This is a genomic window from Spirillospora sp. NPDC029432 (genome assembly GCF_040703975.1).
In the GTDB taxonomy this organism is placed as follows: Bacteria; Actinomycetota; Actinomycetes; order Streptosporangiales; family Streptosporangiaceae; genus Spirillospora.
Genome location: NZ_JBEZWH010000028.1, coordinates 1 through 94,052, shown reverse-complemented (window position 1 = coordinate 94,052; position 94,052 = coordinate 1). Strand labels below are relative to the sequence as shown.

The following is a 94,052-nucleotide window of genomic DNA, read 5'->3' as shown; positions in this document are numbered from 1 at the left end:
GCCAGGGCAACGGCCAGGGCGGCCGCGAGCACGGCCAGAAGGCCGACCAGCTGCCCGGCTACCGGAGGATCGACGACCCGGTGTGGCGGAACAGGTTGAGGCGCTCCTCGCCGATCTTGTCGCGGAGGGCCTGGTCGGTGACGCCCTGGCCCTCCTTCTCGGCGCCGCAGAGGACGGCGACCTTGCCGACGTGCTGGTTCGTCTGGACGGCGCGGGTCGCCTCGCCCGCCTCGTCCAGCGGGAAGACGGCCGACAGGGTCGGGTGGATCATGCCGAGGCCGAAGAGGCGGTTGACCTCGACGGCCTCGTGGTAGTTGAAGCCGTGCGAGCCGATGATGCTCTTCAGCCGCATCCACAGGAAGCGGTTGTCGTACTCGTGCTTGTAGCCGGTGGACGACCCGCACGTGATGATCGTTCCGCCGCGCTTGGCGACGTAGACGGACGCGCCGAACGTCTCGCGGCCGAGGTACTCGAACACGATCTGCGGGTCCTCGCCGACCAGGCTCCGGATGGCCTCGCCGAGGATGCGGCCGGCCTTCCGGTTCCGCATGCCCTCCTCGCCGAGGTTGAGCTCGTTGCGGTTGATGATGTGCTCGCAGCCCTGGGCGCGGGCGAGGGCGGCCTTCTCCTCGGACGAGACGACCGCGACCGGGATGCCGCCGCCGTTCTTGACCAGCTGGGTCGCGAACGCGCCGAGCCCGCCGGTGGCGCCCCAGATCAGCACGACGTCGCCCTGCTTCATCCGGGCGCCGTGCTTGCCGACGAGCATCCGGTACGCGGTGGCGGCGCAGAGGGTGTTGGAGCCGGCCTCCTCCCACGTGAGGTGGGCGGGCTTGCGGATGAGCTGGTTGGCCTTGGCGATGCAGAACTCGCCGAGCGCGCCGAAGTTCGTCTCGAAGCCCCAGGCCAGCTGGGACTCGCTCATCATGCCGTCGTCGTACGAGCCGTGGTCCTCCTCGTCGACGTACGACGGGGAGACCACGACGTGGTCGCCGGGCTTCCAGCTCTTGACGCCGGGGCCGGTGCGGACGACGACGCCGGCGGCGTCCGAGCCGAGGATGTGGTACGGCAGGTCGTGCCGGGCGCCGTGCCAGCCCTGCCGGCCGAACTTCTCCAGGAACGCGAACGTCGGGACCGGCTCGAAGATGGCCGACCAGACGGTGTTGAAGTTGATCGCGGCCGACATGACGGCGACGACGACCTCGTCCGGGGCGAGCTCGGGCATGGCGACCTCGCCCACGTGCAGCGAGCGCCGGACGTCCTTGTCGGTCTGGCCGTCGAAGATGCCGACCTCGTCCTTGAGCGTGTACGCGGCGCGGAACGTGGACGGCAGTTCGATGTCCACGAGTTCCTGCCCGCTCGCGCCGGAGCGGGCGGCGACGAGCAGGTCACTGGACGACGCGGGCTGAGCCATGGATCTCCTCCGTTGGACGCTGGGGGTCGTGCGGGCGAGCCTCTGGCAGTTCACGTGCGGCGAGCTGTGCCTCCAGGTGCGCGGCCATCTCCTCGACCCCGGGAGGGTCGAGCAGGTTCAAGTGGTGCACCCCGGGGATCGTGACGATCTCCAAGGCGGGGCAGAGCCCGCCGAAACCGTTGGTCCCGTCGAGCACGTAGCGGGCGTCCTTCACCGACCAGGGTGTTTCCTCGGGCGCGTAGTACAGGATGACGCGGCCGTCGTACGGTCCGGGCTCGTACGCCTCCAGCGAGCGGGTGTCCTGGTGCGAGGTGAGCTGGTGCGTGAGGGCGGCCGGCGGGATGTGGTCGACGAGCGGCGCGGCCCGCTCCATGACCAGCGCGAACTGCGCCTCCTCGTCGAGGCCGGCGAGCTCCTCGTACGTGAGCGAGACGCCGAGGCCGTAGGTCTCGTTGATGTAGTCGGCGAACGCGGAGAAGCGGCGGGCGAGCGTGTCGGACTCGTCCTCGACCGGGAGGGGGAGCCCGGCGTCGAACAGCGCGACGAACTCGACCTCGCGGCCCGCGGCGGTCAGCTGCCGCGCCGTCTCGTACGCGAGGACGCCACCGAACGACCAGCCGCCGAGGCGGAACGCGCCCTCGGGCTGGACCTCCAGGAGGTGCCGGACGTAGCGGGCGGCGCGCTCCTCGACGGAGGGCGCGTCCTCGAACCGTTCGAGGCCGTACACGGGCTGGTCGGCGGAGAGGAGGCCGGTCAGCTGGCGGTAGCAGGCGGTGGTGCCGCCGGCGGGGTGGGCGATGAAGAGGGGGCGGCGGGTGCCGGCCTGGCGGAGGGGGCGGACCGTCTGGCGGGCGGCCTCCTCGTCGGCGGCGCGGATGAACTCGGCGACGTGCTCGGCCGTCGGTGTCTCGAACAGCTCGCCCCGCGTGACCTCGCCGCCGAGCTCCGTGGCGACCTGCGCGACGACGAGGTCGGCCTGGTGCTCGTGGCCGCCCAGATCGGCGAAGAAGTCGGCGGTGACGCCGACGCGGTCGAGGCCGAGGACGTCCTCGAAGATCCGGACGGCGAGGCGTTCGGCGGCGTCGCGCGGCATGACGTACCCGGCCTCGGCATTGGACGCGGCCGCGGACGCGGCCGCAGCGGCGGGCGGCGCGGGCGGCGCCTCGGCGGCGGCGAGGCCGAGTTCGGTGGCCGCCCACTCCTCGAAGACGTTCACGCTCGCGCCCTGGAGCAGGACGGACGCGGGCACGGTCAGGCCGAGGTCGTGCTCGACGCCGCTCTTGATCCGTACCGCGACCAGGGAGTCCAGCCCGAGGTCGGTGAGCGGCACGGCCGGGTCGAGCCGTTCGGGGTCGAAGCCCAGCACGGACGCGATCCGGAACCGCACCTGCTCGGCGATCAGGCGCCGCGCGGTGACCGGGTCGAGGTCCTTGAGCGCCTCGACGCCCGGCCAGCCGGACGCGTCGGCGGTCGCGGCGCCGGCGGCCTCGGTGAGCGCGGCGAAGTACGGGATGTTCCGGATCTCGGGGAACAGGCCGACGGCGGCGGCCGGGTCGAACCTCAGCACGCCGGTCGCCGGACGGTCCGCGGCCAGCAGCGCCTCCAGCGCCTCGGCGCCCTCGTCCGGGCTGATCGGGTCGATCACCGCGAGGTCGAGATCGGCGGCGCCGCCGACCCGCGACCAGGCGCCCCAGTTGATCGTCGTGCCGGTACGGCCGTGCGCGCGGCGGTACGGGACCAGCGCGTCGATCGCGGCGTTGGCGGCGGCGTACGCGGCCTGGCCGGGCGAGCCGAGCAGCGCTGCGGCCGAGGAGTGCATGGCGAACCAGTCGAGGTCGGCGTCCCAGAGGGCCTCGCTCAGCCGCCGGGCGCCCTCGACCTTGGCCCGCCACACCCGGCGCAGGTCGTCCGGGCCGAGGTCGGCGATCAGCCGGTCGTCGATCGCGCCGGCGCCGTGCAGGACGCCGCGCAGCGTCCGGCCGCCCTCGCGGGCGACCTCGATGAGCCGTCCGGCGGTGCCCGGTGCGGCGATGTCGCCGAGCACGACGCCGATGTCGACGCCTGTTTCGCGGAGTTCCGCGATCACCTTCTCGGCGTCGGCGTCCGGGCCCGACCGGCCCGACAGCACGATCCGGCCGGCGCCGCGGGCGGCCAGCAGCCGGGCGGTGACCAGGCCGATGCCGCCGTACCCGCCGGTGATCACGTACGCGCCGCCGCGGCGCACCGCGCGGCGCCGCGCTCCCCCGGCGCGCCGTCCCTTCGCAGCGGTCTTGCCGGACGGCGCGCCGGGAGGCGGGTGGGGCGGCCGGGCCTGCGCGAGGCGGGCCGCGTACCGGGCCCCGCCGCGCCAGGCGACCTCGCGCGCGGCGCCGTCGCCCAGCACCTCGGCCGCCAGGTCCGCGGGGCGGTCGGCGTCGACGAGGGTGGCGCGCTGCGCGGTCCGCTCGAAGGCCAGCACGCGGGTCAGCGCCCGCACGAAGCCCTGCGCCGGTTCGCCCGCCTCGCCGTCCCGGACGGGCAGTGCGGCGCGGGTCGCGACCCACAGGCGGGGCCCGTCCGGCAGCGAACGGCTGATGCCCGCGACCGTCAGGACGAGCGCCTCGTCCACCAGGCCGGGGGGCGGGACGAGGACGACCGCGTCCGGCGGGTCGCCGGCCATCGGCGGGTGGGCGTCCGGCGGCCGCTCGCTCAGCCGGTGCCGGATCACGCGGTGGCCGCGCGCCTCCAGCTCCTCGCCGGCCGCGGTGGCGAACGGGTCGTCGTCCTCGGCGAGCAGCAGGAACGTGCCCTCGGCAATGGCCGGTTCGGGTGCCTCCGTCTCGTCCCAGACGACCTCGACGAGCTTGTCGGCGAGCGGCACGGGCACGTCGGAGCGCTCGACGCGGCGCAGCACGATCCCGGTCGCCTCGGCCAGGACCTCGCCGGCGTCGTCCAGCAGCCGGACCGATCCGACGGTCCGGTCCCCGTCCTGGACGGCCTCGGCCAGGACGTGCCCGCCGCGGTGCGTCGGCCCGTACACGCGGAGGCCGCCGACCGTCTCGGCCAGCCACGTTCCGCTGTTTCCGGTGACCGCGGCGGCCTCGGCGGACAGGACGTCCAGGCAGCGGCCGAAGACCTCGGGGTGCAGGCGGTAGTGGCGGCTGCCGCGTTCGGCGCCCGCGACCTCGGTCAGCGCGCCGGCCGGCGCCGCCGGCGGCTCGCGGTGGTCGCCGGCGACGTCCGCGCCGGCCAGCCGCACCCAGGTCCCGGCGGGGGTCTGGGCGTGGATCTCGGCGCGCTGCTCGTCCTCGTCGTACGTGGTCGTCACGACGGTGTGCTCGGCGAGCGCGAGCGGCCGCTCTATCCACAGGCCGTTGACGCGCACGGCGTCCGTGCCGAGGACCTCGGCTCCGGCGGCCAGCGCCATCTCCGCGAACGCGGCGACCGGCAGCGCGCGGAGCCCGTGCACGCGGGCCTCGGCGGGCCAGTCCCACATCGCCGTGCCGAGATCGGCGCGCCAGGCGTGCCGGTCCTCGCCGGGCAGCTCGACGTGCGCGCCCAGCAGCGGGTGCTCGTCCCGGCTCCCGGACGGCCGCTTGGAGTGGTCCACCCAGTGCGACTCGTGCCGCCACGGCGCCGGCGGAACGTCGATCACGCCGCCGTCCACCGGCGCGGTCACCGTGAAGCCGTGCGCGGCCAGCACGCCGAGCTGGGCGTGGAACGTCAGCGCGTCGTCGGTCTCCTGGCCCTTGCGCGCCTTCTTGAGCGTGTGGGTGACGAACGCGCCGGTCCCTTCGAGGGTCTCGCCGACGCCGTGCGCGAGGATCGGGTGCGCGTTGACCTCGACGAACGTCCGGAAACCGTCCTCGGCCGCCGCCGCGACCGCGTCCGTGAGCCGGACCGGGTTGCGCAGGTTGGCGGCCCAGTAGGCGGCGTCGAGCGCTTCGGGCTCGGCGCGCGGGTCGTCCAGGGCGGTCGTGTAGAGGCGGATGCCGTCGGCCAGCGGCGTGCCGGGCTCGGCGCCGACGCCGTCGAGTTCCGCGCGCAGGTCGGGGATGAGCGGGTCGACCTGGGGCGAGTGGCCGGCGCCCTCCGCCTGGACCATGCGGGCCAGCCGCCCCTCGGCCTCGGCGCGTTCCACCACAGTGGCGATCTGCGCGGCGTCGCCGGTGACGACCGTCTGCTTCGGCGAGGAGTGCACCGCCGCGTACACCTCGGGCAGGTCGTGCGCGAGCCGTTCCACCTCGGCGGCGGACGCGCCCAGCACGGCCATCGCGCCGCCGCCGACCAGCCGCTCCAGCAGCCGCGAGCGGCGGCAGATGACCTTGACGCCGTCGGCGGCGGTCAGCCGTCCGGCGACGACGGCCGCCGCAACCTCGCCCATCGAGTGGCCGATCACCGCGCCGGGCGTGATGCCGTACGCCTTCCACGTGCGGGCGAGCGCGATCTGCACCGCGAACAGCACCGGCATCGTCTCGCCGGGTCCGGCCGGCTTGCGGCCCTGTTCGAGCAGGTCCCAGAGCTCCGGGCCGCCCTCCTCCTGGAACAGCGCGTCCAGGTCGTCGATCGCCTCAGCGAACGCCGGCTCCTCCTCCAGCAGCCGCTGCGCCATGCCGGGGCGCTGCGCCCCGTACCCGGAGAACACCCAGGCCGGGCGGCCCGGGACGCCGAGCGCCGTGCCGGTCACGACACCGGGATGCGGGCGGCCCTCCGCCAGCGCGGTCAGGCCGTCGACCAGCCCGGCCCGGTCGCGCGCCGCGACGGCCGCGCGGGAACGGCCGCGCGCGCCGCGCCGGTGCAGGGTGAGGGCCAGGTCGGCGAGGCGGACGCCGTCGTTCTCGGCGACCCAGCGGGCCAGGACGCCGGCGTGCTCGCGGACGCGGTCGTCGCTGGTGTCCGACAGCGCGTACGTGCGGACCGAGACGGGCTCGTCCGCGACCTTCTGGGGCGGCGCCTCCTCCAGGACGACGTGCGCGTTCGTCCCGCCGAACCCGAAGCCCGAAACACCGGCGCGCGCCGGGTGGCCGCGGTCGGGCCACGGTGTCTCCTCCGCCACGACCGCCAGCCGCAGCTCCTCGAACGGGATGTGCGGGTTCGGCTCCTTGAAGTGCGCGCTCGGCGGGATCGTCCGGTGGTGCAGCGCGAGGACGGCCTTGATCAGCCCGGCGATGCCCGCCGCCGACTCCATGTGCCCGAGGTTGGACTTGGCCGAGCCGAGCAGCAGCTCGGAGCCGGGCTCGCGGCCCACCCCGAGGACCTCGCCGACCGCCTTCGCCTCGATCGGGTCGCCGAGGAACGTCCCGGTCCCGTGCGCCTCGACGTAATCGACCTCGTGCGGGTCGATCCCGGCCGTCGAATACACTTCGCGCAGGAGTGATTTCTGAGCGTCAGAATTGGGCGCGACGAGCCCATTGGAACGGCCGTCGGAATTGACGCCCGAGCCCCTTACCACGGCCAGTACGCGGTCGCCGTCGCGCAGCGCGTCCGAAAGGCGCTTGAGCACCACGGCGCCGCACCCCTCGGCCCGCACCATTCCGTCGGCGGAAGCGTCGAACGCCTTGCAGTGGCCGTCCGCGGACGTCCCGCCGGCCTGGTCGAACGTCATCGTGATCGTCGGTGACAGCAGCACGTTGACGCCGCCGGCCAGCGCCACGTCCGCCTCGCCCGCGCGCAGCGCCCGTACCGCCAGGTGCGTCGAGACCAGCGACGACGAGCACGCGGTGTCCACGATCATGCTGGGGCCGCGCAGGTCCAGCAGGTACGACAGCCGGTTGGCGATGATGCTGAGCGCCGCGCCGGTCGCGGTGAACGCCTCCAGCGACGCCAGGTCGGCGGCGGTGAACGCCGCGTACTCGGGCGCCGACACGCCCACGAACACGCCCGTGCGGCTGCCGCGCAGCCCGGCCGGCGCGAGCCCCGCGTGCTCGAACGCCTCCCAGGCCACCTCCAGGACGAGCCGCTGCTGCGGGTCCATCACCGCCGCCTCGCGCGGCGTGATCCCGAAGAACCGCGCGTCGAACTGCGACACGTCGTCCAGGAACCCGCCGAGCCGCGTCGTCCGCGCCAACAGGTCGCCGACCTCGGGCGAGCCGTCGTCGAACGGGTCCCAGCGGCCCTGCGGCACCTCGCGGATCGCGTCCCCTGAGCCGGTCAGGAAGCGCCAGTAGTCGCCCGGCCCGTTCAGGTCGCGGTCCCCGCCCGGGAACCGGCAGCCGATCCCGATCACCGCGACCGGCTCGTCGGACTCCGTACGGCGGACCGGCTCCGGCGCGGGCACGGGCGCCGTCGCCCCGGAGGCCAGCGCGGCGGAGAGCCTGTTGATCGTCGGGTGCTCCCAGACCAGCGTCGCCGGCAGGGCGCGGCCGAGCATCTGCTCCAGCTCGCCCGCGATCGCCACCGCGTCGCGGGAACCGAGTCCGAACTCCTCCAGGGGACGGTCCGGGTCGATCTCTTCGGACGTGATCCGGGAGCGGCGCGCGATCTGGTCGATCAGGTGCCGACGAATCGAATCCTCGCTGATCCGCGTCTGGGCCTGCGCGGCTCCGGAACGATCGTTGCTGTGCATGCGGGTGGATCCCAATCGTTCGAAGCGGAGGGACCACTTTGTCCCACGGTGCCCGGGACCCGATGCGCATCCAGACCACTTTTCTCATCCGGGCCTTGTCACGGCGATGACAAGACTCGTAAGTAACCAATGTGGCGTGATGGCATAGTTGGGCGTGCCCCGCGAAACACGCGGGGCGGTGACCGCCCGCAAGCGAATAGTGACAATACCCACAAGGGGGAAGCGGCGATTTTCCGGCCGGGAACGCGCCGCGCGTACAGGTGACCCGGGGCCGATACCGATGGGCGCTGGCGGTGGTCGCCGTCAGCGCGTTCATGATCACCATGGACAACACGGTGGTCACCAACGCGCTGCCCACCATCATCCGCGAGCTCGGCCTGTCCAACGCGGCCAAGGACTGGGTGGCCACGGCGTACATCCTGATGTACTCCTGCCTGATGATCGCGGGCGGCCGGCTCACCGACATCTACGGCTGCCGGGTCACGTTCACGACGGGCATGGTCCTGTTCACCGCCGCGTCCGCCGTCTGCGGGCTCGCGCCCGACGACAGCGTGCTGATCCTCGGCCGGGTCGTGCAGGGCGCCGGCGCCGCGCTCGCGATGCCCGCGACGCTGGTCATGGTCACCGTCGGCCGTACCGACAAGCAGCGCTCGCTCGGCACGATCGTCTGGGTCGGCGCCGCCGGCGGCGCCACCGCCCTCGGCCCCACCATCGGCGGGATCATCGTCACCCACTGGCACTGGGGCTGGATCTTCCTGATCAACGTCCCGGTCGGGATCCTGGTGATCTGCCTCGGCACGGTCGTGCTGACGTCCAAGGGCGAGAACCGCGACGCCCGCGTCGACTTCCCCGGCGTCCTCATCTCCGCGACGATGGTGTTCGCGCTGGCGTACGGGCTGGAGTCCGGCCGCCAGCTCGGCTGGGCCGACCCCGCCGTCCTCGCCGTGTTCGCGCTCTCCGCCATCGCGCTGCTGTGCTTCGTCGTCGTCGAGAGCTGGGCGCCCGACCCGATGATGAACCTGCGGTTCTTCCGCAACCGCGTCTTCGTCGGCGGCCTGCTGTCCCAGATGATGTGGGGCATCGGCTTCAACGGCATGATCTTCTACTCGGCCACGTTCCTGCAGCGCTACCTGGGCTTCTCGCCCACCGAGTCCGGCCTGGTCATGCTCCCCTCGGCGATCGCCGTCATGGTGATGACGCCCGTGTCGTTCTGGCTCGCCTCCCGCCTCGGCCCGCGCATCGCCATCGGCGGCGGCATGGCGGCGATGGCGTTCGGCATGGTGCTGTTCTCGCTGTTGCGGCAGGACGACGGGTTCGCCGAGCTGATGCCCGGCGTCCTCATCGTCGGCGTCGGCTCCGCCATGTGCATGCCGCTGGCGATGTACGTCCTCAAGGCCGTCCCCGAGCAGCAGGCCGGCCTGGCGAGCGGCATCCTGAACGTCATCCGCGAGGTCTCCGGCGCGTTCGGCATCGCCATCGTCGGGCTCCTCATCCACGAGATCCCGCCCGAGGGCGCGGACGCCGCCGCCCTGGAGTCGTTCCGGCACGGCACCGCGTCCGGCCTGGTCCTCGGCGCCTCCCTGGTCCTGCTCGGCGGCGTGATCAGCGCCCTCACCCTGCCCAGCCGGCGCGGCTGGCTCGGCCCGAAACACGGCCGCCACTCGATCGTCACGCCGCGTCCCGCCCCCGCCCCGTCCAGGGAGCCCGTCCCGGTGGGCGCCCCCACCGGCCCGCCGGCCTCGGAGCTCACCGCCGGCGGCCCGGGACTCGCATCGCCGGGCCCGGCCGCCGCCGATCTCCCCGCGCCGCGCCCCGCCACCGCGGGCCCGTCCTGGCCGGATCTCGCTCCTCCAGGGGACGCGAAGGGGTCGGCCTCCGCGGGCAGCTGGTTCGACAAGGGGCAGCCGCCAGGGCCGGTCGGTGGGTCGGCGCGGGATCCGCTCGGCGGGCGCGGGCCGGACGTTCGCCCGCCCAAAGCGGTCGTGAAGCCGCCGCCCAGCCCCCGGGACACCGCCGGGGACGAGGGTTTCCCAACGTTCCCGCCCGTGGAACGCGACGGGCACACCCCGCGCGACGGGCTCGCGGTCATCGCCGACGGGCCGGTGCACACGGCACCGGCGCGGTATCCGGCCCATCCGGGAGCGGGGGACGGCGGCGCCGGCACGGAGTGGCCTCCGCCGCCGCCTTCCGGGTGGTACCGGCCGTACGTGCCGGAGGAGGACGATGGCGAGGCGCGGCCGCCGCGCCGGGACGCCTGGTGAGGAGGGCGCCGTGAGCCGGACCGTAGTGATCGTGGCGGCGGGGTCGCGGGGCGACATCCAGCCCTGCGTGGCGCTGGGCCAGGCCCTTGTGGCGCGAGGCGACCATGTGCGCCTCGTGGCGAGCGCCCGGTACGCGGGGATGGTCGAGAAGGCGGGCCCGATGGAGCTCGCGCCTCTAACCGCCGACCCCACGGAGATCCTGGACTCTGACGCCGGGCAGGAGCTGCTGGCCGGTGGACGCAACCCGGTGCGGTTCCTCGGCGGCTTCCGGCGGATCCTCGGGCCGATGGCCGAACGGCTGCTGGACGAGTGCCTGGGCGCCGCCAAGGGCGCCGACCTCGTACTCGGGCCCACGCTGGGGATGCTGTCGCAGCACCTCGGGGAGCACCTGCGGGTCCCGTGGGGGCTGATCCACTTCCAGCCGAGCGAGCCGACCGGGGCGTTCCCGCACCCGTTCCTGCCGCAGACGCGACGCCTCGGCCCCTGGGGAAACAGGCTGGGCTACCACGCCATCGAACAGGTCGCCTGGCAGCTCGGACGCCCGTTCATCAACCCGTGGCGCCGTGACGTGCTGGGTCTGCCCCGTCTGCCGTTCCGCGGATCCATGCGCCGGGCGCGGGCCGAGGGCCGTCCCGTCCTCGCCTGTTTCAGCCCTTCCGTGGTCCCGCGCCCCCGGGACTGGGCCCCGTACGTCCACATGACGGGCTACTGGTTCCTGGACGAGCCGCGCTGGACCCCGCCGCCGGACCTCACCGCGTTCCTGGACGCCGGACCCCCACCCGTGTACGTGGGCTTCGGAAGCATGCGCCCCAAAGACCCGGACGCGACGGACGCCCTCGTACGCGCCGCCCTGCGCAAGGCAGGCGTACGCGGCGTCGTCCAGGGGGATCCCGGCACGTCGGACGATGACGTGCTCGCCGTACGGGACGTACCGCACACCTGGCTCTTCCCCCGCATGGCCGCCGTCGTGCACCACGGAGGCGCTGGAACGACGTCCGCCGGCCTGCGCGCGGGCGTCCCCACGGTCGTCTGCCCGTTCTTCGGTGACCAGCCGTATTGGGGCGAACGCATCGCGGCCCTGGGCGCCGGCCCGCCGCCGCTGCCGTTCGCCCAGCTGAGCGTGGAACGCTTGGCCGCGTCCATACGGAAGGCCGTCGAAACACCCCGCATGGCCGAGCGCGCCCGACACTTGGCCCAGCGCATCACAGCCGAAGACGGCGTCGCCCGCGCCTGCGAAGTCCTCGACACCCTCCGCTGATCCCGCACTCAGGGCGCCACCAGCGGTTCGGACTCGTACGCCTGGTGCAGCGCCTCCAGGAAGGACGGCGCGTGCGGCAGCCACGCCTCGCCGATCCTGTGCACCGGAATGCCGGGCGTCCACGAATTCATCACCACCGCGCCCGCCAGTTCCGGCAGGTCGCCGGGGCCGATCTCGGCGTCCCGCTGCGGCACGCCCAGCGCCTCCAGGCGGCGGCGGACGATTCCCATGGTGGTGCCGGCCAGCTTGTCGGCCACCGGCCAGACGACCGTGTCCCCGTCCCAGAACGCCAGGTTCCAGATCGTCGCCTCGCTGAACCGTCCCCGCCGGTCCAGGAAGGCCGCGTCGTCGAAGCCCCGCGCGACGGCCTGGCGCAGCAGATGCGTCTTGGCGCCCTCGCCCACGTGCTTGATGGCGGGCAGGTAGCGCTCGTGCTCGACGACAGCCAGGGCGAGCGGGCCGGCGGGACCGGAGGCGGCCGGGCCGGTCCGCACCAGCACGTCGGGATCCGCGTCGGTGGCGGTGAACTCACCCGCCGGTGAGTACACTGTCGCCACCAGCGACAGGTCCCGCGGGGCCGCGGCGAGCGCCGCCCGCAGGTGGGAGCGCACCAGCTCGTCCGGCAGCGCGCGCCCGAACAGCTCCAGCGACGCCGACCGCAACCGTTCCAGGTGCAGGTCCAGGCCGCGGACACCGCCGTCCCGCACCTGCATGGCGGTGAAATGGGCGAACCCGGCGAACGCCAGCGGCGCCAGATCATCGGCGGTCGCGGGACGCCCGTTGCGGTGGACAAGGTTCTCGTGCTGCACGGCGACGCTCATGGCCTCTCCCAGTCGATTCCCAGTCGATCGCCCGTCCGGGCCGGACGGGTCTGCCACGCAGCCTGCCGCGCCGTGCGCGCGACACCCAGCCCCCTGCTGTGCCTACTACCGCCAGGATCAGGATGACGCGCGCGCCCGCCGACGTTGTCGATCACATGGAGGACATCGCCCCGCCCGCCGCGCTCGGCGCGTTCCTGCGCAGCCGCCGCGCCCGCCTGGCACCCGAGGACGCCGGCCTGCCCGCCTACGGACGGCACCGGCGCGTACCGGGCCTGCACCGCGAGGAACTCGCCCTCCTCGCCGGTGTCTCGGTCGCCTACCTCACACGGCTGGAGCAGGACCGGGGCGGCAACGTCTCGGCCGAGGTGCTCGACGCGCTCGCCCGCGCCCTGCGGCTGTCGCCGGCCGAGCGACGGCACCTGAGGGACCTGGCCGACTGCCCGCCCGGCAAGGCCCCCGTACCGCCGCACCGTGAGAGCCTGCGGGCCTCGATGCGCTCCATGCTCGCCGCCATCGACTCCACTCCCGCGTACGTCACCGGCCACCGCCTGGACATCCTCGGCTGGAACGCGCCCGCGGCCGCCGTGTTCGGAGACTGGGGCGCGCTGCCTCCGCACGAGCGCAACATGGCCAGGCTCGTCTTCCTCGACCGCGGGCTGCGCGACCTTCACACCGACTGGCACGCCAAGGCGACCGACACCGCGGGGGCGCTGCGCCAGTACGCGGGCTGCCACCCCGATGACCCGCACCTGGCGACCCTGGTGAGCGAACTGTCGTCCGGCAGCGAGGACTTCCGCCGCCTATGGGCCACGTACGAACTCAAGGAGAGGAGCCACGGCGCCCGCCTGCTGCGCCACCCCTTGGCCGGGGAACTGCCGCTGTCGTTCGAGTCGTTCCGGCTGCCCGACGATCCGGAGCAGTGCCTGACCGTCTACCACGCCCCGCCCGGCTCGGCCGCGGCCGAGAACCTGCGCCTGCTGATCAGCCGCGAAGGCGCCGCCGCGACACGCTAGTACAGACCCAGCCGAGAGCGGCTAACCCTCTTCGGCGGTCAACCCCGCGCGGGCCTTGCGGAGCTCGTCCAGCGCGAGTTCGGATTCGACGCCGGCGTTGTCTCGGCAGATCCAGGCCTCCAGCGGGAGACCGCCCAGCGATCGCTGCTGCCACCGGTAGGCGCGCCGTCCTCCGGGGGTGAGGATCAGTTCGGCGTTTCTGCGGTAGCTCTCGAAGTCGGAGAGGTCCGGATGGGCGTCGTGGTCGCAGGCCGGGGACTCCAGGCAGCGTCGCGCGGCGGCCTCGTGGGCGGCGATGATCTCGTCCAGGACCTCGACGGAGTCGACCCGCTCGGAGACGGCGTACCAGAGCAGCGCGCAGTTGGCGAACACCAGGCCCGGTAGTTCGGGCGTATCGTCGCGGGCGGCCTCCAGCAGCTCGCGGGCCCGGTCGACGAGGTTCTCGTACGGGTCGCCGTGAGGGTAGTCATAGACCACGTCGGCGAGGAACTCCAGGCCCTGCCCGACACTCGCGGGGGCCCGGACGGGCACGTCGTCGAAGGCGCCCGGGGACACGGCCTCGGCCGCCGCCCGCGCGAACCCGGCGACATTGCGCGGGCACCTCCACCGGCCGGGATCGTCCAGGGGCGGTCCGGCGCCCACGGCCCGCAGTGCCGTATCCTCCGGCCGGACATCCCAGTCGAGATCCTCATCGTCGAAGTCCGTCAGATACGGGTGGTCGGTGTGGTCGCAGGGCGCGCCGTCCAGCCGCTCGGCCACCGCGCTCAGAGCCGCCACGACGGGCGCCGCATCGGGCAGCGCCTCACCGTCCAGCCGAGTCGCCAGCGTAAGGATGCCCAGCGTCCACGCCAGGGTGTGCGTCTCCGTACCCAGGTGGGCGACCGCTCCCTGCATGAGCTCGGCATACCGCTGCGAGAGAACACCTGACGTACCGGCCCACTCGGCGGCAAGGGCACGCCAAGCGTCCGGCGAATCCGGAACGGTGAACGGATCGATTTCGGTCATGCCGGTTCCGACGAAAAGACGATCACCCCGGTTCCGGACTTCCACCCGGTCCGCGATGGCGTTGATGGCCGTGCTGCCAGCCGGGCCTGCTCCAGGGATCTCGATATCGCGCAGCTCCACCCGCGCCCCTGCCCATCGAGATCCACTATTCGGGGCGAAGTATGACATGTCGCCCCTCCTGAAAGGCGAAGCCCCGGACCTCTCGGACGGAGGAGAGGCCGGGGCTCGCTCGCCGGTCGGTCAGTCGACGCGCTTGGCGCCGAGCGACTTCATCATGGACGGCCACGCGGTGCGCATCTCGCGCTTCCAGTACCGCCACGCGTGCCGGCCGTCGCCGTAGATGTGCGCGGTGACGGGGATGCCCTGCGCCTTGGCCTCCTTGGCGAACGCCTGGACCGTCGGGCCGATCGCGCGCTCGCTCAGCAGGCCGATGTCCCACGGCGCGAGGTTCGGGGAGTCCAGCGGGCCCGGCTCGCCCGTCGTACCGGACGAGACGTAGAAGCGGGTCCCCTTCATCCGGGGCAGCAGCTGGAGCGGGTCGTGGGCGTCCCAGTTCGCCTTGTCGACCCAGGGCAGGCCCCAGATGGCGTACGGGTCGTTCCCGTTGCCGCTGTTGATGAACATCAGCAGCGACGGGATGCCCGGGTGGCGCATCGACAGGACGCCGCTGAAGCAGGCCGCGTACCGGAACATCCCCGGCGCCCGGCCCGGGTACGAGCACGCCCCTTGCGCGCCGGACGAGACGCCCATCGTGGCCCGCGACCCGCCCGCGTGGTAGTTCCGCTCGACGAGCTGGCGCACCTCCTGGAGGTGGAAGTCCTCCCAGCGGGGGCTGCCGCCCTTACCGCCGTTCCACCAGTTGGTGTACGAGCCGTTGGCGCCCTCGGGCATCACCACCATGACGCCCCACTTGGCGGCCAGCTGCTCGATGTCGGTGCTGCGGGTCCAGGAGACCCATTCGTCGTCGCCGCCGTGGAAGGCGTACACGACCGGCCAGCTCTGCTGCGAGTCGTACTTCCAGCCCTTGGGAACCAGCACGCGCACGTTCTGCGACGAGCCGAGGGCGGGCGACTTCACGGTGAAGTCGAACGCGGTCTTGCCCTTGTTGAGCCAGCGGTAGGCGGTGATGGTGGCGCCGCCGTCCGCCTTCTTGAATCCGGCGCTCGCGGCCGCCGGGAGCGCGGACAGGGCGGGGGCCGTCGCTCCCAGGACCAGGGCGGCCGTCACCGCCCCGATCCGCCGGACGGCACGGCGTCGGGTTCCGGTCGTCATTCAGCTTCCTCCAGTGTCCCGCCAGCGCCAGCCTGAGCCGTCTGGGTCGGGAACGATCTCGCGTCTGCTACGGGTGCTGTGTCTGGGTTGCGGCTGCGGCGGCCCGTTCGCCCAGGGAGCCCAGGGGCCCTCGGGCGACGTGGCGGGGGGCGGGCCGTGCGGTTCCCCCGAAGTCTGCGGGCGCCCGGCCCCCGGGTTGCCGTACCGGGGCCGCGGCGCGCCGCCGCCGGGTCCGGACGGGACGGGGACGGGCGCGGGTGGCGGTTCGCGGAGGGCCGGGTGCGGCGGGGCGGGCGGAGGTGTTTCGTGGCGGGTGGACCGCCTGCGGGGCAGGGGCGGGGTGGCGGCGGCCATGGCGGGTGGCTGGGGCGGGGCCGCAGGGGTCTCCTCCCAGCGGAGGGCGTACGGGAGGGGCCGATCGGCACTCTTGGACGGGCCCGCGTCGGGCAGGATGTCGCGTTCGCGGAGGTCCATGCGGGCGTGCAGGCCCGCGAGGGGGCGCGGCAGCCACCAGTTGGCGGAGCCCATGAACCGCATCGTGGCCGGGACGAGCAGCGACCGGACGAGGAGTGCGTCCACGACGACGGCGACGAACATCCCGACGCCGATCAGCTTCACGACCGTGATGCCCGCCAGGCTGAACGCGGCGATGACGACGAGGAAGAGCAGCGCCGCGCTGGTGATGATGCTGCCGGTGCGCTGCATGCCGACCGCGACCGCCGTCCGGTTGTCATGGGTACGGTCCCATTCCTCCCGGATCCGGCTGAGCAGGAAGACCTCGTAGTCCATCGACAGCCCGAACACGACGGCGAGGATGAGGATCATGCTGGTGGCCTCGACGCCGCCGGTCGGGGTGAAGTCCAGCAGGCCGGCCAGATGGCCGTACTGGAACCCCCACACGATCGCGCCGAACGAGGCGCCGATGGACAGCACGTTCATCACGATCGCCTTGAGCGGCAGCACGATCGAGCCGAAGAACATGAACAGCAGGACGAACGTCGCGATCCCGACGGCCAGCGCCATCATCGGCAGCGTGCGCAGCAGGCTGGACATCAGGTCCATCTGGCTCGCCGTGCTGCCGCCGACGTCGATGTGCATCGGGTAGTCGCCCTTGGTCAGATCCAGGGCGCGCAGGCGTTTCACCAGGTCCTGGGCCTGCTTGGCCATCGGGTCGTACTTGTGCGTGACCGAGATGCGCACGCCGCCGTACGTGCCGGAGTAGCCGGTGAACTGCGCGTCCGTCACGCCCGGCATGCCGGCCAGCCGCTTGCGGAACGCCTCCAGGTACGGCGGGATCGCCTCGCCCCGGCCCGGCACCCAGTTCCGGGGGATGAGGTCGCCCGAGACGACGACGTCGATCGGCTCGGTGGAACCGCTGGGGAACTCGCTCTTGACCGTCTCGACCACGGCCCGGGTCGCGCTCTCCTTGGGCAGCACGCGCGCGTCCACGCTGCTGAACTGCACGTTCAGGAACGGCTGGAACAGCACTCCGAGGATCACCACGACCACCGCGAAGTACGGGACGGGGTGCTTCATCACGCTGTGCCCGAGGCGGTACCAGAAGCCGCTGTCGGGGTCGCGCTGCGCGCGCTTCGCGCCGGGACGCCGCCACGGCATCCGGCCGCCCTCGACCTTGGGGCCGAGCAGCGCCAGCATGGTCGGCAGCAGTACGGTCGCGCCGAACACCGCCACCATCACGGTCGCGATACCGGCCAGCCCGATGGTCCGCAGGAACATCTGCGGAAACAGCAGCAGGCCGCCGAGCGCGGCCGACACGGTGATGCCGGAGACGATGATCGTCCGGCCCGCGGTGCCCATGGTGCGGACCAGCGCGGCCTGCCGGACGGGATCCAGGGCGCGCTTGTACGCCTTCTTGTCGGCGCGGCGCCGCTTCCTGTCGCCGATGCGTTTCCAGGGTTTCCCGGGCGGCAGGCCGGCGGCGTCCATGCCGCGCGCCAGCTCCTCCCGGAACCGGCTCACGATGAACAGCGAGTAGTCGATCGCCAGGCCGACACCCATCATCGTGACGACTTCCAGCGCGAACGACGTCACCGAGGTCAGGTACGTGACGCCGTGCAGCACCGCCAGCCCGCCGACGATCGAGAACACCGCGACGATCATCGGCTGGAGGGAGGCGACCAGCGCCCCGAACAGGACGATCAGCAGGATCAGCAGCGGCCCCGCGGTGATCATCTCGGCGCGGATGATGTCGGCCACCACCTGCTCGCCGAACTCCACCCCGAGCGGGATGTTGCCGCCCAGCTCCGCGTGCAGGCCGGGCGCCTGCAACCGCTCCTTGACCGCCTCGTAGTTGGCCAGCTTGGTGACGTCGTCCTTGCCCTCAAGCTTGATCGACACGAACGTCTTGCGCCGGTCCTTGCTCGCGAACGGCGCCGCGTCCTTCTCCGCGAACGACCAGTACGAGATCAGCTCGGCGACCTGCTGTTTCGGCAGCCGCGACACCGTGGTGACGACGCTCGCCATGTAGCGCGGGTCGTCCACCGTCATGGTGTCGCTGCTGTACAGCACCAGCAGGTCGGGGTTGGTGCTGCCGAAATAGCTGGCACCGAGCTTCGCCACCAGCGTGGACGACGCCTTGGGGTCCTCGAAGCCGCCCTGCTTGAACTTGCTGAAGACGCCGATGCCCCAGGCACCGGCGCCCGCCGTCAGCAGCAGGATCAGGACAAGGCTGAGCCAGCGTCCACGGTGGATCAGACGCCCCAGCCCCGCCAGCATGGTTCTCCTGTTTTCAGTCGCGTCCGGCGATCCGCCGCGCGGTGCTCGGCAGCTCGCCGTCGAGGTAGCGCGTCCTCGTCGCCGCACGAGCGATCTTGCCACTGGAGGTGCGCGACACGGCACCCGGCTCGACCATCACGAACTCGTGCACGCCCATCTCGTGCTCGACCGTGATCGCCGCCCGTACCGCGGCCTCGACCTCCTCCAGGTCGAGCCGGGCCAGCGGCACCCGCCGGTTGCGCTCGGCGACGACGACCAGCCGCTCGGTGCCCTCGCCCTGCACCGCGAACGCCGCGACGTGGTCGGGCCGGACGGCCTGGTGCGCCTCCTGCGTGGTCAGCTCGATGTCCTGCGGGTAGTGGTTGCGGCCGTCGACGATGATGAGGTCCTTGATCCGGCCCGTGACGTACAGCTCGCCCTCGTGGACGACACCGTAGTCGCCGGTCCGCATCCACGGCCCGGCGGGCAGCGGGCCGGGTTCGGCCAGCTCGCCGCCGAACGTGTCCTGGCTGCGCTCGCTGTTCCGCCAGTATCCGGGGGCGGTGTTCGGGCCGTGCACCCAGATCTCGCCGACCCGCCCGTCCGGCTGCTCGATCCGGGACTCCGGGTCCACGATCGCGACCAGCTGACCGATCGGCCGCCCGCAGGACACCAGCGGGTTGCCGCCCTCCGCCGGGGTGAACCGGCCCTCGCGCAGCGCGTCCCGGTCCACCTCGACGATCTTCGGCGGGGCGTCCTCGGCCGCGGCCGTCACGAACACCGTCGCCTCGGCCAGCCCGTACCCCGGCGCCTGCGCGCCCGGCCGCAGCCCCGCGCCGGCGAACGCGTCCGCGAACGCCGACAGCGTCGCCGGGCGGATCGGCTCCGCGCCGTTCAGGCAGGTCACCAGGCCACTGAGGTCCAGCTCGGCGAGCTTCTCCGGGGTGGCCATGGACGCGACGTACTCGTACGAGAAGTTCGGGCCCGCCGTGTAGACGTTCTTGTTCGGCCGCGCCGCGATGAGCTCCATCCAGCGCAGCGGGTTCATGATGAACGACACCGGGTCGGTGTAGATCGCGTGGTCGCCGCGGACCAGCGGCAGCGCCATCGTGGCGATGAGGCCCATGTCGTGGAAGAGCGGCAGCCAGCTCACCAGCTCCGGGTCCGGCCGTTCCGGCGCCCAGCCCGACCAGAGCTGCGCCGCGTTCGCCGTCACGTTCCCGTGCGTGATCTCCACGCCGGCGGGCCGCCGGGTCGAGCCGGAGGTGTACTGGAGGTACGCCAGGTCGTCGAAGCCGATCGGCTCGTACGCCCACTCGGCGTCCGGGACCTCGTCCGCGAACACGATCTCCCGCGGCCGCGGCACGTCATGGTCGGCGAGGAACTTCTCCACGTGCGGCAGCGCGTTCCGCGACGTCGCGATCAGCGCGGGCTCGGAGTCGGTGTACGCGCCGATCAGCCGGTCCGCGTGCCCGGGAAGGTCAGGCGAGAACAGCGGAACCGCCACAATGCGGGCGTACATCGCGCCCAGCATCGTCATCATGTACTCGAGCGTCTGCGGCAGCAGCAGCGCCACCCGCTCGCCCGGCTCGGCGGACGCGCGCAGCCGCGCCGCCATGGAGCGGGCGCGCCGGTCGGTCTCCGCCCAGGTCAGCGTGATCTCGGCGCCTGCGGGGTCCAGCGAGTAGTCGACGAACGTGAACGCGGGAGCGTCCGGCTTCTCGGCGGCCCAGCGGGCGATCCGCTCGATCAGCGGGACACGCCCCGTTCCGCCGGGCTGAAGTTCGGGGAGCAACGAGCCCAGTGCCATGATCCAACTCCTGGGTGGTGGGCGTGCCATGCCCGGGCGCCCGTGGTTCCGCCCCCGGCATGAACGATCGTGCAGCGAGAAGCTACCGGATGGTAGAACGGGAAAGGTATTGGTCCCCGTGAACATTCGGCCGCGACCGCTTTGTCACGGAGATGACAAGAAGGAATTCGCCTCCGCGTGCGCGCACCACCCAGGGTGACGGGAAATGCGCGAACGGCATCAGTCCTCGTCCTCGCGCTCGGCCCGCTCCAGCGCCAGCCGCCTGCGAGCCAGCGCGGCGCACGCGGCCAGCCACAGCAGCACCGCCTCGCTCACCAGCACGATCCCGGCGACCGTGACCCAGTCCGTCCCGCGCCCGCCCTGCTCGATCGGCGACACCAGCGCCACCTCCTCACCGGACGGCGCGGCCGGAGGCGAAGGCCAGACGAGCGGCGGCAGCGAAGGCAGGGGCCCGAGCGGCGGCACCCCGCCCGCCCCCGGCCCCAGAGACCCACTCCCCTCAGGCAGCGACGGCATCCCACCAGGCGCCGAACTCCCCTCCGGCGAGCCCGACCCCCCGGACGGCCGAGGCGAAGACGGCAGCGGCCCCGCACCCCCGCCCCCCTTCGGATACGGCGACACTCCCCCAGACGGCGCCTCGGCACCCCCCTTCGGAAGCGGCAAGGACGGCCCCGGCTCCACCCCGGGCCCTGCGGGCGGCGTCCCACCCGGCCCCTCAGGGAACGGCGACGGCCCCGACGGCACAGGCGGCGTAACACCAGGCCCCATCGGAGACGGCAAAGAACTCGGCGGCACGGGCGGGACCCCGCCAGGCCCGTGAGGGAACGGCGAAGGACTCAACGGCGCCCCACCTGATTCCTTCGGGTCCGGCAGCGTGGGTGGACTCGCGCCAGGACTCTTCGGGAACGGCCAGGGACCCGACGGCGCCCCGGCCGATTCCTTCGGATCCGCCGGCACGGGCGGCGTCACACCAGGACCTTTAGGGAACGGCGAAGGACCCGACGGCGCCCCACCTGATTCCTTTGGGCTCAACGGCCCGGGCGGGTTCACACCAGGACTCGGGAACGGCGTGGGACTCGACGGCGCCCCGGCCGATTCCTTTGGATCCGGCGGCGCGGGCGGCGTCGAGCCGGGGCTCTTGGGGGACGGCGAGGGACCGGACGGCGTCCCGGCTGACTCCTTCGGACCCGACGGCGGCCCGCCTGATTCCTTTGGGTTCGACGGCGCGGGTGGGCTCGCGCCAGGACTCTTGGGGAGCGGCGAGGAACTCGACGGCGTTCCAGCTGACTCCTTTGGGTCCGGCGGCGCGGGCGGGGTCGCGTCAGGGCTCTTGGGGGATGGTGACGGGCTCGACGGCGTTGGCGTGTGCGGTGCGGGCGGCGTTCCAGCGGGGTCGCTCGGGTCGGAGTGCGTGGGCGGGCTGGGGTGGGGTGATGGTCCTGAGGGGCGCGGGGTGGACGGGCGTGGCAGGGCCGGCGGCTCGGACGCCTTGGTCGGGGCCGGTGCGGCAGGAGCGGGCACGCCCGGGTCTGCGGTGTCCGTGTCGCGAGGTGCGGGCGGCGCGGAGTCCGATTGGCCTGTGCCTTCGTTGGGGGACGGGTGCGGCAAGGTGCGCGGCTTGAGCTTGGTGGTGGCCATCGACTTGGGGGCGTTCGCCGCCTTGAGTGTGGCTGTGAGGCGCGCGGGGCCGCCGGTGTTCGTCATGTGGACGGACATGCGGAGAGTGCGGGGTGCGCGGAGGTCGCCCAGCGGGCATCGCATGCGGCTCGTTCCGGACGGGACGCAGCCCGCCGGCGGGGCGGCCCACGAGAGCGGGGCCCGCGCGTGGAGCAGTACGGACGCGTCGCGGGCCACGCCTCCTTGCGCGCGGACGCGCAGGGTGTACGAGTTCAGCGGGCCCTGCCGGTCGGGCTGGCTGAACGACGCGGTCAGCCGTACCGGCTCGGCCGATGCCAGGGTGGGGAGGCCGGCGAGCGCGCACGCGGCGGTGACCGCGCCGAGGCGGCGGAGCGTCCGGACGCGCGTCCGCCTCGTGGTGGTTCGACCCCCCGCTGGCACCCGTTTCCCCCTGGCGGTCGGCGGCTGCCCGGGGGGACGGCACCGTGCAACTTGGGCGTAGGCAGTTATTACCAGCGGGCACGGAGCGTAACGTGGCCACGGCCTTTCGCATAGCGAAAGCAGTACTCCGTAGAATCAGGGCATCGCGACGAGAGGAGGGCCGGTGGCGGAGGCCGTACGGTCCCTGGAAAGGGCCTTCGAGCTGCTGGAACACCTGGCGGACGCCGGGGGCGAGATGGCCCTGTCGGAGCTGACGGAGGTCTCCGGGCTGCCGATGCCGACCATCTACCGGCTGATGCGGACGCTGGTGAACCGCGGCTACGTCCGGCAGGAGCCGTCCAAGCGGTACGCGCTGGGGCCGCGGCTGATCAAGCTGGGCGAGGGCGCGGGCCGGCTGCTCGGCTCGTGGGCGCGGCCCGCGCTGACGCGGCTGGTGGACGAGGTCGGCGAGACGGCCAACATGGCGATCCTGGAGGGCGACGAGGCCGTGTACGTCGCGCAGGTGCCGTCCCGGCACTCCATGCGGATGTTCACGGAGGTCGGCCGGCGGGTCCGGCCGCACTGCACGGGCGTGGGCAAGGCCCTGCTGTCGCAGCTCCCGGAACGGCGCGTGCGCGAGATCCTCGGCCGTACCGGCATGGAACCGCAGACGCCCAACACCTTCACCGACCCGGATGCGCTGGTCGCCGAGCTGGCCCGGATCCGGGAGCGCGGGTACGCCGTGGACGACGAGGAGCAGGAGGTCGGCGTCCGCTGCGTGGCCGTGCCGCTGCCCGGCGCGCCCGCCCTGACGGCGCTGTCGGTCTCGGGTCCGTCCGCGCGCATGAAGCCCGAAACGGTCGATGACGTCGTGCCCGTCATGCGGGACGTCGCCAAGCGCTTCGCCGCGGAGCTGAGTCCCGACCCGTCCTGATCCGCGGCCGGGCACGAAGAGGCCGGCCGCCCCCGAGGCGGCCGGCCTCTTCGCGGATCAGGTGACGACGTCGCCGATGACGACCTTGGGACGGCCGGTGCGCTCCCAGCTCACGTAGTCGCCGGCGGATCGGACCAGGACGGCGGCCAGCCAGAGGGCCACGCCGGTGTCGTCGGCCAGGCCGACGAAGGGCACCAGGATCTCGGGTACGACGTCGATCGGCGAGACGATGTAGGCCAGGCCCAGCGCCAGGAGGCCGAGCGTCTTGTACGACATTCCCTTGTAGTCGCCGCGCAGGGTCGCCTTGAGCATCCGCGGCACGGCCCGGACGCGGTCCGCCAGGCCGGGCGCGTCCGGCGCGAGCGTCTCGCTGTAGATGTTCCAGGCCTGCCCGGCAGCGGCCGCGCTCCGCTTGCTGTTCACGGGCACTCCTTCCGACAGAGGTGGGGGCGCGCCCCCGCTGCGCCCACGTCTGGTTATGACGCCACGGGGGGCCGGGTTGTTCCTGCCAGAAGCGACCGAAATAAGGTGATTTGCTAATACGCGGCGGAAGATCACCGTGGGAATTCCACGGGGCGCCGTCCGGGTTACCAGGGGTGAGGTATCCGTCACTCTCCCGGGTGAGTCATGGGGATTCCGCCGCATTTTTCGGCGACCGCTGAAAACATGGTGGCCGGGAGGGCGCCGTCTCCCCACCCAGCACGAGTGCCGAGGAGCTGACGCAGAACATGAGCGGCGAACGCCCCACCCCGCCCGACGACGGCCGGCCCGTGCCGGGGACCGCCGCGGGCACCGCGTACTTCGCCCTCCCGCCCACCGCGGTAGACGCCCGCCCGGCGGGCCCCACCCGGCTGGTCGTGGCCTGGCCGGGCTTCGATCCGCCGCGCGGCGCCGGCGCGCTGGCCGCCGCCGTGCCGATGACCGGCGTACCGACCTGGCGGGTCTACCTGGAGCTGCCCGGCACCGGGCCGGGGTTCGACTCGGCCGGGCTGCTGGAGACCGCGGGCCTGGAGGCGTACGGGACGGCCGTCGAGCGGGCCGTCGAGGAGCTGCCCGCCGTGCTGGCCGGCGTCCGCCGGGACCTCGGGATCGAGGACGGGCCGGTGGCGCTGGCCGGTTTCTCGGTCGGCGCGACGGTCGCGCTGCTGGCGCTGGCGCGCGGCGAGGTGCCGGTGAGCGCCGTGGCAGCGGTGGCGCCGATCGTCTCGCCCGCGCTCGCGGCCAAGCCCATGGAACGGCGGTCCGGCCGCGACCGCGACTGGGACGAGGGCGCCACCGCGCTGGCCGGGCAGCTCGACGTGGCCGCGCACGCCGCGCGGATCGCGGCGGCCGGCGCGCCGCTGCTGTTCGTGGGCGGCGCCACGGACCGGGTGACGCCGGCGCGCGAGATCACCGCGCTGTGCGACCTGCTGCGCCACGAGGGCGCGGCCTCGGTCGAGACCGCCACGTTCCGGATGGAGCACGCGCTGGCGGCCGAGCCGGGCACCGACCCGCTGCCGCCGTCCACCGAGGCGGTACGGGTGGACGCCGCGCTCACCGACTGGTTCCGCGAGCGGTTCGCCGAGGTCGTCCCGGAGCCCGCGGAGGCCGCCGAGTCGTCCGTGCCCGCCGCCCTGGAGATCGCCGGCAGCGTGCACGCCGCCGTCGAGGCGGTGGTGGTGGAGCCGCCGCCCGCCCGCAGCCCGATGGGCGCCGGGCCGCCCGCCGACCTGCCGCCCGCGGGTCCGCGGCCGGCGGGCGCCGAGCACGAGCCGGCGCAGGATCCGCAGCGGGATCCGGCCGGTACGGACACCGCGGGCGGCGGCGAGTACGGCGATCAGGTGCGCTTGAGCACCTGGTAGCGGACCGGGATCACCCCGGCTCCGGTGCCGCCGACCTTCTTCATGGCCGCCCGGGACAGGTCCAGGCAGCGGCCGCCGGCGTACGGGCCGCGGTCGTTGATGCGCACGATGACCGAACGGCCGTTGTTCTTGTTGGTCACCCGCACCTTCGAGCCCATCGGCAGCGTCTTGTGCGCCGCGGTCAGCTCGCTCGGGTCGAAGCGCTCGCCGCTGGCGGTCATCTGCCCCTGCCAGTAGTACGAGGCCTCGCAGGAGCCCGACCGCAGGACGCGGTACGCGGGCTTCTTCTTCTTGGGCTTGGGCTTCGGCGCGGCCTTCGTCCGCGCCGGCGCGGGCGGCGGCTCCGGGCTCCGCGTCCCGCCGCGGCTGGCGCGGGTCGGGGTAGTGCGGGGCGGATCGGCCTGCGGTGTCGCCGCGCTGGGCGCGGCCTGCGCGGCGCCGGCCGGCTTCGCGGAGTCGCCCGGCGCGACGGCGGCCAGTGCCCAGGCACTGGCCGCGAGTACCGCCACGGCGACGCCGGAGGCGATCAGGATGGAACGCACGCGAAATTTCGGGCTATGGGAACCCACAGAGAGTCCTTCGATCGGGGACAGGGCCCCGGACGCCCGGCATGATCGGGCGACTCCTCGGGGTCCCCGAATCGGTGCCACCGTGCGCGGGCCCGCCCTTCCGGCGGTAGCCCAGCGCGCCTTCCGCGTCAGCGCGGTCAACGGCGTCCGGTCAGGTGCGGCATCTCATCTGTTCACTTGGATCACGTGGTTCTCATCGGAGGCCGCACACAAGTCCCAGACCGTACGTCGTGTTCCGCGCAGATCAAGCCGTAGAACCGGTCTTTGTGGGTTTTGTCACCCCTATTTTTGCGATTCGCTACTGATCGGAAACGCAGCGTCACTCGCCACGAAGATCGTCTTTACCGTTGCCCCTCTGCCGATCACTGATCAATAAATCCACTCATTCTCCGAAAAATACGAACGGGCGCCCCGCCGTGGCGGGGCGCCCGTGAACGGGTGCGGATCAGCCGACCAGCGGCAGCCCGTTCATGCCGCCGAAGAGGCCGGACGGCGAGGGGACCATGGTCCCCACGTCGGCGTGCGTCGCCGTGCCGTCCGCCAGGCCGGCCGCGCTCTCGGCCAGGCCGGTCGCGCTCCCCGCCAGCCCCGACGCGCCGTCGGTGAGGCCGGTCGCGGTGCGGGCCAGGTCCGCCGGCAGCAGGCCGGTCGGCTCGAGGGCGGCCGGCTCGGGGGCGGCCCGGTGGGACGGACGCGGCCCCGAGGCGCCGTCCGGGCGGGTGGCGCCGCCGAGCTGCGGCAGGCCCTGGCCCTGGCCGAGCTGCCCGGCGAGCAGGTTGTGCACCGTGGGCAGCACGCTCTCGGTGAGACCGCCGGCGCCGGCCGGCGCGGGGCGGCCGGTGGCGCGGGCGCGCCCGGCGTTGTCGGTCTTGCAGCGGACGACGCCGTAGTCGCGGGCGACGCCGGCCTCGTCGACCAGGCTCACGGCCGAGACGGTGAGGTCGTCGGCGGTCTTGCGGACCTGCTTGTTGAGGATGATGTTCTCGATCCCGCCCTTGTTCGGGCCGGGCAGGCGGAGGTTGGCCGGCGGCTTCGCCGGGATGCCCGGCAGCAGGTTGCCGAGCGCCCCGTCCTGGGAGATCGTCGTGGCTCCGCTGAGGACGCCGTCCAGGTCGGCGCTGCACTGGGCGTCGAGGCCGTTGAACGACAGGTCGCCGTTCCCGGTCCGCAGGACGCCGGGCCCGAGGGTGGACCGGGCGTCGGCCGGGCCGACCTTCGCGCGGCCGCGACCGGTCTTGAGCACGCCCTCCACGGTCGACTCCGGCAGCCGGACGGTCGGGTGCGCGACGTCGGCCACCTGGGCGGGCACGGTGTTGCCGACCGCGTCCTGGAGGAGATAGCCGACCGGACCCGCGTCCGCGCGGGCGGGCGCGGCGGCCATCGAGGCGGTGAGCGCGACGGCCAGCGGCGCTATCACGGTCATTTTCAGTACGGAACGGTTCATCTTTCCCCCCGGGGTTTTCTCGTTCATCGACCGGGGACGGTAGTACAGACTGATTCACCGTACCGAGCAATTCCGAAAGGAATACGAAACCGAAACGATAATCTACGGGGAAGGGAGGGCGTTTTATGGGGGAAAGGCGCGGCATCCCGCCCGAAAACGGGGGCGCCCGGACGCCTCCGGTACGCCCCCGCCGCCGGACGGTCCGCCCGGCCCTGGCAGGCCCCTGCTACTCGGGCACGCCGCCCAGCGCGATGGCCTCGTCGACCTCCTGCTTGCGCGCGGCCAGCTCCCGCTCGTACCGCTCCTCGTCGACCTTCTCCGCGATCTCCTCGTCCTGGCGCATCAGGACCTCCAGGTCGGACTTGGCGTTGTCGAGCACGCCCATGTCGGCGTACGCGGCCTGCACCTTGTCCCCCCACAGCCCGACATCACGGACACACGGAACAATGCGACTGAAAAGCAGCGACTGGTAGAGCGTGAACATGTCGGAGTGCTCGACGTACTCCATGCACCGGTCCATCGGCAGCCCCAGCTGCTCGAAGACCTCGCGGCCCTTGAACCGGTCGCGCATCAGGTAGCAGCCCTCGACCACGAACTCCTCGCGCTCCGCCCGCTCCTTGTCGGTGAGCTCGGCGTAGTAGTCCTTGAGCGCGAGCCGGCCGAACGCCACATGCCGGGCCTCGTCCTGCATCACGTACGCGAGGAGCTGCTTGACGAGGGCGTTCTGGGACATGTCGCGGTAGAGCCCGAACGCCGCCAGCGCCAGCCCCTCGATGAGGACCTGCATGCCGAGGTACGGCAGGTCCCAGCGGCTGTCCTCCAGCGACTCGGCCAGCAGCTTGGCCAGGTCCTGGTTGATCGGGTAGTACATCCCGATCTTCTCGTGCACGAACCTGGTGTACAGCTCGACGTGGCGCGCCTCGTCCATGGTCTGGGTGGCGGCGTAGAACTTGGAGTCCAGGTCCGGGACGCTCTGCACGATCCGCGCCGACACGTTCAGCGCGCCCTGCTCACCGTGCAGGAACTGGCTGAACAGCCACGAGCCCTGATGCCGTCCGAACTCGTCGCGCTCCTTCTGGGTCATCTTCTCCCAGATGTCGGAGCCGAACAGCGGGTTGAACTGCTCGGGGAGCTGGGCGACGTTGTTGGGATCGACCTCCAGGTCCCAGTCGATGCGCTTCTGGGCGTCCCACTGCTTGTCCTTGCCCTTCTGGTACAGGTTCAGCAGCCGGTCGCGGCCGCCGTCGTACTCCCAGGTGAAGCGCGTGTCCCCGGACATCGGGACGTTCCAGGTGTCCGTCGGGACGGGGGTCGAATAGAGGTCGTAGGAACTCACGGGGAAGCCTCCTCGAAGCGTGGCGCCGCTCTGCGCCGCCGGTGTGGTACCGCCCACCGCTTTACAGGCCTTCGTAACATGTAAAGCCGCCGGAAGGCCATACCCAACCGCTTACCGATCGCTCCGGACTTACGATCAGATGATGCGACTCGCCTGTGCCGTGCTTGTCTGTGCCCTTCTGTCCGGGTGTACGGGCGGTACCGCCGGCGACGGTTCACCGCCGCCCCGGCGCGGCGCGCCCGGCACCGCCGCGCCCTCCACGAGCGCGCCCGCCGCGGCCGCGTCCCCGAGCGAGGGATGCGGGAAGCGGGCGGCGGACGGGCGGGGCACCTTCGGCGGCCGGTCCTACCTGCTGAAACTCCCGGCCGGGTACGGGCGCTCCCCGGCGCCACTGATCGTCGACCTGCACGGGCTGCACTCCACGGCGTTCCAGCAGGCGCTCTACAGCCGCGTCGCCAACGCGGGCGCGGCCCGCGGCTTCATCGTGGTCGAGCCGGGCGGCGCGCCCGGCCGCGCGGGCTGGAAGCTGCCCGGGATGCCCGGCGGCTCCGCGGACGTCGCGTACGTCGGCGAACTGCTCGACCACCTGGAGAGCACACTGTGCGTGGACCGCTCGCGGGAGTACGCGACCGGCTTCTCCAACGGCGCCGGGCTCGCGATGGCGCTGGTCTGCGGGCTGCGCGGGCGGCTGGCCGGGGTCGGCGCGGTGGCCGGCTCCAACCTGGCCAGGCCGTGCGCGGACGCGCCGCCGACGCGGATCCTGGCGTTCCACGGCACGGCCGACCGGATCGTCCCGTACGGCGGCGGCGAGCCGTTCGGCGGCGACCGCTCCCGGATCCCGGCCTGGATGCGCCCGGCCGACGGCGCGTTCGCCCTGCCCTCCGTCACCGCGCTCGCGGGCGGCTGGGCCAGAGCCCTCGGCTGCGGCGCGGGCGAGCGCTCCCGCCCGGCGAGCCGGATCGTACGGCTGAGCCATCCCGGCTGCGAGGGCGGTGCGCGCGTGGAGCTCTACACGGTGAACGGCGGCGGGCACACCTGGCCGGGGTCGTTCCCGATCGGCGACGCGGGCGAGACCACCGACCAGATCGACGCCACGAAGATCATCCTGGACGCGTTCGCGGCGGCGCGCTAGCCGCGCCGGTCAGCGGGACTGGAGGGCGTCCAGGGCGACCGCCTGGGCGATCACCAGGCGCCGGTCGAGCGCCGCGTCCTTGATGTCGACGACGTACCGGTCGCGGAACGCGATCTTCTTCTCGACCGAGAACGCGAGCCGGTCCCCGGCGTAGAAGTCGAAGTGGTACGGCCAGGCGAACGGGATCACGTCCACGAACGGGATGAACCCCCACACCCGGCGCACCACCGCGACGACCTTGTTGCGCTCGCTTCCGGTCAGCACGGCGTGCCCCGGCTGCTCCAGATGCCAGGTCGAGGAGACCAGGGAGCGCTTGAAGTCCTTGCGGAAGAGCCCGATCGGCCGGCCGACCTCGTCGGTGACGTCGTACGCGGACGCCAGGTCGATCCGCTTGCGGGCCTTGAAGCCGAGGATCGGGCGCAGCTTGTCGGTGTCCGCGTACAGCGTCACCTGCTCCTTGAACGCCAGCCGCTTCTGCTGCGCGAACGCGGCCAGCTCGCCCTCCGATCCGTCCGCGGCCTCGGTGTGCACCTCGTACTGGTTCACCATCGGGCGCAGCCGCTGCCGCACGAGGAACCGGGTCTGCTCCTGGAGCTTCTGGGGGTCCACGCGGGCACCCTTTCCTTACGCGAGCGGGATGGAGGTCAGTCTTCCTGGATGTACGCGGCGAGGTAGGAGTGGATCAGCCGCTCGGCCTCGGCCAGGATCTCCGGGTCGCCGTCCGGGTCGCGGCGGAAGGCCATCTTGAGCACGGCGTCGCCGGCCTCGACCGCGACCGCCAGCGCCCGCGCCAGCTCGGGCGTGTCGCCGATCCCGAAGGTGTCGACGACGACCCCGCGCAGCCGCCCGGCGACCACGGAGTTGTTGTCGGCGGCGTCGTCGAGGAGGTTGACGTCGGCCACGTCGCCGAAGCGCAGCTCGCGGAAGCCCGGGACGGTGCGGTGCATGTCCACGAAGATCTCGATGATCGCGCCGACGGTGCCGGTCCAGTCGGCGAACCCGCCCTCGCCGAGCCGCCGCGCGACCCGTTCGCCGAACAGCTCCAGGTTGCGCAGCGCCAGCGCCTGCGCGACCGCCCGCTTGTCCGGGAAGAACTGGTAGACCGAGCCGATCGCGACCTCCGCGCGCTGCGCGATCCGGGTGGTGGTGAGGCCGTCGTAGCCGTCCTCGTCGAGGATCTCCGCGCAGGCGTCGAGCATCCGCTGGACGCGGGCGGCGCTGCGGCGCTGGGCGGGGCGGCGGCGGAGCGGGGTGCGGATCTCGGTCACGTCCCCATTGTCGCCTTTCCCGGAGCGATCACGGCACGATCGACATCTACCGGACCGCGGTCAGCGATCTGCCGCACCACCGTCCGGACGCTCCGGTGCCGCCGCGGACCGTGCCTTGGCCCGCCGGATCCGGTCGCGGTCGCCGGCCAGCCGGCCGAGCCTGGCCAGGTTCCGGGACGCGCCGGGCGCGAGCCGCGACAGCACCCGGACGGCCTGCGCCTCGGGAGTGACCGGTACGAGCGGCCGGTTCTCGCGTACGGCGCGCAGCACGGCCAGCGCGACGCGCTCGGGCGGGTAGGCCCGCCGCCGGAAGAACCGCGCGGCGGTCTTGCGCAGCTCGGCGGCCGTACCGGAGTCCATGCCCACGTACCGCGCGTGCCACATGATCGGCGTGTCGATCACGCCGGGGCAGATCACCGAGACGCCGATGCCGAGCGGCTCCAGCTCCACCCGCAGGCACTCGCCGAGCTGGAGCACCGCCGCCTTGGTCGCGCCGTACGACGCCATCCCGGCGGTCGGCGCGAACGCCGCCATCGACGAGATGTTGACCAGGTGGCCGCCCTCGCCGCGCTCGGCCATCTGCCGCCCGAACAGCCGGCAGCCGCGGTAGACGCCGTCCAGGTTGACGCCGCGGATCCGCGCCCAGTCCTCCTCGGAGGTGTCCAGCAGCGTCCCGGCGACACCGATCCCGGCGTTGTTCACCACGACGTCCGGGACGCCGAAGACGTCGCGGACGTACGCGGCGAACCGCTCCATCGCCTCGGCGTCGGCCACGTCCACCTGGTAGACGTGCGCCTCGCCGCCGTGCCCGCCGATCTCGTCGGCGGTGTGCTTGGCCGCGCCCTCGTCGATGTCGGCCACGACGACGCGCGCGCCCGCCGCGGCGAACGCGTACGCGGTCGCCCGGCCGATGCCGCTGCCCGCGCCGGTGACGACGGCGAGCCGGCCGCCGAAGTCCTTGCCCGGCCGCGCCGCCTCCCGCGCACGCGCGAGCGGCGACCCCTCCTCGGGCGGGCCGCCGCGTTCCACGTGGTCCACGAACTCGGTCACCCAGCGGGCCACCAGGTCAGGACGGCTGCGGGCGATCCAGTGCCCGGCCGGGGCGCGCCGCACGTACAGGTCGGTTGCCTTGCCGCGGGCCGAGAGCAGCAGGCCCTCGCCCGCGTAGCGGTCCCTCGTCGGGACGATGATCTGGACGGGCACGTCCGTCCGCCCCTCGCTCGTGTCGCCGCGCGGGCGGCCCATGTTGGCGCGGTAGAGGCCGAGCCCGTTCAGCGCGTCCCGCCGCATCGTGGGCGCCGGATGCCCTGGGCGCGGCTCGGCGCCCTCGGCCAGGACGAAACCGCGCTCGAACGTCCAGGGAAGGACGCGGGCGAACATCTCGCCCACGCGCGGCGCCATGAACACCGGCATGTACGCGCTGCGCCGCGCCTGCCGCGCCACCTCGGCCAGCCCGCGCGGGCCCGACCGCGCCCGGCCGCGCACCCAGTCCGCGGTGTGCCGCCGTGCCGGTCCGGAGATCGAGGTGAACGAGGCGATACGGCCCGCGAGCCGGTCGCCGGTAACCGCCTCCCAGCCCTGGACCGAGCCCCAGTCGTGCCCGACCAAGTGGACGGGCTCGGGCCCGGCCACCGCGTCGAGTACCGCCTCCAGGTCGCCGGCCATGGTCTCGACGGCGTAGTCGAGCGGGTCCTCGGGGGCGGTCGAGCCGCCCGCGCCGCGCACGTCGTAGGTGATGACGCGGAAGCGGGCGGCGAGCCGCTCGGCGACCTCGTCCCACACCGCGCCGGTGTCCGGATAGCCGTGGATCAGTACGACGGCGGGCCGGTTCTCCGCCTCCCGCTCCCGTACCGCCAGCTCCACCGTCCCGGACCGCACCCGGTGCTCCCGCATCGCAGCTCACCCCGCCGTCGGCTCGCGTCGCCTTTCTGCGAACGTACGCCGCCGGGCCCACCCCTCCAATACGCCGCCGCCGGACGCCGTCAGGCCGCGTCGTACCGGCGGTCGTTCACGGTGCCTCCTCCAACGGAACCATCAGTTGCGTCACCAGCCGTTCCGGCGGGGTCGTCCCGGGGTCGGACAGGTAGACCTCGCGCAGCGCGCCGGACGGGGTGTGGCCGTGGTCGCCGCACCAGGCGAGCAGCGCGTGCGCCGTCAGCGGGATCTGGTCGTACGGGCCGGTGTGCGTGGCGGCGGCGAACGTCCCGCCGGGCAGCACCTCGTCGCCGCCCGGGTCGCCCGCGACGACGCCCACGGTGAACTCGTCGGCGAGGTCCAGCGGGAACAGCCCGACGAGCGGGCCGTGCAGCGGCGGGCCGTTCACGAGGCCGATGACGCGGGCCACGCAGCGCGAGGTCACCGCGGCGACCGTCGGGACCGTCGCGGTGTCCCGAACGGCCACGACCCGCCGCGCGGGCTCGCGCGTCACGGACACGGCCACGCTCGGCAGGCCGGTGGCCAGGACGCGGTCGAGGGACGCCAGCGCGCGGCGGCGGCGTTCCAGGTCCGCCTCCATCCGGTCGCGGACCTCGGTCAGCGCCGCCGCGGGATCGTCCCCGGCCAGCACCCGGCCGATCGCGGGCAGCGGCACGTCCAGCGAGCGCAGCAGCCCGATCGACAGCGCGTCCCGTGCCTGGTCCGGCCGGTAGTAGCGGTAACCGGAGTCCGGGTCGGTACGCGCCGGGACCAGCAGCCCCAGCTCGTCGTAGTGCCGCAGCTGCTTGACGCTCAGGCGGCACAGCCGCGCGAACCGCCCGATCGGGAGAAGACCTTCGCTCACGTCCCCAAGCTTGGCGCCTCCCTCAATGGGAGGGTCCAGCCAGGGCTAGGACGGCCGGGCGGTGAGCCCTCCGGTGCAGGAGCGCAGGCCCTTCCAGCGCTTCAGCTCGGCGGCCCCGGCGGCGCCGGTGAGCAGCCGCGGCAGGCCGCCGGAGATCCGGGCCGGCTTCCACTTGTCGGCGGTGACCTTGCCGTCCTGGACGCGCAGCACCAGGACGCCCGAGTTGGCCGTCTGCCCGTTCGCGGAGTAGAAGACGAAGTTGCCCAGGCCGTAGTGGACGTACGCGCCGCCCATGTAGCCGCCGCCCTGCGGGATGTGCGCGTGCCCGCCGACGATCACGTCCGCGCCCGCGTCGGCGAGCTGCTTGGCGAGCTGCCGCTGCACGGGCGTCGCGCACGGCTCCAGCTCGGCGCCCCAGTGCAGGTGGACGATCACCACGTCGGAGCCCTTGGCGGCGTCCTTCACCGCCTGGACCATCCGCGGCACGTTCTTCGCCGAGGCCAGCCCGCCCTTGGAGTCGGTCGCCGTCCAGGCCGGGATGAGGTGGTCGTCGAGCACCTGCGTGGCGCCGACGATCGCGAGGCGGTTGCCCTTCACCGTGACCCGGTGGGCCTTGTACGCCTCGTCGGCGTTCCTGCCGATGCCCACGGTCGGGAACCCGGTGCTCTTGATCGCGCGCAGCGAGTCGCGGAGCCCGGAGTCCATGTAGTCCATGCCGTGGTTGTTGGCCATCGACGTGACGTCCACCCCGGCGGCCTTGAGCGCCTTGAGCGCGGACGGCGGCGCGCGGAACGCGAACTCCTTGCCGGGCGCCTTCGTCCCGCCGGTGGTGATCGCGGTCTCCAGGTTGACCATCGACAGGTCGGCGGCGCGCAGCGTCCGGGCGATCGGGCCGAGCGCGGTCGAGGGGTTCGCCAGCCGGGGGCGCAGGACGCCCTCGAAGTGGACGTCGCCGCCGAACGCCAGCGTGATCGGCTGCTTGGCCGGCGCCGCCGGGGAGGCGGGGGACGAGGCGGGCTTGCGCGGCTGCTCGGTGGCGCCCTTGGCCTCCGGCGTTCCGGAGCCGCCTCCGCCGCACGCGGCGAGCGCGAGCGCGGCCGCACCGCCCAGGGCCGTCATGACGACCGTGTTCCTGCGCATCCCGGGGACCCCTTCGTCGCTGTGTCCGGGACAGCATGCCACGAGAGGTACGACACTCCCTCGCCTCCGCCCGAAAATCACGGAACGTGAGCGGGCCGGATCCACGTGAAACATCACGGCGGCGCTCAGGCCGGGGCCGCGCGGACGTCCGCGCAGCTTCGGAGGGATTCCCACCGGTTCCGGGCCTGCTGCGCGGCGGACCCGTCCAGCGGCTGCGGAACGCCATTACTGATCACCGCGGGTGACCACTCGGCCTTCGGAACCCGCGTTCCCTTGCCGCCCGGATCGCCACCTGAACCGCCGCGCGGATCGAACGTCAGCGTCAGCACGCCGCTCTGCGCCGTCCGCCCGCCGGAGTTGTAGAAGAGGAAGTTGCCGAGCCCGTAATGGACGTACTTCCCCTTCAGGTAGCCGCCCGCCTGGAGGACGTGCGCGTGGCTGCCCACGATCGCGTCGGCGCCCGCGTCCGCCAGCTGCGCTGCCAGCTGCCGCTGCGCCGGGGTGGCGCACGAGTTGAGCTCCTGCCCCCAGTGCAGGTTGACGATCACCACGTCGGCGGCCTTGCGCGCGGCCCGTACCTCCTGGACGAGCCGGGGCGCGTCCTTCGCGGACGCCAGCCCGGCCTTGGCGCCGGTCGCCGTCCACGCCTGGATCAGGTTGTCGTCCAGGACCTGGGTCGCCCCGATGACGGCGACCTTGGCGCCCTTCACGGTGACCGTGTACGGCCTGTACGCCTCGTCCGCGTTCCGCCCGATCCCGACCAGCGGCATCCCCGCCCGGCGCCCGGCGGCGAGCGAGTCGGCCAGGCCGGTCTCGCCGAAGTCCATGCCGTGGTTGTTGGCCATCGTCGCCACGTCCACCCCGGCCGACCTCAGCGCCCGGAACGCGGTGGGCGGCGCGCGGAAGGCGAACTGCTTGGGCGCCTGCGTCCCGCCCGCCGTGATCGCCGTCTCCAGGTTGACCATGGCCAGGTCGGCGGCCTTCAGCCGCGCCGCGATCGGGCCGAACGCGGTGTCGGGCGCGGCGTCCAGCCGGGCCCGCAGCACACCCTCGAAGTGGACGTCGCCCCCGAACGCCACGGTGAACGGCCGTGTCGCCGCCGCCCGTCCCCCCTCCCCGCCGGCGCCGCCGTCGCGGGCCATGACCGTCACGGCCAGGCCGGCGGACAGCAGCCCCGTACCGGTGACCACCGCCAGCCCCGCGGCCAGGGCGACGGACCGGCCGCCGCGACGCCGTTCGCTCACGCTGCCTCCTCGGAGGGGTTCTCGGTGCCCGGTAGGACGCCGGCCGCGGCGATGAAGTTCACAACAAACCCCCAGATAGCGGGCATGACGCCGCTCCGAGACCCGGCCGAAGACTGGGATCATTCGTTAACTTGAATCATTCGTGTTTATGCGGGTAGGTTGTCGGCATGACCGCGTCCCGAACCCCTGCCGCCGCCGCCGAGCTGCGCGGCGCCGGCCTGCGGGTGACGGCGGCCAGGGTCGCCCTCCTCGACACCGTCCGGCAGGGCGGCCACCTCGACGTGGAGACGATCGCCGGCGGCGTGCGCGAGCGCGTCGGCCACATCTCGCTCCAGGCCGTCTACGCGGCCCTGCACGCGCTCACCGCGGCCGGGCTCGTACGGCGGATCGAACCGGCCGGCGGCCCCGCCCGGTTCGAGGGGCGGGCCGGCGACGACCACCATCACCACCTGGTGTGCCGCGAATGCGGAGCGGTCACCGACGTCGACCGCGTCGCCGGGCGCGCCGCGTGCCTGGAGCCGGCGCAGGCCGCCGGCTACCTGATCGACGAGGCCGACGTCACCTTCTGGGGCCTGTGCCCGGCCTGCCGGCCGCACGGGACCGAGCGAGAACCAACGGAGCAAGGAGTAACCGCGCCATGAGCGAGCGGCCCACCACCACGACCGACGCGGGCGCCCCCGCCCCGAGCGACGCCCATTCGCAGAGCGTCGGCCCGAACGGACCCCTGCTGCTGCAGGACCACTACCTGATCCAGAAGATGGCGCACTTCAACCGGGAGCGCGTCCCCGAGCGCGTCGTCCACGCCAAGGGCGGCGGCGCGTACGGCGTCCTGGAGATCACCGAGGACGTCTCCCAGTTCACCCGCGCCAAGCTGTTCCAGAAGGGCGCCCGCACCGAGTCCCTCGTGCGGTTCAGCTCGGTCGCCGGCGAGCTCGGCAGCGCCGACGCCGGCCGCGACCCGCGCGGCTTCGCGATCAAGTTCTACACCGAGGAGGGCAACTACGACCTCGTCGGCAACAACACCCCGGTCTTCTTCATCCGGGACCCGCAGAAGTTCTCCGACTTCATCCACTCGCAGAAGCGCCGCGCCGACAACCACCTGCGCGACAACAACATGCAGTGGGACTTCTGGACGCTGTCGCCCGAGTCCGCCCACCAGGTCACCTGGCTCATGACCGACCGCGGCACCCCCGTGTCGTGGCGGCACATGAACGGGTACGGCTCGCACACCTACCTCTGGTACAACGCCGCCGGCGAGAAGTTCTGGGTCAAGTACCACTTCAAGACCGACCAGGGCATCAAGAACTTCACCGCCGAGGAGTCGGAGGCCCAGCACCCCGACGTCCACATCAGCGACCTCTACAACGCCATCAAGCGCGGCGAGTACCCGTCCTGGACCGTGCAGGTCCAGATCATGCCGTTCGAGGACGCCGCGGACTACCGGTTCAACCCGTTCGACCTCACCAAGGTCTGGCCGCACGCCGACTACCCGCCGATCACCATCGGGAAGTGGACGCTGAACCGCAACCCGGAGAATTACTTCGCCGAGATCGAGCAGGCCGCCCTCGAACCGGCCAACTTCGTCCCCGGCATCGGCCCGTCCCCGGACAAGATGCTCCAGGGCCGCCTGTTCTCGTACCCGGACGCCCACCGCTACCGCATCGGCGCCAACTACCTGCAGCTGCCGGTGAACGCGCCGAAGGTGCCGGTGCACTCGTACAACTTCGACGGCGCCATGACGTACCGGAACCCGACCGACCCGGTCTACGCCCCCAACAGCGTCGGCGGCCCCGTCGCCGACCCCGAGCTGTGGAAGGGCGAGTCGTACGACGTCGCGGGCGAGATCGTGCGCAGCGCGTACACCCTGCACCGCGAGGACGACGACTACGTCCAGCCCCGCGCCCTGTGGGAGAAGGTGCTGTCGGACACCGACCGCGACCACCTCGTCCACAACGTCCTCCTGCACGCCACCGCGCCGGAGGTGACGGCCGAGATGAAGCCGCGCATCGCCGAGTACTGGCGCAACGTCCACAAGGACCTCGGCGACCGCATCGCCCAGGGCCTCGGCCTCAACGGCTCCTGACCACTCCGGAAACCCCCGCAGGGAAGGCCCCGGCCCGCAACGGCCGGGGCCTTCCCGATTCGTGGAGAATGATCCCGATCCCGGGGGTGTGGAGATGAGTTTCCGGCTGGCGGCGTACGCCGTATGCATCGAGAACGGGCGCGTACTGCTCGCCCGCCACATACCGCCGATGGGCGAGACCAACTGGACCCTTCCGGGCGGAAGGGTCGAGCACGCGGAGGACCCGTTCGACACGGTGGTCCGCGAGGTCGCCGAGGAGACGGGCTGCGAAGCGGAGGTCGAGCGCCTGCTGGGCGTGGACTCCAGGGTGATCCCCGCCGCCGAGCGCAACGTCCCCGGCGGCCCCGAACACCACAACGTCGGCATCTTCTACCAGGTCCGCATCACCGGCGGCCGGCTCCGCCCCGAACCGAACGGCGAGACCGCCGACCCGACCTGGACCCCCATCCCCGGCGTCGCCGGCCTGCGCCGTTCATCACTGGTCGACATCGGCCTCGCCCTGGCCCGCACCCTCCCACCGACCGGCCACGTCCCCCCGGTCCCGATCGGCGGCGCGATCCGGCACTGAACGCCGGGTTGACTTTGACGCTGCGTCAACTTCTAGCCTCCGGGCCATGCCGATCAACGTTCTCGACACCTACTCCGCCATGCGCGGGATCCTGCGGGCCCCGAGCGCGGATCGCCCCGATCTCCTGCGCTCGATGCTGGAGGCCAACAAGGGCATGTACCGTTACCAGCCCGGCGAGATCGACCTGGTGGACGCACACCTCCAGACGTCCGGGTTCCCCATCGACCGCGACGAGGAGCGCTGCCTCGAAGCGCTCGAAACACTGGCGGCGGCCAGGGCTTGGGAACGGATGCAGCGCGCGCTCGACGACGCCCTCGCCGTACTGCTGGAGGCGACTCCCGGACTGGAGGCCCCGGACATCACCGTGCTGTTCGTCCTCGGCGACCCGGGCGACGAGCACTTCATGGGGCCCTGCAAGGGACTGACCGGGTTCGGGGGCATCTCGGGCAACATCGCCATCACGCTCTGGCCGTACCCCGAGAACGTGGAGCGGCTGGAGGCCACCGCCGTCCACGAACTGCACCACAACCTGCGATGGAGCCCGGGCGGCGTCGTCTGGGACCCGATGACCGTCACGCTCGGCGAGCACATCGTCGGCGAGGGCCTCGCCGACGCCTTCGCCCGGCAGCTGTACGGCGACGAGCTCGGCTACGCCCGCATCGGCGTACCGCACCTGCACGACGACGAGGTCTTCGAGAAGGTCCTCACCGGGCTCGACGTGACCGGAATGCAGAACTTCACCGCCTGGGTGCACGGCGACCCCAGCGCCGAACGCTTCGGCCTCACCCCGGTGGGCCTGCCGATGGGCGCCGGGTACGCCGCCGGAAACCGGCTGGTCGACACCTACCTCGCGGCGACCGGCCAGACGGCGGCGCAGGCCCTGCACGCCGACCGCTCGGAGATCATCGCGGCCACGCTCGACCGCGGGTGACACTGGAAGCATGGAGTGGACGATCCAGGAGCTCGCGGCGAGGGCCGGCATCACCAGCCGCACCCTGCGTCACTACGACCGCATCGGGCTCCTGGCCCCGTCCCGCGTCGGCCCGAACGGCTACCGCCACTACAACGCCACCGCGGTCGCCCGGCTCCAGCGGATCCTCCTCATGCGCCGCCTCGGCATGGGCCTCCCCGCCATCGCCGAGGTCCTGGCCGACGAGGTCGACACGCGCGACGGGCTCCGCGCCCACATCGCCGCCCTCGAAGAGGAACGCGACCGCATCGACCGGCAGATCCGTTCCGTACGCCACACGCTCGAAGCCCTGGAGGCGGGCGCGGAACCGCAGATGGACGTCATGCTGGCGGGGTTCAACGACCACTACAAGGACGAGGTCATCTCACGCTGGGGCGAGCGCGCGTTCCAGGTGAGCAACGACTGGTGGCACGGCAAGACCCTCGCCCAGCAGCGGGCCTGGAAGCAGGACGCCGAAGACCTCGTCGCCGCCTGGGTCGCCGCGGCGAGGTCCGGGACCCCTCCCACCTCGGAACATGCCCGGTCACTGGCCGCCCGGCACGTCCGCTGGCTGAGCCGGATCCCGGGCACCCCCACGGCCGACGGCGACCGGGAGCGCTCGATCGCGATGGTCATCGGCATCGGCGACATGTACGTCGACGACCCGCGCTTCGCGGGCATGTACGACGACGCCGAGGGCGCGAGATTCGTCCGAGAAGCCCTACACGCGTACGCCCGAACCCACATGTAGCCCGCGACCCGTCACGCCAGCGGTTCGTCCCGGCCGGGCACGCACAGCTCGCGGTACGCCTCGCGCAGGTCGTCCGCCTCGGGCACGTTCCGCACGGCGGCGAGGATCTCGGCCGCCCGCCAGTGGTTCGACGGCACCAGGCGTCCACTGACCACCGCCTCCAACGCCGTACCGGCCGCCGCGTCCAACTGGCCCGCGGCGACCAGCGCCAGCGCGAGGTCGAGCCGCGCGGACGCGGCACGGCGCGGCCTGGGCGGCCCGTCCGCACCCGACACCAAGCGGGCCAGCACACCCCGCGCGTACGGCACGGCGGCCGCATCACCCGCCCACGCGAGCGTGGTGGCGGTGTACGCGTCGCTCTTCGCCGGGTCGTACCGGTAATGGTGCTCGGGCCGGTCCGGTTGCGGCAGCGGCGCGACGAGCCGCTCCACCCGTCCGAGCGCCTCGCGCGCCGCCGCTCCGGCGCCGAGCCGGGCCCATGCCCGCCCCTCCTGCGCGGTCGCCTGGATGAACGCCGACCCGTTCCTGGGCGCGATGCGCTGGGCACCCTGCGCGAGTTCGACGGCCCGCCGGTAGTCGGTGACCGCCTGCCAAGCCTCGGTCTCCAGGCACCACGCACTGATCTCAGGATGGTCCGTATGCTCTGCCAAGGCGGCGGCCGCACGGAGGCGGGCCTTCGCGGCGGACCGCTGATGGAGGTCGATCGCGCAGGTCGCCGCGAGCAGCGAAAGCCACCCGCCCACGACGAACAGACGGCGCCGTTCGGCCAGCGTCATCCGAGCGTCCAGCAGCGTCCCCACAGAGGAAAGCCGAAGCCGCACGCGCCCCAGCAACTCGCCCGGTGGCGTCCCCGGGTACGCGAAGGCGAGATCGTCGACGGACGTCTCCAGCGCTTCCAGCTCGTCACCGTTCACCGCGAACACCGTCCTCTCAGGCGCGAGCGCGGGCCTGGACGAGCGCGGTCTCGTACTCGCCCAACCACTCGGCCGCGGCCTGCTCCGCCGGAATGCCGCACAGCCCGGCGTCCAGCAGCGCCGCGGCATCGCCGTACTCACCGATCCCGCAGTGCACCATTCCCAGATTGAGCTGGAAGAACGGCTCGGAATACCAGTAGACCGGCGGTGGCGGCTCGATGTTGTCCGCCGCCCGTTCGGCCGCCGAGTCGAGGAGGCGCCGCGCCGCGTTCACCTGCCCGAGCGCCGCATACCCCTGCGCCGCCTGCATCATGTCGAAGGTCCGCTGTACCGGATGCCCGCCAGGAGTCGCCAGTGCCGCTGTTGAGGCATGTACGACCGCGCGTGGACGCCCCTGCTGACGGGCCACGTACCCCCGGAAACTCGTCGCGATGGCGGCGACGGTCCCGTCCTGGAATTCGGCCGCCAGCGCTCCGCCCCGGCCGAACAGGTCCAGGGCCTCAGCGTCGCGGCGGCCCGCGGCATGGAGCCACCCGGCGTAGACCGTCCACTCGGCCGCGATCCGGCCGAGCCGATCGCGCAGCGGACCGGACGCGTCCCGCAGGATGGACATGATGACGCCGAGTCGCGCCGTGACGGGAGCGAGCAGCACCGCGGACCCGATGGCGTCCTCCAGCCGTCGATGTGCGGCCAGCTCGGCCGCAAGGGCCTCCAGCGCCTGCGCGTCGAGCCGTGACGGACGGTCGGCGACCCGGCGGAGACGCTCCCCGTCATCCGGCGTTCCCGCAGGCTCCATGGGTGAATGCGCCATCGCCCGTCCTCCTGGGCGGGTCTCGCGGTTCAGGTCACCAAAGTGGGGACCGGGCGGCCGCCATTCCAGAGTTCGCCGACGTGGTGGGCGAATCTGTCGTAGAGACCGTCCTCCTGCTGCCGCTGTACGTGGAACATGGGCGAGTCGTGTCCGGCCAGGTGCGCCAGGTGGGGCGTCACCAGCATCTCGTCGTCGAAGCGGAAGACGCTCAGGGCGATGTGCTCGTCGCCGTAACGCGCCTCAACGCCGGGGACGTCGGCCAGCTTGCCCAGCTCGTCCAGGGTGATCCTGATGCGGGTGCCCACGGTGAGCGGGACGGCTTCGAGTTCCTCGCGGCGCCGGGTGACCTCGCTGTCGGGGTCCCCGACCAGGAACCGGACGCGGCACCCGCGTTCGGCCTTGCGGCGCAGCACCGCGCGGAGGTTGGGGATCTCCAGCCACAGGAAGTAGTTCGTGTAGCCGGCGAAGACCAGTTCTTTCGAGGCGTCGCCGATCAGGCGGCGCCAGACGGACTTGGGGCACGCGGATCGATACGGGTAGACCGCGACGATCTCGCGGTCGGGGCCGGTCTTCACGTTCTTGCGGACGGCGTCTGGCCACAGCACGGCCTCATCAACTCCCAAGGCCTCGGACGCGGTCCAGCGGTGCCGGGGGTGCGGCCTGCGGCCTTCGTCGGCCAGCCACCGGGCCACCGTCTTCACGTCCACTTGGCACGTATCGGCGAGTTCCTGCTCCGTCAGTCTCGCACCGGCCAGCGCTTGGCGGAGTGCGTCATTGGCCATGGCGGCCTCCCATTTGCCGGACGTCCAGGACGTTCGTTCAACGTAGCCGCCAAACGTCCCAGACGTCCCAGGAACGTAGTAGGAGCGTCACGGAGAGTGGAGGAACCTCGTGGGCATTCGACAAGAGCGGCCCCGGGCGGTGCGGGAACACCGGTGACCGGGGCCTTGATCCGACAGGAGGCGTCGGACCCATGGGAGACGTTACAACCGGGCCGCTGGCGGCGCTGGGGGCTCATCTCGGGGCGCGCGGGTTCGCGGTGGATCTGACCGCGTACGGGCTCCGCGTGACCGATCCGGAGGTCGCCGGGTGCTGCGAGCACGTTCCGCACGTTCCGCACGCGACGGACACGATCTCGTGCCGGGCACGGCGGGACGACGGTGGCCGGATGTGGTTCTTCACCTCGTGGGGCAAGCCGGTCGCCGAGGCGGAACGGATCATCGATGCCGCGCCGGCCGTGCGCGGGAGCCTCAGGCGCCGGGCAGGCTCGGAGAACCGGCGATGACCGCGACGGCATTGCGGGCACCACGTGCCGAGCGCGATCGTGCGGCCGCCGAGCTGGCGCACCGGTTCCCCGGGGTGTGCGCGTGGTGGGGGTCGCACACCCGATGCTGGTGGGCCGTCGCCCAGGATCGGTACGGGCGCCATCGCCTGGTCGAGGCGCCCGACCCGGTCGAGCTGGGGCGGGCCCTCGCCGAGGCGGGCGTCCCTGTACGGCCGGTCGTGCCTCGGTACGCGCGCCAGGCCGTGCCGATCGGCGTGGCCGGGCGCGAGGTGTGTCGTCCCCGTCCGGCCGCGTCGCCTCGCGTGGCGCCGAGGCGTGCTCCTCCCCGGCCCGGCCGGTTGCGGGAATTGTGGGGGAGGCTGTTCGGGGATGGGAACCATCCCCGTCTACTTCGGAGGTAATTGTCTGGCTTCGGCGATCGAGGCAGGGTTGGCGGTGTCGGTGGGACGCGTCATGATTGGGTCGGTCCCGGTCACGAGGAGTGCTTGATGGGCAGCCGTACGGCGTTTCGCACCTGTCCCCTCTGTGAGGCCCTCTGCGGCCTGGAGTTGACGCTGGACGACTCGGGTGCGGTGACCCGGGTGCGCGGCGACCGGGAGGATCCGCTCAGCAAGGGGTTCATCTGCCCCAAGGGCGCGACGCTCGGGCGGCTGGACGGGGATCCGGACCGGCTGCGGGTGCCGCTGGTGGACGGGGCCGAGGCCGGGTGGGACGAGGCGTTCGCGGTGGTGCGGCGGCGGATCGCCGAGGTCGTCGGGAAGTACGGGAAGGACGCCGTCGCCGTATATATCGGTAATCCGACGGCGCATTCGGTGGCCGGTCCGCTGTACGCGGGCGCGCTCATCAAGGCCCTGGGGACGCGGAACGTCTACACGGCGAGCACCGCCGACCAGATGCCCAAGCATGTGAGCTGCGGCTACATGTTCGGTGACCCGCTGGCGATCCCGGTGCCCGATCTGGACCGGACGTCGCATCTGCTGATGCTGGGCGCCAACCCGCTGGAGTCGAACGGCAGCCTGTGCTCGGCGCCCGACTTCCCGGGGCGGCTGAAGGCGATCGCGGCGCGCGGCGGCAAGGTGACGGTGGTGGATCCGCGGCGTACGCGGACGGCGGAGCTGGCGAGCGAGCACGTCTTCATCCGGCCGGGCACCGATGCCTATCTGCTGATGGCGCTCGTCCACACGCTGTTCGCGGAGGATCTCGCGGTGCCGGGGGAGCGGCCCGTGAACGGGCTGGACGATCTGCGCGCGCTGGTCGTGGACTTCTCCCCGGAGCGGGTCGCCGGGGTGACCGGGATCGACGCCGGGACGATCCGGCGGATGGCGCGGGAGCTGGCGGCGGCCGAGACGGCGGCCGTGTACGGCCGCATCGGGACGTGCACGCAGGCGTTCGGGACGCTCAACAGCTGGCTCGTGGACGTCCTGAACGTCCTGACCGGGAACCTCGACCGCGAGGGCGGCGCGATGTTCCCGCGGCCCGCGCACGCGCCGGTCTACCGGAAGCGGCGGCCGTTCACGACCGGGCGCTGGCGCAGCCGCGTCCGGGACCTGCCCGAGGTGAACGGGGAGCTGCCGGTCGCCACGCTGGCGGACGAGATCGAGACGCCGGGCGAGGGCCAGGTCCGGGCGCTGGTCACGATCGGCGGGAACCCGGCGCTGTCGGCTCCGGGTTCGGAGCGGCTCGACCGGGCGCTGGCCGGGCTGGAGTTCATGGTCAGCGTCGACCCGTACCTGAACGAGACCACGCGGCACGCGCATGTGGTGCTGCCGCCGCCGCGGCCGGTGCAGACGCCGCATTACGACGTGTCCCTGCTGGGCCTGGCGGTACGCGACTACGTGCGCTATTCGGCGCCGATCGTCCCGCTGGAGGACGGCCGCCCGTCGGAGGCCGCGATCCTCGCCCGGCTGGCCGTGCTGGCGTCCGGGATGGACGCCGAGCCGGACGCCCTGGACGAGATGATCATCACGTCGACGCTGGGCAAGGCGGTCGCGATGACCGGTTCGCCGGTGGCGGGCCGGGAGCCGGACGAGCTGCGCAAGATGCTCGCCGACGACGGCGGCACGCCGACCGAGCAGCGGCTCGACATGATGCTCCGCCTCGGCCCGTACGGCGACGGGTTCGGCGCCGACCCGGCCGGGCTGACGCTGGCGCGGCTGCGCACCGAGCATCCGCACGGGCTCGATCTGGGCGCGCTGAGGCCCCGGCTGGACGAGGTGCTCTGCACGGCGTCGGGGCGCGTCGAGCTGTGCCCGCCGTCGTTCGCCGCCGACGCCGACCGGCTGCGCGCCGCCCTCGACGAGCCGGCGGACGGGATGCTGCTGATCGGGCGGCGGCACCTGCGTTCCAACAACAGCTGGCTGCACAACGTCCCCGAGCTGGTCCGCGGCTCCAACACCTGCACGCTCCAGCTCAACCCGGCCGACGCCGAGCGGCTCGGGCTGGCGGCCGGCGACCTCGTCCGCGTGACGTCCCGTACGGGCACGCTGGAGGCCGTCGCCGAGCCGACCGACACCGTGATGGCGGGCGTGGTGAGCCTTCCGCACGGCTGGGGCCACGGCCGCGCGGGCACGCGCACCCGGGTCGCGGCCGAGAACGCGGGCGTCAACGTCAACGCCGTCACCGACGAGAACGAGATCGACCCCCTGTCCGGGAACGCCGTCTTCAACGGCGTCCCCGTGACGCTCGAACCCGCCTCCTGATCAGGTGCGGCCGGGCGCAAGCCGGCCGGCGCACTCGATCTCGGCGCGGATGGCGGTGCACAGCTCGGCGGGCGTGTCGGCCTGCACGAGCAGCCGGCACCCGGCCCGCAGCTGCTCGATGGTGAGCGGCTCGGCCGAGGTGCGGAACGCCCACCAGCGGAGGGTGCCGCTGCGCCAGGCCCCCCATCCCGGGAAGAGCGCCTCGATCTGCGTGATCAGCGTCGTGTCGGGGGTCGCGGGCACCGGCGCTGCAGCCGGTGGTGAGGGAACGTCCATGGGCTCGGCTCGTCCGGTCGCGTGCAGACCATTTCACTGTAGGCCAACCCTCATATCCCGAGAAGGCGAGGGTCCTGTGGCGCCGCCGCGGCGGTCCGGTGCCGGGTTTAGGGCGGGTACGCGCAGGTAGGTATCCACCACTGTGGGTGCCCGGCACACCCGGCGGGCCCGCCCGATGTTCTCCCGGGTGGTCAACAGGAGAATGCGGCGGCTAGTGTCGCAGGAGCGTCCCATTTACGGCCGTCCTCATCGACTTCCGGACGCGCCCCCGAAGGAGGGTCATGAACCGAAGGGCGAGCAGGATCTTCCGGCGCGGTTCGCGGCCGCAGGCCGGGGCCCATCCGGTGGAGCTGGCCGACGGCCTCGAGCACGCCCACGGCCTGGACCGTACGATCCGGACGCTCTCCACCGCCGTGCAGAAGGTGCTGCGGCCGGGGCCGCTCAAGGACGCGCTGCACGGGGTGCCGGTCGGCCACCCGGCCCATCCGCCGCTGACGGACGTGCCGATGGGGTGCTGGATCTCGGCCGGCGTGCTGGACCTGATCCCTGGGACGCACCGGGCCTCGCAGGCCCTGGTCGGGGCGGGACTGGCCGCGGCCGTGCCGACGGCGCTGACCGGGATCGCCGACTGGGGCGCGCTGCACCGCCAGCAGCAGCGGGTCGGGCTGGTGCACGCGGCGAGCACCGCGACGGCGACGCTGCTCTACTCGGCCTCGTTCGTGGCACGGTCCCGCGGCCGGGACGGCACGGGCCGCGCCCTCGGCTACGCGGGCCTCACCGCGCTCTTCGCGGGCGGCTACCTGGGCGGCCATCTGGCGTTCCGGCAGGCCGCCGGGGCGAGCCACGCCGACCAGATCGCGCATCTGGTGCCGCTCGGCTGGCACGACCTGTGCGCCGAGTCCGAGCTGCCGGACGGCTGGCCCGTCCAGCGCCGGCTCGGCTACATCAGCCTGTTCGTGCTGCGCGACGGCGACGAGATCCACGTGCTGACCGACCGGTGCAGCCATCTGGCCGGCCCGCTGCACCAGGGCCGGATCGTCGGCGAGGGCGACGACCTGTGCGTGATCTGCCCGTGGCACGGCAGCACGTTCCGCGTCGCGGACGGCTCGGTCGTGCACGGCCCGGCCACCGGGCGGCAGCCGTCGTTCGAGAGCCGCGTCCTGGAGGACGGCACCGTCCAGGTGCGCCCGATCGGCTGACGAGCACACGGTCTCCGAGACTTCCTCCGAGGCTTCCGGACGGCCCCGTTCCCCGTGAAACCTCGCGGTGGTACGGGGCCGTCCGGGCTCAGCGCGCGCGGTCGTAGACCATGGCGAGCTCGCCCAGCTTGCCGGTCTCCTGATGCGCGAGCGTCCATCGCGTGGCCGGGAGGCCGTCCTCGAACAGCCGCCGCCCGCCCCCGGCGATCTCCGGAAAGATCATGAGGTAGAGCCGGTCGACCATGTCCGCCGCCAGCAGCGGCTTGATGACGCTGGCGCTGTTGTTGACGAGGATGTCGCCCTCGCCGCTGCTCTTGAGGTCGGTCACGACGTCCACGGCGGGCGCGTTCACCACGCGGGTGCGTTCCCACGGCGCCTCGGCGAGCGTGGTCGAGAAGACGACCTTCTCCGTCCTGACCAGCCAGTCCGCGTATCCACGATCACGCGGATCGGCGGCGTCGTCCGCGGCGACCGGCGGCCAGTACCCCATGAAGCCCTCGGCGTTGATCCGGCCGATGAGCGCCGTCGTCGCGTCCTGCCAGATGCGGGTCATGTGGTCGCGCGCGACCTCGCTGGTCACGTACGGGGCGAACGCCGCGAAATCCTCGGGTCCGCCGGGGCCGTTGTAGCGCCCGTCGATGGTGAGGCTCAGGTTGGCGGTCACCTTGCGGCCGGTCTGCTCCGTCATCTCATACTCCTTGGGTCGGTTCCGGACGAGTCCGCGGCGAGGATCGCCGCGAGCCTGTCGAGGGTCTGGCCGAAGCCGATCTCGATGCCCGCGACGAAGTCCGCGGAATCGACCGTGCTGTCGGTGATCCGGTAGTGGACGTCGAGGCCGGTGCCGCCGCCGGTGGGCCGGAGGGCGATGTCGACGTGGGCGACGAAGGCCGGTCCGCCGCCGGGAAGCAGCGGGGCGAGCCGGTAGGCGAGGCGCTCCCCGGCGCGCACGTCCTCGACGACGCCCTCAGCCCGCCCGGCGACCGGGTCGGAGCCGCCCTCGTCCTCGGCGTCGCGGTACTCCTGGACGATCCGCCCGCCGGGCCGCGCCTCGAAGACGAGCTCGGAGACGCGCAGGTCGTCGGGCGTCCACCACCCGGCGAGCAGGGACGCCTCGGTCAGGTGGCGCCAGACCACCTCGGGGCTCCCGGCCAGCGACCGCGAGAACGTGAACAGGCGGCCGTCCGCCCATCCCGGCTCACGCGCGGCGCTGCGCTCCGCGTCGAGGCTGAGCCCGTACCGGTCGAACGTCTCGCGCGGCCCGCCGGCGCGCTCCGCCGTGTCGGCGAGCCCGCCGAGCACGCCCGCCAGCTCCCGCAGCGCGGCGGGCCGCAGCGCGTAGACGCGGCGCTGGCCGCTGCGCTGGGACGTGACCACTCCGGCCCGTTCGAGGGTCTGCAGGTGCTTCGTGGTCTGCGGCTGGCGCGCCTCGGCGAGCCGCGCGAGCACGCCGACCGGGCGCGGCCGCTCGGCCAGCAGGCACACGAGCCGCCAGCGGGCCGGATCGGCCAGCGCGGCGAGGAGGATCTCCATGGCAGGAAGTATTCACCGCGAAGAATATTCGTGTCAAGGAATAAGCCCTGCGTCCTGCTCGGCGGCGCGCCGAGGTCAGGCCCCGCCGCCCCACTTGGCCCGCACGGTGTCGAACACCCGCTGGTCGTGCGAGATCTCGATGACGTTGCCGTCCGGGTCCTTCAGCGCGCAGATGTAGCCCACCGGGTCCGGCATCTGGCGCGGCTCCCAGTGCAGGCAGCCCAGCTCGCGGGCCCGCTCGGCCAGCCCGTCCACGTCACCGCGCTCGGGCACCTCGATCCCGATGTGCGCGAACGGGTGCAGCAGCCCGAGCCGTCCCCCCTTGTCCTTGTCGAACGACACCAGCACCAGCACGAACGGCGTCTCCACCTGGCCGGCGTTCGACAGCCAGGCGCTCTCCCCGGCCGCGTCCTCGAACCGTTCCACGACCACCAGCGGGGTCAGCGAGGTGTAGAAGTCGATCGCCCTGTCCAGATCGCCGGTCGGCAGCGCGACATGCGTCCAGCGCGCGGCGGTCAGTCCGGTCACGTGGTCCTCCCGAGCTCGGCCGGGCTCGCGGGACCGCGCGCCCGGTGCACTACTTCAGACCAGGCCGTACCCCGCTCGAACGCCTTGCCCGGGGCCCGGCGCCGCCGCCGGCCTCCGCTAGTCGCGGCCGCCGGCGCCGTCGTCCGGGTGGCCGGCGCCCTCGTCCAGTACGGGGTGCTCGACGAGGGCGAGGACGCGGTTGGCCATGAAGCGGGCCGTCCGCACCGTGGTGCCCGTACGGGTCACCTCGCTGACCTCCACCACCCCGCGCCGGTTGCCGATCTCGACCCGGCGCCCGGCGCGGGTCGCGGCCACCTCGTAGGTCCTCGTCGCGGAGCCCCCGACATCGACCACGATCTCGACCCAGTCGCCCTTCATCCGCGATGCCCTCCGATGCCCTCGGTCGTTCGAACCTATGTTCGATATGTACCCCGAAACGGGCCTCCGCAACCCTGTGAAGACGCAGGTCAGTTGGCCAGTAGCTGGACGATCGCGGCCACTCCGACCACCACGATCACACCGCGCAGCACCAGCGGCGGGATCTTGCGGCCGAGCTTGGCGCCGAGCAGCCCGCCGGCCGTGGAGCCGACCGCGATCAGCAGCACCACCCACCAGTCGATCTCGGTCCGGCCGAGCAGCCACATGATCGTGAACAGCACCGCCGCGGTGCCGTTGACGATCGCCGCCATCGCGTTCTTGACGCCGTTCAGCACCTGGAGGTCGTCGTCCAGCGCGATCCCGAGCAGCGCGATCAGCACAATGCCCTGCGCCGCCCCGAAGTAGCCGCCGTACACGCCGGTGAGGAGCACGCCGGTCCACAGCCCGGGGCCGCCGTGCGGGCGGTGCCGCTCGTCGCCGTTCCGGCGGGCCTGCATCCACTTCTGGAGCCGCGGCTGCACGACCACCAGCACCAGCGCGATCAGGATGAGGCCAGGCACGATGATGTCGAACGCCTCGGCCGGCAGGCTCAGCAGCAGCAGCCCGCCCGCCAGCGCGCCGAGGAACGAGGCAGTGCCCAGCCGCAGCACGCGGCCGCGCTGGCCCTTCAGCTCCCTGCGGTACCCGTACGCCCCGCTGACGTTGCCCGTCACCAGGCCGAGGTTGTTGGAGACGTTCGCCACGACCGGCGGGAAGCCGAGCGCGACCAGCGTCGGGAAGGTGATCAGGGAGCCGGAGCCGACGATGGCGTTGATACCGCCGGCGGCGATCCCGGCGGCGAGCACCGCGACCGCGTCGAGAACGTTCAAACCTCACCCACTCAGCCACCACGAGTCCGCAATGGATCACGATGGTAGGGAACCCGCAGATCAGCGCCCCGACCGGGGTGCCTCCGGCGCGCCGCGCCCGGCGTCAGCGGGCGGCGGCGCGGGCGTACCAGCGGCCGTTCTGCCGCTCCACGGTCAGCGGCAGGCCGAAGCAGTGCCCCAGGTGCTCGGGCGTGAACACCTCGTCCACCTTGCCCTGCGCGACCACCTCGCCGCCGCGCAGCAGCAGCCCGTGGGTGAAGCCGTCCGGGACCTCCTCCACATGGTGCGTGACCAGCACCATCGTGGGCGCCCCGGGGTCGTCGGCGAGCCGCGCCAGCCGGTTGACGAGATCCTCGCGGCCACCGAGGTCCAGGCCGGCGGCGGGCTCGTCCAGCAGCAGCAGCTCGGGATCGGGCATCAGCGCTCGGGCGATCTGGACGCGCTTGCGCTCGCCCTCCGACAGCGTGTCGAACCGCCGCCGCATCAGGTCGGCGGCGCCCAGCGCGTCCAGCAGCTCGGCGGCGCGCGCCAGGTCGGTGGAGTCGTACTCCTCCTGCCACCGGCCCAGGATCGCGTACGAGGCGGTCAGCACCAGGTCGATGACGGTCTCACCGGCCGGGACCTTCTCCGCCACGGCCGCGCTGGCGATGCCGATGCGGGGACGCAGCTCGAACACGTCGGTACGGCCGAGCTCCTCCTCGAGGATCTCCACCGAGCCGGTGGTCGGATGCAGCAGCGCGGCGGCGACCTGGAGCAGCGTCGTCTTGCCCGCGCCGTTGGGGCCGACGATCACCCAGCGCTCGTTCTCGTTCACCGTCCACGTGACCCCGCGGAGGAGATCGGCGCCGCCGCGCCTGACCCCGACATCGCGGAGTTGAAGTACCTCTCCGGCCATCGCGCGCCTTTGTCCCCAATCTCGCCTTGCCAGGTGATCCGTCCTCAGGAAAGAACCTATGCGATTCCGGCCGATGCGGTGAGGATCACGCGAAGCCGCAGGTCAGCGGTGCTACTGGCCGCTTGACGCGGATACCGTGTCAACATCCTGTCACCTCATTGCGTTCATGCAGGTCAGACACGTGCGAGCGAACCCGCCGCACCGTCATCGGGGTCATCGTCAGCGGCGAACGCCGCATCGATCGCACCCCGGGTGCGTTCGTTCTCCTCAGGGTACAGATGACCATAAGTGTCGGAAGTGATCGAGATGGAGGAGTGCCCCATCCGGTCGCGGATGACCGTGAGATGCGTGCCACCCGCGATCAACAGTGAGGCATAGGTGTGCCTCAGCACGTGGAACGTGACCGACGCAGGCAGGCCCACGGCATCACGAGCCCGCATGAACGGCCTACGTACATCGCCAGCGTTGGCCGGAGCGCCGTCCGCCCGCGTGAAGACCAGCGCCGTACGATGCACTGTCTTTCCGTCGAGGTCCCCGACCTCTTGCATCAACGGCGGGAACGCCTCCCGATGCGCCCGCAGCGCATCAGCGACCACGTCGGGCATCGGCACCACGCGCCGTGATTTGCGGGTCTTCACCGGCGCCAGGAGCCGTTTCGTGGACATCTGCCGATCCACCGTGACCGACCCCGCTTCCAGATCGATCCGGTCCCACGTCAGCCCCACCACCTCAGAGATACGGAGACCCGTACCAGCGGCCACGAGCACCACAGCCCGCCACCGGGCCGGCATCTTCGCGGACACCTCACGTACCTGCGCAGCCGTCAGCACTTCCACCTCACGGTCAGGAAGTTCCGGCAGGAGGATGCTCACACACGGCGAGGAGGCGATCTTGTGGTCGATCACCTGAGCGGTACGGAACAGAGCGACGGTCGTCCGGTGCACGTTCCGGATGGTCATGGGGGACAGCCCACGCCGCTTGAGGTCATTGATCATCTTCTGCACCTCGTCACGGGTCACGGCCCGGAGCTGACGGCCGCCCAGGGCCGGGACGATGTACAGCCGCACCCGCTTCTCGTACTCCGTGTACGTGCCCTCACGCTTGGACGCAGCAGCGGCAAGCCACTTCTCGGCATATTCCTTGACCGAGATGCGGCCCGCTTTGGGATCGATGGAGAGTCCCTCGTCACGTTGCTGCCGGACCTTGTTACGGAACCGCGAAGCCGCCGTGAACGAACTGAACGTCTCCGAGGTCTGCTTTCCGTTCGCGTCCCGATAGGGCACCTTGAAGGAGTAGACGTCTTTCCCGGCAGCCTTGGAGGCGCGAGCGTTCCGCACCTTACGGATACCGTCCCTCATTTCCCCATCGCGCCATTCCTGCTTGCCCATCTCGATCTCCCGTCCATTCGTTGACGCCTGTTGACACCATTTTATGGAGGTTGACCAGCCAGGCCTAAAACGCGAGCCCGTCAGCACCGGCCACTACCAGCCAATCTTTTCCCTGGATAAGGGTGGACGGTCGACTTCCGGGGGTCCCGCCTCACCTTCCCCCGACCGCCCGCCCCGACAAGGGAGCCGCATTCGCGGCACCTGCCAATTGAGTGCGACTCGGCCGGCGGGACCCGAGGGAGCGCCCCGCAAGTCCCGCCCGCGCCATCGACCGTCAAATCTCATGCCGCCTTGACGTGGCCGTATCCGTCACACATCGCACAGAGCGCTAGCCGAGTCTGCCCGCCGCGTTCGGGCTCTGCTTCCGAGCCCAGTTGCCGCACTATCAGGAAGCGCCGCGCCGATAACCACTTCCAGCCGCGCCCGTTGCAGGACACGCACCTCTCGACATTTCTGGGTTTTGTCACGCAGCCGCTTTTTCGTTTACGGTCATGTCTCGCAGCGCCGCCCGTACCTCCTGCGGATCAAACCGAACCTGTTGCCCGATCTTGTAATACGGGAACAGTTCGCGGTAGTGGTCGTACACCCACGATTTCGGTTTGCGGAGGAACTGCGCGAGTTCGGTGATGGTCCAGAGCTGTTCTGGATCACTCATGCGCCTTTCTCCTCTCGCCCTTCCTCCTGCCGCTGTTCGGCGATTCGGCGCGCGGTCAGTACGCGCTGACTGATGTGGCCGGCGAGGATCTCTTGCGCTTCTGTATAGCCCTGCCCGGCGAATCGCCAGTGCGCGAGCACCACCGTGGAATCAGGGGAGGGAAGCCCGTTTCGTTCGCGGGAGTCGGCCGCCTTGTGGTCGGCCCGCACCTGCCGCAGTGCCCCGAGGGTGACCGAGTAGCGGCGAGACTTGGTCGCGAAGTGCCCCCGGAACCCGAGCATGTGCGCCCACGGCCGCAACCGCAGGTCCGCCATTTCCGGCAGGACTCCCAGGTCCCAGCACGTGCGGATCATCTGGCGCGCGTGCTCCGTCACCGCGAGCCGGTCCAGGTCCAGGCCCCCAGCGGTACCGGCCCCGCTGCACCGCTTGCAGACCGCCGGGCCGTGCCGCCCGCTGATGGTGCCCATGCCCTTGCACCGCGCGCACGACAGCCGCCGGTCGATGGCGCCAGAGGTCTCGGCGCCCTTGGTGGAGTACTTGGCGATGTAGCCCGCCACCGCCTCATCGGACAGGCCAGCACCGTCCCCGCGCACCACGATCGCCCGCACGTCGATCTGATCGCCCCACGTCAGGACCCGCCGCCCGCCGCCGGGTTCGGGCGAGAGCACCTGCACTCGCCGCGCCGCATCGGGGAGTGCCGCCGCCAGTAATTCGGCCGTGGCCCACCCGGGCGGGGCATCGTCGTGACCGCCGGGCCCGTCCAGGCGGATCACCGCGTGAAAGTGGACCAGCCCACGCCGCTGATACTCGGCCACTTTCGCAAACGAAACCCGCACCAGCGCATCGAACCGGCGCCGCGACATCCCGGCCCGCCGCGCCAGCTGGCGCCGTAGCTCCAGTGTGAAGCGGTGCCACAGCTTGCCCGCGTGCGCTTGCCAGAGCACCGCCCCGACGTAGTCGTAACACTCGGCGCAGATCGGCTGCCCGACCGGCGCATCGTCGGTGGCATGCCGAGCCCCGCAGTGCTCCGCCGTTCCGTGCGCGCACACCCCACGGTCCCGTCGGGGACGACACGCCACCGCCTTCCCGCCCCGCTCCCGTCGGGCATGTACCGCCCCGAACGACGGCGCCGTGAGGGTGGCGAACACGCGCGGGTGTTCCCGCACCGCATCGGCAACCCCCTTGCCACCCGCGAGGCCAGAGCGGATGAGTTGGAACACGTCCCGCCGATAGACCTCTGAACACGCCGGGCACACCGACCCGCGCCGATTCCCGCACGCCACCAACAGGTGTCCGGTGGGCTCATCAGCCGTCCGATACACATGCAGCACCGACCCCGTGGCAGCGTCGATCACCTGCGACTCGCCCACCAGCCGCACCGGCGCCGAGCAACCACCCGTAGCCGCCACCTGGCGCGTCCAGCGTTCGTACCCTGGCGCCGAGATCACCTCGGCCACCGCCCGCATCCACGGGGGCACAGCCGCAAGCCCGTCGCGATCGTCGCTCCCCTCGTTTCCGCTGGTCGTCTCCTCGTGAGCCATCGGACACCACCTCCCGCAACACGTGCCACTAGACGTAGCACCACATGTCCTACATCTCTCTGGACGCTCGACACGTTACACAAGACGTGCTACCTCTTGTAAGGAAGAGATGGCGTGGACCAACGACTTTCGAGAAAGGCGCGACCTATGACCGACGACAAGGGCCCCGCACGCTGGCGGATGGTGACCGATCACATGAGGACCGAAATCCTTGACGGTTACTACCAGCCAGGCCAGGCCCTCCCCGGCGAAGCCCATCTGGCCAGCCACTACGCCACCTCACGCCCCACGGTCCGCAAGGCCATCGCCCAACTGGCCGCCGAAGGACTGTTGACCGTCGCCCATGGGCGCGGCACCTTCGTGCGTCCCCGCCCCGACCGGCGCCTCATCGCCATCGGTCAAGGCCCCCATCTCGACCTGCTCAGCCCGGACTACGATCTGTTCACCGCCGGATGGGAGCCCGTCACCGTCCCCAGCGACGCCGAACGGGAACACTCCGGGCTAGGCCACCGCGTGCCGATCCCCAACCCATGCTCCATCGAGACGGCCGAGACTTTGAGGGTCCGGCGCGGGCACATGGTGGTCTACCGCTACGCCTTCTGGCAGCACGCCAAGACACACGCCCGCATCTACGTCGAATCGAACATCCCCGCCGAACTCCTCGGCACCATGCAGGGTGAGGGCCCCCGCGAGACCTTGCAACGCAATGTGGAGCCCGCCGAGTTCTACGGGCATCTAGCCGATACACGCGGCCCGCTGCGTTGGACGACCGCCGTTCATGCCGCCATGCCCAGCGGAGACGAGATCACTGACCTGATCATGGAGCCCACCGGAACCCCGCTCATGGTCGTGCGCCGCGTCACGCTCGCCGCCGACGGGCGCCCGCTGGAGTACACCGAGATCCGCGCACCCGGGGACAGGTTCGAGGTCGCCAGTGCCGCCGACAGCGAGCCCGGTACCGAATACATCGCACTCACCCTCTGAAGCGGAACCAGCCTGCGCTGATCACGATGGGCTCAGAGTTTCTTTACTGTTTCAAGGGCCCGCGCAAGCGCGGGCCGGGCGCGGGGCCGGGCCCGCCCACAGCAGACCGGAACCGTGGACGGCCCGCACGCGCTTTGCGCGTGCGGCCTTGGGGGCCGTTCGCAGCGCGGCGCCCGCCCACGGCCCCGGTAACGCTATGGACGGCCCGCGCCCGCCGCACCGCGCGTGGCCGGGCACCGAGCATCAGCCCGATACCGGGCAGCGGCTTCCACCCGATCAACTCTCAGGCGGGAAGGTGCCCACGGCGCCGGCCCAACTCCCTCACGGTCGCCCTACGGGTGGCCTACGGCCATTCCACCGGCCCCTCAGTGTCGAGGCGCCCGGGAAGCCGCGGCCCTCTCATCCGGCGTCAGTGCGGGATACCGTCGATGAGGTCACGGGCCCCCTTGCGCAGAAGGTCACCGGCCACGTACGCGCCGAGGTCTGCGCCCTTGTCAGGCTGTGACCATTCCTGAGCGTGCACGAAACGGGATCCATCCCGGGTGAACACCATCCCGCGCAAGCTGAGCTGCCCGTCCCGTTCCAGTCGGGCATGACCGGCTATCGGACTGTTGCAGTGCCCACGCAGGCCATGCAGCATCGTCCGTTCCGCGCTCACGCACCGCCGGGTCTCGGTGTGATCCAGTAGCCGCACCAGCTCCACGATGTCGTGATCGGCCTGTCGGCAGTCCACCGCCAGCACCCCGGAGCCGACCGCCGGAAGAATGTCGAGTACCTCGCCTGTCCGATCGATGCCCAGTCGGGTGAGGCTCGCCGTGGCGAGAACGATCGCGTCGAACTCTTCACCCGAGTCCAGCCGTCCCAGCCGCGAGTTCACATTGCCCCGCAGGTACTCCACACGGAGATCAGAACGGATCTGCCAGAGCTGTGCCCGCCGCCGCACGGCAGAGGTTCCCACCAGCGCCCCAGGCTTGAGGTCTTCCAGCCGTTGGGCCTTGGCCGCCATCGGGAACAGCATCACATCGGAGGTGTCGTCCCGCTCGATGTACGCGGCGAACACCAGCCCCTCAGGGCGAGGCACATCGCCAGGTACGTCCTTGAGGCAGTGAACGGCCAGGTCCACCCGCCCCGTCAGCAAGGCGCGGTCGATCTCCCGCATGAACGCGCCCTTGCCGCCCAGTTCGCCCAGGTGGCCCCGGTGCCGATCGCCCGCCGTCTGGATACCGGTGATCTCTACCGAGACGTTGGCCAACTCTTCCAACCGCGCCGCGACGGCTCGGGCCTGCATCATGGCCAGCGGAGAGGTACGCGTTCCGAGCCGCAGCATGCCGCCCCCGCCAGACCACGAAAAGGCGGATTGCACGCCGGACTCCGAAGCGGGTACCAGATCGGTCACGGCCGAGACACTACCGGAGCCACCTGCTCCTTCTCCCTGATTCATGCCCGCCCTCATTCCCATCCCTCGCGCTCGACTGTGACCAGTTCGGCGCGGCCCAGTTCGATCAGGTGGCGGGCGACCATCAGGCCCTCATGGCCGTAGCCCAGGTTCACCTCGGCCACGTCCAGCCGGTCAAGCGCGGTCTTCTCGGTGCGGGCCCGCACCCACGCCTCACGCTCGCGGATCGTCTCCACCCGGGTATTGAGCGAACCCAGCACACTCCAGAGCGCGTCGACCGCATCGAGCAGGTGCTCCAGCGACAGCGCCGTGTCGGACAGCGAGAGCTTCTCCGACCGGAGTTCGGCGGCGTCCCGCAGCTCAGAGGCACGCTCAGACAGTGCTTTGATCTGTTCCGGAAGGCCCGTCACCGCCGCCCCCCGTGTCGCATGGCCGGGACCTGTCCGATGCCGCCCAGCACCGGCAGATCAGTCACCGCGCCGCGTTCGATCGGCCAGTGCTGCACCTGCACCACCCCGGGCGGGACCAGGTTCAGCCCGCCGAACAGGCCCGTGATCTCCTCATGGGTGCGGAACCGGCTGCCGGGCGAGGTCGAGCCGGCATACACCCGTTCCACCTCGGCCACCGCGTGAGGGTCGGCGCCGGTGGAGCACACGTGCGAGATCACTACCGCGCTACGCGGCCCCAGCGGTTCGGTGAAGGCGGCCACGATCCCCGCCGGGTCTTCGTCGTCGGCGACGAAGTGCAGGACTGCCACCATCAGCACCGCCACCGGCCGATCCCAGTCGATGAGCGCGCCGAGATCGGCGATCAGGGGACGGGGGTTGCGGATGTCGCCGGGCAGGATCGGCATTGCGCCCAGTTGTGCCCGCGCATGCGCGAGAACGACCGGGTCGTGATCGACTCCGACCACCACCGCATCAGGAGCGAACCGGCGCGCGATGTCCAGGGTGTTCGGCGCGGTGGGGAACCCGGTGCCCAGGTCGATGATCTGGTCGATGCCCTGCTGCGCGCACCAGGCCACCGCCCGCCCCAGGAACGCCCGATTGTCACGCGCCGCCTTCGGAATCGACGGCACCACCTTCTCCACCGTCTCCGCCGCGTTCCGGTCTTCTTCGTAGTTGTCCTTGCCGCCCAGGAAGTAGTCATACATCCGCGCCGTCGACGGCCGCCGCATCGTGTGCTCCAGCGCCGCGCGCACATCGAAGGGCTCATCGAAGCGCCGCGCCATCACTCGACCTCCCGCGCCAGGATGCCCGCCAGCACGGCCGGAGCCTGCTCCACCTCATCCACCGGGACCACACCCTCACCGGTCCCCGCCACCAGGAACCACCAGCGACCACCGACACGTTTCGCTTCCACTTCCACCGACCACTCAGGCCGGTCCACGTGAAGCACGTTAGCACCGGCGCCGCCCCCGCCCGTCTCACCACCCCACACGCCAGCCCATACGGGCGTTCGGCCCCAAGCCCTTCCGCCGACCGGTGCACCAACACCGCGTCCAACGCCGCCAGGTGCAACCGCCCCTCACCCACGGCCACGCTCAGCCGTGACCCGGCCCGCTCCTCTCGATCAACGTCCACAGCCCCATTCGCCACATTCAGTCCCCTCATTGCCGGATCTTCGTTTCTGTGACTCGATCCGACACCCGAGGCCACAAGCGTCAACACCGCGTCCCCAGTGCTTTACGGGACGTTGGAGGCGTGCTACAAACGTCCCCTAACGCCCCCCAGGGACAGGCGCTTGATCATGAAGAATGAACGGCTTCGAAGTGTTCTGATCAACAGCGGCTATACCGAGCAGCAGTTGGCCGAGGAACTCGGGCTTGACCCCAAGAGCGTTCAGCGCTGGATCACGCGTGGCGTCACTCCCAGAAGGCCGGCCGCCTACCGGACGGCAAAGCTTCTAGAGGTCCCGGTCGCTTGGCTCTGGCCCGACCTGGAGGGCGATCGGGAGGCTACGTCCCAATCGGAGGTCGTCACCCACTACGCGCACCGGGCGAACACTCCTCGGCAGTTGTGGAATGACCTGCTGACCAGCACCAAGAGTGACATCTGGATCCTGGCCAATGCCAGTCTCTTCCTGCCCGAAGAGAATCCGGATTCGATCGAGATCATTCGCGCCAAGGCACGCGATGGCGTCAAAGTCCGGTTGGTCCTAGGCGATCCCGACAGCCCCGAGATGGTGCTTCGCGGCGTAGAGGAACGACTCTATGACGCCATCCCCGCGCGTATCCGTATGGCCTTGACCTACTACAGCCCGTTGGTCGGCACGCCCGGGATCGACTTCATGCTGCACCGTACGTCCCTCTACAACTCGATCTTCCGCTACGACGATCAGATGCTCGTCAACCAGCACATGTACGGGACGTACGGGTACATTGCGCCGATCCTGCATCTACGCCGGATCGAAGGCGCCGACCTCTTCGATACCTACCTGAACAGCTTCGAACGGGTCTGGGAGACCGCAGCCCCCATCGAGGAGTCCAACTTCTGGCAGCAGCGAACCCGGACAGGCGAGGCTACGACCCCGCCCCCCTCCGCACGCCCGTGACCGCAGCAACGACGGCGGCTGTATCAACGAGATCCGGGAGCACCACATCAGGTCCCTCCGCGCGCAACCGTTCAACGCTGTCACTGCCTGACGCCACCGCCACCACGTAGGCGCCGCCCAGCCGTCCGGCCTGCACATCGCGGGGAGTGTCACCGATCACCACGGTGTTCGCCGCGTTGAACTCTATGCCGTGCTTCGCCGATGCCCGAGCTTGAGCGATCCCCACGAGATTCGCTCGGACGATGTCATCCGACCCGTAGCCGCCGATCTCGAAATCAAGCCCATGGTGAAGATCGAACGTTGAGACCTTGGTGAACGCGTTCGCTTTGATGTTCCCGGTCAGAACAGTCTGGACCACACCGGACTCAGCTCCCAGGGCAGCGATTGCCTCACGGGCGCCAGGCAGAGCGAACCCGACTTCCCTAAGCCGAGACGTCCGAGACGAAAGCGCGGTCGCGAGCACATCACCAAAGCGTGCTTCATCATCCGCCGTCACCGTCAGGCCGTGCCGTTCGACGAGGTCCCGCAGGATGATCGGGTCCGTGCGCCCATCGGTCCTTGCCCGATGCTCGGCGCCACGCCCCGTGAGCAGTTCGAAGGCAGCCGCGTAGGTCTCCTTGCTCACTCCGCCGTTCTCGATCAGCGTGTGATCGACATCCCACAGCACCAGCACCGCACGACCGCCCAGATCTCCAGTCACGCCGGCCACCCTACGAGGGGCCGTACAGCTCCGCCTAGCCCGGCCGCCCAGCGCAGAGCCCAGCAGCGCGCACAAGGTTGACCTTTCTCACCCGCCCGCCCACCCGGGGCAGGCGCGGCCCCGGGTTTCTCGCCACACTGGAGCCACCAAGCCCAGCAGGGAGAGCCCGTGCGCCACGACGAGAACGGGGACCAGGCGACCGAACTCGCCACCACGTGGACCGAACAGCTACGTCGTACCGGTCATGTCCGAGTGCGTTTCGAGCACGACGACGAGCGCGATCTCTTTCGCCGAGCCGGACGTAGGGCGGGACGGATGCTGAACCGTCCTGTCCGGACGGTGGTCACCGGAGATCAGGTCCACGTGATGCTGAACGATTGGATGGACAACCCGCTCAGGCATCGGCTCGAAGCATCCCGTACCCGCAAAGCCATCGACGCAGCGTTCGCCGAGGAGGAGGCAGAGTCCGAGCGTGAGGACACTGCCGCGCAAGTGACCCCCATCCGCCGCGTACGCCCTCACACGGACTGACACTCCCACAGCCGCCCCGGAACACTGCCGACGAGACCGAACGCACATGGGCGCCTGCCGAACCGAGGCGCCCAGGCTCCAGGTGAAGGGGTTCCCAACCAACCCCACCACCCAGCCCTTACATTCGTGCCGCTACGCGGCCAGCGCTCTCTACAGCGCGCGACAAGCAGCGTGAACGCCACGCATCACGTCGCGGGGAGCACAGGGCAGCATCGGCGACGGCTAAGCGTGCGCACGGGTGGCCGGATGCGTCCTTGACCGGGGACCCCTAGCGGGCCGCACTCCGGGCCGATGCGGGCAGCCCCACGGGCGCCCGTTCGCCGGGCAAGGCTACGCGACCCGCCGCCCCGATCAAGGCCGCATCCGTCCACCCACACCCAGCGGCCCCAGAGCCCTACCGCCAAGCCGCCCACCAGGCCGCTTCGCGTCACCGACACGTCAACACCACGTCATCGGGAGGGGTCTGAACGCCCACGAACGGACCGGACGGGCCCCGAAGCACGCTCCCCGAGACGCCGCCAAAGAGTAGGGCTGACCTGGACGGACACCACCGCACCGGAGAACTCCGGAACGGTCGGGAAGGTCCAGGCCAGCCCAGCGGCGAATCTATGCGATGGCGAGCACTTATGGTGGTCTGCATGTGCGCAGGCGTTCGGCAGGGTGACACGGGCAACGACGCGGGCGACGCCGCCCCCTCGCTGGTCGCGTGGGGCAACGCGTGGCTGACCGGACACGTCGGCCTGGACGAGGCGGTCGACGCGGTCGAGAAGACCGCCGGCCCGCAGATCGTGGGCGGCGCGGCGATCATGGCCGTGGGGCCGGGCGGGACGCGCGGCGGCGAGGCCACGCTCCGCAGCGGCCTGGGCGACCTGCGGGTCGAGGGCCTCACCGGGCTGCGGCTCGCGCTGCCCGCGCCCGGCGACCCGCTCGGCCTGACCGGCCCGCCCGCCTTCAACCGCGCCGCGCTGGACGCCGGGGCCGCGGTCATCGCCGTCCTGCCGGACCGCGCCGTCGGGCTGGTGCCCGCCGAGGACCGCCGCGGCTCCTCGTACGTCGGCGTCCGCTGGGAGTCGTACGAGGCCGCGCCCGCCGTCCCGGACGTGCCCGCGCTGGCGGACGCCGACCGCCAGCTCACGCTCGCGATGCGGGACGCCACCGAGGCGCTGCTCACCGTGGACGACGTCGACGGCTTCCCGCCGGAGATCGCCGACACGCTGGCCGACCTGCGCGATCCCGACCGCGGCGACCATCCGCTCGCGCCCGGCTACCCGCAGCGGGCGCACCGCGTCGCGGCCCTCGCCGGGCGGCTGGCACTGGTGGTGGATCTCGCGCGGTCGCTGGACGGCCGCGGCCTGTCCGCCGACCAGATGGGCCGCCGGGCCGAGGCGCTGCGGCTTTTGGACCGTGCCGTACGGCGCGCCCGGGTGTCGGCGTGCAACAGCGCGTTCGACCACGTTCCCTGAACCGTCCCCGGTGAACGTTCCGGAAACGCCGAACGGGGCGCCCCCGTCACCTTCGCGGTGAGGGAACGCCCCGTACGGGAACGCGGTTCGCCGGAACCGTCCTGATCAGGAGCGGACGACGAGGGTGTTGACGATCTTGTCGGCGAAGGTCTGCTTGCGGTCGTCCCACAGCGGCCACAGGTAGCCGATGTAGCAGGCGAAGCTGTCGGCCGCGTGGCAGATGCGGCGCAGGAACGCCATGCCGAACCCGATCGGCTGGCCGGTCTGGCCGCCGACCACCCGGATGCCCATCTGCTTCTTGCCGATGGTCTGGCCGGTGGTGCCCTCCTGGTAGATCATCCAGATGCCGGCGCCGAGGGCCAGCAGGTAACCCACACCGATGAGCAGGAAGCCGATCATGGCGCCGGCGTCACCGGCGGCGGCGAGCAGCATGGCCACGATGTAGAGCAGGATGAGCGGCCCGGCGATGATCAGGCCGTCGATGAGGGTGGCGCCGACGCGCGAACCCCACTCGGCCAGCTGGCCGGTCGACCCGTAGTGGTGGTGGTGCACTTCCTGCTGGCCGTACCCGGGCTGCGCGGCCGGCTGCTGGCCGTACCCGGGCTGGGCGGCGGGCTGCTGGCCGTAGCCGGGCTGCTGGCCGTACCCGGGCTGGGGCTGGCCGTACCCCGGCTGGGGCTGCTGCTGACCGTAGCCGGGCTGCTGCTGACCGTAGCCCGGCTGCGCCGGCTGCTGGCCGTAGCCCGGCTGCTGACCGTAGCCCGGCTGCTGACCGTAGGGGTCGTAGGGGTTACCCACACTTGCTCCTTATTGATTGACCCTTGTGGTGTATGTGACGCCCGCCGGACCCGGAGGGCTCCGCAAGTTTGGCCGACGAATCGCGCGGCTTTCAAACCCGCAGTAGCCCGAGCCTGACAAGCTGCCACAGCTCCGACCCCAAGAGGGCGGTGCCGAGCACCCACATACGGGTGTTCGGCTGGAGTGCCCGCCACCGGTCTCCCAGGCCCAGCGGCGCGAGCGCGAGCGCGACGGCGCCCGCGAAGGCCACCGGGTTCGCGAGCACGGCCTGGGCCGGACGGCCCGAGCCCATCTCGATGAACACGGTGGTCCCCCCGCACAGCGGGCAGGGAATCCCGGTGACCGCCCTCAGGGGGCAGAGCACGCCGGGGTCGTTGACACGATGGATCCATGCCGCCCCCATGGCCGCGGCGGCCATGGCGGCGACGCGCAGCACAACGCCCACAGGGCCGTGCCGCGCAGCAGTGAGGGTCCGGCCGACGAGCTCGCCCGGCACACCCTGCGGTGCACCGGTGGCCCGCGCCCCGGGCACTCCCCCCAACGAATCCTCCGCCTCGATGACTTGGTTCGAGTGACCCGTATATCGGGTGCACCCCAAGGCCGGTCAAGACCTGGCCACCATCCGCGACCGGACCGTGACCTGAAGCTCGATCGTTTCCACCTCGGGGGAAAGCGTAGGACAAAACACCAGCAGGTGGAGCCCTCTTTATCGTGAACGGCGCGCGGCGGCGCCCATGCGCGGGTTCATCGGCGTGTCGCGAGGCCCGGCCGGGGACGGCGTGCCGGGCGGTCGGCGGGACACGAGAGGGCCACCGGATCCGGGCGGAACGGATCGGCGGGGCGGGACGCGCCGGTGCCGCTCAGGCCTGGCTCTGGGCGGCGGCGCCGACCGTGACCGGGGGCTCGGCGCCGGCGATGTGCTCGGCCTCGACCACGTCGGCGATGACGCCGGTGATGTTGTCCGGGCCGCCGTTGCCGCGGGCCAGCTCGATCAGCCGGGCGATCGCGCGGTGCGGGTCGGCCTCGGCCGACAGCACCTCGTAGATCGTCTGCGCGTCCACCGGGCCGCTCAGGCCGTCCGAGCACAGCAGGTAGCGGTCGCCCAGCCGGGCCTCCCGCAGCCGCAGGTCGGGCTCGCGGTCCTCGCGGCCGTCCAGGACCCGGTACAGGACGTGCGACAGCCGGGAGACCTCGGCCGGGTCGGCGGTGCCGCCGGCCTGCTCGGCCTCCTCGCTGAGCAGCTGGTCCATCGTGTGGTCCTTGGTGATCTGGAAGAGCTCGCCCTCGCGCAGCAGGTAGCCGCGGGAGTCGCCGATGTGCGCGAGCGCCACCGAGGCGCCGGACCAGAGCATCGCGGTGAGCGTGGTGCCCATCCGGCTCAGGTCGGGCCGCTCCTCGCGGACGATGCGCAGCTTCTCGTTGGCCTCGGCGACGGCGCGGCCGAGCGTCTCGACAAGATCGCTGGGAGGGGTGTCGGCGTCGAGCGAGCGCAGCGAGGCGATGACGGTCGAGCTGGCGACCTCGCCGCCCGCGTAACCGCCCATCCCGTCGGCGACCGCGATCAACCGCGCGCCGGCATAACCGGAGTCCTCGTTGTTCTCACGGTTGCATCCGATGTCACTGCCTGCTGCGTACCTGATTGCTACGTTCATACCGATTTCGATGACGATCCTGTCAGAGGAGTTGTATCACTCGCCGGCCAGTCCATGGCGGACGGCGTACAACGCCGCCTGCGTCCGATCCTGCACTCCCAGTTTCATGAGCAGATTACTGACGTGGGTCTTGACCGTCTTCTCGGAGACCGACAAGGCACGGGCGATCTCCCGGTTGGACCTGCCCCGCGCGATCTGCACGAGCACCTCCCGCTCCCGTTCGGTCAGCGCGGCCTGGCCGCCGCGGTCGTCGGCCGCGTCCGTCCGCACCATCGCCTCGGCCGCGTCCGGCGCGAACAGGACATGCCCATCATGGACGGCCCTGATCGCCTGGACCAGCGCCCGCGGGTCGACGTCCTTGTAGAGATACCCGGCGGCACCCGCTTGTACTGCAGGCAGCACGTGCCCCCGTTCCGTGACGCTGGTCAGGACGAGAACGCGCGCCGCCACCCCGCGAGCCCGCAGCTCCGCCAGCGCGGCCAGGCCGTCGGCGCCGGGCATCTTGAGGTCCATGAGCACGATATCGGGCTTGAGCGATTCGGCCAGCGACACGGCCGAGAGCCCGTCGTCCGCCTCGCCCACGACCTCGATGTCGTCCTGGACGCCCAGGAAGGTGCGCAGCCCCTGGCGGACCACCGGATGGTCGTCGGCGATCAGCACTCGGATCACTGCCCCCACTGCACCCTTCCGCTCGGTACGCACCGGAACCGCCCCAGCATGCCTCACAACGGCACCTCCAGCCGTACGACCGTGCCGATCCCGGGCGCGGCGTCGATGGAGAGGGCGGCGCCCGCCGCCTCCGCCCGGTCCCGCATCGATGCCAGCCCCAGGCCGCCGCCGGACGCCTCGCCGTTCGGGACCGCGGCCGCCGGGTCGAAGCCGGCGCCGTCGTCGGCGACCTCCAGCACGGCGTGCCCGCCGCCCGTACGGAGCCGTACCTCGACGCCGCTCGCCCCGGCGTGGCGCAGCGCGTTGTGCAGCGCCTCCTGCGCGATCCGGAACAGGGCGGCCTCCTGCTCCTCCCCGAGCACCACGGCCGCGGCGGCCGGGTCGGCGGCGAACCGCACCTCGGTCTCGTACGCCCGGTCCAGCACCTCCACGTGCTTGCGGAGCGAGGCGACCAGGCCGTCGGCGAGGTCGGCGGGGCGCAGCTCGAAGATGACGGCGCGCAGCTCGGCGAGGGCCTCGGCCGCGAGCCGTTCGACCTGCGCCAGCTCCCGGACGGTACGCTCCGGGTCGCGCTCGGCCAGCGCCGCGGCGGCCTGCGCGGTGAGCCGCAGCGAGAAGAGCTTCTGCGCGACGGCGTCGTGCAGCTCGCGCGCCAGCCGGTTGCGTTCGGCGACGACCGTCAGCTCGCGGTTGTGCTCGTACAGGCGGGCGTTCGTCATCGCGATCGCGGCGTGCGCGGCGAAGAGCGTGAGCAGTTCCTCGTCCCGCTCGGTGAAGCCGGCCGGGCGGTCCTCGCGGCGGTTCTTGTTGGCCAGGAAGATGATCCCCAGGACGTCCGAGCCGTCCCGGATCGGCACCCCGAGGAAGTCCTTGAGCACCGGGTGCGCCGTCGGCCAGCCCTCGAACTCCGGCTCGCGGCGGATGTCGGCGAGCCGCTTGGGCGCGTTGTCGCGCAGCATCGCGGCGAGCATGCCGTGCTGGCGGGGGAGCGGGCCGATGGCCTCCCACTCCTCCTCGGAGACGCCCTCGACCACGAACTCGGCGAACGAGCCCTCCTCGTCGGGCACGCCGAGCGCGGCGTAGCGGGCGTCCAGCAGCTGCGCCGCCGCCCGGACGATCACCTGGAGGACCTCGTGGACCGACAGGTGGCGGGTGACGGCGAGCACGGCGGAGCTCACGGCGTGCAGCGCCGCGCCGGCCTCGCCCGGCTCGCCGGCCCGCACGCGGCCGTTCCCGCTCTCGGTCCCCATGCCCGCCTGAAACCTGCCCATCCGCCGCGCCATGGGCGTGTCGCGCCCCCGTCAGTGAAGAACGTACTCCCCGGACGGACCCCGCCGAATCAGCCGAGCGGTGTAGGAAGCGGCCGGTTCCGGGCCTCCTGCCGGAGTGGCCGGGGCGTTCCCTGTCACTCTGCCGGGTTACCCCCTCCTCGTCCGTTCCGGCGGGCCGCGGGACGGAGGTCCTAGGACCATCGGGCGAGGCGTCCCGGGACCGCTCGCCCGATGCCTCCGCGGACCTTCCTTTCTAGCGTCGAGGACATGACCGGAACAGTGAAGACGGCTCTCGTCACCGGGGCCTCGCGGGGCCTCGGCAAGGCCCTCGCCCGCCTCCTCGCCCAGGACGGCTGGCGGCTCGTCATCGACGCGCGCGGCGCGCCCGCGCTGGAGGAGGCCGCCAGGGAACTGGAGGCGGCCGGGGCGGACGTCACCGCGGCGGCGGGCGACGTCGCCGACACCGCGCACCGGGCGGCGCTGGCCGCCGCCGTCCGCGACGCGGGCGGGCTCGACCTGCTCGTCAACAACGCCAGCGTCCTCGGCGCGACGCCCATGCCGCGGCTCGCTGGCCACCCCCTCCCGGACCTGGAACGGGCCTTCCAGGTCAACACGCTGGCCCCGCTCGCGCTGATCCAGGCGTTCCTGCCCGCGCTGCGCGAGCGAGGCGGCGCCGTCCTCAACATCACCTCCGACGCCGCCGTCGAGGACTACGAGACCTGGGGCGGGTACGGCGCCACCAAGGCCGCCCTGGAGCAGCTGTCCCACGTGCTGGCCGCCGAAGAGCCCGCCATCGCGGTCTGGTGGGCCGACCCGGGCGAGATGCGCACCGCGATGCTGCGCGAGGCGGGGGAGGACGCCGACGCCGCCCCGCCTCCCGAGGAGGCCGCGGCCGCCCTGCACCGGCTGATCACCGACCGCCTGCCCAGCGGCCGGTACCGCGCCGCCGACCTGGCGGCCGCCCGATGACGACCACGATCGACGCGTCCGTCCAGGGGGCCGGGGAGGCGCGGGAGCGGGGCGTCCTCGGCCCCAGCCACCGCGCGTCCACCATCGGCATCGTCCTGGTCGTCACGCTGCTGGCCTTCGAGTCGATGGCCGTCAGCACCGTGATGCCGGTGATCACCCGCGATCTGGACGGGCTGGCGCTGTACGCGTGGGGCTTCAGCGCCACCCTGATCGCCGGCCTGCCGTCGACCGTGCTGGGCGGCGGCTGGGTGGACCGTTCCGGCCCGGCGCGGCCGCTGCTGGCCGGGCTGGGCACGTTCGTGGCCGGGCTGGCGGTCGCGGGCGCCGCGCCGTCCATGTGGCTCTTCGTCGCCGGCCGGGCCGTGCAGGGCGTCGGCACCGGCATCGCGATGGTCGCCACGTACGTGCTGATCGCCCGCGTCTACCCGGAGCGGCTGCGGCCCCGCGTGTTCGCCGCGCTGTCGGCCGCGTGGGTGCTGCCGTCGCTGCTCGGCCCGGCGCTGGGCGGCCTGGCGGCCGAGCGGCTGGGCTGGCGCTGGGTGTTCCTGGGGCTGATCCCCCTCGTGATCCCGCCGACGCTGATGCTGGTGCCGGCGATGCGCGGGCTGCGCCGTACCGAACCGGCGCGGACGCCCGGCGCGTCCAAGCGCTACCTGGCGGCCGTCGTCGCCGCGGCCGGCGCCGCCGCGCTCCTGTACGGGCTGGACCACCCCGGCTGGGCGATCCTCCCGGTCGCCCTGGCGGGCCTCCCGGCCTCGTCACCGGCCTGCCCCGGCTGCTGCCTCCCGGAACGCTGCTGATGCGGCGCGGCCTGCCCAGCGTGGTGCTGGTCAGGGGACTGCTGTCGGGCGCGTTCTTCGGCATGGACGTGTTCATCCCCCTCGCCCTCACCTCCCTGCACGGCTTCAGCCCCACGCAGGCGGGCGTGGTGCTCACCGTCGCGGCGCTCGGCTGGTCGGCGGCGTCGCAGTACCAGGGCCGGTCGCGGCGCTCCCAGGCGTTCTTCGTCCGGCTCGGCGCCGTCCTCGTCACGGCCGGGATCGCCGCGTCCGTGCTCACCCTCCAGGTGTCCGGCTGGCCCGCCGCCGTCACCTGGATCATCGGCGGCGCCGGCATGGGCTTCGCGATCGGCAGCCTCAGCGTCCTGATGCTGCGCCTGTCTCCGGAGGACGAGCAGGGCGCCAGCTCCTCCGCCCTCCAGATCGCCGACATGCTCGGCTCGTCCCTGGTCGTCGGCGTCGCGGGCGCGCTCGTCACCGCGTTCGGCACCGGGACCTCGGGCCGGCTCGCGCTGGGCCTCGGCGTCGCGGGCGCCGTCTTCGCCGCGATCGCGGGCCTCGGCGCCGTCGCGGCCCTCCGCCTCGAATCCCGCCGCACACCCCGCCCTACATCCCGCCGGATCGGAGCATCGTCATGACGGAACTGGTGGACTTCGCGCTTCCACGGACCCTGGAGGCCCACGAGCCTCCTGAAGAGCGGCTGAGCCGTAGGCGCGACGGCGTACGGCTCCTGGTCGGGCACCGCGCCACAGGGGAGGTGAGCCATCACGACTTCCGGGATCTGCCGGCGCTGCTGCGTCCGGGAGACCTGCTCGTCGTCAACACCTCGGCCACCTTGCCCGCGGCCGTGCGGCTCGACCGTCTCGTCGTGCACTTCTCGACGCCCGTTCCCGGGGACGACGACCGGTTGTGGCTGGTGGAGCTGCGCCGCCGTACGGGCAAGTCGAGCGTCCCCTACCGGGGCGGCTCCCCCGACGAATGGATCCCGATGCCGGGGCGCGCCAACCTCACGCTCGTACGGCGGCAGACCGACCGCCTATGGGCGGCGCGCCTGAGCACGGACGTCGTCCCATACCTGCGCCGCCATGGCATGCCCATCCGGTACGGCTACGTCCCCAGGGAGTGGCCTACGGCCGCGTACCAGACCGTTTTCGCGTACGACAAGGAGACGGGCAGCGCGGAGATGCCCAGCGCGGCCCGTCCCTTCACCACGGAACTGGTCACCCGCCTGGTCTCCAGGGGAGTGCTCATCGCCCCCATCACGCTGCACACCGGCGTCGCCTCCCCCGAAGCCCACGAACCCCCTTACGCCGAACGCTTCGAAGTCCCCGAAACGACCGCCTCGATCGTCGAACACGTCCGCGCCAGTGGGGAGGGCCGCGTCATCGCCGTAGGAACGACCGCCGTACGAGCCCTGGAAACGGCCGTGGACGCCACCGGGCACGTACGGGCCGCCAAGGGGTGGACCGACCACATCGTCACCCCGGAGCGCGGCGTACGGGCCGTGGACGGGCTCCTCACGGGCCTGCACGAGCCCAGGTCGTCCCATCTCATGATGCTGACGGCCATCGCCGGGCACGACCTCCTGAGGGCCGCCTACGAGGCGGCTCTGTCCGAGCACTACCTTTGGCATGAGTTCGGCGACCTCAACCTCCTTCTGTAAGGGCGTCCGTATGGTGGACACGATGCGCGGTCCTTCGGGTCGGCCCGGTAACGTTGTGAACAGCATGAACGGGTCAGCACAGCGCACGCTGCTCATAACGCTCACCGGCCGCGATCGCCCCGGGGTGACATCGCGCCTCTTCAGGACACTGTCCGAGTTCCCGCTCACGGTCGCCGACGTGGAGCAGGTCGTGATCCGCGGCCGGCTCGTGCTCGGCGTGCTCGTGACGTACGACGAGGGCACCGACATCGGCCGGGTCTGGACCGCCGCCGAACGGGTCGCGAACGATCTCGACATGGAGATCGAGATGTCGACCGGGCGCGACAAGGGCCTGCCGAGCCGCCGCGGGCGGCTGCACGTGACCGTGCTCGGCGCCCCGCTGCGGCCGGCCGCCATGGCCGGGATCGCGGGCCGGATCGCCGCCGGCGGCGCCAACATCGACCGCATCGAGCGGCTCGCGCACTACCCGGTCACCTGCATCGAGATGGACGTGTCCGGCGCCGACCCGGAGGCGCTGCGCGCCGGGCTGGCGATCGAGGCCGCCGAGCGGCAGGTCGACGTGGCCGTCCAGCACGGCGGGCTGCACAGGCGGGCCAAGCGGCTGATCGTCATGGACGTCGACTCCACCCTGATCCAGGGCGAGGTCATCGAGCTGCTCGCCCGGCACGCCGGCTGCCTGGACGAGGTCGCCAAGGTCACCGAGGCCGCGATGCGCGGCGAGCTCGACTTCGAGGGCTCGCTGCGGGAGCGGGTCGCGCTGCTGGCCGGGCTGGACGCGAGCGCGATCGACGAGGTGCGCGGGCAGGTCGAGCTGGCCGCCGGCGCCCGCACGATGGTCCGCACGCTCAAGCGGCTGGACTACAAGTTCGCCATCGTCAGCGGCGGGTTCACGCAGGTCACCGACGCGCTGGTGGAGGACCTCGGGATCGACTACTCGGCCGCCAACACGCTGGAGATCGAGAACGGCAAGCTGACCGGCCGCGTCGTCGGGCCGGTGCTGGACCGGGCCGGCAAGGCGACCGCGCTGGAGCGGTTCGCCCGCGAGGCCGGGATCCCGGTCAGCCAGACGGTCGCGATCGGCGACGGCGCCAACGACCTGGACATGCTCCAGGCGGCCGGGCTGGGCGTGGCCTACAACGCCAAGCCCGTGGTCCGGCAGGCCGCCGACACCGCGGTCAACGTGCCGTACCTGGACACGATCCTGTTCCTCCTCGGCATCTCGCGGGACGAGGTCGAGGCGGCGGACGCGGCCGACGCGGCGTTCCGCGACGCCTGACCGGCCCGCCGTCCCTGCCGCCCCCGCCGTCCCGGCGATCCCGGGGCGCGCACGACTATCGCTCCGCCCGATCCGGGTACATGCTGATCATCAGGAGCGGTACGGGGGGATGACGAGCGGTGCTGGAGCGGCTGCGGGAGGCGTACGCCCCCGTCGAGGGACGCGTGGCGCCGTTCTACGGCCTCGCCGCCGCGCTCGCGGTCGCCATCCCGCTGCTCACCGGCTCGCTGACCGGGCACGAACCGCAGGCGTCCATCATCGCCCTGGGCGCGTACCTGGTCGCCCTGAGGGCGCCTGAGGGGCCGTACGGCGCCCGCGCCCGCAACCTCGCCAGCGCCGTACTGATCATCACCCTGGGCGCGATGCTCGGCGGCAACCTCAGCGGGCACGACTGGCTCGCGGTCGCGGTCGTCCCGCTGATCGTCGGCCTCGGCAACGCGGTCAACTGGATCGGCCCGACCGCCGGGCTGGCCGTGCTGCTGACCGCCGTCCGGCCGGCCGGCGACGTGGTCCATAACGGCCTCCTGGAACTGGTCGGCGGGCTGTTCGCCTGCGCCCTGCTGCTGGCCCCCTGGCCGGTACGGCGGCTGCGGCCGCTGCGGGGCACCCTGGCCGAGGCCGCCGCGGCCGTCGCCGAGGCCCTGGACGCCGTCGCCGAGGACATCGGCCGGCCCGACGCGAGCGTCCTGGAGGCCGTCGAGCTGGACGATCCCGAACTGGCGGAGGTCACCCGCAAGCCGGACTGGGAGGAGAGCCGCCGGGCCGCCTCGCAGGCGCTCACGGCCGCCCGCGCCACGTACGACTTCTACCGGTCCGGGCGGCAGCGCCGGGAGCCGACCCGGCCCGAGCGGCTGATCGACTCGCTGGCGCGGATCATGCAGGAGACCGTCGCGCTGCGCTCGGCCATCGAGGCCGCCCGGCGCCGCCCGCCCGAGCGCGGCTGGGAGGAGGAGGGCAAGATCGCCGTCGCGGCGCTGGCGGCCCGGGTACGGCTGGTCGCCGGCGCGGTCGCGCGGACCCGCGAGGCGCCGCTGGGCACCGCCGAGTCCGCCGCCATCCGCCGCCTCGGCCGCAAGAGCGAGGAGATCCGGCGGGCCGGGCTGGCCGGTGACGAGGACCTGGTCGCGGTCGCGCTGATCGGCCAGATCCGGCGGTCCGTGGAGCGCATCGCGGGCAGCGTCGACGCCGCCCGCCGGGTCGCGGCCGGCGGCATCCGGATCGGCTTCGGCCCGCCGCGCCTGATTCCCGCCGACGCCACCGGCCCGTCCAGCACGTGGGAGCAGCTCGGGCGCGCCGTCCGCAACCGCACCCCCGGGTTCCGCCGGGTGGGCCGGATCGTCTTCGTCGCCGTACTGGCCATGGCCCTGACCGCGGCGCTGAAACTGCCGCACGGGCACTGGATGGTCCTCACCGCCATGATGAGCCTGCGCGGCACCTACGGGGAGACCATCAACAACGTCGTGCAGCGTGTAGGGGGCACGGCCGTCGGGTCCGCCATCGCCGCGGTCCTGCTGACCCTTACGCCCGACCACACCGCGACCGCCATCGTCATCTTCTTCATCGCGCTGGTGGGGTTCGCACTACGGTCGTTGAACTTCTCCTACTGGGCCCTCTTCGGGACGCCCCTGGCGATGATGCTGCTGGACTTCTCCGTACCGTCCGACTGGACCGACGCGGGAGGGCGCATCGCGCTCACCCTGGCGGGCGGGCTCATGGCGTTCCTCGCCGTACGGCTCCTCTGGCCCGCCGGCCACACCGAGCGCCTCCCCCGCCAGCTCGGCCGCCTCCTCGGCGTCCACGCCAAGCTCATCCGCACGACCGCCGCCGTCGTCGACGGCCGCGAGGAGCGCCTCCCTCTGGAGGAGCTCGCCGACGCGGAACGGGAGGCCGAGTCGATCGCGGAGACCATCACCCAGCTCGGCCACGAACGGCTGCCCGACCTCGAACGGATCGACCGCCTGGGCACCATCGCCGACTCCGCCCACCGCGTCCGCGACCACCTGATCGCGATCGGCCGCATGGTGCGCGAGGAGGAGGTCGACGCCGGCCCGCTGCCCGAGATCCTCGACCGCCTCGCCGACAGCCTGGAGGAGGCCGCCGACGCCATCGACGACCCCGGGCCGCCGGAGGAGGACACCGACGCCCCGTCCCCCGGCGAGCGCCTCGACGAGGAGTTCACCGCCCTCGACACGCACCTGTCCGCCCTCGCCCGGCGCCGCCGCGCGGAGATCAGGCAGGGCGTGGGCGCGGACGAGTTCACGCCGCTGCGGCACGCGCTGCTCCAGGCGTCCAGCACCCGCTACGCGGCCCGTTCCCTGCGCGGCGACACCGAGACCCTCATCGAGAGCTCCCAGAAGGTCCTCGGCGCCTGACGGGCGCCGCCGCGGTCAGCCCTTCGGGGTGCGGAACGTGGTGAGGTCGCCCGTGCCGGGCCAGGCCTCCGCCCAGCCGCCCGGCACGTCGATCACGGCGAGCGCGCAGGTGGGGAACGACTCCGGTGCGCTCCCGGTCAGGTCGTGCACCAGCTGGTGGACGGACGGGTTGTGGCCGACGAGCAGCAGCGTGTCGACCTCGTCCCCGGTCTCCCGGACGAGCGACAGCAGCGCCTCCGGGTCGTTGTCGTAGATCGACGCCTCGTACGCGACCTCGCTGGTGGTGAACGCCAGCCCGTCCAGCGTCTCGCGGGTCCGCACCGCGGTCGAGCACAGCACCAGGTCGGGCGCCAGGGCCGCGCCGCGCAGCCATTCCCCCGCCGCCGCGGCGTCGCGCCGCCCCCGGTCGGTGAGCGGCCGGTCGATGTCGGCCAGGCCCAGCCCGGCGGCGGCCTTGGCATGGCGGAGCACGATGAGGGAAGGCATGCCCGTCACCCTAGCCGGGCCCGCGGCCTCCGGTCAGGGCGCCACCAGCGCGGCGATAGCCCAGAGGACCAGCATGATCCCGAGCATCCCGCCGAGGACAATGGCGAAGCCCTTGGGCCCGGAAATCGTGGACTTCTCGCCCTCACTCACAGTCGTCTCCTACCGTCCCACCGTTCACGACCGCTCCTCGAACGCGGTTCCGGTTACAGCGTACGACCGCCCCCGCGAAGCCCTGACCCACCCCGTGCCCAACCGGCCCCGGGCACGCGAAAGGGGCCGGCGGACGCCGGCCCCTTCCTCACGTACGGCTCAGGCCTTGTTGACCGAGGAGGTCTCCTCCTTGCCCGGAGCGGCCGTCTTCTGGTCGGCGGGCTCGGCGCCCTCCGTACCGGACCCCACGGAACGGGCGGCGTCACCGGCCGCCGCGCCCGTGCCGACCGCCGCGGCCGGCTCGCCGGAGCCCTCGACCGGGGGCTCCGAGGCCCCCGAGCCGATCGGGTCGGCCCGCCGCTTGGAGATCACGATCGCGGCGACGACCACGGCGACCGCGGCCACGGTGATGCCGATCCGCAGCGGCGCGTTGGCCGCGTACGTCACGACGGCGGGCGCGATCAGCAGCGCCACCAGGTTCATCACCTTGATCAGCGGGTTGATCGCCGGGCCCGCGGTGTCCTTGAACGGGTCGCCGACCGTGTCGCCGATCACCGTCGCCTCGTGCGCGGCGCTGCCCTTGCCGCCGAGGTACCCCTCCTCGACGAGCTTCTTGGCGTTGTCCCAGGCGCCGCCGGAATTGGCGAGGAACACCGCCATCAGCACGCCCGCCGCGATCGCGCCGCCGAGGAATGCGCCGAGCGGCGCGTACCCGAGGGCGAACCCGACCGCGATCGGCGTCATGATCGCCAGCAGTCCGGGGGTGGCCAGCTCGCGCTGCGCGTCCCGGGTGCAGATGTCGACGACCCGGTCGTAGTCGGGCGTCTCGCTGTAGTCCATGATCCCGGGCTTGGTGCGGAACTGCTCGCGCACCTCGACGACCACCCGGCCGGCCGCCCGGCCCACCGCCATGATCGCCAGACCGGAGAACAGGAACACCACCGCCGCGCCGATGATCAGCCCGATCAGCACGTTCGGGTGGTCGATCGAGAGGCTGAAGCTCGCGAACCCGCCGAGCGCGTCGCGGGCCTCGTTCGACGCGCTGGACAGCGCCTCCACGACCGTCGTCCGGAACGACCCGAACAGCGCCGTCGCCGCCAGCACCGCGGTCGCGATCGCGATCCCCTTGGTGATCGCCTTGGTGGTGTTGCCGACCGCGTCCAGGCGCTCCAGCACGGCCGCGCCCTCGCCCTGGACGTCGCCGGACATCTCGGCGATGCCCTGCGCGTTGTCGGAGACCGGGCCGAAGGTGTCCATCGACACGATCACGCCGACCGTGGTGAGCAGCCCGGTGCCGGCCATGGCCACCGCGAACAGCGCGACCGTGGTGTTGCCGAACCCGAGCAGGAACGCGCCGTACACCGCGCCGCCGATGACCAGCGCCGTGTAGACCGCGGACTCCAGGCCGAGCGAGATGCCCGACAGGATCACCGTCGCGGGGCCCGTCCGGGCGCTGTCGGTGACCTCCCTGACCGGCTTGCGGTTGGTCTCGGTGAAGTAGCCGGTCAGCAGCTGGATGGCGCTGGCCAGCACGATCCCGATCAGCACCGCGCCGAACGCGACCAGCCGCGGGTCGGCGTCCAGCCCGCGGATCGCCTGGTCGTTCACGCCGCTCAGCTCGGCGAACGACGAGGGCAGGTAGGCGAACGCGGCGATCGCGACCAGCACCGCCGAGATCAGCGCGGAGATGAAGAAGCCCCGGTTGATCGCCGTCATCCCGGACCGGTCGCTGTCGCGCGGCGCCACGGCGAAGATCCCGATCACCGCGGTGATCACGCCGATCATCGGCACGATCAGCGGGAAGACCAGGCCCTCCGTACCGAACGCCGCGGTGCCGAGGATCAGCGCCGCGACCAGCATCACCGCGTACGACTCGAACAGGTCGGCGGCCATCCCGGCGCAGTCGCCGACGTTGTCGCCCACGTTGTCGGCGATGGTGGCGGCGTTGCGCGGGTCGTCCTCGGGGATGCCCTGCTCGACCTTGCCCACCAGGTCGGCGCCGACGTCGGCCGCCTTGGTGAAGATCCCGCCCCCGACTCGCATGAACATGGCCAGCAGCGCGGCGCCGAACCCGAAGCCCTCCAGCACCTTGGGGGCGTCCCCTTTGTAGGCCAGCACGACGACCGCCGCCCCGAACAGCCCGAGGCCGACGGTGAACATGCCGGCGACGCCGCCGGTGCGGAACGCGATCCGCATCGCGCGCCGCTCGCCGCCCTCCTCGCGGGCCGCCGCGGCGACCCGCACGTTGCCGCGCACCGCCAGCCACATGCCGGCGAACCCGGTGACGGCCGAGAACGCCGCCCCGATGACGAAGAAGACCGAGCGCCCGATCCGTTCGCCGGTGGAGTCGGCGGGGAGCAGGAGCAGGACGAGCGGGATCAGGATCACGAAGATCGCGACCGTGCGGAACTGGCGTTTGAGATAAGCGCCGGCGCCCTCCTGGACGGCGCGCGCGATGTTCTGCATCTTCTCGGTGCCTTGGCCTGCGGCGAGTACCTCGCGCACCAGACCGCCCGCGACGGCCAGGGCCAGCAGCGCGATCACTGCGACGACGACGACCAGGGAGAGGTCGCCGCCGCCGAGATCCACTTCTGCGCCGGCCGGGCTTGACAGGGAAAGCCCAGACATCCGTCCTCCTCGACAGGGGCGTTGCGATCTCGATCGCCTTTTAGACGATCTTTACCGCGTACCCAGGCGGGTGGCGCTTTAGACGCCCGCACGGCAACGCGGGTTCGGGGAGTCTACGCAGGCCGGTGCCGAATGAGAAGACTTTCAGCAGCTCAATGAGGACGTCACGGAAAAGCAATCCGCGCTACGCCCGAATTTGCCCCGAAAGCCACCGGGCACTCCATCAGCCCAGGTAGGAGCGATGCACCGGGTCGCCCGCTTTGCGATCATGGTCCATGAGAGAATTCGATCTTGATGCGGAGAGCCTGCCGCGAAGCCCGATATAGCCAGACATAAATTCAAGATCTATTCAGACCGCAATACGGGGCGCGCTCATGATCGCCGGGAAGACGATCCCATAACTCTTCAACACACACGTCACCGGAGTCACACGAACCCCACTGGTCGCCCACGGTAAACACCCGCCACCACCGCCCCCCGGTGAAAAACCAGTTGCCGTCCAGGCAGCGGCCACCCCGTCAGCGGCCCCGGCCGGGTCGCCGGCGACCTCGCCCTCCTGATCGTCGACTGGACCATGACCGGCCCGGCACCGACCTCACCGGCACCGCCGCCGACGTCCTGCGCCGGTCACCGGACGGCGGCCGGCGCTACGTGATCGACACCCCGTTCGGCACCGGCGGCTGACCCCGGACCCCGCGGGAGCGCCCTGAACGCCTCCTGCGCGCGTACAGGCGCGTCCAGAACGTGAAAAAGGACGGAGGCCCCGGGGGTGGGGTCTCCGTCCTGTTCCTGCTCGGGCGCTGCTCAGGCGGGGGCGTCGGCCTCCGCGGGCCAGCTCATCCGGATCTGGACGCCCTTCGGCGTGGACTCGATGTCCACGTCGTCGGCGAGCCCGGCGATGACCGCCAGGCCCAGCTCGGCCGTGCCGGCGTCCCACACGTGCTCGATCTCCTCTTCCGGCGTGCCCACTTCGGGGATCGCGGTCGCGGTGCCGTCCTCGGGGACGGTGTCGCTCACGATGACCTCGAACCGGCGGCCGGCGCCGCTCAACTCCAGCCGCACCGGTTCGTCCGGGCAGTGCCGGCGGTGCGCCTCCACGGCTCTGGAGCACGCCTCGCCGACCGCCAGCCGCACCTCGTCCAGCAGGGCCTCGGCGACGCCGCTGCGGCGCGCCACGGCGGTGACGATCAGCCGGGCCGTGCGGACGTGAACGGGCAGCGCACTGAAAGAGAGCTCAACGGTCGCCATCTTCCGCGGGGCCGCTACTTCGCGCCCTTGCGCTTCTCCTCGGCCTCGGCGATCGAGTCGTGGATGCCGAAGACCTTGGTCAGCCCGGTGATCCGGAAGATCTTGAGGATGCGCTCCTGGGTGCACACCAGCTCCAGGGAGCCGTCGTGCGCCCGCACCCGCTTGAGACCGCCGACCAGGACGCCGAGCCCGGTGGAGTCGAGGAACTCGACCTTCTCCATGTCCACGAGAAGGTGGAACTTCCCCTTGTTGACCAGGTCGATGAGCTTCTCCCGAAGCTTCGGCGCCGTGTAGACGTCGATCTCGCCCTCCACGTTGATGACCGTGAGGCCATCGTCGGTGGTGTAGTCGTTCACCTTCAGGTCCACAGATCCTCCAGCGCCGTACAGCTCACTTCGATCCCGCGACCGCCGGACCCTTGTGTCTGGCCGGCCGGGGCAACGGGACTTCGCCCGTGATTCAACCACGCTCCGGCGCCCGGTACGCAGCTAATCGCCCACTCAGGCGAAAGTTCGAGCCATCCCGTCTGACCTGGTGATCCGCCGGTCATGGCAGGGGGTGCGCAGCCGCCGGCGCCGGGGCGTTCCCTGAGTTTTGCCCAGGCTGGCAAACTGAAAACCTGATGGCCCCTCAAAGATCTTCTTCTCCGCTGGAACGGCTGCTCGCGGACGCCGCGCGCCGCGATCGGATCACCCATGTGGAGAGCGTTCCGGCGCGTCCGGGACGGCGTTCCGGATGGCCTGACTGGGCGCCGCCGCTGCTGGTGGAACGGCTGGTCGCGGCGGGTGTCGAGGCCCCCTGGGAACACCAGGCGACCGCCGCGGAGCACGCCTTCGCCGGCCGGTCTGTGATCATCGCCACAGGCACCGCGTCCGGAAAATCGCTGGCCTACCTGCTGCCCTCCGTCGCCGCCATCTACGACGAGGAGGCCCGCCGCGAGGGAACGGTTCTCTACCTCTCGCCGACCAAGGCCCTCGCCGCCGACCAGCTCCGCGCCCTGCGCGCGCTGCGGCTGACGCGCGTACGGGCGGCGACGTACGACGGCGACACCCCGCGCGACGAGCGCACGTGGGTCCGGCAGCACGCCAACTACGTCCTCACCAACCCGGACATGCTGCACCGCTCGATCCTGCCCGCCCACGCGCGCTGGAACTCGTTCCTCAGGCGGCTGCGGTATGTCGTCATCGACGAGGCGCACGGGTATCGGGGCGTGTTCGGCTCCCATGTCGCGCACGTCCTGCGCCGCCTGCGGCGGGTATGCGCCCGCTACGGCACGGAGCCCACGTTCATCCTCGCTTCGGCCACCACGTCGGAGCCCGCCGCGACCGCCTCCCGCCTCACCGGGCTGGACGTGGTCGCGGTCGACGACGACGCCTCCCCGAGGGGACCGGCCACGTTCGCCCTCTGGGAGCCGCCGCTGACCGACCTCCGCGGCGAACGGGGCGCGCCCGTGCGCCGTACCGCGACGGCGGAGGCTGGCGACCTCCTCGCGGACCTCGTCGTCGAGGGTGTCCAGACGCTCGCCTTCGTACGGTCCCGCCGCGGCGCCGAGTCGGTGGCGCTCGGCGCCAAGCGCGCCCTGCACGACGTCGCGCCGGGCCTCGCCGACCAGGTCGCCGCCTACCGTGCCGGATACCTGCCGGAGGAACGCCGCGCTTTGGAGGAGGCGCTCCGTACCCGCTCGCTCGTCGGCCTCGCCAGCACCAACGCGCTAGAGCTCGGCGTGGACGTCTCCGGGCTGGACGCGGTCGTCGTCTGCGGCTGGCCGGGCACGCGCGCGTCGCTCTGGCAGCAGGCGGGACGCGCGGGCCGTTCGGGGCAGGCGGCCCTCGCCGTGCTGGTCGCCCGGGACGATCCCCTGGACACGTTCCTCGTCCACCACCCGGAGGCCATCTTCGGCACGCCGGTGGAGGCGACCGTCCTGGACCCCGACAACCCCTACGTCCTGGAGCCGCACCTCTGCGCGGCCGCCTCGGAGCTGCCCCTCACCGAGAACGACGCCGAGCTCTTCGGCCCGGCCACCGCGGACCTCCTCCCCGACCTCGTCCGCCGCGGCCTCCTGCGGCGCCGCCCAGCCGGCTGGTACTGGACGCGCCGGGAGCGGGCCACGGACCTCGCCGACATCCGCGGCGCCGGCGGCACCCCCATCCAGGTCGTCGAAGCGTCCACGGGGCGCCTCCTGGGGACGGTCGACGAAGCGTCGGCGCACACGACCGTCCACGAGGGCGCCGTCTACATCCACCAGGGGGAGTCGTACCTCGTCCAGACGCTCGACCTGGACGACTCGGTCGCGCTCGTGGAGGCGGCCGAGCCCGACTACTCCACCACGGCGCGGGACGTCACCGACATCCGGATCGTCGAACGGCTCCGTTCCACCCCCTGGGGCGAGGCGACGCTCGCGTACGGGACGGTCGAGGTGACGCGGCAGGTCGTCGGCTACCAGATGCGCCGCCTCCAAACAGGGGAGATGCTCGGCGAGAAGCCCCTCGATCTGCCGCCGCGCGCCCTCCGCACGCGCGCCGTCTGGTGGACGCTCTCCGCCGAACGCACCGAAGCCCTCGGCGATCTCGACCTGGCCGGTGCCGCGCATGCCGCCGAGCACGCCTCGATCGGCCTGCTGCCGCTCTTCGCCACCTGCGACCGCTGGGACATCGGCGGTGTCTCCACCGCCGTGCACCCCGACACGGGCCTGCTGACCGTCTTCGTCTACGACGGGCACGAAGGAGGCGCCGGATTCGCCGAACGCGGCTACGCCGATGCCGCCGAATGGCTCCGGGCCACCGGCGACGTCATCGCCGCCTGCGAGTGCGAGTCGGGCTGCCCGTCCTGCATCCAGTCGCCCAAGTGCGGCAACGGCAACGACCCGCTGGACAAGCGTGGCGCCCTGACCCTCCTGGCCGAACTACTGCGCGAAGCCCCCGCCGACTAGGGGGCCGTCACATCAGCTAGGGGACGTCAGTTATGAGCCGCCGGGGCGTGCCCACGGGCCTTGGCCAGCTCCCGCTGCAGCTGGCGCTTCTCCATCTCCAGGGTCTGCATGGACTCCTCGTGCTCGTCCCGCAGCTCCCGCAGCTCACGCCTGATGTCCATCGCCCGCCTGAGGCCGAGCGTGGCGACCAGCACCCCGGTCATGAACAGGATGGCCACCACGACACCGGCCATGAAGACCTGCCACTGCTCGGTGACGCCCGGGACGGCCTCCCCGAAGAGGGTGAGCCGCACCGCGCCCGCGTTGCCCGCGACGACACCGGCCCCGGCCACGACCGCGCCGGCGGCGATCAGCAGCCCCAAGAAAATCATGCGGAGGGCCTCCTCCCGGAACTCCGGACGATTCGGCAGATCTTGGTTGGCAAGGGAGCCTAACCCCTTCCCGATCCCCGGCACCAGGGGCGCCGGCCTCACCCGTTCCGGCTACTTGCGGCGGCGCCCGCGGCCGTCCGCGTGCCGGCCCTTGGGGTCGGCGATCCGCACGTCGACACCGTTCCTGGAACGGCCCAGCGTCGCGGGACGGCGCCGCGCGGCCGTGTCACCGGCCTTGCCCGGCGCGGGCTTCTTGGCGCCCGCGGGCCCCGCCGGCCGGACGATCTCGCTGGTCTTGGCGACGGCCTCGGCCCGCGCGATCTGCTCGCGGGCCCGGCGGACCCGGGTACGCCCGCTGCCGCCGCGCGCTGTGCGCGCCGCCTTGCCCTGCACGCTCACCCCGCTCTGCGCCACGCGCAGCTTGCGGGTCCACGTCCCGAGGTGGGCGGCGACGACCAGCAGGATCAGCGCGATGCCGACGCTGCGGCCCCACTGCAGGCTGTCGACGGCCGAGGCGTTCTCCGCCTTCGGGTTCACCTGGTTGGCCACCTGCGGGGCGGGATAGGTGAAGCCGGGCGTCGCCCCGTCCGGCTGGACCGACGGCAGCGTGACGGGCGACCGGTCGTTGAACGGCGTCAGCGGAGCCGTGCCGTTCGGGGGAGGCGAACCCGGCAGCGAGCCCGTCCCGCCGCCCGGCGCCGTGGAACCGCCGCCGACCGAGGCACTGGTCGAGGCGATCCCGGAGGACACCGAACCACCGAGGCCGTCGGGCCGCTTGGCGCGCACCCTGACCGGGACCGTCCCGCTCGCCGACGCCGGAACGCTGAACGTGGCCTTGCAGCTCGTACCCGAGCACAGGGAGCCCGCCGACCCGCTCTTCGACCCCGCCGAGCCGGCGCTCACCGTGTAGCCCGAGATGTCGTCCTCGAGGCCGAGGTTCCAGCTGACCGTGAGCTTGCCGCCGGAGGCCTTCGCCGACACGCCACTCGGCTGCGCCGGCGGGATCTTCACCGTGAAGGTGCTGCGGGCCTCGACGCCGCCGATGCCCTTCTTGATGTAGACCTCGTACTTGCCGTTGCGGCGCAGCGGAATGGTCGCCGACAGGTTGCCCGCGCCGATGTCCCGCTTGGTGAGGAAAGTGTCGCCCGACCCCGGGATGACGGCGCGCATCTCCGTCTTGAAGACCCAGGCCGAGTAGGCCTTGGCCGTCACCGACGAACCGCTCCTGATCACCGAGCCGTTCTTCGGGGCACTGACCGTCGACTCGGCCGCCTGCGCCGGCGTCGCGCCGAGAACCGGGAGTCCCATCGCAAGGGGTGCGGCCAGCAAGATTGCACCGGTCCTGCGAATCCTGGTCACGGCCTCAATCCCTTCATCGAACGCCCTGCCGACGGCTCCTCACTCGTTCGTCCCGCCGTTGGGCGCGAGGGGTGGGGGCCGGTCGCAACCGTCGTGTCGAGTGGTACCTGTGCGCTTACAGAAGCGTAACGTACCACCGGGTAGCAAAAGTCACAGGATGGCGACAAAGAGGGGCACCCTCAGCCGTTTCCCTCTCCGCGACACCTATTGACATCCCGTACAACGAACTTCGAATGGTCAGGGTACGCCCTCAGATCCCACAGGACCAGCCCTGGCCCGAGAAACCACCTCCATCCCTCTGAACCGCGCCGTTACCGAGACCTCGACGACCGCGCCCCGCACCGAACACCGCGAGAGCCGCGCCCCACCCCCTTCCGCGACCTCGGCCGCCACCCGGCAGGCGACCTCCCGCCCCTCCACGGCCCGGCCCGCACCCCCGAGCGCCGCCAGATCGGCCGCCGAATCAGCCCGATGCCGAGCCCCCCGCGCCGCCCCCACCCCCAAGGCCGCCAACCCCACGGCCCAGACAACCCCCATGAAAGCGACCACCCAGACAACCCCCGCCCCCCGATCCCGCCCTCTTCCCACCCCACCCCTCCTCCTGCACACAGCCCCGCCCGACCGCCCCCATCACCATCCAGGCCCTCCCGCCGCATTCGCCCCGGGCTCCGTCGCCGCCCTGGCTTCTGCTCGCACGGTGAGCGGCAGAAGATCGGTACGACCCGGCGGGCCGACCGGGACGCTGACCTCGACCAGCGACATGGCGGCATCACGCCGGACTTCCACCCGGGCACCGGCCGGGAGGGCCCCGGCGACCATGGCCTCCACCGCCGGAAGCGCCTCGCCCCGCGCCGCCGCCCGCGCACCGCTGCGCGCAGCGTCCGTACAGGCGACCTGAACGGACGCCGCGGTCACGCCCCACATGCTGAACGCGGTGACCAGCACGAGCGCCGGCAGCGCGACAGCGATCTCCGCGGTGACCATCCCCTGGTCCCCCTGGTCCCCCTCGTCCTCCTGTCGCCCTCGCCATGACCACCTCACCCGGCCTGCCGCAGGGCGCGCTTGATGAGCGCCACGAGCAGGCCCTGGATCTCCGAGCTCGTGACGATCTTCAAGAGCAGTCCCGCGAACGCCGTCGCCGCGATCACGCCGACCGCGTACTCGGCCGTGGACATACCGACATCGCCCGCGGCCCGCCGCCATCGCCGCACCGCCGTCGTGATGACCCCCATCCGAGGCCCCTTTCCCCCTGGGTCGGACGCCCCCTGCGCCCAAATCAAGGGTCCGACGAGCGCGACTCTCACACCAGAAGAACGCCGTTCTGTGGATAAGAGTGATGCCGGCCGCTCCATGACCCTGACCAGCATGTGTGCGGTCAACCCGCGTCGCGCTTGCCTCGCTGGCCCGTGACTGGCCCGTCGCCCAGGTTTTCGCTGGTCACCGCGTCGCCGTCTGCAAGGGCGGCGTCCACGCGCGCGTTGCCCATCGCTTCGAGCCCTTCGAACCAGTGCGCGTATGTGGTGCGGAGCATGGCCACCGAATGCACACCGATTGAGAAGGGTGCGCGGAATGTCCGCGCCGGATCGCCCAGTACGGGGCACGGCCGCCGGCTGCTCAGCACCCCGACGGAAACCCAACAGCTCAGCCAGCGCCCGGACCCATATCAGCAGGAGACCGGATCACACCTCCGGAAGCTCTAGGAGCACCTCACAGACATGGATAGGGCCGTCCAGCTCGGCCCATCAGCCTCTCCGCCAACCGGGCCCCGGCCCCACAAGCATCATTTCGCCGGCCGCGTCCACTGCCCGCACAGCCGCACGAACACGTTGAGCCCCCAGGAGTCACAGAAGCTCACCTGCGACAGCAGCCCGCGATGAAGCACCCGCTCGTGGAGGTGTCATTCTGTTCTTCGCTGTCGGCGAATCCTGGCAACTCCGACATCGAGGTCCATTGAGTTCGCGGGTGGTGCGCCGTCGGACTCTTCATCGCGGAGCATGTACTCGATCTCGCGCTGCTCCTGCTCCAGGCGTTTCGATCCGTAGAACAAGGCCGTCAGTTCTTCGAGGCCGGCCGCCGACGCCGACTTGTCGGACTTGTGCACACCGCGCGCCCACCGCCAGAGCCGTTCGGCCACGAACACCACGATCAGCAAGATCGCCAACGGCCACGCCAGCATCCCATCCATGATCGATCAACGTGCCCATGCGAGGTTTGGTTGCCTCCGGACACCGAGGGAACGCCTGTCGAGGCACGAAGTGGCGTGGTCTGTGCGCCCATGCCCCGTGCGGCTGGCGCGCCCCACCGACGCCAAGGCGTTGGCCGAACTGCGCTGGGTGTTCAAGCAGGAGGACCACGATGGACGGCCATCGCAAGAGGCCCGGCCCCTGGAGCAGGCCGAATGTTGGATCCGGGACCGGCTCGACAGCGGCCGATGGCTGGCCTGGGTCGCCGAATCAGGCGGCCGTATCTGCGGCCATGTCTTCCTCCAACTGGTCGAGAGAATGCCAGAGCCCTACGCCAGGAACGCCCCGATCGGCTATGTGACGAACTTCTTCGTCACGCCGTCACACCGCGACCGGGGCATCGGAGCCGCACTCCTTGAGGCGATGCAGCGTCATGCAGAGAAAGCCCAGCTCGACACCCTGATTGCCTGGCCATCCGACCGCGCCTGCGGTGGTCGTGTGACGACCGGCCGAGAGAGCGCGGGCAAGCCCGCGAAGCGCGCGCCACACGTACCCGGAACGGGCGCCTGCCCCGCGCATCGCCAGTAAATGAACGGAATCCACAGGGCACTGGTATTACGCTGCCGGTATGAGTCCGTTCGCCGATCACGTGATGATGCCCCGCTCTCGGGGCCGCTGACGCCGCACGGACTGATCGCTGCGAGGCCCTGGTACCTGGTACGGGGCCTCGATCGGTATCGCGATCGGAGCCCCAGAAATCTGGAGGTTCCCAATGACTGCACCGCACACCTACATCACCACCACGATCCCGTACGTCAACGCTCGCCCGCATCTGGGCTTCGCGCTGGAACTCGTCCAGGCCGACGTCCTCGCCCGCCATCGCCGCCAACGGGGCGACCACGTCCGGTTCCAGACCGGTACGGACGACAACTCGCTGAAGAACGTGCTGGCCGCCGAGGCCGCGGGTGTCGATGTCCAGGAATTCGTCGACGAGAACGCCGCCGCCTTCGTCGCGTTGGCCGAACCCTTGTCGCTCTCGGTGGACGACGTCATCCGTACCAGCCGGGACCCTCGGCATCGGGCCGGCGTCGAACGCTTCTGGCAGGCCTGCGCCAAGGCGGGCGACCTTTACCGCAAGCACTACGAAGGCCTGTACTGCGTCGGCTGCGAGCAGTTCTACACGCCAGCGGAACTGATCGATGACCGGTGCGCCGAACACGGCACCCGGCCGCAGCGGGTCGCTGAGGAGAACTGGTTCTTCCGCCTGTCCCGCTACGCCGATCGCCTCCACGACCTGATCGCCACCGGCACGCTGCGCATAGAACCCGCCGAACGCCGCAACGAAGTGCTCGCCTTCATAGCCGGCGGCCTGGAGGACTTCTCCATCTCCCGGTCCACCGCCAGGGCGCGCGGCTGGGGCATCGCCGTACCCGGCGATCCCGGACAGGTGATCTACGTATGGTGGGACGCACTGGGCAATTACCTCACCGCACTCGGCCATGGCACCGGAAGCGCAGACAAGCGGCGTTGGTGGGACGGCGCCGAACGCCGCGTTCATTTGCTCGGCAAGGGAGTGCTGCGCTTCCATGCCGTCTACTGGCCGGCCATGCTGCTGTCGGCCGGGCAACCGCTGCCGACCGACATCCTGGTGCACGACTACCTCACCGCCGACGGCCGCAAGATCAGCAAATCGGGCGGTGCCACCGTCGATCCGGCCGCGCTCGTCGAGCGGTACGGCACCGACGCGGTCCGCTGGTGGCTGCTGCGCGAAGTGCCACGGGTCGGGGACGCCGACTTCACCGCCGACCGGCTCGTCCATCGCTCCGATGACGAACTCGCCAACGGCGTCGGCAACCTCGTCAACCGGGTCGTCTCCATGCTCCACCGCTACCGCGACGGTCAGGTTCCCGCGGGTGACGACGGACCGGCCCCCGAAGCCCAGGAGCTGGACGCAACAATCCACCGGGCACCGGATTTCGTCGACGCCGCGCTGGCTGACTTCGACTTCCGCCGCGCCACCGCGGCGGTGTGGGCGATCGCCGACCAGGCCAACCGCTACATCAGCCACGTCCGCCCCTGGGAGCTGGCCAAAGCCGAACGCACCGGTGACGATCAAGCCGCCCGACGGCTCGATGCCGTGCTGGCGACGCTCGTCCGCTCATGCCGAGCGGTCGCCGAGCACCTGCAGCCCTTCCTGCCGGACGCCGCGTACCGCATCAACCAACAGTGCACACCCCTTGAGGGACGACTCCCCAGCCCCGCGCCGGTCTTCCGAAGACTGGCCGCCGCACCCGCATCAACATCACCGTCATAGCCCGCGAACCCTCGCGCGCAGTCCACCGCAGGCAGCCCTCTTCCTGTCGCCGCCTCGCTCAGATCGACCGCAACCTCGGCGGCCCGCGCGCGCCGCCGTCACGAATGAGGCCCGATCACCTGGAGAAAAAGATGTCCCGCTCCGATCCGAAGCAGGTGGTCGCACATGCTCGGTGGAACGAAGAACGGCGGTCCGCCGTGTCCCCGAACATGCGTCTCGCCGTGCGATGCCCAAGCGGTGACCGTGGACGCTGGGAGCAGCGATACGTTTACATCCTGCCGCCGGTCCAGCCTCAAGAAGCCTTCGGGCGCTCACTCCTACCGGGGAGCGGGATCCGCAGCGTTCTTCAGCAATCCCGGACGCGCCCACCGCCCTAGCGGAGCAGGCTGTAACGATGTCCAGGCGATGCCAGTACTGGGAGTTCCGATGACGGTCATCCTCGCGATCGACGACCTGCGCGCCTTCCCCCGGGCGAGCCGGATCGCCCGTACCAGCCAGGAGGGCGTCCAACTGCTCGAAGAGCACCGTGCCTGTGAGATCGACGAGCTGTGGCTCGACCACGATCTGGGCGGCGAGGACAGCATCATGCCGGTCGTGATCCTGCTGGAACGGGCGGCCTTCGACGGCCACCCGTTCACGATCGGCACGGTCTACGTGCACAGCGCGAATCCGATCGGCGCGGAGACGGTCGTCCGGGCGCTCAAGCGTTGGAATTATCGAGTCCGGCAGGTGACGGCACCAGCGTCCACGAACTCCTGAGAAGCACTTCCCACCGTTCCGCCAAGCGATCCCGCCGCTCCGCCATTGTTGCCGCAGCACCTCCCCCCTGGCTTGGATCTCGACCAGCGGATCCGTCCGCGCCACTCGCCCCCGGCCACTCGAACTCCAGGCGCCCACATCCCCATATCGCCGAATCTCGTACATCACCACGGCAGGAGAATCGTGGTGGCGATCGAGGCGATCGCCGGGACGACTCCGAGGAGAACGAACGCGGGCAGGAAGCACGCGCCGAGCGGAGCGAGCGACATGATGCCCGCGGTTCGGGCGCGCGCGGCGGCGGCCGTGCGGGCCGTGCGCCGCTGGTCCCGCGCGAGCCGTTCGAGAGGCCCCGCAGGCGCGGCGCCGCTCTGTCCGGCTCGTATCGCAGTACGTGCCAAGGGCGCTAACGCGGGCTCTTCAGCAAGGGCCAGCCAGGCCGCTTCAGGGTCCGCTCCGAGCCTTATCTGCGCGGCCGTTCCATGCAGATCCTCACCGAGCGGACCGCCGACCGCACCGGCCACGGCCTCCACGGCTTCGCTCCATGGCGTACCGCCGCGCAGGCACGCGGCAAGCAGGTCCACCGCGATAGGCAGGTCGGCGATGAGGCGCGCGCGGCGCCGCCTGTCTTCCTGACGAGCGACCCGTCCGAACGAACGGTGGACCGCCACCCCTGCCAGGATCCCGAGCCCGGCACCGAGAACCCCGCCGATCACCGCCACGCAGACGAGACCTGCCATTGCGGTCGCGACCGACCGCAAGAATTTCTCGCGGCCTTGCCGCTCAGCCACATGCTGCTTCGAGGCCGAGTCCGGCACGCCTGGAGAATGCGCCGATCGTGGGTGCGATTCACCAGCAGATCCATTGCTCCACCGACGTTGCGGCCTGCTCTGCGAACGACCTTGCTCATCCTGGCCGAGAAGGGGGACGCGGCGCCGGCCCCATGGCTCTTGGAAAAGTGGCGTCACACGTCCCGACGGGGAGTGGCCTCCGCCCCCAGCCCGCTGCCGAACAAGCCACCTCCGAGACTTGCGCGAGAAGCGATCTCCAGCCCATCGACCACCGCCGAAAAACCCTCTGCTCACCCCAGGAAGATCGTTTCCTGTCCTCGCAACGGAAGCATCCCGGACGGCGAGCTGACGCCTGAGCCTCCGCGCCGCAGGCGAGGCCGAACGAGGCAACGAAAATACCCGCGCACCGAAACGAACCACGGCCGCCAAAACCAGCATGATCCCCCCTCCCGAACCGACACGTGCCCGCGCTTTCCTCCCCCGCCTTCACCTCCGCGACCGACACCACGAGGGCGGCGGAGGCAGGGGCGGAAATTCGTCTGACTCAGGAGCTGTCCTCATCGAAGCTCCGCCGCACTTTCGGCCAGGCGGCTGGTCCACCAGAGGCCGAGGGCGTTGAGGGTGACTCCTCCGAGCAGGCATCCGATTCCGGGGAGAGTGGCGAAGAGAAACCTCAGCGGGTCCGCTCCTAACGCGGCCGCCATACTCAGACCCAGGACCGGCAGACCTGCGAGCAGCCGCGCCGTCGCGCGGGGTCCGGCGAGCTGCGTCGCGATCTCTTGGCGTTGCGCCTCCTCGTCCCGCAGTGCGGCGGCGAGGCCGTCCAGAACCGTGGCGAGAGAGCCGCCCCGCTCGGCGCCGATCCGCCAGCAGGCGGCGAGGAGACGGAGTCCTTCCGCCCCCGGCCGCGAGGCCAGTTCCTCCAGTCGCTCGACTGGTGAACCGTGCGCCTCCAGTACCCGCGGGGGCAGCGTTCCTGCCACTCGTCCCGCATGCTCGATCAGCGGGCTTCGTATCCCCGCGCTCACCTCCGCGGGGCGCTGCCGTCGAGTGAAGCCGGATGGCGGCGGCACACCAGCCGGAACCAGCTCCAGCAATTCCACGGCGATGCGCTGATCGAGCAACGCCGCGGTTATGGCGAACGCCTCGTCCGGCGTACGGCCTGCGGCAAGTTCTGACGCCATGCCGTCGCATAACTCGATGACCCCGTCCCGCCATCGCTGCGCCGACTTATTGCGCTCGCCCACAGCATCCGTCCGCGCGCGTACGTGCCGAACAAGTTGCGCTAGGAGGCGCCGCCCCCATCTGCTCTTCGGGTGCTCTGGTACGAGCAGCCGCCTCAGGCGACGCTCCGCCGCCTTCGGCTTGGCCAGCCGCCAGAGCAGGACAGCCGCGCAAGCCGCTGCAAACCCGATGAGGGCCACCATGCCGGTCCTCCTTTCGTCAACAGCACCGTTCGTGAACTGCGCCGCTTCCACAACCGAGCCGTACGGTCGACAAGAACGCTCCCCTCCAGCGGTAGTCGCGCCCGTCGCCGACTCGGGCGGCATCTTTGTGAGTCAGCCCCGGTCGGCGCGAAAGTGTTCGAGCTGTGGCGAACAGCCGGGTACAGGCAGCGGTCGTGGTGAGGCGAGCGGCCAGGCGCTGCCAAGGGTCGGCCTTCACCTCGTCGTAGGCATCGCCGACGCCGGTGGCGGGCAGTTCGGTGGGCGGGTTGGGCTCGTGGAACGGCTGTCGAACAGCTAGAGCTCATGGAACGACTCCCAGCTCATGGAACGGCTCGTTGAAGGGCCCACGGAACGTCTCGTTGAACAGCGCCGCTCGCTGCGTCCGAGCCCGGACTCCGCCCACCACACGTGCAACGTCGTGCCCACACGCTCGTGCCCACACGCTCGTGTCCGCGCGTTCGTGTCGCGCGTTCGTGTCCGCGCGTTCGTGTCCGCGCGTTTCGGTTCCCGCTCTTGGGCGGCTCATGGGGACCGGCCCTTGAGACGGCTCGGGAACGGCTCGTGGGACAGCTTGCGGTACGGCTCGTGGGACGGCTCGGGAACAGCTCGTGGACGGCTTAGGGGCAGCTGAGGGAACAGCTCGTGGTTGGGAGCGGCAGAGAGCTGCTGCGGTTGGCGCCGGGGGCGTGGGTCAGGGAGGGGTCCACTGGGGGAGGCGGGTGGCTAGGAGGGCGGCGCCGGGAGCGGTTGTCGGGGTGCCGGTCGGGGTGAAGGAGATGGCGGGGGTCGCGGTGACGTAGCCGTCGGGGGCGCGGGTCAGTAGGCGGATCTCGGAGATGCGGCGGGGGCCGCCGTTGGGGGCGCGGGTCATGTGGATCACCAGGTCCAGGGCCGCCGCGGCCTGGCTGTGGACGGCTTCGCGGGACAGGCCCGCGGCGCAGCCCAGGGCCTCCAGGCGGGCGGGGACGTCGGCGGCCGTATTCGCGTGCAAGGTGCCGCAGCCTCCTTCGTGGCCGGTGTTCAGGGCGTTTAGGAGACTCGCCACCTCCGAACCGCGGACCTCCCCTACGACCAGGCGGTCGGGGCGCATTCGGAGGGCCTGGCGGACGAGGTCGTGGAGGGTCACGCCGCCGGCCTGCTCCACGTTGGGCGGGCGGGCCTCCAGGCGGACGACGTGGGGGTGGTCGGGGCTCAGTTCGGCGGAGTCCTCGACCAGGACGAGGCGTTCGCCGGGGTCGGCCATGGACAGGAGCGTGCTGAGGAGGGTGGTCTTGCCCGTGCCGGTGCCGCCGGTCACCAGGAAGGCGGCCCGGGCGGTCACGACGGCCGACAGGAGGCCGGCGCCGGCGGGCGGGACGGTGCCCGCCGCGACGAGCTCGTCGAGGGTGAACGCGCGACGGCGGGGGAGGCGCAGGGACAGGCACGTGCCGTTCGGGGCGATCGGCGGCAGTACGGCGTGGAGCCGGATGCCGCCGGGCAGGCGGGCGTCGGCGTACGGGGAGGCGTCGTCGAGGCGGCGGCCCGCGGCGGCGGTGAGGCGCTGGGCGAGGCGGCGGAGCGCGGCCTCGTCCGGGAACCTCGTCGCGGTACGGGTCAGGCCGGCGCCGGTGTCCACCCAGACCTCCGTGGGGCCGTTGACGAGGACGTCGGTGACGTCCGGGGAGCGCAGCAAGGGCTCCAAGGGGCCCGCTCCCACGAACTCGGCGCGTAATTCGTCCGCCAGGGCCAGTACCTCGCGATCGCCCAGGAGGCGCTCCTCGGCGCGCAGGGCGGCCGCGACACGGCCGGGGGTGGGCTCGGCCGCGGTGGTGGCCAGGCGGCCGCGTACGGCGGCGGAGAGGCTCGGCGGGATGGTCGTCATGCGGCCTGCTCCAGGGGGCGGCCGAAGTCGAGGGAGGCCAGGAGGCGGGAGCAGAAGTCGCCGGTGGAGCTGCGGCGCAGGGAGCCCGCGAGGTCGCCCGTCTCCAGTGCCGCGGCCAGCTTCCGGTCCCTGTCGAACGCTCCGGCCAGGGGGAGGTCGAGCGCTTGGGCCATGAGGTCCGGGGTCACTCCGTTGGAGGAGGGGCCGCGCGCGACGAGGCGCAGGTCGCGGACGTCGTCGCGGAGGGTGCTCAGCAGGTCGTCGGCGGCCATCGTCGCGCGCACCTCGGCGGGCGCCAGGAGGAGGGTGACGTCCGCCGCGCGGAGGGCGCGCCGCCCGATCTCCCCTTGGTGGCGCGGGACATCGGCGATCACGAGGTCGAAGCCGCGGACGGCGGCGTCGAGGAGGGCGCCGGTCGCGTCGCCGGTGACCTCGGTGGGGCCGCCGCGGTGCCAGGAGAGGACGGAGAGGTCGCCCAGGCGCGGCAGCGCCTCGTAGAGGTTGGCGGCGCTGAGGCGGCCCTGGCGGGTGGCGAAGTGCGGCCAGCGCGCTCCCTGCTGCTCCTCCAGGCCGAGTACGAGGTCGATGCCTCCGCCCAGCGGGTCGCCGTCGATCAGCAGCGTGCGCAGGCCGTCGCGGGCGGCGGTGAGGCCGAGGGCGGCGGACAGCACGCTGGCGCCGGCGCCGCCGGTGGCGCCCAGGACGGAGATCAGGGTGCCCCAGCCCTCGGCCGGCTCGGCGGCGGCCGCCAGCGCGTCGATGAGCCAGGTCTCGTCGCCGGGCAGCCGGGCGACGTCCTGCGCGCCGATCTCCACGGCCCGGCGGTACGGGTCGGCGGTGTCGCCGGCCGCGGCCACCAGGGCGACGCCCGGGCGCCGGTCGGGGGTGCGGGCGGCGATCTCGCCGGCGAGGTCGCCGCCGACCAGGATGAGCGACGGCCAGTGCCAGTTCTGCCGCGCGTGCTCGGCCTCGTGGACGAGTTCTATCTCGACGTCCGCGGCGGCCGCCAGCCGCAGCAGGTCGTCGGTGATCGAAGGGTCTCCGGTCGCGATCATGGCCGCGATGGTCATGGGGCCTCCCGCCGTTCTGGGAGCTCCACCATGCGGCGGCCGCGATCGGGGGCGGTAGGGGCTGCCGGGATTGTGGATAACTTCGCGCGGCGGGCGGCCGCGGCTCAGCCGGGCCCGCGGGCCGGAGAGTGGTCGTCCCAGGACTCCGGCGGCGACAGGCACGTGTCGCAGTTGCCGCAGGGCATGGCGGGCTGGCCGAAGTAGTCGAGCAGGCGGACGCGGCGGC

85 protein-coding genes are annotated in these 94,052 nt (G+C 71.9%); 28 read left to right on the top strand and 57 right to left on the bottom strand.

Features of this window, described 5'->3' with window-relative positions; all coding sequences use genetic code 11:
- Positions 1 to 58: 58 nt before the first annotated feature.
- Together ccrA and AB0881_RS22585 are read right to left on the bottom strand one after the other, a co-directional pair.
- Positions 59 to 1,414 carry a crotonyl-CoA carboxylase/reductase gene (ccrA, locus tag AB0881_RS22590; protein WP_366619520.1) on the bottom strand — a complete coding sequence of 452 codons (1,356 nt, stop codon included), beginning with the start codon at positions 1,412 to 1,414 and terminating at the stop codon, positions 59 to 61.
- A complete protein-coding gene (locus AB0881_RS22585) occupies positions 1,389 to 7,958 on the bottom strand; it encodes an SDR family NAD(P)-dependent oxidoreductase (protein ID WP_366619518.1) in 6,570 nt (2,189 codons plus the stop codon). The genes ccrA and AB0881_RS22585 overlap by 26 nt, the downstream gene beginning before the upstream one ends.
- Before the next feature lie 260 nt (positions 7,959 to 8,218).
- Between AB0881_RS22585 and AB0881_RS22580 the strand changes: the two genes are divergently transcribed.
- Both AB0881_RS22580 and AB0881_RS22575 read left to right on the top strand, forming a co-directional pair.
- Positions 8,219 to 10,219, top strand: a complete 2,001-nt coding sequence (locus AB0881_RS22580; RefSeq protein ID WP_366619516.1) for a DHA2 family efflux MFS transporter permease subunit — start codon at positions 8,219 to 8,221, stop codon at positions 10,217 to 10,219.
- Positions 10,220 to 10,229: 10 nt separating this feature from the next.
- Positions 10,230 to 11,477 (top strand): glycosyltransferase, encoded by a 1,248-nt coding sequence (locus AB0881_RS22575; protein WP_366619514.1) that lies wholly within the window; start codon positions 10,230 to 10,232, stop codon positions 11,475 to 11,477.
- Between the two features lie 8 nt (positions 11,478 to 11,485).
- Here the strand turns inward: AB0881_RS22575 and AB0881_RS22570 are convergent, their stop codons facing one another.
- Positions 11,486 to 12,298 carry an aminotransferase class IV family protein gene (locus AB0881_RS22570; RefSeq protein WP_366619512.1) on the bottom strand — a complete coding sequence of 271 codons (813 nt, stop codon included), beginning with the start codon at positions 12,296 to 12,298 and terminating at the stop codon, positions 11,486 to 11,488.
- Positions 12,299 to 12,420: 122 nt separating this feature from the next.
- Between AB0881_RS22570 and AB0881_RS22565 the strand changes: the two genes are divergently transcribed.
- Positions 12,421 to 13,311, top strand: coding sequence for a helix-turn-helix transcriptional regulator (locus AB0881_RS22565; protein WP_366619510.1), 891 nt, complete (start codon positions 12,421 to 12,423; stop codon positions 13,309 to 13,311).
- A gap of 21 nt (positions 13,312 to 13,332) precedes the next feature.
- Here the strand turns inward: AB0881_RS22565 and AB0881_RS22560 are convergent, their stop codons facing one another.
- The 5 genes from AB0881_RS22560 to AB0881_RS22540 form a co-directional block, all read right to left on the bottom strand.
- A complete protein-coding gene (locus AB0881_RS22560) occupies positions 13,333 to 14,436 on the bottom strand; it encodes a hypothetical protein (protein WP_366619508.1) in 1,104 nt (367 codons plus the stop codon).
- Between the two features lie 120 nt (positions 14,437 to 14,556).
- On the bottom strand, positions 14,557 to 15,588 hold the full coding sequence (locus tag AB0881_RS22555) for an alpha/beta hydrolase-fold protein (protein ID WP_366619506.1): 1,032 nt from the start codon (positions 15,586 to 15,588) through the stop codon (positions 14,557 to 14,559).
- Positions 15,589 to 18,324, bottom strand: coding sequence for an MMPL family transporter (locus AB0881_RS22550; protein ID WP_366619504.1), 2,736 nt, complete (start codon positions 18,322 to 18,324; stop codon positions 15,589 to 15,591).
- 13 nt (positions 18,325 to 18,337) lie between these two features.
- Positions 18,338 to 20,113 carry a fatty acyl-AMP ligase gene (locus tag AB0881_RS22545; protein ID WP_366619502.1) on the bottom strand — a complete coding sequence of 592 codons (1,776 nt, stop codon included), beginning with the start codon at positions 20,111 to 20,113 and terminating at the stop codon, positions 18,338 to 18,340.
- A 219-nt stretch (positions 20,114 to 20,332) separates the two neighbouring features.
- Complete coding sequence (locus AB0881_RS22540) at positions 20,333 to 20,491, bottom strand: hypothetical protein (RefSeq protein ID WP_366619500.1); 159 nt, start codon at positions 20,489 to 20,491, stop codon at positions 20,333 to 20,335.
- A gap of 1,843 nt (positions 20,492 to 22,334) precedes the next feature.
- On the opposite strand from AB0881_RS22540, the gene AB0881_RS22535 reads away from it, so the two are divergent.
- Positions 22,335 to 23,084, top strand: a complete 750-nt coding sequence (locus tag AB0881_RS22535; protein ID WP_366619499.1) for an IclR family transcriptional regulator — start codon at positions 22,335 to 22,337, stop codon at positions 23,082 to 23,084.
- Positions 23,085 to 23,141: 57 nt separating this feature from the next.
- Here AB0881_RS22535 and AB0881_RS22530 read toward each other — a convergent pair whose 3' ends face one another.
- A complete protein-coding gene (locus AB0881_RS22530) occupies positions 23,142 to 23,507 on the bottom strand; it encodes a YkvA family protein (protein ID WP_366619497.1) in 366 nt (121 codons plus the stop codon).
- 305 nt (positions 23,508 to 23,812) lie between these two features.
- Between AB0881_RS22530 and AB0881_RS22525 the strand changes: the two genes are divergently transcribed.
- Positions 23,813 to 24,925: a hypothetical protein gene (locus AB0881_RS22525; RefSeq protein ID WP_366619495.1), complete on the top strand. Its 1,113-nt coding sequence runs from the start codon at positions 23,813 to 23,815 to the stop codon at positions 24,923 to 24,925.
- On the opposite strand, the gene AB0881_RS22520 is transcribed toward AB0881_RS22525, so the two are convergent.
- The 3 genes from AB0881_RS22520 to AB0881_RS22510 form a co-directional block, all read right to left on the bottom strand.
- Positions 24,901 to 25,467 carry a septal ring lytic transglycosylase RlpA family protein gene (locus AB0881_RS22520; protein WP_366619493.1) on the bottom strand — a complete coding sequence of 189 codons (567 nt, stop codon included), beginning with the start codon at positions 25,465 to 25,467 and terminating at the stop codon, positions 24,901 to 24,903. The genes AB0881_RS22525 and AB0881_RS22520 overlap by 25 nt on opposite strands.
- A gap of 472 nt (positions 25,468 to 25,939) precedes the next feature.
- Entirely contained in the window at positions 25,940 to 26,917 is a 978-nt protein-coding gene (locus AB0881_RS22515) for a hypothetical protein (protein ID WP_366619491.1), read from the bottom strand.
- 247 nt (positions 26,918 to 27,164) lie between these two features.
- Complete coding sequence (locus tag AB0881_RS22510; protein ID WP_366619489.1) at positions 27,165 to 28,274, bottom strand: ferritin-like domain-containing protein; 1,110 nt, start codon at positions 28,272 to 28,274, stop codon at positions 27,165 to 27,167.
- Between the two features lie 142 nt (positions 28,275 to 28,416).
- Between AB0881_RS22510 and AB0881_RS22505 the strand changes: the two genes are divergently transcribed.
- On the top strand, positions 28,417 to 29,406 hold the full coding sequence (locus tag AB0881_RS22505; protein WP_366619487.1) for a PHB depolymerase family esterase: 990 nt from the start codon (positions 28,417 to 28,419) through the stop codon (positions 29,404 to 29,406).
- A 9-nt stretch (positions 29,407 to 29,415) separates the two neighbouring features.
- On the opposite strand, the gene AB0881_RS22500 is transcribed toward AB0881_RS22505, so the two are convergent.
- The 6 genes from AB0881_RS22500 to AB0881_RS22475 form a co-directional block, all read right to left on the bottom strand.
- A complete protein-coding gene (locus AB0881_RS22500; RefSeq protein WP_366619485.1) occupies positions 29,416 to 30,015 on the bottom strand; it encodes a hypothetical protein in 600 nt (199 codons plus the stop codon).
- Positions 30,016 to 30,050: 35 nt separating this feature from the next.
- Positions 30,051 to 30,674, bottom strand: coding sequence for a TetR/AcrR family transcriptional regulator (locus AB0881_RS22495; protein ID WP_366619483.1), 624 nt, complete (start codon positions 30,672 to 30,674; stop codon positions 30,051 to 30,053).
- Between the two features lie 60 nt (positions 30,675 to 30,734).
- Entirely contained in the window at positions 30,735 to 32,567 is a 1,833-nt protein-coding gene (locus AB0881_RS22490; RefSeq protein ID WP_366619481.1) for an SDR family oxidoreductase, read from the bottom strand.
- A gap of 115 nt (positions 32,568 to 32,682) precedes the next feature.
- Positions 32,683 to 33,453, bottom strand: a complete 771-nt coding sequence (locus AB0881_RS22485; RefSeq protein ID WP_366619479.1) for a GyrI-like domain-containing protein — start codon at positions 33,451 to 33,453, stop codon at positions 32,683 to 32,685.
- Positions 33,454 to 33,498: 45 nt separating this feature from the next.
- The gene (locus AB0881_RS22480; RefSeq protein WP_366619477.1) at positions 33,499 to 34,593 is read right to left on the bottom strand and encodes a CapA family protein; all 1,095 of its coding nucleotides are present in this window, start codon (positions 34,591 to 34,593) and stop codon (positions 33,499 to 33,501) included.
- 125 nt (positions 34,594 to 34,718) lie between these two features.
- The gene (locus AB0881_RS22475) at positions 34,719 to 35,837 is read right to left on the bottom strand and encodes a CapA family protein (protein WP_366619475.1); all 1,119 of its coding nucleotides are present in this window, start codon (positions 35,835 to 35,837) and stop codon (positions 34,719 to 34,721) included.
- A gap of 167 nt (positions 35,838 to 36,004) precedes the next feature.
- Here AB0881_RS22475 and AB0881_RS22470 point away from each other — a divergent pair, with 167 nt between their 5' ends.
- The 5 genes from AB0881_RS22470 to AB0881_RS22450 all read left to right on the top strand — a co-directional run bounded on the left by AB0881_RS22470 (position 36,005) and on the right by AB0881_RS22450 (position 40,188).
- Positions 36,005 to 36,478, top strand: a complete 474-nt coding sequence (locus AB0881_RS22470; protein WP_366619473.1) for a Fur family transcriptional regulator — start codon at positions 36,005 to 36,007, stop codon at positions 36,476 to 36,478.
- Entirely contained in the window at positions 36,475 to 37,920 is a 1,446-nt protein-coding gene (locus tag AB0881_RS22465) for a catalase (protein ID WP_366619471.1), read from the top strand. The genes AB0881_RS22470 and AB0881_RS22465 overlap by 4 nt, the downstream gene beginning before the upstream one ends.
- Before the next feature lie 94 nt (positions 37,921 to 38,014).
- Positions 38,015 to 38,488 (top strand): NUDIX domain-containing protein, encoded by a 474-nt coding sequence (locus AB0881_RS22460; RefSeq protein ID WP_366619470.1) that lies wholly within the window; start codon positions 38,015 to 38,017, stop codon positions 38,486 to 38,488.
- A 46-nt stretch (positions 38,489 to 38,534) separates the two neighbouring features.
- A complete protein-coding gene (locus AB0881_RS22455; RefSeq protein WP_366619468.1) occupies positions 38,535 to 39,419 on the top strand; it encodes a DUF2268 domain-containing putative Zn-dependent protease in 885 nt (294 codons plus the stop codon).
- 10 nt (positions 39,420 to 39,429) lie between these two features.
- A complete protein-coding gene (locus AB0881_RS22450; RefSeq protein WP_366619466.1) occupies positions 39,430 to 40,188 on the top strand; it encodes a MerR family transcriptional regulator in 759 nt (252 codons plus the stop codon).
- A gap of 11 nt (positions 40,189 to 40,199) precedes the next feature.
- Here AB0881_RS22450 and AB0881_RS22445 read toward each other — a convergent pair whose 3' ends face one another.
- Genes AB0881_RS22445 through AB0881_RS22435 form a run of 3 tightly spaced genes read right to left on the bottom strand, consistent with a single transcriptional unit; the run spans position 40,200 to position 42,695 of the window.
- Positions 40,200 to 41,102, bottom strand: a complete 903-nt coding sequence (locus tag AB0881_RS22445) for a hypothetical protein (RefSeq protein WP_366619463.1) — start codon at positions 41,100 to 41,102, stop codon at positions 40,200 to 40,202.
- 16 nt (positions 41,103 to 41,118) lie between these two features.
- On the bottom strand, positions 41,119 to 41,913 hold the full coding sequence (locus tag AB0881_RS22440) for a hypothetical protein (RefSeq protein ID WP_366619461.1): 795 nt from the start codon (positions 41,911 to 41,913) through the stop codon (positions 41,119 to 41,121).
- Between the two features lie 29 nt (positions 41,914 to 41,942).
- Entirely contained in the window at positions 41,943 to 42,695 is a 753-nt protein-coding gene (locus AB0881_RS22435) for an XRE family transcriptional regulator (protein ID WP_366619460.1), read from the bottom strand.
- 191 nt (positions 42,696 to 42,886) lie between these two features.
- Between AB0881_RS22435 and AB0881_RS22430 the strand changes: the two genes are divergently transcribed.
- Positions 42,887 to 43,198, top strand: coding sequence for a hypothetical protein (locus AB0881_RS22430; protein ID WP_366619458.1), 312 nt, complete (start codon positions 42,887 to 42,889; stop codon positions 43,196 to 43,198).
- Positions 43,199 to 43,686: 488 nt separating this feature from the next.
- A complete protein-coding gene (locus AB0881_RS22425; protein WP_366619456.1) occupies positions 43,687 to 45,897 on the top strand; it encodes a molybdopterin oxidoreductase family protein in 2,211 nt (736 codons plus the stop codon).
- Here AB0881_RS22425 and AB0881_RS22420 read toward each other — a convergent pair whose 3' ends face one another.
- Complete coding sequence (locus tag AB0881_RS22420; RefSeq protein ID WP_366619454.1) at positions 45,898 to 46,140, bottom strand: hypothetical protein; 243 nt, start codon at positions 46,138 to 46,140, stop codon at positions 45,898 to 45,900.
- 314 nt (positions 46,141 to 46,454) lie between these two features.
- Between AB0881_RS22420 and AB0881_RS22415 the strand changes: the two genes are divergently transcribed.
- Entirely contained in the window at positions 46,455 to 47,372 is a 918-nt protein-coding gene (locus AB0881_RS22415) for a Rieske 2Fe-2S domain-containing protein (protein ID WP_366619453.1), read from the top strand.
- An 88-nt stretch (positions 47,373 to 47,460) separates the two neighbouring features.
- Here the strand turns inward: AB0881_RS22415 and AB0881_RS22410 are convergent, their stop codons facing one another.
- The 9 genes from AB0881_RS22410 to AB0881_RS22370 all read right to left on the bottom strand — a co-directional run bounded on the left by AB0881_RS22410 (position 47,461) and on the right by AB0881_RS22370 (position 55,156).
- Positions 47,461 to 48,060 (bottom strand): dihydrofolate reductase family protein, encoded by a 600-nt coding sequence (locus tag AB0881_RS22410; protein WP_366619451.1) that lies wholly within the window; start codon positions 48,058 to 48,060, stop codon positions 47,461 to 47,463.
- Entirely contained in the window at positions 48,057 to 48,902 is an 846-nt protein-coding gene (locus AB0881_RS22405) for a metalloregulator ArsR/SmtB family transcription factor (RefSeq protein ID WP_366619449.1), read from the bottom strand. Before AB0881_RS22405 ends, AB0881_RS22410 begins: the two co-directional genes overlap by 4 nt.
- Positions 48,903 to 48,977: 75 nt before the next feature.
- A complete protein-coding gene (locus AB0881_RS22400; protein WP_366619448.1) occupies positions 48,978 to 49,430 on the bottom strand; it encodes a VOC family protein in 453 nt (150 codons plus the stop codon).
- A 117-nt stretch (positions 49,431 to 49,547) separates the two neighbouring features.
- The gene (locus AB0881_RS22395) at positions 49,548 to 49,808 is read right to left on the bottom strand and encodes a hypothetical protein (protein ID WP_366619447.1); all 261 of its coding nucleotides are present in this window, start codon (positions 49,806 to 49,808) and stop codon (positions 49,548 to 49,550) included.
- Between the two features lie 89 nt (positions 49,809 to 49,897).
- Positions 49,898 to 50,677 carry a sulfite exporter TauE/SafE family protein gene (locus AB0881_RS22390; protein WP_366619445.1) on the bottom strand — a complete coding sequence of 260 codons (780 nt, stop codon included), beginning with the start codon at positions 50,675 to 50,677 and terminating at the stop codon, positions 49,898 to 49,900.
- 103 nt (positions 50,678 to 50,780) lie between these two features.
- A complete protein-coding gene (locus AB0881_RS22385; protein WP_366619443.1) occupies positions 50,781 to 51,572 on the bottom strand; it encodes an ABC transporter ATP-binding protein in 792 nt (263 codons plus the stop codon).
- 173 nt (positions 51,573 to 51,745) lie between these two features.
- On the bottom strand, positions 51,746 to 52,960 hold the full coding sequence (locus tag AB0881_RS22380; RefSeq protein WP_366619441.1) for a site-specific integrase: 1,215 nt from the start codon (positions 52,958 to 52,960) through the stop codon (positions 51,746 to 51,748).
- A 463-nt stretch (positions 52,961 to 53,423) separates the two neighbouring features.
- Positions 53,424 to 53,615: a helix-turn-helix domain-containing protein gene (locus AB0881_RS22375; RefSeq protein WP_366619440.1), complete on the bottom strand. Its 192-nt coding sequence runs from the start codon at positions 53,613 to 53,615 to the stop codon at positions 53,424 to 53,426.
- Positions 53,612 to 55,156 carry a replication initiator gene (locus AB0881_RS22370; protein ID WP_366619439.1) on the bottom strand — a complete coding sequence of 515 codons (1,545 nt, stop codon included), beginning with the start codon at positions 55,154 to 55,156 and terminating at the stop codon, positions 53,612 to 53,614. The genes AB0881_RS22375 and AB0881_RS22370 overlap by 4 nt, the downstream gene beginning before the upstream one ends.
- 147 nt (positions 55,157 to 55,303) lie before the next feature.
- Here AB0881_RS22370 and AB0881_RS22365 point away from each other — a divergent pair, with 147 nt between their 5' ends.
- Complete coding sequence (locus AB0881_RS22365; RefSeq protein ID WP_366619438.1) at positions 55,304 to 56,140, top strand: GntR family transcriptional regulator; 837 nt, start codon at positions 55,304 to 55,306, stop codon at positions 56,138 to 56,140.
- Positions 56,141 to 56,549: 409 nt separating this feature from the next.
- Here AB0881_RS22365 and hemC read toward each other — a convergent pair whose 3' ends face one another.
- Genes hemC through AB0881_RS22345 form a run of 4 tightly spaced genes read right to left on the bottom strand, consistent with a single transcriptional unit; the run spans position 56,550 to position 58,925 of the window.
- On the bottom strand, positions 56,550 to 57,536 hold the full coding sequence (gene hemC / locus AB0881_RS22360; RefSeq protein ID WP_366619436.1) for a hydroxymethylbilane synthase: 987 nt from the start codon (positions 57,534 to 57,536) through the stop codon (positions 56,550 to 56,552).
- A gap of 53 nt (positions 57,537 to 57,589) precedes the next feature.
- Positions 57,590 to 57,946 (bottom strand): hypothetical protein, encoded by a 357-nt coding sequence (locus AB0881_RS22355; RefSeq protein WP_366619434.1) that lies wholly within the window; start codon positions 57,944 to 57,946, stop codon positions 57,590 to 57,592.
- Positions 57,943 to 58,767 carry an SAM-dependent methyltransferase gene (locus tag AB0881_RS22350; protein WP_366619432.1) on the bottom strand — a complete coding sequence of 275 codons (825 nt, stop codon included), beginning with the start codon at positions 58,765 to 58,767 and terminating at the stop codon, positions 57,943 to 57,945. The genes AB0881_RS22355 and AB0881_RS22350 overlap by 4 nt, the downstream gene beginning before the upstream one ends.
- The gene (locus tag AB0881_RS22345) at positions 58,767 to 58,925 is read right to left on the bottom strand and encodes a hypothetical protein (protein WP_366619431.1); all 159 of its coding nucleotides are present in this window, start codon (positions 58,923 to 58,925) and stop codon (positions 58,767 to 58,769) included. The genes AB0881_RS22350 and AB0881_RS22345 overlap by 1 nt, the downstream gene beginning before the upstream one ends.
- Positions 58,926 to 59,285: 360 nt before the next feature.
- Between AB0881_RS22345 and AB0881_RS22340 the strand changes: the two genes are divergently transcribed.
- Positions 59,286 to 60,089: an XRE family transcriptional regulator gene (locus AB0881_RS22340; RefSeq protein ID WP_366619429.1), complete on the top strand. Its 804-nt coding sequence runs from the start codon at positions 59,286 to 59,288 to the stop codon at positions 60,087 to 60,089.
- On the opposite strand, the gene AB0881_RS22335 is transcribed toward AB0881_RS22340, so the two are convergent.
- Positions 60,058 to 60,789 carry a haloacid dehalogenase-like hydrolase gene (locus AB0881_RS22335; protein ID WP_366619427.1) on the bottom strand — a complete coding sequence of 244 codons (732 nt, stop codon included), beginning with the start codon at positions 60,787 to 60,789 and terminating at the stop codon, positions 60,058 to 60,060. The genes AB0881_RS22340 and AB0881_RS22335 overlap by 32 nt on opposite strands.
- 168 nt (positions 60,790 to 60,957) lie before the next feature.
- On the opposite strand from AB0881_RS22335, the gene AB0881_RS22330 reads away from it, so the two are divergent.
- Positions 60,958 to 61,320 carry a hypothetical protein gene (locus tag AB0881_RS22330; RefSeq protein WP_366619425.1) on the top strand — a complete coding sequence of 121 codons (363 nt, stop codon included), beginning with the start codon at positions 60,958 to 60,960 and terminating at the stop codon, positions 61,318 to 61,320.
- A gap of 638 nt (positions 61,321 to 61,958) precedes the next feature.
- Entirely contained in the window at positions 61,959 to 62,783 is an 825-nt protein-coding gene (locus AB0881_RS22325; protein WP_366619423.1) for a hypothetical protein, read from the top strand.
- A 105-nt stretch (positions 62,784 to 62,888) separates the two neighbouring features.
- Here the strand turns inward: AB0881_RS22325 and AB0881_RS22320 are convergent, their stop codons facing one another.
- The 5 genes from AB0881_RS22320 to AB0881_RS22300 all read right to left on the bottom strand — a co-directional run bounded on the left by AB0881_RS22320 (position 62,889) and on the right by AB0881_RS22300 (position 67,173).
- Positions 62,889 to 63,581 carry an RDD family protein gene (locus AB0881_RS22320; RefSeq protein ID WP_366619421.1) on the bottom strand — a complete coding sequence of 231 codons (693 nt, stop codon included), beginning with the start codon at positions 63,579 to 63,581 and terminating at the stop codon, positions 62,889 to 62,891.
- 91 nt (positions 63,582 to 63,672) lie between these two features.
- A complete protein-coding gene (locus AB0881_RS22315) occupies positions 63,673 to 64,017 on the bottom strand; it encodes a DUF2752 domain-containing protein (protein ID WP_366619419.1) in 345 nt (114 codons plus the stop codon).
- Between the two features lie 424 nt (positions 64,018 to 64,441).
- Entirely contained in the window at positions 64,442 to 65,233 is a 792-nt protein-coding gene (locus tag AB0881_RS22310) for a protein phosphatase 2C domain-containing protein (protein ID WP_366619417.1), read from the bottom strand.
- Positions 65,234 to 65,269: 36 nt separating this feature from the next.
- On the bottom strand, positions 65,270 to 65,902 hold the full coding sequence (locus AB0881_RS22305) for a response regulator transcription factor (protein ID WP_366619415.1): 633 nt from the start codon (positions 65,900 to 65,902) through the stop codon (positions 65,270 to 65,272).
- Between the two features lie 53 nt (positions 65,903 to 65,955).
- Entirely contained in the window at positions 65,956 to 67,173 is a 1,218-nt protein-coding gene (locus AB0881_RS22300) for a GAF domain-containing sensor histidine kinase (RefSeq protein ID WP_366619413.1), read from the bottom strand.
- Positions 67,174 to 67,440: 267 nt separating this feature from the next.
- Here AB0881_RS22300 and AB0881_RS22295 point away from each other — a divergent pair, with 267 nt between their 5' ends.
- The 6 genes from AB0881_RS22295 (at position 67,441) to AB0881_RS22270 (ending at position 74,232) form a co-directional block, all read left to right on the top strand.
- The gene (locus AB0881_RS22295; protein WP_366619411.1) at positions 67,441 to 68,142 is read left to right on the top strand and encodes an SDR family oxidoreductase; all 702 of its coding nucleotides are present in this window, start codon (positions 67,441 to 67,443) and stop codon (positions 68,140 to 68,142) included.
- On the top strand, positions 68,139 to 68,942 hold the full coding sequence (locus tag AB0881_RS22290; RefSeq protein WP_366619409.1) for an MFS transporter: 804 nt from the start codon (positions 68,139 to 68,141) through the stop codon (positions 68,940 to 68,942). Before AB0881_RS22295 ends, AB0881_RS22290 begins: the two co-directional genes overlap by 4 nt.
- On the top strand, positions 68,942 to 69,559 hold the full coding sequence (locus AB0881_RS22285) for a hypothetical protein (RefSeq protein ID WP_366619407.1): 618 nt from the start codon (positions 68,942 to 68,944) through the stop codon (positions 69,557 to 69,559). The genes AB0881_RS22290 and AB0881_RS22285 overlap by 1 nt, the downstream gene beginning before the upstream one ends.
- Complete coding sequence (locus AB0881_RS22280; protein WP_366619405.1) at positions 69,556 to 70,584, top strand: S-adenosylmethionine:tRNA ribosyltransferase-isomerase; 1,029 nt, start codon at positions 69,556 to 69,558, stop codon at positions 70,582 to 70,584. Before AB0881_RS22285 ends, AB0881_RS22280 begins: the two co-directional genes overlap by 4 nt.
- Before the next feature lie 64 nt (positions 70,585 to 70,648).
- A complete protein-coding gene (gene serB, locus AB0881_RS22275) occupies positions 70,649 to 71,860 on the top strand; it encodes a phosphoserine phosphatase SerB (protein ID WP_366619403.1) in 1,212 nt (403 codons plus the stop codon).
- A gap of 119 nt (positions 71,861 to 71,979) precedes the next feature.
- Positions 71,980 to 74,232, top strand: a complete 2,253-nt coding sequence (locus tag AB0881_RS22270; RefSeq protein WP_366619401.1) for an FUSC family protein — start codon at positions 71,980 to 71,982, stop codon at positions 74,230 to 74,232.
- 15 nt (positions 74,233 to 74,247) lie between these two features.
- On the opposite strand, the gene AB0881_RS22265 is transcribed toward AB0881_RS22270, so the two are convergent.
- The 4 genes from AB0881_RS22265 to AB0881_RS22250 form a co-directional block, all read right to left on the bottom strand.
- Positions 74,248 to 74,718: a histidine phosphatase family protein gene (locus tag AB0881_RS22265; RefSeq protein ID WP_366619399.1), complete on the bottom strand. Its 471-nt coding sequence runs from the start codon at positions 74,716 to 74,718 to the stop codon at positions 74,248 to 74,250.
- A 309-nt stretch (positions 74,719 to 75,027) separates the two neighbouring features.
- Positions 75,028 to 77,496: a sodium-translocating pyrophosphatase gene (locus AB0881_RS22260; RefSeq protein WP_366619397.1), complete on the bottom strand. Its 2,469-nt coding sequence runs from the start codon at positions 77,494 to 77,496 to the stop codon at positions 75,028 to 75,030.
- A gap of 804 nt (positions 77,497 to 78,300) precedes the next feature.
- Positions 78,301 to 78,744: an ATP-binding protein gene (locus AB0881_RS22255; protein ID WP_366619395.1), complete on the bottom strand. Its 444-nt coding sequence runs from the start codon at positions 78,742 to 78,744 to the stop codon at positions 78,301 to 78,303.
- Positions 78,745 to 78,758: 14 nt separating this feature from the next.
- Complete coding sequence (locus AB0881_RS22250; protein WP_021597910.1) at positions 78,759 to 79,112, bottom strand: STAS domain-containing protein; 354 nt, start codon at positions 79,110 to 79,112, stop codon at positions 78,759 to 78,761.
- Positions 79,113 to 79,366: 254 nt separating this feature from the next.
- Between AB0881_RS22250 and AB0881_RS22245 the strand changes: the two genes are divergently transcribed.
- Positions 79,367 to 81,673, top strand: a complete 2,307-nt coding sequence (locus tag AB0881_RS22245) for a DEAD/DEAH box helicase (protein ID WP_366619393.1) — start codon at positions 79,367 to 79,369, stop codon at positions 81,671 to 81,673.
- Positions 81,674 to 81,699: 26 nt separating this feature from the next.
- Here AB0881_RS22245 and AB0881_RS22240 read toward each other — a convergent pair whose 3' ends face one another.
- From AB0881_RS22240 to AB0881_RS22210, 7 genes are all read right to left on the bottom strand, one after another.
- Positions 81,700 to 82,044, bottom strand: a complete 345-nt coding sequence (locus AB0881_RS22240) for a hypothetical protein (protein ID WP_366619391.1) — start codon at positions 82,042 to 82,044, stop codon at positions 81,700 to 81,702.
- Between the two features lie 111 nt (positions 82,045 to 82,155).
- Positions 82,156 to 83,352, bottom strand: coding sequence for a hypothetical protein (locus AB0881_RS22235; RefSeq protein ID WP_366619390.1), 1,197 nt, complete (start codon positions 83,350 to 83,352; stop codon positions 82,156 to 82,158).
- A 288-nt stretch (positions 83,353 to 83,640) separates the two neighbouring features.
- Positions 83,641 to 83,940, bottom strand: a complete 300-nt coding sequence (locus AB0881_RS22230; protein ID WP_366619524.1) for an Rv3654c family TadE-like protein — start codon at positions 83,938 to 83,940, stop codon at positions 83,641 to 83,643.
- A gap of 93 nt (positions 83,941 to 84,033) precedes the next feature.
- On the bottom strand, positions 84,034 to 84,387 hold the full coding sequence (locus AB0881_RS22225; protein WP_366619388.1) for a TadE family type IV pilus minor pilin: 354 nt from the start codon (positions 84,385 to 84,387) through the stop codon (positions 84,034 to 84,036).
- 53 nt (positions 84,388 to 84,440) lie between these two features.
- Entirely contained in the window at positions 84,441 to 84,635 is a 195-nt protein-coding gene (locus tag AB0881_RS22220; RefSeq protein ID WP_366619386.1) for a DUF4244 domain-containing protein, read from the bottom strand.
- 143 nt (positions 84,636 to 84,778) lie between these two features.
- Entirely contained in the window at positions 84,779 to 84,934 is a 156-nt protein-coding gene (locus AB0881_RS22215) for a hypothetical protein (protein ID WP_366619385.1), read from the bottom strand.
- A 366-nt stretch (positions 84,935 to 85,300) separates the two neighbouring features.
- On the bottom strand, positions 85,301 to 85,579 hold the full coding sequence (locus AB0881_RS22210) for a DUF6191 domain-containing protein (RefSeq protein ID WP_366619383.1): 279 nt from the start codon (positions 85,577 to 85,579) through the stop codon (positions 85,301 to 85,303).
- 106 nt (positions 85,580 to 85,685) lie between these two features.
- Between AB0881_RS22210 and AB0881_RS22205 the strand changes: the two genes are divergently transcribed.
- The 3 genes from AB0881_RS22205 (at position 85,686) to AB0881_RS22195 (ending at position 88,659) form a co-directional block, all read left to right on the top strand.
- Positions 85,686 to 86,174, top strand: coding sequence for a GNAT family N-acetyltransferase (locus tag AB0881_RS22205; protein ID WP_366619381.1), 489 nt, complete (start codon positions 85,686 to 85,688; stop codon positions 86,172 to 86,174).
- A gap of 184 nt (positions 86,175 to 86,358) precedes the next feature.
- Positions 86,359 to 87,900: a methionine--tRNA ligase gene (locus tag AB0881_RS22200; RefSeq protein ID WP_366619379.1), complete on the top strand. Its 1,542-nt coding sequence runs from the start codon at positions 86,359 to 86,361 to the stop codon at positions 87,898 to 87,900.
- Between the two features lie 426 nt (positions 87,901 to 88,326).
- The gene (locus AB0881_RS22195; RefSeq protein ID WP_366619377.1) at positions 88,327 to 88,659 is read left to right on the top strand and encodes a cyclic-phosphate processing receiver domain-containing protein; all 333 of its coding nucleotides are present in this window, start codon (positions 88,327 to 88,329) and stop codon (positions 88,657 to 88,659) included.
- A gap of 164 nt (positions 88,660 to 88,823) precedes the next feature.
- On the opposite strand, the gene AB0881_RS22190 is transcribed toward AB0881_RS22195, so the two are convergent.
- The 5 genes from AB0881_RS22190 to AB0881_RS22170 form a co-directional block, all read right to left on the bottom strand.
- Positions 88,824 to 89,474, bottom strand: coding sequence for a type II secretion system F family protein (locus AB0881_RS22190; protein WP_366619375.1), 651 nt, complete (start codon positions 89,472 to 89,474; stop codon positions 88,824 to 88,826).
- Positions 89,475 to 90,004: 530 nt separating this feature from the next.
- Positions 90,005 to 90,874: a type II secretion system F family protein gene (locus AB0881_RS22185; protein ID WP_366619373.1), complete on the bottom strand. Its 870-nt coding sequence runs from the start codon at positions 90,872 to 90,874 to the stop codon at positions 90,005 to 90,007.
- Between the two features lie 712 nt (positions 90,875 to 91,586).
- Positions 91,587 to 92,756: a TadA family conjugal transfer-associated ATPase gene (locus tag AB0881_RS22180; protein ID WP_366619371.1), complete on the bottom strand. Its 1,170-nt coding sequence runs from the start codon at positions 92,754 to 92,756 to the stop codon at positions 91,587 to 91,589.
- Positions 92,753 to 93,826, bottom strand: a complete 1,074-nt coding sequence (gene ssd / locus AB0881_RS22175) for a septum site-determining protein Ssd (RefSeq protein WP_366619370.1) — start codon at positions 93,824 to 93,826, stop codon at positions 92,753 to 92,755. Before ssd ends, AB0881_RS22180 begins: the two co-directional genes overlap by 4 nt.
- Positions 93,827 to 93,930: 104 nt before the next feature.
- On the bottom strand, positions 93,931 to 94,052 hold a 122-nt coding region (locus AB0881_RS22170), incomplete at its 5' end, for a RecQ family zinc-binding domain-containing protein (RefSeq protein ID WP_366619522.1).

What these genes read in the sequence shown, in the direction of transcription:
- ccrA (WP_366619520.1), bottom strand. Translation starts at nt 1,414, where the DNA reads ATGGCTCAGCCCGCGTCGTCCAGTGACCTGCTCGTCGCCGCCCGCTCC.
- AB0881_RS22585 (WP_366619518.1), bottom strand. Translation starts at nt 7,958, where the DNA reads ATGCACAGCAACGATCGTTCCGGAGCCGCGCAGGCCCAGACGCGGATC.
- AB0881_RS22570 (WP_366619512.1), bottom strand. Translation starts at nt 12,298, where the DNA reads ATGAGCGTCGCCGTGCAGCACGAGAACCTTGTCCACCGCAACGGGCGT.
- AB0881_RS22565 (WP_366619510.1), top strand. Translation starts at nt 12,421, where the DNA reads ATGACGCGCGCGCCCGCCGACGTTGTCGATCACATGGAGGACATCGCC.
- AB0881_RS22555 (WP_366619506.1), bottom strand. Translation starts at nt 15,588, where the DNA reads ATGACGACCGGAACCCGACGCCGTGCCGTCCGGCGGATCGGGGCGGTG.
- AB0881_RS22550 (WP_366619504.1), bottom strand. Translation starts at nt 18,324, where the DNA reads ATGCTGGCGGGGCTGGGGCGTCTGATCCACCGTGGACGCTGGCTCAGC.
- AB0881_RS22545 (WP_366619502.1), bottom strand. Translation starts at nt 20,113, where the DNA reads ATGGCACTGGGCTCGTTGCTCCCCGAACTTCAGCCCGGCGGAACGGGG.
- AB0881_RS22525 (WP_366619495.1), top strand. Translation starts at nt 23,813, where the DNA reads ATGAGCGGCGAACGCCCCACCCCGCCCGACGACGGCCGGCCCGTGCCG.
- AB0881_RS22515 (WP_366619491.1), bottom strand. Translation starts at nt 26,917, where the DNA reads ATGACCGTGATAGCGCCGCTGGCCGTCGCGCTCACCGCCTCGATGGCC.
- AB0881_RS22505 (WP_366619487.1), top strand. Translation starts at nt 28,417, where the DNA reads ATGCGACTCGCCTGTGCCGTGCTTGTCTGTGCCCTTCTGTCCGGGTGT.
- AB0881_RS22490 (WP_366619481.1), bottom strand. Translation starts at nt 32,567, where the DNA reads ATGCGGGAGCACCGGGTGCGGTCCGGGACGGTGGAGCTGGCGGTACGG.
- AB0881_RS22480 (WP_366619477.1), bottom strand. Translation starts at nt 34,593, where the DNA reads ATGCGCAGGAACACGGTCGTCATGACGGCCCTGGGCGGTGCGGCCGCG.
- AB0881_RS22470 (WP_366619473.1), top strand. Translation starts at nt 36,005, where the DNA reads ATGACCGCGTCCCGAACCCCTGCCGCCGCCGCCGAGCTGCGCGGCGCC.
- AB0881_RS22465 (WP_366619471.1), top strand. Translation starts at nt 36,475, where the DNA reads ATGAGCGAGCGGCCCACCACCACGACCGACGCGGGCGCCCCCGCCCCG.
- AB0881_RS22460 (WP_366619470.1), top strand. Translation starts at nt 38,015, where the DNA reads ATGAGTTTCCGGCTGGCGGCGTACGCCGTATGCATCGAGAACGGGCGC.
- AB0881_RS22455 (WP_366619468.1), top strand. Translation starts at nt 38,535, where the DNA reads ATGCCGATCAACGTTCTCGACACCTACTCCGCCATGCGCGGGATCCTG.
- AB0881_RS22450 (WP_366619466.1), top strand. Translation starts at nt 39,430, where the DNA reads ATGGAGTGGACGATCCAGGAGCTCGCGGCGAGGGCCGGCATCACCAGC.
- AB0881_RS22440 (WP_366619461.1), bottom strand. Translation starts at nt 41,913, where the DNA reads ATGGCGCATTCACCCATGGAGCCTGCGGGAACGCCGGATGACGGGGAG.
- AB0881_RS22435 (WP_366619460.1), bottom strand. Translation starts at nt 42,695, where the DNA reads ATGGCCAATGACGCACTCCGCCAAGCGCTGGCCGGTGCGAGACTGACG.
- AB0881_RS22430 (WP_366619458.1), top strand. Translation starts at nt 42,887, where the DNA reads ATGGGAGACGTTACAACCGGGCCGCTGGCGGCGCTGGGGGCTCATCTC.
- AB0881_RS22425 (WP_366619456.1), top strand. Translation starts at nt 43,687, where the DNA reads ATGGGCAGCCGTACGGCGTTTCGCACCTGTCCCCTCTGTGAGGCCCTC.
- AB0881_RS22415 (WP_366619453.1), top strand. Translation starts at nt 46,455, where the DNA reads ATGAACCGAAGGGCGAGCAGGATCTTCCGGCGCGGTTCGCGGCCGCAG.
- AB0881_RS22410 (WP_366619451.1), bottom strand. Translation starts at nt 48,060, where the DNA reads ATGACGGAGCAGACCGGCCGCAAGGTGACCGCCAACCTGAGCCTCACC.
- AB0881_RS22405 (WP_366619449.1), bottom strand. Translation starts at nt 48,902, where the DNA reads ATGGAGATCCTCCTCGCCGCGCTGGCCGATCCGGCCCGCTGGCGGCTC.
- AB0881_RS22395 (WP_366619447.1), bottom strand. Translation starts at nt 49,808, where the DNA reads ATGAAGGGCGACTGGGTCGAGATCGTGGTCGATGTCGGGGGCTCCGCG.
- AB0881_RS22385 (WP_366619443.1), bottom strand. Translation starts at nt 51,572, where the DNA reads ATGGCCGGAGAGGTACTTCAACTCCGCGATGTCGGGGTCAGGCGCGGC.
- AB0881_RS22380 (WP_366619441.1), bottom strand. Translation starts at nt 52,960, where the DNA reads ATGGGCAAGCAGGAATGGCGCGATGGGGAAATGAGGGACGGTATCCGT.
- AB0881_RS22375 (WP_366619440.1), bottom strand. Translation starts at nt 53,615, where the DNA reads ATGAGTGATCCAGAACAGCTCTGGACCATCACCGAACTCGCGCAGTTC.
- AB0881_RS22370 (WP_366619439.1), bottom strand. Translation starts at nt 55,156, where the DNA reads ATGGCTCACGAGGAGACGACCAGCGGAAACGAGGGGAGCGACGATCGC.
- AB0881_RS22365 (WP_366619438.1), top strand. Translation starts at nt 55,304, where the DNA reads ATGACCGACGACAAGGGCCCCGCACGCTGGCGGATGGTGACCGATCAC.
- AB0881_RS22350 (WP_366619432.1), bottom strand. Translation starts at nt 58,767, where the DNA reads ATGGCGCGGCGCTTCGATGAGCCCTTCGATGTGCGCGCGGCGCTGGAG.
- AB0881_RS22340 (WP_366619429.1), top strand. Translation starts at nt 59,286, where the DNA reads ATGAAGAATGAACGGCTTCGAAGTGTTCTGATCAACAGCGGCTATACC.
- AB0881_RS22325 (WP_366619423.1), top strand. Translation starts at nt 61,959, where the DNA reads ATGTGCGCAGGCGTTCGGCAGGGTGACACGGGCAACGACGCGGGCGAC.
- AB0881_RS22310 (WP_366619417.1), bottom strand. Translation starts at nt 65,233, where the DNA reads ATGAACGTAGCAATCAGGTACGCAGCAGGCAGTGACATCGGATGCAAC.
- AB0881_RS22300 (WP_366619413.1), bottom strand. Translation starts at nt 67,173, where the DNA reads ATGGGCAGGTTTCAGGCGGGCATGGGGACCGAGAGCGGGAACGGCCGC.
- AB0881_RS22295 (WP_366619411.1), top strand. Translation starts at nt 67,441, where the DNA reads ATGACCGGAACAGTGAAGACGGCTCTCGTCACCGGGGCCTCGCGGGGC.
- AB0881_RS22290 (WP_366619409.1), top strand. Translation starts at nt 68,139, where the DNA reads ATGACGACCACGATCGACGCGTCCGTCCAGGGGGCCGGGGAGGCGCGG.
- AB0881_RS22285 (WP_366619407.1), top strand. Translation starts at nt 68,942, where the DNA reads ATGCGGCGCGGCCTGCCCAGCGTGGTGCTGGTCAGGGGACTGCTGTCG.
- AB0881_RS22280 (WP_366619405.1), top strand. Translation starts at nt 69,556, where the DNA reads ATGACGGAACTGGTGGACTTCGCGCTTCCACGGACCCTGGAGGCCCAC.
- serB (WP_366619403.1), top strand. Translation starts at nt 70,649, where the DNA reads ATGAACGGGTCAGCACAGCGCACGCTGCTCATAACGCTCACCGGCCGC.
- AB0881_RS22265 (WP_366619399.1), bottom strand. Translation starts at nt 74,718, where the DNA reads ATGCCTTCCCTCATCGTGCTCCGCCATGCCAAGGCCGCCGCCGGGCTG.
- AB0881_RS22260 (WP_366619397.1), bottom strand. Translation starts at nt 77,496, where the DNA reads ATGTCTGGGCTTTCCCTGTCAAGCCCGGCCGGCGCAGAAGTGGATCTC.
- AB0881_RS22255 (WP_366619395.1), bottom strand. Translation starts at nt 78,744, where the DNA reads ATGGCGACCGTTGAGCTCTCTTTCAGTGCGCTGCCCGTTCACGTCCGC.
- AB0881_RS22245 (WP_366619393.1), top strand. Translation starts at nt 79,367, where the DNA reads ATGGCCCCTCAAAGATCTTCTTCTCCGCTGGAACGGCTGCTCGCGGAC.
- AB0881_RS22240 (WP_366619391.1), bottom strand. Translation starts at nt 82,044, where the DNA reads ATGATTTTCTTGGGGCTGCTGATCGCCGCCGGCGCGGTCGTGGCCGGG.
- AB0881_RS22235 (WP_366619390.1), bottom strand. Translation starts at nt 83,352, where the DNA reads ATGGGACTCCCGGTTCTCGGCGCGACGCCGGCGCAGGCGGCCGAGTCG.
- AB0881_RS22230 (WP_366619524.1), bottom strand. Translation starts at nt 83,940, where the DNA reads ATGGGGGTTGTCTGGGCCGTGGGGTTGGCGGCCTTGGGGGTGGGGGCG.
- AB0881_RS22225 (WP_366619388.1), bottom strand. Translation starts at nt 84,387, where the DNA reads ATGGTCACCGCGGAGATCGCTGTCGCGCTGCCGGCGCTCGTGCTGGTC.
- AB0881_RS22220 (WP_366619386.1), bottom strand. Translation starts at nt 84,635, where the DNA reads ATGGGGGTCATCACGACGGCGGTGCGGCGATGGCGGCGGGCCGCGGGC.
- AB0881_RS22215 (WP_366619385.1), bottom strand. Translation starts at nt 84,934, where the DNA reads ATGCTCCGCACCACATACGCGCACTGGTTCGAAGGGCTCGAAGCGATG.
- AB0881_RS22210 (WP_366619383.1), bottom strand. Translation starts at nt 85,579, where the DNA reads ATGCTGGCGTGGCCGTTGGCGATCTTGCTGATCGTGGTGTTCGTGGCC.
- AB0881_RS22200 (WP_366619379.1), top strand. Translation starts at nt 86,359, where the DNA reads ATGACTGCACCGCACACCTACATCACCACCACGATCCCGTACGTCAAC.
- AB0881_RS22195 (WP_366619377.1), top strand. Translation starts at nt 88,327, where the DNA reads ATGACGGTCATCCTCGCGATCGACGACCTGCGCGCCTTCCCCCGGGCG.
- AB0881_RS22185 (WP_366619373.1), bottom strand. Translation starts at nt 90,874, where the DNA reads ATGGTGGCCCTCATCGGGTTTGCAGCGGCTTGCGCGGCTGTCCTGCTC.
- AB0881_RS22180 (WP_366619371.1), bottom strand. Translation starts at nt 92,756, where the DNA reads ATGACGACCATCCCGCCGAGCCTCTCCGCCGCCGTACGCGGCCGCCTG.
- ssd (WP_366619370.1), bottom strand. Translation starts at nt 93,826, where the DNA reads ATGACCATCGCGGCCATGATCGCGACCGGAGACCCTTCGATCACCGAC.